This is a genomic window from Streptomyces sp. 63XJN7_1_ISO-PGPR-S23-121, from assembly GCF_056173025.1.
The window spans coordinates 2,679,556-2,794,898 of sequence record NZ_CM149653.1; the positions used below are offsets into that span (position 1 = coordinate 2,679,556).

Sequence of the window (115,343 nt, forward strand, 5' to 3'; positions counted from 1 at the left end):
GCTCGGGCAGGCCGTCCATCAGCATCGCGATGCCCCGGTTGGCGGCCAGCACGTCGTACCTCGCGTCGACCACCAGCGCGGGATACGGCTCGTAGCCCCTGATCAGGCGCTCCATGCCCTCGCGCAGGGCGTCCAGCGCCGGGTCGTCCAGCGGGGTCTCGGGATAGTGCGGGGCGTAACCCGCCGCGAGGAGCAACGCGTTGCGTTCGCGCATGGGGACGTCGAGCCGGTCGGCGAGCCGCAGCACCATCTCCTCGCTCGGCCGGGAACGCCCCGTCTCGATGAAGCTGATGTGCCGGGCGGACGAGTCGGCGCGCAGTGACAGTTCCAGCTGGCTGATCCGCCGCCGTTCCCGCCAGGCCCGCAGCAGCGGACCCACGCCCTGGGCGGTGGGGGTGGTACCGGACATGAGTACGGTCATACGCGGAACGGTAGCCGACCGCGGACCCCGGCCTCACCGAGCCGTTGACCAGGGCCGCGGCGGCCGTGCTGTGGCAGGCTGGGAGGGGAACCGAACCGTACGGCGCCGTGCCCGTACGCCAGCAGACGAGGAGCGCAGCCCATGCCCGTGGAACCGCTGTCGCAGAAGGAGATCGAGGAGCGGCTGGCCGAGCTGCCGGGCTGGTCCCTCGACGGGGACCGCCTCACCCGCGCCTACCGCCTCGGCTCGCACTTCGCGGCGACCGCGATGGTCGTGCACATCGCGCAGGTGCAGGAGGAACTCGACCACCACTCGGACCTGACCCTCGGCTACAACACGGTGACCCTGGCGGTCAACACCCACAGCGTGGGCGGCGCCGTCACCGGGAAGGACCTCGAGCTCGCCCGCAGGGTGGAGGACCTGGCAGGGGGTCACGGGGCACACTGACGGGGTGCTCGACTACGACGAGGAAGCGGAACGGTACGACGCCCTGCGGGGCGGCGAGCCCCGCGCCGAAGCCGCCGCCCGGGCGGTCCTGGGCCTCGTGCCCCCGCACGCCCGCGGCCTGCTCGACATCGCCTGCGGCACCGGCATCGTCACCGGCCGGCTCGCGGCCGGAAGGGCGGGCCTGCGCGTGACCGGCGCGGACCTGGCCCCCGCGATGGCCCGCCGGGCCGCCGCCCGGCTGCCCGGTGCCGTCGTGCTGGCCGACAGCCGCCGGCTGCCCTTCCGGGACGGCGGGTTCGACGCCGTGAGCAGTGTGTGGCTGCTGCACCTGGCCCGCGGCGCCGAGGACGTGCGCACCATCGTGGGTGAGTGCGCCCGCGTGCTGCGGCCCGGCGGGGTGTACGTGACGACGGTCGACAAGGGCGCCGCGCACAACGTGGGCAGCGACATCGACGCGGTGCTCGCCTCCCGCCCGCCCAGCACCGCCCGCGACGCCGCCGGGCGCGTCGAGGCGTACGCCCGTGCCCACGGCCTGACACCGGCCGGCGAGGCCCGCTTCACCGGCCACGGCCAGGGCCGCAGCCCCCGCAGTACGGTGGCCGACCTGCGGCGCGGCTGGTTCGTCACGCTGCCGCCGGGCGGGGACCTCGCCGACCGCTTCGCCGCCCGGCTCGCGGCCCTGCCCGACCAGGAACGGCCGCGGCCCGACCCGGTGTTCACCCTCAGGGCGTTCGCGAAGGCGTAGGCGCCGGGCGGCAACCCGGGCGCCCCCGGCGGCGACCGAGAGGCGGAAACCCATCCGCCCCCCAGGAGGTTCGTCCCGTGAGGCACCCCCGCAAGCACCGCAGACGCCCCCTCGTCCTGGCCGCGGCACTCGCCGCCGCCGGCCTCGTCGGCGCGGGTCTGACGACGCTGGCCCCGGACACCGCGGAGGCCGCCACCGCACGTCAGGCCGAGGCCCTCGACCGAGGTGTGGTCAGCGTCCACACCGGCGACGGCAACCTCGTGAGCTGGCGCTGGCTCGGCACCGACCCCGCCGACGTGGCCTTCAACGTCTACCGGGCCGGCACGAAGGTCAACTCCACCCCCGTCACCCGCTCGACCACCTTCTTCCACGCCGGCGCGCCCGCCCAGGCCGACTACACGGTCCGCGCCGTCGTGAACGGCACCGAGCAGGGCGACTCGGTCCACGCGATCCAGTTCCGGGCCGGCTACAAGGACGTCCCCCTCAGCCCGCCCGCCGGCGGCACCACGCCCGACGGCGTCGCCTTCACCTACGAGGCCAACGACGCCTCCGTCGGCGACCTCGACGGCGACGGCGCCCTCGACCTCGTCCTCAAGTGGCAGCCCACCAACGCCAAGGACAACTCCCAGTCCGGCTACACCGGCAACACGGTCGTCGACGGCATCAGGCTCGACGGCACCCGCCTGTGGCGCGTCGACCTGGGCCGCAACATCCGTTCCGGCGCCCACTACACCCAGTTCCAGGTGTACGACTACGACGGCGACGGCAGGGCCGAGGTCGCCATGAAGACCGCCGACGGCACGAAGGACGGCACCGGCGCGGTCATCGGCAGTTCCTCGGCGGACCACCGCAACTCCTCCGGCTACGTCCTGTCCGGCCCCGAGTACCTGACCATGTTCGACGGGCGGACCGGCCGGGCCATGGGCACCGTCGACTACGTCCCCGCCCGGGGCACCGTCTCCTCCTGGGGCGACTCCTACGGCAACCGCGTCGACCGCTTCCTGGCCGGCACGGCGTACCTGGACGGCTCCCGCCCCTCGCTGATCATGGCCCGCGGCTACTACACGCGGACGGTCGTCGCCGCCTGGGACTGGCGCGGCGGCTCCTTCACCCGCCGCTGGACCTTCGACACCAGCTCCTCCACCAACAGCGGCAAGGGCTACGACGGCCAGGGCAACCACCAGCTGTCCGTCGCGGACGTCGACGGCGACGGCCGGGACGAGATCGTCTACGGCGCCATGGCCGTCGACGACAACGGCAGCGCCCTGTGGACCACCAAGAACGGCCACGGCGACGCCCTGCACGTCGGGGACCTCGACCCGTCCCGCGCGGGCCTGGAGGAGTTCAAGGTCGACGAGGACGGCTCGAAGCCCTCGTCCTGGATGGCGGACGCGCGCACGGGCCGGATCATCTGGTCCACGCCCGCGAACGGCGACAACGGCCGCGGCGTCTCGGCCGACATCTGGTCCGGCAGCGCGGGCGCCGAGTCCTGGTCGTCCGCCGAGAGCGGCGTCCGCGATCCGAAGGGCACCGTGGTGAGCGGCCGCAAGCCCTCCAGCACCAACTTCCTGTCCTGGTGGGACGGCGACCCGGTGCGCGAACTCCTGGACGGCACCCGCGTCGACAAGTACGGCACCTCCGGCGACACCCGCCTGCTCACCGGCTCCGGCGTCGCGTCGAACAACGGCACCAAGGCCACGCCGGTCCTCTCCGGCGACATCCTCGGCGACTGGCGCGAGGAGGTCGTCTGGCGGACCACCGACAACAAGGCCCTGCGCATCTACTCCACGCCGTACGACACGGACACCCGCATCACGACCCTGCTGCACGACACCCAGTACCGCACGGCGCTGGCCTGGCAAAATACGGCTTACAACCAGCCGCCGCACCCGAGCTTCTTCATCGGCGCCGGGATGCCGACGGCGCCGAGGCCGGCGGTGTTCACGCCCTGACACCCGTCCGGCCTCTCGGCCGGGCTGCTCCGGCCGCCACGCCGGAACGGCCGAACGCCCCCGGTCGCGCGGCGAATTCCAGGGGGCGTTCCGCCGTTCCCACGGTCATGTGACGACCGAGCACCTCCGCCCACCGAGTTCGAAGGACGCCGGCTTCGTGTTCGTCCCCGACCACTCGGCCGTGAAGCCGAAGTTCACCGAGGAACCGGGGGCGACGGCGGCGTTCAAGCCCACGTTCCTCGCCGTCACCGTGCCGCCGGACCCGGTGTGCTCCGCGTTCCACATGGCGGTCACCCGCTGGCCGTCGGGGAACGACCAGCCGAGGGACCAGCCGTTCCACGGAGCGGAGCCGGTGTTGGTGAGCCGCACGTCCGCCTGGAAGCCGCCCGCCCACTGGTTCGTGACGGTGTACGCCACCGCGCAGCCGCCCGACGGCGTGGGGTCGGTGCCGCCCCCGCCGTCGTCCCCGCCGCCGGACGGGTCGCCGTAGACGACGCCCCGGCCGTTGGTGGCCACGTACACCCGCCCGAACACCCGCGGGTCGCCCGTGATCGCCGCTCCCGTCCAGCCCCACTGGTGGGCGTCGTCGTTGACGCGGACCCAGCTCGCCCCCTTGTCGGTCGACCGGAAGATGCCGCGCACACCGCCGATCCTCGCGCTGGTGTAGAGCGTCTGGTACGAGGCGTCCGGCGCGGCCTTGCCGAAACCGATCGTGTCGGCCTGCTCGACGTTCGGCAGCCTGGTGAAGGTCGCGCCGCGGTCCGTGGAGTGCCACAGGCCGTACGCGCCGTCGGGGGCACCGCCGGCCAGCCAGACGTCGCCCCGCGCACCCGGCAGTGCCTTGAAGCGGACGCTGTCGCCCGCGGGCAGGCCGGTCGCGGCGGACGTGCTGAACGTGGCGCCGCCGTCGGTGCTGACGTAGAACCTCCCCGACTTGAAGGCGTAGAAGGTCTTCGGGTCGACGCGGTCGGACTCGACGATCGCGCCCGCCGGGACACCGCTCGAGGCCTGCCACGACGTGCCGAAGCCGTTCGTGTACTGGACGCCGGCGCCCGCGGGGCTCCACACGAAGCGGCTGCCGTCCGCCCCGGCCGCGACCGTTCCGCCGCCGCTCACGCCCGAGGGGTCCGTGCCGCCGAACCAGGTGGCGCCGTTGTCCGTGGAGAACGCGATGTGCGGGCCGGAGTCCAGGTTGCCGGCCCGCACGACCGTGTCCGGGTTCGTCTCGGCGAAGTCCAGACTCGTCGTCGAGGTGAAGTTCGGCGAGGTGTACATCATCGGCGGGACCTCGGTCAGGCTCGTGTGCCGGAAGCCGCCGATGTCACCCAGCGCGCTGAGCAGGGGCACGCCCGACGGGGGAGAGGCGAGGTCGTTGACGGCCGTCTCCTCCAGGCCCCGCACCATGGGCTCGACGGCGAACTTCGCGCCGGAGTCCCAGTTCGTGAGGTTCTCCGTGCCGTAGATCGTCGCGCCCGTCCCGTACATCATCCGGTCCGGGTCGAACGGGTCGATCTCCAGCGACTCCGTCATCCAGCCGAGCTTCGGGGTCTGTTCGGGCGGGGACGGATGCGCGTCCCAGGTCAGCCACGGCGCGGACGAGACGTCCATCGTGTAGCGGTTCTCCCGGTCCGGGTACGACGTGTAGCGCCACGCCTGGGTCCAGTTGGCGCCGCCGTCCGTGGAGCGGAAGATCTGCGTGTCCGGCCACCAGGAGCTGTACGCCGTCGCCATCACCGTCCCGGGGTTCTGCCGGTCCACGGTCAGGCCGCTGAACCCGTAGTACGTGTCGGCCTCGGCGACCGGGCTGATGTCGGTCCAGGTGCCGGTCGCCGTCGCGTACCGGTAGAGCCGGCCCCTGGCACCGTCGTACGGGCCGCCCGTGTCGCTGTACGCCAGGTAGAGGCTGCCGCTCCCGGCGTCCAGCACCCCCTTGTGCGCCAGGTACCCCGTCGGCTGGCCGGCGATCCGCTGCCAGGTCGCGCCCGCGTCCGTGGAGCGGTAGACCGCGTTCTCCTTGTCGGCGACCCCGACGTAGATCGTCCTGGTGGGGGCGCCCGCGGTGCCCGTCGACTCGTCGAAGGTGACCCAGACGACGCCCTGGTTGTCGGAGGCGTAGCCGCTCGGGTCGTCCGGATCCTGCGCGTAGTCGCCCGGGTTCGGGAAGGCACGCACCTGCGACCAGGTGACACCCGCGTCGGTGGACCGCCACAGGCCGTTGCCGCTGGGCGCGCCCAGGTACAGCACGTCGTTGTCGTGCGGGTCGACGGCCAGGCGCTCGCCCATGCCGCGTCCGGGCATGTTGCCGCCCAGTTTGAACGGCAGGCCGGTGCGCTCCCAGGTGGCGCCCCGGTCGGCGGAGCGCAGCACCGCCCCGTTCGCCGGGTCCCAGTCGTTGGTGTACGTGCCGACCGCCGCGTACACGCGGTCGGGGTCCACGGGGTCGGAGGCCAGGCCGACCACTCCGGTGTGACCCCAGTCGGTCCAGCCGACCGAGTCCAGCAACGGCGTCCAGGACCGTGTCCGCTCCTGCCAGCGGTAGACGCCGCCGATGTCGGTGCGGGCGTAGGCCAGGTCCTTCTCGGTGCGGTTGAAGACGATGCCGGGGACGAAGCCGCCGCCGTCGATCCGGGCGTTGTTCCAGGTGTAGGTGTCTGCGGCGACGGCCGGCGCCGGCGTCCCGGCGGCCAGGGCGGCGGGCGGGCCGCCGGTGAGGAGCCCGGCCGCCAGGGCCAGCACAGCGGTGAGGATCCGGCTTCTTCGCACGGTGGGGAACCGTCCTTCCGTCAGGAGGGAAGCATGCGAGGACCGGGCGGCCCTTGCGTGGCCAGGGGCCGCCCGGTCGGTTGGTCCCGTCGTCCGGTGACGGGACCGGGCACGCGGAGCCGTCGAGCGCTGCGGGGCGGGAGGCGGGCCCCACCGCGCCCCTACGGGGGGCGCGGTGGGCCGCGGCCGGCCACGCACGGGCCGCGGCCGGAGGACCGCCCGGCCCGCGCAGCGCTCCGCGGGGACTATTCGAGCAGCTCCGCGTACGAACCCATGGCCAGGGCGATGTCCGCCTGCGCCCAGAACCGGTGGTACGTGAACGTGGGCGCCGCACCGCCCGCGAGGTAGCTCTCGATCTTCGACCAGGCCGGGTCGTCCTGGTAGAAGGAGCGGATCGAGGAGAACGTCGACGACGCGCCGATCGTGTCGCCGTTCGGCATGGTGCCGGTCCAGCCGTTCGGGACGCGGATGCCGTCGTCGAAGCGGTTGTAGTCGGCGCGGGTCTCCGGGACGGCGATGCCGAGCGCGTCCTGGTTGTTCTTCCACATGCCGTCGAGCAGGGCCTTGGCGGTCGTGGCCGCCTGCGTGTCACCGGAGCGGTCGGCGTAGTACGTCAGGGTCTTGGCGTACGCGGCCGCCACTCCGACGTCGTCGGTGTAGTCGGCGACCGTGACGTGCAGGCCGCCGTTGTCGCCCGGGGACGCGGCGTTCCAGGTGTCGGGCTTGCCCGACCACTGGAGCGTCGACGGGATCCGGAAGCTGCCGTCGGGGTTGACCGTCGTCTTCGACAGCGCCCAGTCGACCCACTTGTCCAGGACCGCCTTGGCGTCCGCGTCGCCGCTCTGCTGGTAGTACTCGGCGACCCGTTCCATGGACCACGCCTGGAAGCCGAACCACTGGTTGGACGGCGGGTCGTGGTAGACCGGCTTCTCGTCGTAGTACATGCCGTAGAAGGTCGGCGTACCGGCCGGCGGCGTCGCGTACCGGCCCGCCCAGCTGTTGGTCGCGCCGCCCGCGATGGCGCCCTCGTCGGACTGCAGCCAGCGGTAGAACTCCAGCTGCCGGTCCAGGGACTTCGCCCAGTCCGCCGCGCCCGTCGCCGACTTGGGCTTCAGGTCGGCGTAGCTGCTCAGGGCGTAGGCGGCCAGCGGGTTCTGGTAGCCGCCGTGGGCGTGGCTGGAACCGATGCGCCAGGCCCAGCCCGCGGAGGTGTCGGTGGCCCCGCCCCAGGCGTAGTACCAGGACAGCAGGTAGTGCGAGGAGTCCTTGCCGGTGCCGGCCGGGCAGCTCGCCGGACCCACGCACGAACCGACCTTCTTGAAGTACTTGTCGTACATCGCGTAGCGCAGGTAGTCGCCCATCTTGGCGGCCTTGGCGACGGTCCCGGATACCTCCGAGCCCTTGCCCTGGTCCTTCGCCCAGATGTCCGCCCAGTAAGCGGCCTGCACGGCGCGCGCGTCGGCGTCCGGTGCGTTGGTGAACTTCCACTGCCTGGCGTAGGACGCGTCACCGGTGAACAGGTCCAGGTACCCGTTCCTGCCGCCGTACTTGAAGGCGTCGCAGGTCGGCTGCGGCACCGTCTCCCACACGGACTCCTGCGCGCCGCGCTGGAAGGTGTTGATGTACGACGGGCCGGTGTCGGAGGGGCCCGCCTCGCACTTGCCGGGCGAGTTGCCGTACCCGTAGACGTTGTCGACGTCCTGCAGCCAGTGCATGCCGTACACGTCGTCGGTGCCGTACGCCGACTTCAGCTCACCGGCGATCGGGTCCGGGCCGACCGGAACGGTGCCGTCGAGCTTCGCCGGGTACTCCTCGGGTGTGTCCAGCTCCGGGGCGTACGTGGCCGGCTTGGAGGCGTTGTAGGAGGAGTTGGTCGGCTGGTCGGCGTGCGTGGGGATCATGTACTTCTCCATGATTCCCCAGGCGTTGTTGAACTTGGACCAGTCGCCGGTCACCTTGCCGTACATCGCCTGGAGCCACAGCAGGTAGCTGTACGCCTCGGACGTGGTCTCGTGGCCGTGGTCCGGCGCCTCGACGATGAGCGTCTCGACCGAGTGGTACGGGATGCCCTCCGGGGAGAAGTAGCCGTTGGCCGGGTCGGTGATCCTGCCGTACAGCTCCAGGAAGCGGGCGTCGTAGTCCTTCGCCGCCGCCAGCTCGGTCACCGTCACCGCGGCCTTGCCGTGGCCCGGTGCCGTCGACTCGAAGACCGCCGAGCCGGTACCGGAGGCGTCGGCGGCCACGGTCACCTTCTGGGCGGTCTGCCAGTTCGACGGGGTGAAGGTGAGGCTCGCCCCGCCGGTGACGGACAGGCCGCTGTTGCCGCTCGCCCGCGCCGTCGTCACGGTCACGTTCGCGGTCGGCTGCTTGGACAGCTTGACCTCGTACGATCCCGACTTCCCCTGTTGGACGCCCAGTTGGGAGGGGGTCGCGACCACCGTCGGCCCCGAGGCGATCGTGATGCCGACCGGGACCGAGTCCGCGGAGGCGCCCAAACTGTCGTAGGCCTTCGCCACCAGGGAATGACTGCCCACGGTCAAGCCGGAGGCCGAGTACGTGAACGGCGCGCTGGTGTCCGTGCCCAGCAGCGTGGTGTCGTCGTAGAACTCCACCTTGCCGACGGTGGCACCGTCCGCGGCGGCGGCCGTGGCCGCCAGGGGCACCGCCGTGCCCTGGGTGTACACGGCGCCCGCCTCGGGGCTGTTCAGCACGGCGACCGGTGGCTGGTGCGCGCCGGTGCACGGGGTGCCGTTGACCGCGAAGCTCGTCGGCGCGGTGTTGGTGCCGCTGTAGGTGAACTGTCCGCCGGTGGAGACGGCGGCGCCGGCCGCGATCCGCGCGTTGTAGGAGGCGTTCTTCACGGTGACCGTGCGGCCGGACTGGGACCACGTGCCGTTCCAGCCGTTCGTCAGCTTCTGGTCACCCGCGTAGGAGTAGGTCAGCGTCCAGCCGTCGAGGGCGTCGGTGCCGCGGTTGGTGAGGGTCAGATCCGCGGTGAAACCGGAGCCCCAGTCGTTGGTCCGGTAGTCCACGCTGCACTGAAGTGCCGCGGCCCGGGCGGGTGTCGAGCCGGTGCCGACCATGGTGAGGGGAAGCGCGAGGGCCGCCACCGCGGCCGTCCACAGGTGCCGTGTGCCTCGGCGTCTGCGTCTGCGTCGGGGATGCATGGTGCTGGTTCCTCCTTGCGGCTCGAAGAGGGGGAGGGGAGGAGCGACAAGCCTTGAACCAGTGGGAGCGCTCCCATAGTGAGGAGGGGGCTCCGGGCGGTCAAGGTGTGTGAAGAGTCGAAATGATTCGACGGGGGCGGCGGACGGAAAATCGGTGACTCCTCTGTTCTTTGCCGTCACTTGGCGCTACCTTCGCTGGCACCAGTGGGAGCGGTTCCATCAGTCGGCGCGTCCGTCACGGCGTGCCCGAACTGCAAGGAGTCGCTCGTGCGACACCCCCCGCTCCACCTCCCGCGTTCAGGACTTTTAGCCGCCGATGCGGCGGGTCCGGCGCGCGATCGGCCGCTGTACCGGTGCACAGCTCCCCCCGCGGGCCGCCTCCCCCGGCCCGCGGGCCGTTCCCGACCTCCGACCGCGTCGGCACCCCCATGCCGTCCGGCAGCGGCCCGCGCCCGCCAGTCGCGCGGCAGCGCACGACCGCACCCGCACCCGCACCCCGACGAAAGAAGGAACCCCCACTCATGACCCGGACCAGAACCGCGATGCTCGCCGCCCTGACGCTGGTCGCCGGCGCCTCCGGCACGGCCCTCGCCGCCCACACCGCGACCGCCGGCGCGGCGGCCGCCGCCTGTACCGTCGACTACAAGGTGCAGAACGACTGGGGCAGTGGCTTCACCGCCGCCGTGACCGTCACCAACAACGGCGCCGCCACGTCCAGCTGGAAGCTGGGATGGACGTACGCCGGCAGCCAGAAGGTGACCAACGCCTGGAACGCGAAGGTCAGTCAGAGCGGTGCCGCCGTCACGGCCGCCAACGAGTCCTACAACGGCACGCTCGCCACCGGCGGTTCGGCGAGCTTCGGATTCCAGGGAACCTACAGCGGCAGCAACGCGATCCCGGCGACCTTCACCCTCAACGGCGTGACCTGCAACGTCGACGGCGGGCCGACCGACCCCACCGACCCGACCGACCCCACGGACCCGACCGACCCCACCGGACCGTCCGACCGGGTGGACAACCCCTACGCCGGCGCCAAGGGATACGTGAACCCGGAGTGGTCCGCGAAGGCGGCGGCCGAGCCCGGCGGCAGCCGGATCGCCAACCAGCCCACCGGCGTCTGGCTGGACCGGATCGCGGCCATCAACGGTGCCAACGGCGGCATGGGCCTGCGCGACCACCTCGACGAGGCGCTGAAGCAGAAGGGCTCCGGCGAGCTGTACGTCCAGCTCGTCATCTACAACCTGCCCGGACGCGACTGCTCGGCGCTCGCCTCCAACGGCGAGCTCGGCCCGACGGAGATCGACAAGTACAAGACGCAGTACATCGACCCGATCGCCGCGATCCTCGCCGACCCGAAGTACGCCTCGCTGCGGATCGTCACCACGGTCGAGATCGACTCCCTGCCGAACCTCGTCACCAACGTCTCGGGCCGGCCGACCGCCGTGCCCAACTGCGACGTGATGAAGGCCAACGGCAACTACCAGAAGGGCGTCGGCTACGCCCTCAACAAGCTCGGCGACATCGGCAACGTCTACAACTACATCGACGCCGGCCACCACGGCTGGCTCGGCTGGGACGACAACTTCGGCCCCTCCGCCGACATGTTCAAGACGGCCGCCACCACCGAGGGCGCGACCCTGAGCGACGTCCACGGCTTCATCGTCAACACCGCCAACTACAGCGCACTGAAGGAGGACCACTTCAAGATCACGGACAGTGTGAACGGCACGTCCGTGCGCCAGTCCAAGTGGGTCGACTGGAACCGCTACACCGACGAGCTCTCCTACGCCCAGGCCATGCGCGACAAGCTGGTGTCGATCGGGTTCGACAGCAAGATCGGCATGCTCATCGACACCTCCCGCAACGGCTGGGGCGGCACCCAGCGGCCCACCGGCCCCGGCGCCACGACCAGCGTCGACACCTACGTCAACGGCGGCCGCTACGACCGCCGCATCCACCTCGGCAACTGGTGCAACCAGTCCGGAGCCGGCCTCGGCGAACGGCCGAAGGCCAACCCCGAGCCGGGCATCGACGCCTACGTGTGGATGAAGCCGCCGGGGGAGTCGGACGGCGCGAGCAAGGAGATCCCGAACGACGAGGGCAAGGGCTTCGACCGGATGTGCGACCCGACATACACCGGCAACGCCCGCAACGGCAACAGCATGTCCGGCGCCCTTCCGGACGCCCCGATCTCCGGGCAGTGGTTCTCCGCACAGTTCCAGGAGCTGATGAAGAACGCCTACCCGCCCCTGTCGTGAGCGGGCCCGCGCGTAGGTAGACACCGTCGGGGTCCGGTCCGCCAGGACCGGACCCCGCACGGCCGCTTTGCGATTCCGGCAACGGAACTTGCCCCGGCGCGGCGAGTCGTCGCACCCTGACGGCCCCGCGATCGGAAGGCAGACCGGCATGGCGCACGACCACCAGCACGACCACGACCCTACGGGCGGCCACCACCACGAGCACGGTCACCACCACGCCGACCTCGACTGGGCCGCGATGGCCCCGGAACTGGAGGCGCAGGCGGAGCTGTACACCCCCCTGTACCGGCAGGCCATGAATTGGCTGGCCGGGGAGGTGACGGAACCGGGGCTGGTCGTCGACGTGGGCAGCGGGCCGGGCGTCGTGTCCTGCCTGATCGCCGACGCCTTCCCGGGCGCCCGGGTCGTCGCCGTCGACGGGGCCGGGCCGCTCCTGGACCGGGCCCGTGACCGGGCCGCCCGCCTCGGCGTCGCCGACCGGTTCGGCACCCTGACCGGTGACCTGCCGGGTGTACTGGACGAGCTCGGCCGTCCCGCCGACCTGCTGTGGGCGAGCCAGAGCCTGCACCACCTGGGCGACCAGCGCGCCGCCCTCGCCGCGCTCGCCGGACGTCTCGCCCCCGGCGGCACCCTGGCGATCCTGGAGGGCGGGCTGCCCGCCCGCTTCCTGCCGCGGGACCTCGGCGTCGGACGCCCGGGACTCCAGGCGCGGCTGCACGCCGCCGAGGAGGACGCGTTCGCCTCGATGCGCGAGAGCCTGCCGGACTCCGTGGCCGAGACCGAGGACTGGCCGGCGCTGCTGACCGCGGCGGGCCTGACGCACACCGGCACCCGCAGCTTCCTGCTGGACCTGCCCGCCCCCCTCGGCGACGAGGCCCGCGCCCACGTGACCGCCTCCCTGTCCCGGCAGCGCGAACGGTTCGCCGACGGGCTCGGCCCCGACGACCGGGCCACCCTGGACCGGCTCCTCGACCCCACCGACGAGGCGGGCGTGCACCGGCGGCCGGACGTCTTCGTCCTGCTGGCGCACACGGTCTACACGGCGGTGCGGCCGACGGTCCCGAGCGCATGACAAGGGGGGCCCGGTCCGCGCGGACCGGGCCCCCCTCCTCACGCTTGGTGCCCGAGCGGTCAGGCCATGTTGAACTGCGCCGGGTCCGGACCCAGGCGGCGGTCCTCGTTCAGCGCGCTGATCGCCGCGAGGTCCTCGGCGTCCAGTTCGAAGCCGAACACGTCGATGTTCTCCTTGATCCGCGACGGCGTCACGGACTTCGGGATCACCACGTTGCCGAGCTGGAGGTGCCAGCGCAGCACGACCTGGGCCGGGGTGCGGTCGTGCTTCTGGGCGATCGCCACGATGGCCGGGATCTCCAGGATGCCCTTGCCCGACCCGAGCGGGGACCACGCCTCGGTGGCGATGCCCTGCTTCGCGTGGACCTCGCGGGAGGCGTGCTGCTGGAGGTGCGGGTGCAGCTCGATCTGGTTGACGGCCGGGACGACCGACGTCTCGGCGATCAGCCGCTCCAGGTGCTCCGGCAGGAAGTTGGACACGCCGACGGCCCGGATCCGGCCGTCGGCGTGCAGCTTCTCGAACGCCCTGTACGTGTCGACGTAACGGTCCTTCGCCGGCACCGGCCAGTGGATCAGGTAGAGGTCCACGTACTCGAGGCCGAGCTTGTCCAGCGACGCGTCGAAGGCGCGCAGCGTGGAGTCGTACCCCTGTTCGCTGTTCCAGAGCTTGGTGGTGACGAAGAGGTCCTCGCGCGCGACGCCGGAGGCGGCGATGGCCTTGCCGGTGCCCTCTTCATTGCCGTAGATCGCCGCTGTGTCGATGCTGCGGTACCCGGCCTCCAGGGCCTGGGCGACGGCCGTCTCGGCCTCGTCGTCCGGCACCTGCCAGACGCCGAAGCCCAGCTGGGGCATCTCGACGCCGTTGTTCAGGGTGATCGGGGGGACCTTGCTGCTCACGAGCTCTTGATCCTTCGGTTGTGGTCAGGTGGTACTCCCATCGTCAACGATCACGGGGCGCCGTGCATTCCTGACCGCGGAACTCATGCCCGGTACAGGGCTTCGACCTCGGTGGAGTAGGCCTTCTCGATGGCCTTGCGCTTGAGTTTCAGCGACGGGGTCAGCAGCCCGTGCTCCTCGGTGAACGGCTGGGCCAGGATGCGGAAGGTGCGGATCGACTCGGCCTGGGACACCAGCGTGTTGGCCGCGACGACCGCGCGCCGCACCTCCGTCTCCAGGTCGGCGTCGTGCACCAGCTCGGCCGGGCTCATCCCGGGCTTGTTGCGCATCGTCAGCCAGTGGTCGACCGCGTCCTGGTCGAGGGTGATGAGGGCGGCGACGTAGGGACGGTCGTTGCCGACGACGATGCACTGGTTGACCAGCGGATGGTCCCGGACGCGCTCCTCCAGCAGGCCCGGCGAGACGCTCTTGCCGCCGGAGGTCACCAGGATCTCCTTCTTGCGGCCGGTGATGGTGAGGTAGCCGTCCTCGTCCAGCGACCCCAGGTCACCGGTGGCCAGCCAGCCGTCCTGGAGGGTCTCGTCGGTGGCCTTCGGGTTGTTGAGGTATCCCTGGAAGACGTTGCGGCCGCTCAGCCAGATCTCGCCGTCGTCCGCGATGTGCACCGAGACGCCCGGGATGGGGCGGCCGACCGTGCCGTAGCGGGTGAGCTCGGGCGGGTTGGCGGTGGCCGCGGCGGTGGACTCGGTCAGGCCGTAGCCCTCGTAGATCTGCACGCCCGCGCCCGCGAAGAACAGCCCGAGCCGCCGGTCCATCGCCGAGCCGCCCGACATGGCGTTGCGGATGCGTCCGCCCATCGCCGCGCGCACCTTGGTGTAGACGAGCTTGTCGAAGAGCTGGTGCTGCATGCGCAGGCCCGCCGAGGGGCCCGGGCCGATGCCCCAGGCCTTGGCCTCCACCGCCTCCGCGTACTTCACCGCCACGTCGACGGCCTTCTGGAAGGGGCCGGACCTCCCCTCCTTGTCGGCCTTGCGCCGGGCCGCGTGGAACACCTTCTCGAAGATGTAGGGCACGGCCAGGATGAACGTCGGCCGGAAGGCGGCCAGGTCGGGCAACAGCGCGGCGGCGTTCAGCTGCGGCTGGTGGCCGAAGCGGACCCGGCCCCGGATCGCCGCGACCTCCACCATCCGCCCGAAGACGTGGGCGAGCGGCAGGAACAGCAGGGTCGACGCCTCGTCGCCCTTCTTGGAGTGGAACACCGGCTCCCAGCGCTCGATGACGGTGTCCGCCTCGTACATCAGGTTGCCGTGCGAGATGACGCAGCCCTTGGGGCGGCCCGTGGTGCCCGAGGTGTAGATGACGGTGGCGACCGAGTCGGGCGTGACCGCCTGCCGGTGCCGGTGCACCACCTCGTCGTCGAGGTGCGCACCGGCGTCGTACAGCTGCTGGACGGCGCCGGAGTCGAGCTGCCACAGGCCGCGCAGGTGCGGCAGCCGGTCGATGACGGTGGCGATCGTCATCGCGTGGTCCTCGTGCTCCACGACCGCCGCCGTCACCTCGGCGTCGTACAGCATCCACAGGCACTGCTCGGCCGAGGACGTCGGGTAGACCGGCACCACCTGGGCACCGATCGTCCACAGGGCGAAGTCGAAGAGCGTCCACTCGTAGCGGGTGCGGGACATGATGGCGACCCGGTCGCCGAAACGGATGCCCTGCGCGAGCAGGCCCTTGGCCAGGGCCAGTACCTCGTCGCGGAACGCGCCGGCGGTCACGTCCCGCCACCGTCCGTCCTCGTCCTTGCGGCCCAGCGCGATGTGCTGCGGGTCGTCCTCGGCATGCCGGAAGACCACGTCGGCCAGACCGCCCACCGGTGGTGCCGACGCCGTCGGAGGGTTGGTGAACTCGCGCAAACCCGCTCCCCGCTCCTGGTGACGCCCCGCACGGCGCGGTGAAAGCTACCCCACCCGGAGCGGGGGCGGGAGGGCCGGCGAAAGCGGACCGGGCCCGTGTCCGCGCTGGTCAGTGAAGGAAAATGCGCTCACATGGGGAAGGGTCGGACACTTTCCTGACGGTTGCGCGTGATTCGGTGCCCTAATCTCCACCGAACCTGTACGCCTCGCTTACCGCCGGTACGGAGCCGTGGACGCCGCGGTCTCCTCCTTCAGCGCGGGCGCCCCGGATTCCGTCACACCTGCGTCCGGACGGCCGCGGTCCGCCCGGACCAGGACGAGCACCAGCACCCCGGCGAGAGCCGCGACCGCGCCCGCGGTCACCGCCGCCGCGTTCAGCCCCGAGGCGAAGGCGGCCCGCAGCGCGTGCTCTCCGAACGCCCCCCGCAGGGCGCCTGCCGCACCGCCCGCCAGACCGTGCGCCGCGTCCTGCGGCAGCGTGTCCGACATCCGCGAGGTCAGCACCGTGCCGAAGACGGCGATGCCCAGGGCGTAGCCGAGCTGCCGGAAGGTGTTGACCGCACCGCCCGCCATCCCGGACCGTTCCGGCTCCACCGCCGCCAGCGCCGCCCCCGAGATGCCCGGCGACACCAGCCCGGTCCCGACGCCCACCAGCAGCAGCCCCGGCACCAGCGCGGACGCGCCGGAGCCGGCGTCCAGGAACGCCATGCAGAACTGGCCCGCCGCGATCAGCAGCAGTCCGCCCCCGACGGTGAACCGCGCCGGCACCCCGTGCAGCAGCCGCCCGCCCGCCGCGGCCACCACGAACGACGCCAGCGACAGCCACAGGAACACCGCCCCGCCCCGCACCGGGCTCATCCCGAGCAGCGTCTGCAGCCATATCGAGGTGTACGCCATGACGCCGAAGGCCGCCGCGTTGAACGCGAGCGCGCCCAGCATCACACCCGAGAACGCGGGCCGCAGGAACAGCCTCGGGTCCAGCAGCGGATCGGCGACCCGCCGCTCCACCGCCACGAAGGCACCCAGCGCCACGGCCGCGAGACCGAAGGCGGCGAGGGTGCCGCCCTCCGTCCAGCCGTGCGACCCGGCCCGCACCGCCCCGTACGTCACCGCACCGGCGAACGCGGCGAAGACGGCCGTACCCGCCCAGTCCACGCGGCGCCCGCCCGGGGCCCGCGACTCCGGCACCACGCGCAGCGTCAGCCACACCGCCGCCACGCTCACCGGCAGGTTCACGTAGAAGATCCACCGCCAGCCGGGGCCGTCGGTGAGCAGCCCGCCCAGTACCGGGCCTACGGCCGCCGCGGCGCCGCTGACCGCGCCCCACACCCCGAGCGCCACCGACCTCCGCCGCCCCTGGTATACGGAGCCCAGCAGCGGCAGCGTCGTGGCGAACATCGCCGCCGCGCCCACTCCCTGCACGCCGCGCGCGGCGACCAGCATCCCCGGCCCGGTGGCGAGCCCGCACAGCAGCGACGCCGCCGCGAACAGCACCACGCCCGCCACGTGCACCCGGCGCCGCCCCAGCACGTCGGCCGCCGCCCCCAGCCCCAGCAGCAGCGCCGCCAGCGCCAGCGCGTATCCGTCCATCACCCACTGCAGATCGCTCAGCGACGCGTGCAGCCCCCGTGCCATGTCCGGCAGCGCGACGACCGCGATCGTCACGTCCAGCAGCAGCATGAACGTCCCGAGGCACACCGCCGTGAGCGGCCCCCATGTACGCATGTCCCGTCGTCCCCTCGTGTTCTCCGTGTACGTGTACCTCCGTACGATGAGCGCTGCCCGGCCGGACACGCCGGTGTACGGCCCGTTCGCGACGGAATCCGATGGGAGTACGCACCGTGAGGATGGAATCCGACGTCTTCGACGACCTCGACCTGCGGCTGCTCGACGCGCTGGAGGTCAACGGCCGCGCCTCCTTCAGCCGGATCGGCTCCGTGCTCGGCGTCTCGGACCAGACCGTCGCCCGCCGCTACCGCAGGCTGTGCGCCGAGGGCGGCCTGCGCGTGGTCGCCGTCCGTGACGCCGACCGTCTCGGCCAGGACCACTGGACGATGCGGCTGCGCTGTGTGCCCGACAGTGCCGTGGCCGTCGCGGACGCGCTCGCCAAACGCCCCGACACCAGCTGGATCGGGATCGCGGCGGGCGGCACGGAGATCGTCCTCGGCACCCGGCCGCGCAGCACCGGCGACCGCGATGACCTGTTGCTCGGCAAGCTGCCCCGCACCCCGCGCGTCCTGGAGGTCCGCGCCCACCAGGTGCTGCACCGCTTCTACGGCGGTCCGAACGGCTGGCTGCGCAAGTTCCGGGTGCTCGGCGACGAGGAGGTCGCCGCCCTGCGGCCCGATCCGGCGCCGCACGCCACGGGGCCCGCCCGCATCGACCCCGAGGACGAACCGCTGCTGGCGGTCCTGGAGCGCGACGGCCGCGCCGGCTACCCGGAGCTGCGGCGCGCCACCGGCCGTTCCGAGTCCGCCGTCAAGCGCCGCCTCGCCGCGCTGCTCGGATCCGGGGCCGTCTACATCGACGTGGAGTACCACTCCGAGATCCTCGGCTACCCGTTGGCCGCCTTCCTGTGGATCACCACCAGCCCGGCCGCGCTCCACCGGGTCGGCGAGGCGCTCGCCGCGCACGACGAGATCGCCCACGCCGCCGCGACGGCCGGCCCGTCCAACATCATCACCACCGCCGTCGTCCGCAGCACCGCCGACCTGTACGCCTACCTGAGCGGCCCGCTCGGCCGGCTGGAGGGCGTCCACCACGTGGAGGCGGCGCCGTTCCTGCGCCGGGTCAAGCAGCTCACCTACGCGAGGCCCGCCCGCTGAGTCCGGTGCAGCCGGTCGCCGCCCGCCAGGATCGCCGCCGCGAGGGCGTCCGCGGCGCCCTGCGCGGAGGGCCGGCGCCTTCCGTGCACCAGCACGAAGTCGACGTGGCCCAGCTCCGGCAGCCCGGCCCGGTCCGGCACCCGTACCAGGCCGGGCGGGACGAGGCCCCGCGAGTGCGCCATCACGCCGAGGCCCGCGCGGGCGGCCGCGATCAGCCCGTTGAGGCTGCCGCTGGTGCAGGCGACGTGCCACTCGCGGCCCTGCCGCTGCAGCGCGTCCAGCGCGAGCGCGCGGGTGATGCCGGGCGGCGGATAGACGATGAGCGGCACCGGACGGTCGGGATCGAGGCGCAGCCGCTCCGCGCCGATCCACACCAGCCGGTCGCGCCGGACCGGCTCGCCGCGCGGGTCCTCGGGGCGCCGCTTGGCCAGCACCAGGTCGAGCTTCCCGGCGGCCAGCTGTTCGTGGAGCGTGCCGGACAGTTCCACGGTCAGCTCCAGGTCGACCTCCGGGTGCTCCTGCCGGAAGCGCTCGAGGATCTCCGGCAGCCGGGTCAGCACGAAGTCCTCGGACGCCCCGAAGCGCAGCCGGCCGCGCAGCCGGGTGCCGGTGAAGAAGGCCGACGCCTGCTCGTGCACCTCCAGGATGCGGCGCGCGAAGCCGAGCATCGCCTCGCCGTCCTCGGTCAGCTCCACGGAGTGCGTGTCACGCGTGAACAGCTGCCGCCCGGTGGCGTCCTCCAGCCGCCGCACGTGCTGGCTCACGGTCGACTGGCGCAGCCCGAGCCGCCGCGCCGCCTGCGTGAAGCTCAGCGTCTGGGCCACGGTCAGGAAGGTCCGCAGCTGGGAGGGGTCGTACACGCCCCCCACCGTACCCGGTGATCGCTTCATGTGATGACAGTGAGAGCGGTGTACCGGATTCCCGATCGCCGCGCGGGGGAGCAGGATGGAACAGGGGCCGGTGGCTCCCGGAGCACGAAGAGAACGAGCAAGTGGAGCACTGTGAAACGCCTGCGACGGCCGCGCCGGATGCCGGTCGACCCCTACATCCTGCTGCTGCTCGGGACGGTGGGCCTCGCGGCGCTGCTGCCGGCCCGCGGGACGGGTGCCGATGTCGCCTCCGGAGCTGCCACGGCCGCGATCGCGTTCCTCTTCTTCCTGTACGGGGCTCGGCTGTCCACCCGTGAGGCGATGGACGGGCTTCGCCACTGGCGGCTCCACGTCACCGTGCTGGCCTGCACCTTCGTCGTCTTCCCGCTGCTGGGCCTCGCGGCCCGCGGACTCGTCCCGGCCCTCCTGAGCGACCCCCTCTACCAGGGGCTGCTCTTCCTCACCCTGGTCCCGTCCACGATCCAGTCGTCGATCGCCTTCACCTCCATCGCCCGCGGCAACGTGCCCGCCGCGATCTGCGCGGGCTCCTTCTCCTCGCTGGCGGGCATCGTGCTCACCCCGCTGCTGGCCGCGGCCCTGCTGGGCAAGAACAGCGGGGGAGGGTTCTCCGCCGACTCGCTGATCAGGATCGTGCTGCAGTTGCTGGTGCCGTTCGTCGCCGGTCAGGTGCTGCGCCGCTGGATCGGGGGGTTCGTCGCCCGGCACAAGAAGGTGCTCGGGCTGGTGGACCGCGGCTCGATCCTCCTCGTCGTGTACACCGCGTTCAGCGAGGGCATGGTGCAGGGCGTCTGGCACCAGGTGAGCCCGGCCCGGCTGGCCGGCCTGCTGGTCGTGGAGGCGGCGCTGCTCGCCGTGATGCTGCTGCTGACCTGGTACGGGGCGAGGGGGCTGGGCTTCGGCCGGGCCGACCGGATCGCGATCCAGTTCGCCGGCTCCAAGAAGTCCCTCGCCTCCGGCCTGCCCATGGCGAGCGTCCTGTTCGGCGCGCACGCCTCGCTCGCCGTGCTGCCGCTGATGCTCTTCCACCAGATGCAGCTGATGGTGTGCGCGGTCATCGCCAAGCGGCGGGCGCACGACCCCGAGGCGTCCGCCGCGGACGAGCCGGCCGAGGCGTCGCGGACGGCCGTCGGCACGGGCGGACGTTCCCGCTGAGCCGCGTCCCGGGGCAACGCGCCGGCGGACTCCTCAGGGGACGAGGACGACCTTCCCGAGGTTGCGGCGCGACGTGACGGCCTCGTGCGCCTTCGCCGCGTCCTCCAGCCCGAACCGTCCGTGCACGGCGGGCCGGAGTGTTCCCTCGGCGAACAGACGCCACAGTTCCCGGCGCCACTGTTCGTACAGCTCCGGCTGCTCGCGGGCGACGCGCGCCATCTGGAACCCCGTCACCGTCCGGGCGGCCACCAGCAGGTCGTACGCCCGGACGGTCCCGCCGCCCGAGCTGTACGCCACCAGCCGGCCGCCCGGGGCGAGGGCGGCGACGGCCGGGGTGAGCAGGTCGCCGCCCACCCCGTCGAGGACGTGGTCGACCGGCTCGCCCCAGTCGTCGTCGCCGTAGACGACGATCTCGTCGGCGCCGCGGGAGCGCACGAAGTCCGCCTTGGCCGGGTCGGAGACGGCACCCACGACGCGGGCCGCGCCGCGGGTCCGCGCGAGCCGCACGGCGAGCTGGCCGACCCCGCCGGCGGCGGCCGTCACGAGCACCGACTCGCCCGGCCGGGGCTGCGCGGCCGACAGGGCGCCGAGCGCCACCAGGCCGCTGCGGACCAGGGCGACCGCGTCGACGGCACCGGCCCCGTCGGGGACGGGTGAGGTCATCTCCTGGCGCAGGACGGCGAAGTCGGCATAGCCGTGCCCGAAGCAGAGACCGGTCACCCGGTCGCCCGCCCGGAAGCCGGTCACACCGTCGCCGGTGGCCACCACCTCCCCGGCGACCTCGCCGCCGAGCGGTATCGGCTCGGCCGCCTCGGTGACCTTGCGCACCACCGGCAGGGTGACGCCGACCGCCGCGCAGCGCACCAGCAGCTCACCTGGGCCCGGCTCGGGGACGGGGACGTGCTCGAGGAACAGCGGGCCGGCGGGGCGCGAGTAACGGACGCGGCGCATGCGGGACCTTCCCATGTCGTTGGTGGACCCAACGGTATGGGAAGGTCATGGGGAAGTCCAACGGTTTCGGCCGTGGCGGTTCGGCCGCGACGGCCGAAGGGTGCGGGTGGCGACGGCCGAGGGGTGTGGGTGGCCGCGTACCTCCCCGGTCAGCCGGACCGGCGCCCGCCGCCGTCGTCGTCCGGGTCGACGCCGGTGAAGGCGGAATCGTCCCTCGTGCCGCTGGGCCGGCCGGACCGGCCCGTGCTGCCGGTGTCCCGCATGCCCTTCTCCGGCTCGGCCGCGCGCTCCTCGCCCCGTCGGGTGCCGCTCTTCGCGACGTCACCGGGGGTCGGGGTGCGCTCCTGCGCCGACCGCTTCCGGCCCGGTCCCGGCGAGGGGGCGTGCTCCTCGGCGTGGAAGGACCGGCGGGCGCTGGGATTGTCCTGCTGCCGCGTCTCGTCGACGTCCGGGGACCAGCCGTGGTGCCCGGACTCCTCGTGCCGGCCGGTCTCGCGGCCGCGCGGTGATTTCGGTGACTTGCGCTCCTCCGGCATGTGCCGACCTGCCTGTCCGCTCGCGTGGAAAGGCACCTTCCCGTGCCCAGGACTTCTCAATTGTCCCACTCATCGGCTTTCGCGACATTTCGATCCGGGTGGGCCCGGAGGTGCCCGGCGGCCGGTGTCCCGCCCCGCCGCCGCGGCGGCCATGTGGCGACGGGTCTCACCCCTGAGGGTGACGTGCGGGATTCGTGTCGACGCTCTCGGTGCGGGATGCCCGACCATCGCAGGCAGCCGGTCACCTCGCGCCGCCGCCGGCGGCACCGTCCGAAGGGTCGCCATGCGCATTCCGCTCATCGCCGACGCCCGTCGGCTCGACCGCCCGAGCGTGCGCTACCGCGCGCGGTTCACCGCCGGGGTCACCCGACCGGCCGAGCGCGGGGCGGTCTCCCCGGCGGCGATCCGCGCGATCCGCGAGCGGGCCGTCGGGCGCCTGGACGCGGTCCCCCTCGCGCCGGGGTGGCGCCGTATCGCGCGGCGTGCCGGGCCTTCGATCGCGAGGGGACCGCGTCCGTCCGAACGGCCGCTTCGAGTGCGGTGGCCGCCGCGGTGGCCGATTCTGGGCAGCATCACGGGCCTGTCGGTCCGGTCTGTCGTATTCCTCCCCTGGAGGCAGTGATGAACGCAGCAATCCCGGCCACGAGCGCCGAGCCGGAGGCCTCCGGCGCTCCCGGCACGGACGAGAAGCCGATCCACATCCTCTGGATCAACGCCGGGCTGAGTTGCGACGGCGACTCGGTCGCCCTGACGGCCGCGATGCAGCCCAGCATCGAGGAGATCGCCCTCGGGGTGCTGCCGGGCCTGCCGAAGATCGCCGTCCACTGGCCGCTCATCGACTTCGAGTGCGGGCCGGTCGGCGGGGCGGACACCTTCATCGAGTGGTTCTTCAAGGGCGAGCGCGGCGAGATCGACCCCTTCGTCCTGGTGGTCGAGGGATCCATCCCGAACGAGGCGATCAAGCAGGAGGGGTACTGGTGCGGCTTCGGCGACAACCCGGAGACCGGCCAGCCCATCACCACCAGTGAGTGGATCGACCGGCTCGCCCCCAAGGCGCTGGCGGTCGTGGCGATCGGCACCTGTGCCACGTACGGCGGCATCCACGCCATGGCCGGGAACCCCACCGGCGCGATGGGAGTGCCCGACTACCTGGGCTGGGACTGGAAGTCGCAGGCGGGCATCCCGATCGTCTGCGTACCGGGCTGCCCCATCCAGCCCGACAACTTCGCCGAGACCCTGACCTACCTGCTCTACCAGGCCGCCGGGTCGGCGCCGATGATCCCGCTGGACGACAAGCTCCGCCCGAGCTGGCTGTTCGGCGCGACCGTGCACGAGGGATGCGACCGGGCCGGCTACTACGAGCAGGGCCAGTTCGCCACCTCGTACGACTCGCCCAAGTGCTCGGTGAAACTGGGCTGCTGGGGACCGGTCGTGAAGTGCAACGTGACCAAGCGCGGCTGGATGAACGGCATCGGAGGCTGCCCGAACGTGGGCGGCATCTGCATCGCCTGCACCATGCCCGGATTCCCCGACAAGTTCATGCCGTTCATGGACGAGCCGCCCGGCGGCAAGTTCTCCAGCACCGCCAGCGGTGCCTACGGCGCGGTCATCCGCAGGCTGCGGACCATCACGGCCAGAACAGTGGACAAGGAGCCCAAGTGGCGGCACACCGGCCGGGAGATCACCACCGGCTACCGGCCCCCCTGGTGACCGCCGCCGCGCCCGCTCCACCGGCCCGCCGAGGCGCCGGCCGACGACCAGCTCACCGACCCGACCCGACCGAAGGGCAGCACAGACACGATGGCGACCTCGACGACGACCGGTGACGGCACCGGCCTGGTGGAGATGGCGTGGGACCCGATCACCCGGATCGTGGGCAGCCTCGGCATCCACACGAAGATCGACTTCAAGCAGAAGAAGGTCGCCGAGTGCTACAGCACCTCGTCGGTCTTCCGCGGCTACAGCGTCTTCATGCGCGGCAAGGACCCACGTGACGCGCATTTCATCACCAGCCGCATCTGCGGCATCTGCGGCGACAACCACGCCACCTGCTCGGTGTACGCGCAGAACATGGCGTACGGCGTGAAGCCGCCCCACCTGGGCGAATGGATCATCAACCTCGGCGAGGCCGCCGAGTACATGTTCGACCACAACATCTTCCAGGAGAACCTGGTCGGGGTCGACTACTGCGAGAAGATGGTCCGCGAGACCAACCCCGGCGTGCTGGAACTCGCCGAACGCACCGAGGCGCCGCACGCCGCGGAGCACGGCTACCGCACCATCGCCGACATCATGCGCTCGCTCAACCCGCTGGAGGGCGAGTTCTACCGCGAGGCGCTCCAGGTCAGCCGCTACACCCGCGAGATGTTCTGCCTGATGGAGGGCCGCCACGTGCACCCCTCCACGCTCTACCCGGGCGGCGTCGGCACCATCGGCTCGGTCCAGCTCTTCACCGACTACATGTCCCGGCTCATGCGCTACGTCGAGTTCATGAAACGGGTCGTGCCGCTCCACGACGACCTCTTCGACTTCTTCTACGAGGCCCTGCCCGGCTACGAGGAGGTCGGCCGCCGACGGGTGCTGCTCGGCTGCTGGGGCGCGCTCAACGACCCCGAGTACTGCGACTTCACCTACGCCAACATGTCGGACTGGGGACGGCGCATGTTCGTCACCCCGGGCGTGATCGTGGACGGCAAGCTCGTCACCAACGACCTCACCGAGATCAACCTCGGCATCCGCATCCTGCTCGGCAGCTCGTACTACGAGGACTGGGAGGGCCAGGAGCAGTTCGTCACGCACGACCCGCTCGGCAACCCGGTCGACCCGCGCCACCCGTGGAACCAGCACACCATCCCGGCACCGCAGAAGCGGAACTTCGACGACAAGTACAGCTGGGTCATGTCACCGCGCTGGTTCGACGGCAAGGAACACCTCCCGCTCGACACCGGCGGCGGTCCCATCGCCCGGCTGTGGTCCACTGCCCTGTCCGGGCTCGTCGACATCGGCTACGTCAAGGCCACCGGCCACAGCGTCGTCATCAACCTCCCGCGCACGCTCACCAAGCCGGAGACCACCTTCGAGTGGAAGATCCCGAAGTGGAGCAACGCGCTGGAGCGCAACCGCGCCCGGACCTACTTCCAGGCCTACTCGGCCGCCGTCGCCCTGCACTGCGCCGAGATGGGCCTCGCCGAGGTACGCGCCGGACGCACCCAGACCTGGGAGAAGTTCGAGGTGCCCGACGAGTCCATCGGCGTCGGCTTCACCGAGGCGGTGCGCGGCGTGCTCTCCCACCACATGGTCATCCGGGACGGGAAGATCGCCAACTACCACCCGTACCCGCCGACCCCGTGGAACGCGTCCACCCGCGACACCTACGGCACCCCCGGCCCGTACGAGGACGCCGTGCAGAACACCCCGATCTTCGAGGAGAACACGCCGGAGAACTTCAAGGGCATCGACATCATGCGCGCCGTACGCAGCTTCGACCCCTGCCTGCCCTGCGGCGTCCACATGTACGTCGGCGACGGCAGGACGGTGAAGTCCATGCACGTGCCCACCGGACTGAGCGGCCTGGCCGGATGAGCCGCGGGACCGACGCGGAGACGGCGGGACGCCGGGTCGAGGAGATCCTGGACCGGCTCGCCGCCTCCGGCGACCGTGCGGCGTGCGAGGCCGCCGACGAACTGGTGCGCGTCCTCATGGAGTTCTACGGCGCCGGGCTGGCCCGCGCCGTGGACCTGTTCGGCCGCGACCGCCGTGCGCCGGCGGGGGACGCCCTGGACGCCCTCCTCGGCGACGAACTCGTGGCCGGCCTGCTGGTACTGCACGGGCTGCACCCCGACGACACCCCCACCCGCATCGCCCGGGCCCTCGGGGACCTGCCGCAGCCCCTGGAGAGCACCGGCTTCGACCCGGCGACGGGCGAGCTGCGACTGCGCCGGACCGGCTCCGCGGGCTGCGGGTGCGGCGACAGCCGGGAGGCCGTCGAGGAAGCGGCACGCGACGCGCTCGCCTGCCTCGCCCCGGAGGTCACGGCCGTGGTGCTGGAGGAGGCGGTACGGGAACCGGTCCTGCTCCAGATCGGGCCGGGCCCCGCGCACCCGGCCGGCACGAGCGGCGGCCCGTCGGCCGCCACGGCCCCGTGAGCACGCGGCCGCCCGGGCCGGAACGGGCCGGACAGCGCCCCGCACCCCGGGGACTGGCCCGCTTCACCACGCCCCGGGGGCCCCGCGAGGAGCGCTGCGAACTGTGCTCGGCACCGTTGGCCGGCGACCGGCACCGGCACCTCGTCGACACCGAGAAGCGGGCGCTGGCCTGCTCCTGCGGACCCTGCGCTCAGTTGCTGGACCGCCCGGGCGCAGCGGCGGGCCGCTTCCGCACCGTTCCCGGACGCTACCTGAGCGACCCCGCGCACCGCATCGACGAGCAGGCCTGGGAACGCCTGCGCATCCCCGTCGGCGTCGCGTTCTTCTTCCACAACTCCGCGCTCGACCGGCCGGTCGCCCTCTACCCGAGCCCGGCCGGCGCGACCGAGAGCGAACTGGAGCCCGAGACGTGGCGGTCGGTCCTGGCGGCCTCCTCGCTGGCCGGGCTCCTCGAACCCGACGTCGAGGCACTGCTGCTGCGCCGCCACCAGGGCCGCGTCGAGTGCCACCTCGTACCGATCGACGTCTGCTACGAACTGGTGGGCCGCATGCGACTGCGCTGGCAGGGCTTCGACGGGGGCGCGGAGGCGCGCGCCGACCTGGACGCCTTCTTCGCCGAGGTCCGGGACCGGGCCCGCGAGCCCCGGGGGAGCCGATCGTGACCGACTTCGCCTTCACCTGCACCGGGGTGCGCGCCGACCCGTACGCGGCCGGACCCACCCTCGTCTTCCGGCTGCGTGTCACCGCCTCCCCGGGCACCCGCGTGCACGCGCTGGCGCTGCGCTGCCAGATCCGCATCGAACCCGCGCGCCGGGGCTACGCCGACGGTGAGGCCCGGGCGCTGACCGACCTGTTCGGGGAGCGGTCCCGCTGGGGCAGCAGCCTCAAGCCCGTGCAGTTCGCCCAGGTCCCGGTGATGGTCCAGGGCTTCACCGGCGAGACCGAGACCGACGTGGTGGTGCCCTGCACCTACGACATGGACATCGCCTCCGCCCGGTACTTCCACGCCCTGGAGGAGGGCGAGGTGCCGCTGCTCATGCTGTTCTCCGGCACCGCCTTCACCGGTGCCGGCGGCTTCCACGTGGAGCCGGTCCCCTGGGACCGGGAGGCCACGTGCCGGATGCCGGTGAAGACCTGGCGGGAGATGGTCGAGCAGCACTTCCCGGGCTCGGGCTGGGTGCGGCTGCCGAACGACACCCTGGACGCGCTGCTCGCCCACCGGTCCCGGAAGGCGCTGCCCTCGTGGCAGGCGACCGTCGAGGACCTGCTGCGGGCGGCCGGGGAGAGAACACCGTGACGACACCGACGACACCGACGACCCCCGCGACACCGACGACCCCCGCGACCCGGGCTAGGACGACGACGCCGGACTTCGCCCCGGCGACCGAGGCCCGCATGGCCGTCGCCCGCCACGTGGCCGACACCGTGCTGTTCGAGGGGTACGTGCTCTACCCGTACCGGGCCTCGGCCACCAAGAACCGGCTGCGCTGGCAGTTCGGAGTCCTCGTGCCCCCGTCCTGGACCGCGGTCGCCGAGGAGCACGACTTCCAGCGCACCGAGCTGCTGATGGAACCCCGGCGGGGGGCGGCCCTCGCCGTCGAGACGCGCTTCCTGCACGCCGGTCGGCGCACCGTCCAGCGGGCGCTGCCGGACGGCGGCTTCGAGACGGTGCCCGAACTGCGCCTGGACGACCGGGTGCTGGTCCCGTGGGACGAGGGCCACGAGGAGCAGGTGCGGCTCACCGTCGCCGTCGACGAGCTGGCCGGCACGGGCGTCGTCGTGCCCTTCACCCGGCCGGCCGCCGAGACCACCGAGCCGGTCACGGACGAGGCCGGACGGGTCGTGGGCCGGCTGGTGCGCCGCCGGGAGGAGATCAGCGGCGTGCTGCGGATCGCCGCGGGCGACCTGGACGGCCCGTACACCACGCGACGGCTGAGCGTGGTCGTGGAGAACACCAGCGACTGGACGCCCGCCGAGGACGCCGGCCGTGACGCCGCCCTGTCCCGCTCCCTGGTCGCCGCGCACACGCTGCTGTGCCTGGACGCCGGGCGGTTCCTGTCGCTGACGGACCCGCCGGAGTGGGCCGGCGGCGAGGTGGCCCGCTGCCGCAACCTGCACACCTGGCCCGTGCCGGCCGGCGAACCGGGCACCGAGGACCTGGTGCTCTCCTCGCCGATCATCCTGGAGGACCATCCGTCCATCGCCCCCGAGAGCCCCGGTGCCCTGTACGACGCCACGGAGATCGACGAGATCCTCGCGCTGCGCACGGCCGCCCTCACCGACGAGGAGAAGCGCGAGGCCCGGGGCACGGACGACCGGGCCGCCGCGGTGATCGACCTCGCCGACTCCCTGCCCGCGGAGGTGCTGGAACGCCTGCACGGCGCGGTACGCGGCCTGCGCGAGGTCACCACGTCCGGGACGCCCCGTACGCCGGCACCGGCGGCCGGCATGCCGGACCTCGGCCCGGCCGCCCCGTGGGCCGGCGCGGGGGGAGCGGACGGCGCCCCGCGGCCGGACACCCCGTGGTGGGACCCGGGTGCGGACGCCTCCGTGGACCCCGCCCACGACCACGTCCTGGTCGGCGGCCGGCCGGTGCGGGCGGGCAGCCGCGTGGTCCTGCGGCCCCGGCTGCGGCACACCGACGCCCAGGACCTGTTCCTCGACGGCCGCCGCGCCCTGGTCGAGGCGGTCCTGCACGATGTGGACGGGGGCGTGCACATCGCGGTCACCGTCGAGGACGACCCGGGCGCCGACATCCGCCGCGAACAGGGCCGTTACCTCTACTTCCAGCCCGACGAGGTCGACGTCGCCGACCCGGGGGAGGCCTCGTGACCGCCGCGCCGGCACCGTCCCGCCCGCACACCCTGGTCGCCGGGGTGGGCAACGTCTTCCTCGGCGACGACGGCTTCGGTGTCGAGGCCGTCCGTCTCCTGGCCGGACAGGACCTGCCCGCGGGCGTCGAGGTCACCGACACCGGTATCCGGGGCGTCCACCTGGCCTACCAGCTCCTCGACGGCTACGACACGCTGATCCTGCTGGACGCGACGGCACGGGGCGGACCGCCGGGATCGCTCTACCTGATCGAGGCGCCGGAACCCGGCACCGGGCCGGCACCCGCCGGCACCGCCCTGGACGGGCACCGGATGTCGCCGGACGCCGTACTGGCACTGCTGGGCACCCTGTGCGCGGGCACGGGCGCCCGGCCCCCGCGGCGCGTCCTGGTGGTGGGCTGCGAACCCGGCACCGTCGAGGAGGGCATCGGCCTCAGCCCGCCCGTGGCCGCCGCGGTGCCCGACGCGGTGCGCATGGTCGGCGAACTGGTCCGCGACGCGGCCGTCGTCTGACGGCGAAGCAGGAAGCCCGAAGAGCCCCCGAACCCCACCACCCCCAACGGAGACCCCCATGAACAAGCAGCTCGTCGGTGGTGCCGCCGCCACCGTCACCGCCACCGCCCTGACGGCCTTCGTCGCCGCCTTCTGGCCCGACATCCGGCGCTACCTGCGCATCCGCAGGATGTGACGCCGGCACGGTCGCGCCTGCACCGAACGGGCTATGCGCCCGGCGTGCCGGGCGGCCCGGCGCTCCGGGGCCCCCTTGAATGAGCCGCGAGACACATCCCCGGGCCGGACGGAGTGGCGATGCACGAGATGTCCGTCGCCCTGTCGGTCGTGGACCAGGTCGAGCGGGCCGCACGGTCCCGGGGCGCGCACGGCGTCCGTCACGTGCGCGTCGACATCGGCGAACTGGCCGGCGTGGTCCCCGACGCGCTCGGTTTCTGCTTCGAACTCGCCTGCGCCGGAACGGTCCTGGAGGGCTGCGAACTCCTCACCCGCCCGGTCCCCGGCCGGGCGTCCTGCGAGCCGTGCGGGCGGGACTGGGAGACGGGAATGCCCCCCGACATGGTGTGCTCCCGCTGCCGCGGGGCCGCCACCGAACTGCTGACGGGCCGCGAACTGGCCATCACCGAAGTGCGCTGGGCCGACGAGCCCTCGGCGCACCGCACCGCCACCGCACCCCGAACAGAGGAGAACTGACGATGTGCCGCACAGTCGACCTCCGGCAGGCCGTACTGGCCAAGAACACGATGGCGGCAGGCATCCTGCGCGCCGAACTGACGGCCCGCGGCACGACGGTGATCAACCTCCTGTCCAGTCCGGGCAGCGGCAAGACGGCCCTGCTGGAGCGCGAGCTGCGGCTGGCCCGGGAGAGGGACGTCGCCGTCGCGGCCCTCACCGCGGACCTCGCCACCGAGAACGACGCCACCCGGCTGGCCCGCTCGGGAGCGCCCGTCAAGCAGGTGCTGACCGACGGGCTGTGCCATCTGGAGGCGGACATGCTCGCCGGGCACCTGCACGACTGGTTGCCCGACGACACCCGCCTGCTGTTCGTGGAGAACGTCGGCAACCTCGTCTGCCCGGCCTCCTACGACCTGGGCGAGTCGCTCCGGGTCGTCCTCGCCTCCGTCACCGAGGGGGAGGACAAGCCGCTCAAGTACCCCACCGCGTTCGGCCTGGCCCAGCTCGTGATCGTCACCAAGTCCGACCTGGCCGCACCGGCCGAGTTCGACGAGGCGGCCTTCCGCGCCCACGTGCAGCGGGTCAACCCGGGCGTGGAGGTCGTCCTCACCTCCGTCCGCACCGGCGAGGGCGCCGGTGTCCTCGTCGACCGGGCGCTCGCGGCGGCCGGGGGACACGCCGTGCACGCGCCGGTGATGGCCAGGGCGCACGCGTGAGCACCGCCCCGGACGCCGGCGCGCCACCACGCCCCGCCGGGTCCGCACGTCGCGCCCGTGTCGTCGTCCGGGGCGTGGTGCAGGGCGTCGGTTTCCGCCCGTTCGTGTACGGGCTCGCCACCGAACTCGGCCTCGCCGGACACGTGACCAACACCGGCGACGGCGTCGTGGCGGAGGTCGAGGGCCCGGCGACGGCCGTCGACCTGTTCCGCGCCCGCCTCGGGCCCGGCGCACCGCCCCTCGCGGTCGTGGAGTCGGTGGAGACGTCCGAGCTTCCCGGTCACCGGCGACAGCGGCTTCCGCATCGTCCCCTCCCGGGCCGGCGACCGGGTCCGCACGCTCGTGGCACCCGACACCGCGACCTGCCACGACTGCCTGGCCGAACTCGCGGACCCCACCGACCGGCGCCACCGGCACCCCTTCATCACCTGCACTCACTGCGGCCCCCGCTTCACCATCGTCACCGGCCTGCCGTACGACCGCGCCCACACCACGATGGCGGGCTTCCCTCTGTGCCCGGACTGCGCCCGCGAGTACGACGACCCCGCCGACCGGCGCTTTCACGCCCAGCCCGTCGCCTGCCCCGCGTGCGGACCGCGCCTGCGTCTCGTCACGGCGGCCGGCACCGACGCCACCGGCCCGGCCGGCACCGACCCCGTGGCCGCCGCCCGCGCGCTGCTCGCCGCGGGTGCCGTCCTCGCCGTCAAGGGCATCGGCGGCTACCACCTGGCCTGCGACGCCACGCGTGCCGGGACGGTCGCCGAGCTGCGCCGTCGCAAGGCCCGCGGCGACAAGCCGTTCGCGGTGATGGCCCGGGACGTCCCCGACGTCGAGCACCTCGTCCACCTCGGCCCGCTCGAGCGCGAGCTGCTCACCGGGCGGGTGCGGCCCGTCGTCCTGATGCGCCGGCGCGCCGGCGTCCGGCCCGCCCCCGGCCTCCCCGTGCCCGCCCGCGCCGTCGCGCCGGGCAGCCCCGACCTCGGCGTCATGCTGCCGTACACGCCCGTCCACCATCTGCTGCTCGGCACGGACGGTCCGGACGGCCGCACGGACGCACCCCGGCTGCTGGTCATGACGAGCGGGAACCGCTCCGGCGAACCCATCGTCACGGACGACGAAGAAGCCGTGGAGCGCCTGGCCGGGCTGGCCGACGCCTGGCTCACGCACGACCGCCCGATCCACGTGCCGTGCGACGACTCCGTGGTCCGCGTCTGCGACGGCGAGCCGCTGATGCTGCGCCGCTCCCGCGGCCACGCCCCGCTGCCCGTCGCACTGCCCGCCCCGGTGTCCCCGGCGCTGGCGGTCGGCGGCGACCTGAAGAACGTCTTCGCCCTCGCGCAGGGCGACCGGGCCTGGCTCTCCGCCCACATCGGCGACATGGACGACCTCGCCACCCAACAGGCCTTCGGCCGGGCCGAACGCCAACTGGAGACCGTCACCGGCGTACGCCCGTCGCTGCTGGTGACCGACACCCACCCGGCCTACCGGTCGGCCGACTGGGCGCGGCGGCACGCCGGGGGCCGCGCCGTGCTCCGCGTGCAGCACCACCACGCGCACATCGCCTCGGTCATGGCCGAACGGGGCCTGCCGGACGGCACCCGGGTGATCGGGGTCGCCTTCGACGGCACCGGGCACGGGGACGACGGCGCGGTCTGGGGCGGTGAGTTCCTGCTCGCGGACTACGACGGATACCACCGCTTCGCGCACCTGGCCGAGGTGCCGCTGCCCGGGGGCGACGCGGCGGTGCGGCGGCCGTACCGCATGGCGCTGGCGCACCTGCACGCGGCCGGTCTCGGCCACGACCCCGCCCTGCCGTGCACCGCCGCCTGCCCGCCCGCCGAACTCGCGGTGCTGACACGCCAGCTGGAGAGCGGCCTGAACTGCGTCCCCACCACCAGCATGGGCCGGCTCTTCGACGCCGTCTCGTCGCTGGCGGGGGTCTGCCACCACGCGGGGTACGAGGCGCAGGCCGCGATCGAGCTGGAGGCGGCGGCGGTGTCCGCGGGGGACGGCGCGGACGACGACCCGCGCTACGCCTTCGGCCTCGGCGGAGAGCGGTCCGGCGGCGCCCCGCTGACCGCCGATCCCGCGCCCCTGCTGGCCGCCGTCGCCTCGGACGTGCGCGACGGGACCGCCACGGCCCTGATCGCGCTCCGGTTCCACCACGCCGTCACCCGCATGGTGCGGACGGTGTGCGGCGCGGCCCGCGAGGCGACCGGCCTGCGGACGGTGGCACTGAGCGGCGGCGTGTTCGCCAACACGCTGCTCTCCGAGTCCTGCGCCCGCGGACTGCGCGCGGACGGCTTCACCGTGCTGCGCCATCGCGACGTCCCGCCCAACGACGGCGGACTGGCCCTCGGTCAGCTCGTCGTGGCCGCCCGTACGGGAGTCCGGAGCGGATGACCGGAGCGGGCCCGCCGCTCGACGAGCGACGCGACAAGTGAGGAGACACGCATGTGCCTGGCGGTACCCGGCAGAGTGCTGGGCGTGGAGGAACGGGACGGCACCCGAATGGCCACCGTCGACTTCGGCGGCGTGGTCAAGGAGGTGTGCCTGGAGTACCTGCCCGACCTGCAGGTCGGTGAGTACACCATCGTCCACGTCGGTTTCGCCCTGCAGCGGCTCGACGAGGAGTCGGCCCGCAGGACGCTGGAGCTGTTCGAGAACCTCGGCATGCTCCAGGAGGAGTTCGGTGACCCGTGGGAGCAGGCGGCACGGGCCGAGGGCGGCGAGGACATCGCCGGGGAGGTGCGACGGTGAAGTACATCGACGAGTTCCAGGACCCCGAGCTGGCGGCGCGCCTGCTCGACGACATCAGGGCCACGGTGACCCGGCCGTGGGCGCTCATGGAGGTGTGCGGCGGCCAGACCCACACCATCATCAGGCACGGCATCGACCAGCTCCTGCCCGACGAGGTGGAGTTGATCCACGGTCCGGGCTGCCCGGTGTGCGTGACCCCGCTGGAGGTCATCGACAAGGCACTGGAGATCGCCTCCCGGCCCGGCGTGATCTTCTGCTCGTTCGGTGACATGCTCCGGGTACCGGGCACGGGCCGCGACCTGTTCCAGGTCCGCGGGGCGGGCGGCGACGTCCGCGTGGTCTACTCCCCGCTCGACGCGCTGCGCATCGCCGAGGACAACCCCGACCGCGAGGTCGTCTTCTTCGGCATCGGCTTCGAGACCACCGCCCCGCCCAACGCCATGACCGTCCACCAGGCCCGCAGACGCGGCATCCGCAACTTCAGCCTGCTGGTCTCGCACGTGCGGGTACCACCCGCGATCGAGGCCGTCATGCAGTCGCCGGACTGCCGGGTCCAGGGCTTCCTGGCCGCCGGGCACGTGTGCAGCGTCATGGGAACCGACGAGTACCCGGCGCTCGCCGAGCGGTTCGGGGTGCCCATCGTGGTGACGGGCTTCGAGCCGCTGGACATCCTGGAAGGCGTACGGCGGACCGTGCGGCAGCTGGAGCGCGGCGAGCACACGGTCGACAACGCCTATCCGCGGGCCGTCCGGCCCGAGGGGAACCCGGCCGCGCGGGCGATGCTGGACGACGTCTTCGAGGTCACCGACCGCGCCTGGCGCGGCATCGGGGTCATCCCGGCCAGCGGCTGGCGCCTGTCCGACCGCTACCGGGACCACGACGCGGAGTACCGGTTCGACGTCGGCGACATCGCCACGCGCGAGCCCGCCGAGTGCCGCAGCGGTGAGGTCCTGCAGGGGCTGCTCAAGCCGCACGAGTGCGAGGCCTTCGGGACCACGTGCACCCCGCGCACACCGCTGGGAGCCACCATGGTCTCCAGCGAGGGCGCGTGCGCCGCGTACTACCTGTACCGCCGGCTGGATCTGCCGGCCCGCCCGGCGACTGCACCGGCCGTCGCCGCGCCCGCCGTGACCCTGGAGGACAGCTCCGTTGTCTGACACCACCGCAGCACCGGACATGCTCTCCTGGACCTGCCCGGCGCCCCTGCGCGACGGTCCGCGCGTGGTGATGGGCCACGGCGGTGGCGGCACCCTGTCCGCCGAGCTCATCGAACAGATCGTGCTGCCCGCGGTCGACGGCCCGGCGCGGGCGCCGCTGAACGACTCCGCCGTGGTCGAGCTCGGCGGGGCGCGGCTCGCCTTCTCGACCGACTCCTTCGTGGTCCGGCCGCTGTTCTTCCCCGGCGGCAGCATCGGCGACCTCGCCGTCAACGGCACGGTCAACGACCTCGCGATGAGCGGAGCCCGCGCCGCCTACCTCTCCTGCGGCCTGATCCTGGAGGAGGGCGTCGAGATCGACACCGTCGCCCGGGTGTCCGAGGCGCTCGGGGCCGCCGCCCGGGCCGCCGGGGTGCGGGTGGTCACCGGCGACACCAAGGTGGTGGAGGCCGGGCACGGCGACGGCGTCTACATCAACACCTCGGGCATCGGCCTGGTGCCGGCCGGTGTCGACCTGCGCCCGGGACGGGTCGTCCCCGGCGACGTGATCCTGGTCAACGGCGCCATCGGCGTGCACGGCGTGGCCATCATGAGCGAGCGCGAGAACCTGCGGTTCGAGGCCGACGTGACGAGCGACTGCGCGGCGCTGGGCGGGCTCGTCGAGGCGATGCTGTCCGCCTGCCCGGACCTGCACGCGCTGCGCGACCCCACCCGCGGCGGTCTGGCCGCCTCGCTCAACGAGATCGCCGCGGCCTCGGGGACCGGCATCGTCGTGCGGGAGCGCGCCGTACCCGTGCCGCCCCCCGTGGCCGGCGCCTGCGCCATGCTGGGGCTGGACCCGATGTACGTGGCCAACGAGGGCAAGCTCGTCGCCTTCGCCCCCCGGGAGCACGCGGACGCGGTCCTCGCCGCCATGCGGGCCCACCCTCTGGGGGCCGAGGCGGTGATCATCGGCGAGGTCGTCGCGGACCACCCGGGCATGGTCGTCGCCCGCACCGGGCTGGGCGGCACGCGGGTGGTGGACATGCCGCTCGGGGAGCAGCTGCCGCGGATCTGCTGACCGGCCCGCGGACTCGCGGCGGGCGGGGCCGGGTGCGGCGCGTCAGCCCGCCCGGCCGCGTCTGCCGGGCCGCGTGTCGAGGGTCCAGGTGTGGGTGCAGCCGGGGCACTGGAGGTGCACCCGCGGACCCTCGTTGGCTATGAGGTAGCGCCAGTGGACGGCGCAGTTCCGCTGTGCGGCGCACGTGGCGCAGCCGCGCGCGTCGTCGCAGCGGGGACAGGGGACCCAGGCCCGGCGGGCCCGGTCGGCCTGGGGGTCAATGGGCAGCCGCATCGCCCGTCTCCCCTTCCCCTCCCGGCAGCACACCGGCCGCCACGAGCATCGCGTGCGTCCGCCGCTGCTCCGCGTCCAGTCCGGAGTAGAGCAGGGCGTGGGCCTCCTGCTCGGACCGCAGCGCGGCCACCGGGTCCCAGCCGGGGCCGAGCGCGGCCACCACCTCCGCCCGGCGCCTAGTCTCCTCCAGGGAGAGGTCGAGTTCGAAGGGGTGGAGTCGCGGGGCGGGGTCGGCAGGCATGACGGGCGGCTTTCGCGGGGGGACGTGCTGGCCCAGCCACTCCTACCAGAGCGTGAAGGCGGGGGGAAAGGCGATGTGAGCGACCCCATCACCGGCGTCCGGCGCCCCACGGCACGCTGCATAGGCTGGCCCCATGGCCGACGCTCCGCTTCCCGAGATCCGCTCCCTCCCCAGCTGGCAGCTCGGGCGGGCCGCCGCTCGCGGCCGGGCCCTGGTGGCCGGGGCGCTGGCCGCGGAGGGGCTGAGGATGTGGCACCACGTGGTGCTCTCCGCCGTCCGTGACCTCGCCCCCGTCGCCCAGGCCGACCTCGGCCGCGCCATCGGGCTCGACCCGAAGGACCTGGTCGGCGTCCTCAACGACCTCCAGGCGGCGAAGCTGGTCGTCCGCGCGCCGGACCCGGACGACCGCCGCAAGAACGCGGTGTCCCTCACGGAGGAGGGCGGGCGGGTGCTCACACGGTGCGAGAAGGCGGCACGCGAGGCCAACGACGAACTGCTCGCGCCGCTCACCCCGGAGGAGCGCACGCAGTTGACCGACCTGGTCCGCCGGGTCGCCGCTCTCGACGCCGACGGATGACGACGGGGAGACGGGTCAGCCCCGGGCGGCCGCGGCCTCCAGGGCGACGCGGTCCTCGCCCGCGTACACGTTCATGGAGGAGCCCCGCAGGAAGCCCACCAGCGTCAGCCCGGTCTCGGTCGCCAGGTCCACCGCCAGCGAGGACGGCGCCGACACCGCCGCGAGCACCGGGATGCCCGCCATCACGGCCTTCTGCGCCAGCTCGAAGGAGGCCCGGCCCGACACCAGCAGCACGGACCGGGACAGCGGCAGGCCGCCGTTCTGCAGGGCCCGGCCGACCAGTTTGTCGACCGCGTTGTGCCGGCCCACGTCCTCCCGTACGTCCACCAGTTCGCCGTCCGCGGTGAACAGGGCCGCCGCGTGCAGGCCGCCGGTGCGGTCGAAGACCCGCTGGGCGGCGCGCAGCCGGTCGGGCAGGTCCGCCAGCAGCTCCGGGGTGACCCGGACCGGGGGAGTGTCGGCGATCGGCCAGCGGGCCGTGGTGCGCACCGCGTCCAGGCTCGCCTTGCCGCACAGGCCGCAGGACGAGGTCGTGTAGACGTTGCGCTCCAGCGTGATGTCCGGGACCGGCACGTCCGGGGCCGTCGTCACGTCGACCACGTTGTACGTGTTCGAGCCGTCGGCCGTGGCACCGGCGCAGTACACGATGTTCCTGAGGTCGCCGCTCTCGGCCAGCACCCCCTCGCTGACCAGGAAGCCGGCCGCCAGCGCGAAGTCGTCGCCCGGAGTGCGCATGGTGATCGCGAGCGGTTTGCCGTTCAGCCGGATCTCCAGCGGTTCCTCGGCCACGAGCGTGTCCGGGCGGGTGGAGACCGCTCCGTCCCGAATGCGGATCACCTTGCGTCGTTCCGTGACTCGTCCCATGTCCGTGCCCCTCGTACCGGTCGCTCCCGGTTGCGTACGTGCTGGTAGCCGAAACTGCTCTTGATGCACAGGTTGCCGTGGGTCACCAGGCCGTCGTGCGGCGGGGTGACCCCGACCGTCTCATTGTCCCGCACGTGCGGTGCCGGGTCGCGGCCCGCACCGCGGGACGCCTCCACCGTGCCCGTCCTCCTCCCGCCGCGCCTCGGGCAGAATTGGTTGTCCCCTCAACTGTCTTCTCAACCGCGCTTCGACTGCCTACGGTTGGGGACTCATGAGTCCCCCCATGGCACCCCCGGGCTGGAGCCGCTGGCTCGTTCCCCCCGCCGCACTCTCGGTCCACCTCTCCATCGGTCAGGCCTACGCCTGGTCCGTGTTCAAACCGCCCCTCGAGTCCGCGCTCGGACTCAGCGGCACGCAGAGCGCGCTGCCCTTCCAGCTCGGCATCGTCATGCTCGGCCTGTCCGCCGCCTTCGGCGGCACGCTCGTGGAACGGCACGGGCCGCGCTGGGCGATGACCGTCGCGCTGGTCTGCTTCTCGTCCGGCTTCCTGATCTCCGCGCTCGGCGCCGCGGTGGAGCAGTACTGGCTGATCGTCCTCGGCTACGGCTTCGTCGGCGGGATCGGCCTCGGCATCGGCTACATCTCCCCGGTCTCGACGCTGATCAAGTGGTTCCCGGACCGGCCGGGCATGGCCACCGGCATCGCCATCATGGGCTTCGGCGGCGGCGCGCTGATCGCCTCGCCCTGGTCGGCCCAGATGCTGGAGTCCTTCGGCGCCGACAGCTCGGGCATCGCGCTGGCGTTCCTCGTGCACGGGCTGACGTACGCCGTCTTCATGCTGCTGGGCGTGCTGCTGGTCCGGGTGCCGCGCCCCGGGAAGGCCGCGGACGGCGGCCCGGACGGGGCCGGGGGCGTGCGGGTCTCGGCGCGCCAGGCGGTCCGCACCCCGCAGTTCTGGCTGCTGTGGGTCGCGCTCTGCATGAACGTCACCGCCGGCATCGGCATCCTGGAGAAGGCCGCCCCGATGATCACGGACTTCTTCGCCGACACCTCCACTCCCGTGTCGGCCACGGCCGCCGCCGGGTTCGTGGCCCTGCTCTCGGCGGCCAACATGGCGGGACGGCTCGGCTGGTCCACGGCCTCCGACCTGATCGGACGCAAGAACATCTACCGCGTCTACCTGGGCGTCGGCGCGCTGATGTACACGCTCGTCGCCCTGTTCGGCGACACCTCCAAGCCCCTGTTCGTCCTGTGCGCCCTCGTCGTCCTCTCCTTCTACGGCGGCGGTTTCGCCACGGCACCCGCCTACCTCAAGGACCTCTTCGGCACCCATCAGGTCGGCGCGATCCACGGGCGGCTGCTCACCGCCTGGTCCACGGCCGGGGTCCTCGGGCCGCTGATCGTGAACTGGATCGCCGACCGGCAGGAGGAGGCCGGGCGGCACGGCCCGTCCCTGTACGGACTGTCGTTCGTCATCATGATCGGGCTGCTGGCCGTCGGCTTCGCGGCCAACGAGCTGATCCGCCCGGTCCACGCCCGCCACCACATGACCGCCCCCGCGCGGAAGGAGGCCGCCGATGTCCCCCGACAGCAGCCAGAGTCCGCCTGACCTGCCCGACCGGCGTCCGCTGATCGCGTTCACCTGGCTCTGGGTGGGCGCGCCGCTCGCCTACGGGCTGTACGAACTCGTCCGCAAGGCGACCCAGCTGTTCACCGGATGAGGGGAACGGGCGCCCCGGACGCTGACCGAAGCCGACAAGGAGGGCGCCCGTTTCCTGTCGCTTCACCTGCCGCTGTACTCACCGGTCACTGATCACACTGGTGGATCCCGTCCCCGAGGCAACGAGGATCCATCCATGCAGGGCTCGCGCATCACCGCCGTCGGCCACTACCAGCCCGCCGGGGTCCTGACCAACGAGGACCTGGCGGGCATGGTCGACACCAGCGACGAGTGGATCAGGAGCCGGGTGGGCATCCGCACCCGCCGCATCGCCGGACCCGACGAACCCGTCGACGAGCTGGCCGGCCACGCCGCCGCGAAGGCGCTCGCCGCGGCCGGACTGACGCCCGCGGACGTGGACCTGGTGCTGGTCGCCACGTCCACCGCGATCGACCGCTCGCCCAACACGGCGGCCCGGGTGGCGGCCCGTCTCGGCATGCCCGGACCCGCCGTGCTGGACCTCAACGTCGTCTGTGCCGGCTTCCCCCACGCCCTGGCCGCCGCCGACCACGCCGTGCGGGCCGGTTCGGCCCAGCGCGCCCTGGTCATCGGCGCGGACAAGATGTCCGAGGTGGCCGACTGGACCGACCGCACCACCTGCGTGCTCGTCGGCGACGGGGCGGGGGCCGCCGTCGTGGAGGCCTGCGCCCCGGGCACGGACCCGGGGATCGGTCCCGTCCTGTGGGGTTCGGTGCCCGAGATGGGCAACGCGGTCCGCATCGAGGGCACGCCCCCACGGTTCGCGCAGGAGGGGCAGAGCGTCTACCGCTGGGCCACCACGAAACTGCCCGCCATCGCGCGCCGGGCCTGCGAACGCTCCGGACTCGAGCCCGCGGACCTCGCCGCCGTCGTCCTGCACCAGGCCAACCTGCGCATCATCGAACCCCTCGCCGCCCGGATCGGCGCCGTGAACGCGGTCGTCGCCCGCGACGTCGTGGAGTCCGGGAACACCTCGGCGGCGAGCATCCCCCTCGCCCTCTCCAAGCTCGTCGAACGGGGCGACATCACGACCGGGGACCCGGTGCTGCTCTTCGGCTTCGGCGGAAACCTCTCCTACGCCGGGCAGGTCGTCCGCTGCCCCTGAGCGGCACCATGGGCCCGGGACCGACGACCACCGGAGCCTGGCGTACCGCCCGTGCCGCGCCCAGGCCCGAACGGCCACGAGCACCGCATCCCCCGAGGTCACAGGCGTTCTCCAGGCCGCCCGGCGCACCGGCCGGGCGGCCTCACCGTGTCCCGGGCGGGCGGTCCCGGCCCCCGGCTTTGTCCACTCAGTGGAGAAAGTTTGCAGCAATTCATGCGCGACTTCTTCCCACACCGGGCGCCCACTGCTACGTTCCCTCCGAAAGCAAGCCACGGATGTGACCGGAAAAGCCGGTACACTCAAGCCGATTGAGGCGGGGAGGGGTTCGTGAGACGCATGACGGCACGACCTGCGAACGCCCATCAGGCCCGGCTGCTGCAGCTGTTGCGTGACGGCGGCCCCAACTCCCGCGCCCAGCTCGGCGACCAGGTCGACCTGTCCCGGTCCAAGCTGGCGGTCGAGGTGGACCGGCTGCTGGAGACCGGGCTGGTGGTGGCCGACGGACTCGCCGCCTCGCGCGGCGGCCGTCGTTCCCACAACGTCCGCCTCCATCCCGGACTCCGTTTCCTCGGCGTCGACATCGGGGCGACCTCGATCGACCTCGCGGTCACCAACGCCGAGCTGGAGATCCTGGGACACATCAACCAGCCCATGGACGTACGCGAGGGACCGGTCGCGGTCTTCGAGCAGGTGCTGTCCATGGCCGCCAAGCTGCGGGCCTCGGGTCTCGCGGAGGGCTTCGACGGCGCCGGCATCGGCGTCCCGGGGCCGGTCCGCTTCCCCGAGGGCGTACCGGTGGCGCCGCCGATCATGCCGGGCTGGGACGGCTTCCCCGTACGGGAGGCACTCAGCCAGGAGCTCGGCTGCCCGGTCATGGTCGACAACGACGTGAACCTCATGGCGCTCGGGGAGCAGCACGCGGGCGTGGCCCGCACCGTCGCCGACTTCCTCGTCGTCAAGATCGGCACCGGCATCGGCTGCGGCATCGTCGTCGGCGGTGACGTCTACCGCGGGACGACGGGCAGCGCGGGCGACATCGGCCACATCCAGGCCGTGCCCGACGGACGCCCCTGCGCCTGCGGCAACCGGGGTTGTCTGGAGGCGCACTTCAGCGGTGCCGCACTGGCCCGCGACGCCACGGAGGCCGCCCAACAGGGCCGGTCCGCCGAGCTCGCGGGCCGGCTGGAGGCGAACGGGGGCCTCAGCGCCGCCGACGTCGCCGCCGCGGCCGCCGCGGGCGACGCCACCGCACTCGACCTGATCCGGGAGGGCGGCCGCAGCACCGGCCAGGTCATCGCCGGCCTGGTCAGCTTCTTCAACCCGGGCCTGGTCGTGATCGGCGGCGGGGTGACCGGCCTCGGGCACAACCTGCTCGCCGCGATCCGCACGCAGGTCTACCGCCAGTCGCTGCCACTGGCGACCGGCAACCTGCCCATCGTCCTCGGGGAGCTGGGTCCCACCGCCGGAGTCATCGGCGCGGCCCGGCTGATCAGCGACCACCTGTTCTCACCCGCGTAGGCACCACTCGTCCCACCCGCGCAGGCACCACCCGCCTCCCGGGCTCCACCAGCACCAGCGCTCTGCCCTGTCCTGCCCTGCTCTGCCCTGACACCGGCCCGCATGCCCGCCGAGGGGACCTCACATGGCACCAGAACCACCGCTGCTCAGCATGTCCGGCATCACCAAGTCGTTCCCCGGAGTCCGGGCCCTGGACGGCGTCGACCTCGACGTCCAGGCCGGCGAGGTGCACTGCCTGCTCGGCCAGAACGGGGCCGGCAAATCCACCCTCATCAAGGTGCTGGCCGGCGCCCACCAGCCCGACACCGGCACCATCCGCTGGCGCGGCGAGGACGTCGTCCTGCGTTCGCCGATCGCGGCCATGCGCCTGGGGATCGCCACCATCTACCAGGAACTCGACCTGGTGGAACACCTGTCGGTCGCCGAGAACGTCCATCTCGGCCACGAGCCGACCACGGCCGGATTCGTCGTCCGGGGCCGGGCGGCCAAGGAGTCGACCGCCCAGCTCCTGAAGCGGCTCGGGCACCCCGAGGTCGACCCCGGGCGGCTCGTCGGTGACCTGTCGGCGGCCCAACAGCAGATCGTGTCCATGGCACGGGCGCTCTCCCACGACGTACGGCTGATCGTGATGGACGAGCCGTCCGCCGCCCTCGACCCGGACGAGGTCGACAACCTCTTCCGCATCGTCTCCGACCTCACCGCCGACGGAGTCGCCGTCGTCTACATCTCGCACCGCCTGGAGGAGATCCGCCGCATCGGCGACCGGGTCACCGTCCTGAAGGACGGCCGGGCCGTCGCCGGCGGGCTGCCCGCCGAGTCGACGCCCACCCGCGAGGTGGTGGCGCTGATGACGGGACGCAACGTCGAGTACGTCTTCCCCGAGCGGCCGGCCGCGCCGCCCACGGCGGATCCGGTACTGAGCGTGCGGGGCCTCGCCCGGGAGGGCGAGTTCGCCCCGCTCGACCTCGACGTCCGCCCCGGCGAGATCGTCGGCCTGGCCGGGCTGGTCGGCTCCGGCCGCTCCGAGATCCTGGAGACGATCTACGGGGCCCGCCGGGCGAGCGCCGGACAGGTCGTCGTGGAGGGCCGCCCGCTGCGGCCCGGCAGCGTGCGCGCCGCCGTCCGCGCCGGCCTCGGACTCGCCCCCGAGGAACGCAAGGCGCAGGCCCTGCTGATGCTGGAGTCCGTCACCCGCAACGTGTCGGTCTCCGCCATGTCCCGCTTCTCGCGCGCCGGCTGGATCGACCGCGGCGCCGAACTGGGCGCCGCCCGCGCGGCGACCCGCGAGCTGTCGCTGCGGCCCGACAACCCCGCGGTGCCCGTGCGCACCCTGTCCGGCGGCAACCAGCAGAAGGCGGTCCTCGCCCGCTGGCTGCTGCGCGGCTGCCGGGTCCTGCTCCTGGACGAACCCACCCGCGGCGTCGACGTCGGCGCCCGCGCCGAGCTCTACGCGGTCATCCGCCGCCTCGCCGACGAGGGCCTCGCCGTCCTGCTGGTCTCCAGCGAGGTGCCCGAGGTGCTCGGCCTCGCCGACCGCGTGCTGGTGCTGCGCGAGGGCCGCGTCGTGCACGAGGCCCCCGCCCGCGAACTCGACGAACACCGCGTACTCGACCTCGTGATGGAAGGAAGCCCGGCGTCATGACGCAGCACGTGTCCCCGCCACGGGGCGGCACCGACAAGGCGGCACCGGTGGACGGCGCGCCCGCCTGGCGAAGCCTGACGGCCCGCGCCGACCTGCGCACCCTCACCCTGCTCGGCGTGCTCGCCGCACTGGTCCTCATCGGCGGCATCACCCAGCCCGACGCGTTCCTCGACACCCGCAACCTGCAACTGGTCCTCACCCAGGCGTCCGTGATCGGCGTCGTGACCGTCGGCATGACCTTCGTGATCGTCTCCGGCGGCATCGACCTGTCCGTCGGCGCCATCGTCGCCCTGTCGTCGGTGTGGGCGACCACGGTCGCCACCCAGGAGTTCGGCTTCGCCGGCATCCTGTTCACCGCGATCGTCGTCGGAGTGGGCTGCGGGCTGGTCAACGGGGTGCTCATCGCGTACGGCACGATGGTCCCCTTCATCGCCACCCTCGCCATGCTGGCCTCGGCACGCGGCCTCGCCCTGCAGATCACCGACGGCCGCACCCAGGTCGTCACGGTTCCCAGCGTGCTCGACCTCGGCGAACGCGACTCCTACGTGCTGGGCGTCCCGCCGCTCGTCCTGGTGTTCGCGGCCGTCACCGTCGTCGGCTGGCTGCTGCTCAACCGGACCACCTTCGGACGTCGCACGGTCGCCGTCGGCGGCAACGCGGAGGCCGCCCGGCTCGCCGGCATCGACGTCCGCCGCCAGCGGCTCTACCTCTACCTGCTGTCCGGGCTGTGCTGCGGCATCGCCGCCTTCCTGCTGATCGTCCTGGCCGGCTCCGGCCAGAACACCAACGGCAACCTCTACGAACTCGACGCCATCGCCGCCGCGATCATCGGCGGCACGCTCCTCACGGGAGGCCGAGGCACCATCGTCGGCTCCGTGCTCGGCGTCCTCATCTTCACCACGATCACCAACATCTTCGCCCTGAACAACCTGCAGAGCGACGTCCAGCAGATCGCCAAGGGAGCGATCATCGTCGCCGCCGTGCTGGTCCAGCGCCGTACCGCGAGCACGACCTGAGGAAAGGGTTCACCACCATGCAGCAACTCAACGCGAGTCGCAGAGGACTGCTCTTCGGAGCCGCCGCCGTGTCCGCCGGTGCCTTCCTCACCGGCTGCACGAGTAACGAGAGCGACGACGAGAAGCCCGCCGCCAACGACCAGCCGGTCGCCGACGACAAGCCCGGCAAGCAGGTCACCATCGGCTACGCCGGCCCCCAGGCCGACCACGGCTGGCTCAACGCCATCAACGACAACGCCAAGAAGCGCGCCGGGAAGTACTCGGACGTCACCCTCGAGGTCACCGAGGGCTCCAACGACACCGCCCAGCAGATCGGCCAGATCGAGACCCTCATCAACAAGAAGGTCGACGTCCTCGTGGTGCTGCCGGCCGACGGCAAGGCACTCACCCAGGTCGGACTGAAGGCGATGCGCGCCGGCATCCCGGTCGTCAACCTCGACCGCATCTTCAACAGCCCCCAGGCCTACCGCTGCTGGATCGGCGGCGACAACTACGGCATGGGCCTGAACGCCGGCCACTACATCGGCGAGAAGCTCAAGGACAAGCCCGACGCCAAGGTCATCGAACTGGCGGGCCTGGACAACCTCGAGCTGACCCAGCAGCGAACCAAGGGCTTCGACGACGCCCTGAAGAACTACCCGAACATCAAGAAGGTGGCCCGCCAGGCCGCCGAGTTCACCGTCGAGTCCGGCCAGGCCAAGATGGCCCAGCTCCTGCAGGCGCAGTCGAAGTTCGACGCCCTGTGGAACCACGACGACGACCAGGGCGTGGGCGCGCTGCGCGCCATCGAGCAGGCGGGCCGCGACGACTTCCTGATGGTCGGCGGAGCCGGGGCGCTCTCCGCCTTCCAGGCCATCAAGGCGGACCGCGGCGTCCTGAAGGCCAGCGTGCTGTACCCGCCGTCCATGGCCGCCTCCGCGATCGACCTGGCCCGCGCCCTCGGCCAGGGCAAGGGGGTCGGCGGACTCGCCGAGTTCGAGATCCCCTCGACGGTCACCTGCTACTCGGCCGTCGTCGACAAGGAGAACGTGGACCAGTACATGTCCACCGGCTTCAAGTGAGGCCGGCCGCCCCGCGGACCTGACCAGTCCGCCGGGGCGGGGCCCACCCCCACCGCGCCACCACGACGAGGAGGACATCCGCATGGGACAGCCGCAGCAGCCCGAGGGGGCCGGGCCGGAGCCGGCAGCCACCGGTACCGGTACCGGAACCGGAACCGGAACCGGAACCGGGAACACTGCCACGGGGGCATCAGCCGGCAGACCACCGCTGCGCGTCGGCATGGTCGGCTACGCCTTCATGGGCGCCGCCCACTCCCAGGGCTGGCGCACCGCCGGCCGGGTCTTCGACCTGCCGCTGAACCCGGTCATGACCGCCATCTGCGGCCGGGACGCCGACGCCGTCCGCACGGCGGCCGACCGGCACGGCTGGGCGAGCACCGAGACCGACTGGCGGACCCTGGTGGAGCGGGAGGACATCGACCTCGTCGACATCTGCACGCCCGGTGACAGCCACGCCGAGATCGCGCTGGCCGCCCTCGCCGCCGGCAAGCACGTGCTGTGCGAGAAGCCCCTCGCCAACACCGTCGCCGAGGCGGAGGCGATGACCCGCGCCTCCGAGGAGGCCGCCGCGCGGGGCCAACTCGCCATGGTCGGCTTCAACTACCGCAGGGTGCCCGCCACCGCGCTGGCCCGGCGCATGGTCGCCGAGGGGCGCGTCGGCCGGCTGCGGCACGTGCGGGTGACGTACCTCCAGGACTGGCTGGTGGACCCGCAGGCCCCGCTGACCTGGCGGCTGCAGAAGGAGCTGGCCGGCTCCGGCTCGCTCGGCGACCTGGGCGCGCACATCGTCGACCTCGCCCAGTACCTGACCGGGGAACGGCTGGCCGGCGTCTCCGCCCTCACCGAGACCTTCGTGCGGGAGCGTCCGCTGCCCGGCGGCGAGGCCCGGGGCCTGTCCGCCGGGTCGGCGGCCGGCACGGGGGAGGTCACCGTGGACGACGCCGCCGTGTTCACCGGCCGCTTCACCTCCGGCGCCCTCGCCTCCTTCGAGGCCACCCGGTACGCCACCGGCCGCAAGAACGCCCTGCGCATCGAGCTCAACGGAGAGCGCGGTTCGCTCGCCTTCGACCTGGAGCGGCTCAACGAGCTGTCCTTCCACGACGGCACCGAGCCGGGGGAGCACGCCGGTTTCCGGCGCATCCTCGTCACCGAGCCCGAGCACCCCTACCTGAACGCCTGGTGGCCGCCGGGCCACGGCCTGGGCTACGAGCACACCTTCGTCCACCAGGCGCGCGACCTCGTCCACGCGGTCGCCGAGGGCCGCAGGCCCGATCCCTCCTTCGCCGACGGGCTCCAGGTGCAGCGTGTGCTCGCGGCCGTGGAGGAGAGCGCCGAGAAGAACTCCGTCTACACCCCTGTCGCCATCACGTCGTCCGTCGTCTGAGGAGGCCAGAAGCGCATGCCGCGCAACTTCACGCTGTTCACCGGGCAGTGGGCCGACCTGCCCCTGGAGGAGGTCTGCCGGCTCGCCCGCGACTTCGGCTACGACGGCCTCGAACTCGCCTGCTGGGGCGACCACTTCGAGGTCGACAAGGCCCTCGCGGACCCGTCCTACGTCGACTCCCGCCACCAGCTGCTCGACAAGTACGGCCTGAAGTGCTGGGCGGTCTCCAACCACCTCGTCGGGCAGGCGGTGTGCGACGCCATCATCGACGAACGCCACCAGGCCATCCTGCCCGCCCGGATCTGGGGCGACGGCGACGCCGAGGGCGTGCGCCGGCGTGCCGCCGCCGAGATGAAGGACACCGCCCGCGCCGCGGCCCTCCTCGGCGTCGACACCGTCATCGGCTTCACCGGCTCCGCCATCTGGCACCTGGTCGCCATGTTCCCGCCCGTGCCCGAGTCGATGATCGAACGCGGCTACCGGGACTTCGCGGAACGCTGGAACCCGATCCTGGACGTCTTCGACGCCGAGGGAGTGCGCTTCGCGCACGAGGTCCACCCCAGCGAGATCGCCTACGACTACTGGACCACGCAGCGGGCCCTGGAGGCGGTCGGCCACCGGCCCGCGTTCGGCCTCAACTTCGACCCCTCGCACTTTGTCTGGCAGGACCTCGACCCGGTCGGCTTCCTGTGGGACTTCCGCGACCGGATCTACCACGTCGACTGCAAGGAGGCCCGCAGGCGCCTCGACGGCCGCAACGGCCGCCTCGGCTCCCACCTGCCGTGGGGCGACCCGCGGCGCGGCTGGGACTTCGTCTCGGCCGGACACGGCGACGTCCCGTGGGAGGACGTCTTCCGCATGCTGCGCTCCATCGACTACCGCGGCCCGGTCTCCGTCGAGTGGGAGGACGCCGGCATGGACCGGCTCCAGGGCGCACCCGAGGCCCTCGCCCGGCTGAAGGCGTTCGACTTCGAGCCGCCCAGCGCGTCCTTCGACGCGGCCTTCAACAGCTGATCCACACGTCTCGACAGCAGGTCGGTACGGGGGCCGGAACGTCCGCCGGTCCCCGGTCCGACCTGCCCGGAACCCGCTTTGTCCTGGGCGGGGTAAAAGTTCAACTACTCGCGTTCCCAGGGGTATTCGCGCAGGACAAACGCGGCTACCGTCCCTGATGTGTTCAGGACACACACGCCTCCGGGGTGACGGCGCACCCCGGCGCCCGCACCGCACGTCTCCGCACCCGTTCCGTACGGCCCATCCCGTTCCCGGAGGGACTTCGTGCACAGAAGCAGACTCAAAGGCACCGACCCCACGAGGCGGCCCGGACTTCGCACCACCCTCGCCCTGATCACCGGCCTCGCGCTGGCGGTGGCCACCCCGGCGACCGTCGCCGGCGCCCGGCCCGGCGGCGCCGCACCCGGCCAGGCGACGGCCCCGGCCGCAGCCGAGGGACAGTTCCAGCAGGTACCGCTCGCCAAGGGCGAGCCCGAGATGGGCGAGCCGATGTCGCTCGCCGTCCTCCCGGACCGCAGCGTCCTGCACACCGCCCGCGACGGCACACTGCGCCTCACCGACCAGGGCGGCGTCACCAAGGTCGCCGGCCGCATCCCCGTCTACAACCACGACGAGGAGGGTCTGCAGGGCGTCGGCATCGACCCCGACTTCAAGAACAACCGGGCGGTCTACCTCTACTACGCCCCGCCGCTCGACACCCCCGCGGGCGACGCCCCCGAGACCGGCACCGCCGAGGACTTCAAGAAGTTCGACGGCGTCAACCGTCTCTCCCGCTTCGTCCTCAACGCCAACGGCACGCTGGACATGGCCAGCGAGAAGAAGGTCCTGGACGTCGCGGCCTCCCGCGGCACCTGCTGCCACGTCGGCGGCGACATCGCCTTCGACGCCGAGGGCAACCTCTACCTGTCGACCGGCGACGACACCAATCCGTTCGCCTCCGACGGCTACACGCCGATCGACGAGCGTCCGGACCGCAACCCGGCCTTCGACGCCCGCCGCAGCGCGGGCAACACCAACGACCTGCGCGGCAAGATCCTGCGCATCAAGGTCGCCGAGGACGGCTCGTACACGATTCCCGAGGGCAACCTCTTCGCCCCCGGCACCGAGAAGACCCGCCCCGAGATCTACGCGATGGGCTTCCGCAACCCGTTCCGCATCAGCGTCGACAAGAAGACCGGCACGGTCTACGTCGGCGACTACGGCCCCGACGCCGGCGCCGCCGACCCGAAGCGGGGCCCGGCCGGACAGGTCGAGTTCGCCAAGGTCACCAAGGCGGCCAACTTCGGCTGGCCGTTCTGCACCGGCGACAACGACCCGTACGTCGACTACGACTTCGCCACCAAGGCCTCCGGCGAGACGTTCGACTGCGCCGCCCCCAGGAACACCTCGCCGCACAACACGGGCCTCACCGACCTGCCGCCCGCGCAGGCGGCCTGGATCCCCTACGACGGCGGCTCCGTACCCGAGTTCGGCAGCGGCTCCGAGTCCCCGATGGGCGGCCCGGTCTACCGCTACGACCCCGGCCTCGACTCCAAGGTGAAGTTCCCCGAGGAGTACGACGGCGACTTCTTCGCCGGCGAGTTCGGCCGCCGCTGGATCAAGCGGATCGAGCAGACCGAGGACGGCTCGGTCGCGAAGATCAACGACTTCCCGTGGACCGGCACCCAGATCATGGACATGGAGTTCGGCCCCGACGGCGCGCTCTACGTCCTCGACTACGGCCTCTCCTGGTTCCAGGGCGACAAGGACTCCGCGCTCTACCGGATTGAGAACGCCTCGGACGGCTTCTCCCCGATCGCCGAGGTGAGCGCGAACAAGACGTCCGGCGCCGCCGGCCTGAAGGTCACCTTCACCGGCTCCGCCGAGGACGCCGACTCCCCGGCCCTCACCTACGGCTGGGACTTCGGCGACGGCACCAAGGGCGAGGGCCTCACCCCCACGCACCAGTACAAGAAGGTCGGTACCTACTCCGCGACCTTCACCGCGAAGGACCCCGAGGGCAACACCGGCCACGCCAGCGTCCGGATCGTGGTCGGCAACACCGAGCCCAAGGTGAAGATCGAGGTGCCGGGCAACGGCAGCATGGCCGCTTTCGGCGAGCCCGTCCCGTTCAAGGTGACCGTCACCGACCCCGAGGAGACCGTCGACTGCTCCAGGGTCAAGGTCGCCTACAGCCTCGGACACGACTCCCACGCCCACGAGCTGACCAGCGCGACGGGCTGTGAGGGCACCCTGAAGCCGCCCGCCGGGGACGGCGGTCACGACCCCAACGCCAACATCTACGGCGTCGTCGGCGCCAGCTACACCGACGGCGGGGCGAACGGCCAGGAGGCCCTGACCGGCACCGCCCGCGCCGTGGTCCAGCCGCTGCACCGCCAGGCCGAGCACTTCACCGCCCAGCAGGGCGTGTCACCGATCGACAAGACCGGCGCCAACGGCGGCAAGACCGTCGGCGACATCCACGACGGCGACTGGATCTCCTTCGGCCCCTACCGGTTCGACGGGCAGAAGAAGATGACCGTACGGGCCTCCTCCGGCGGCTCCGGCGGCTTCATCGAGCTGCGCACCGGCTCGCCCGACGGCCCGCTGCACGGCTCGGCGTACATCCCGCCGACCGGCGGCTGGGAGACCTTCCAGAACGTCGACGTGCCGCTGCGGGCCCTGCCCGGGAAGACCACGGACATCTACCTGGTCTTCCGGGGTGGCGACGGCGCGCTCTACGACGTGGACGACTTCGAGTTCTCCAAGGAGCCCTTCAAGCAGGGCAAGAAGGTCCTGGTCTTCTCGAAGACCGCGGGCTTCCGGCACGACTCCATCCCGGCCGGCATCGCCGCCCTGAAGGAGCTCGGCGCCCCGGCCGGCATCACGGTCGACGCGACCGAGGAGGCCCGGCAGTTCACCACCGCCAACCTCGCCAAGTACGACGCGGTGGCCTTCCTGTCCACCACCGGCGACGTCCTCGACGCCGACCAGCAGAAGGCGTTCGAGAACTACGTCGCGAACGGCGGCGGCTACCTGGGCATCCACGCCGCCGCCGACACCGAGTACGACTGGAAGTTCTACGGGGGCCTCGTCGGCGCCTACTTCCAATCGCACCCGGCCATCCAGAAGGCCACCGTCCGCGTCGAGGACCACGACCACCCGGCCACCGCCCACCTGGGCGACACCTGGGAGCGCACCGACGAGCTGTACAACTACCGCACCAACCCGCGCGGGCAGGCCAAGGTCCTCGCCACCCTCGACGAGACCACCTACCAGGGCGGCACCATGAAGGGCGACCACCCGATCGCCTGGTGCCAGCCCTACGAGGGCGGCCGCTCCTTCTACACCGGCCTCGGCCACACCAAGGAGTCCTACGCCGACGAGACGTTCCGCGCCCACCTGCTCGGCGGCCTCCAGTACGCCACCGGCCAGGTCAAGGCCGACTGCAAGCCGGCCAAGGGCTACCGGAAGATCTTCAACGGCCAGACCCTGGACGGCTGGAAGCAGGCCGGCCCCGGCAGGTTCACCGTCAAGGACGGCACCCTGGAGACCGAGGGCGGCATGGGCCTGCTCTGGTACCAGGCCAAGGAGCTGAAGTCGTACTCCCTCAAGCTCGACTGGAAGATGCAGGGCGACGACAACTCCGGTGTCTTCGTGGGCTTCCCCGCCTCCGACGACCCCTGGTCCGCCGTCAACAAGGGCTACGAGATCCAGATCGACGCCACGGACGCGCCCGACCGCACGACCGGTTCGGTCTACACGTTCAAGGCGGCGAACATCAAGGCCCGTGACCAGGTACTGCGCCCGCCGGGCCAGTGGAACTCCTACGAGATCAAGGTCCAGGGCGAACGCCTCCAGGTGTTCCTCAACGGAGTCAAGATCAACGACTTCACCAACAAGGACCCCGAGCGGAGCCTGACCGACGGCTACATCGGTCTGCAGAACCACGGCGCCGACGACCAGGTCTCCTTCCGCAACATCCAGCTGAAGGAACTGCCCGAGTAGGGCAACCGGAACGGCGGCGGGCGGAGAACGCCGGATCTCCGCCCGCCGTCCCCCCGGGCCCCACGCCCGGGAGCACCCCGCTCGTCCCCTCCGGCACTCCCACCCGGTTCGCGTACGACAAGGAGGCTGCCCATGTCCGCCGAACCGTCCCTGCCCACCCCCACCCCCCGCTACGGCGTCTGGTTCATCGGGGCGCGCGGCTCCGTCGCCACGACCGCGATCACCGGCTGCGCCGCCGTCGCCGCCGGACTGCACCCGCCCGCCGGCATGGTCACCGAAACCCCCGACTTCACCTCGTGCGCGCTGCCGCCGCTGTCCTCCCTCGTCTTCGGGGGCCACGACACCCTCGACTGCCCCCTGCCCAAACGTGCCGAGCACCTCGCCGCCGGCGGCGTCCTGCCGCACGGCCTGCCGTCCGCCGTGCACGCCGAACTCGTCGCCGCGGACCGGGAGATCAGGCCCGGCGGACCACAGCCCCGGGACACCGACGACGGCCCGGGACGCACCCAGGACGAGTGGATCGACGTCTTCGCGGCCGACATCCGCGACTTCGTGCACCGCCTCGGACTCTCGGGCGCCGTCGTGGTGAACGTCGCCTCCACCGAGCCCGCGCCCACCGACGGCACGCTGCCGCCCAGCTCCCTCTACGCCGCGGCCGCCCTGCGCGCCGGCTGCCCCTACGTCAACTTCACGCCCTCCACGGGCCTGCACCACCCGGCGCTGGCCCCGCTCGCCGCATCCGCGGGAGTGCCGTACGCGGGCCGCGACGGCAAGACCGGGCAGACCCTGCTGCGCTCCGTCCTCGGCCCGATGTTCGCGCAGCGCGCCCTCGCCGTGCGCGCCTGGTCCGGCACCAACCTGCTGGGCGGCGGTGACGGTGCCGCCCTCGCCGACCCCGCGGCCGCCGCCGCCAAGAACGCCGGCAAGGAACGCGTCCTCGCCGACACCCTCGGTGCCGCACCCGAGGGCGAGGTCCACATCGACGACGTCCCCGCGCTCGGCGACTGGAAGACCGCCTGGGACCACATCGCCTTCGACGGCTTCCTCGGCTCCCGCATGATCCTGCAGACCATCTGGCAGGGCTGCGACTCGGCGCTCGCCGCCCCGCTCGTCCTGGACCTGGCCCGGCTGGTCGTCCGCGCCCGGGACAAGGGCCTGAGCGGCCCGCTCGGCGAACTGGGCTTCTACTTCAAGGACCCGGTCGGGGACGGACCGGCGTCGCTCGCCGAGCAGTACGCGGAACTGCGGCGCTTCGCCGAACGGCTGCGGGACGGCGCCGGCGACCGGGGAGCGCGGCGATGAGCCGCACGGCCGCCACGGCACGGGGCGCGTCCGTGCCCGCCGGACCGAGGGCGGCGTCCGCCGGAGCCGCCTCCGGGGCCGCCACCCCGGCCGCCCCCGGCGACGCGGCGTCCCGCACTCCCGGCCGCCGTTCCGGCCGTGCGGGCGCCTGGGCCGAACTGCTGCGCCTGCCCGCGCTGTTCACCGTCCCCGGCGACGCCCTGGCCGGCGCCGCCGCGGCCGGTGCGCGCCCCGGGCCCCGCACCCTGCTCGCCGTCGGCTCCTCCCTGTGCCTGTACGAGGCCGGCATGGCCCTGAACGACTGGGCGGACCGCGCGGAGGACGCCGTGGAGCGCCCCCACCGCCCGATCCCGTCCGGCCGCGTCCGCCCGGCCGCCGCCCTCGCCGCCGCCGGCGTCCTCACCGGCGCAGGGCTGGCCCTCGCCGCCGGCGCGGGACGCCCCGCCCTCGCGGTGGCCGCACCGCTGGCGGCGACCGTCTGGGCCTACGACCTCGCCCTGAAGCACACGCCCGCCGGCCCCGCGGCCATGGCCGCCGCCCGCGGACTGGACCTGCTCCTGGGCGCCGCGGCCACCACGGGCGGCGCCCGCGCCGCGCTGCCGTCCGCCGCGCTGCTCGGCACCCACACCCTCGCGGTCACGGCCGTCTCCCGCCGGGAGACCACCGGCGGTTCGGCCCTGGCCCCCCTGGCGGCCCTCGCCACGACGGGGGCGCTGACGAGGCTGGTCACCCACCGCCGCACCCGACTCCCGGCAGGCCGGCGGGCAGCAGCCGCCCCCGGCCTGCCGGGCCTTCGCCCGGCCTCGGGCCCGCCGCCCCGGGCGCGCGACGCCCTCACCACGGCCCTGGGCGCGGCCTACGCCGCCGCGGCCGCCCGCCCCTACTTCCACGCCGCGCTCAACCCCTCGCCCCCGCTCACCCAGCGCGCCGTCGGCGGCGGCATCCGGGCCACGGTCCCGCTCCAGGCGGCCCTCGCCGCCCGCTCCGGCGCGGTCACGGCGTCCCTGCTGATCGCGGCCCTGGCCCCGGCCGGCCGGCTCTTCGCGAGGAGGTCCGGCATGAGGAAGGTGAGCATCACATGAGCCCGAACCCGGACCTCCGCTTCGGCTACGGCACGAACGGCCTCACCGACCTCCGCCTCGACGACGCCCTCGCCCTCCTCGCCGACCTCGGCTACGACGGCGTCGGCCTGACCCTCGACCACATGCACCTCGACCCGCTCGCCCCCGGCCTGGCCGCCCGCACCCGCCGGGTCGCACAGCGTCTGGACGAGCTCGGCCTGGGCGTCACGGTGGAGACCGGCGCCCGCTACGTACTCGACCCGCGCCGCAAGCACGGCCCGTCCCTCCTCGACCCGGACCCGGAGGACCGCGCCCGCCGCACCGACCTCCTCGTACGGGCCGTCCGGGTCGCCGCCGACCTCGGCGCGCACGCCGTGCACTGCTTCAGCGGCATCACCCCGCCCGGCACGGACGAGGACACCGCCTGGAAGCGGCTGGCCGAGGCCCTCGCGCCGGTCCTGGACGCCGCCGCCGACACCGGCGTGCCCCTGGCCGTCGAGCCCGAACCGGGCCACCTCCTGGCCACGCTCGCCGACTTCCACGTACTGCGCCGCACCCTCGGCGACCCCCGCGACCTCGGCCTCACCCTGGACCTCGGCCACTGCCAGTGCCTCGAACCGCTCCCCGTCGCCGACTGCGTGCGCGAGGCCGCCCCCTGGCTGCGGCACGTGCAGATCGAGGACATGCGCCGCGGCGTCCACGAACACCTGCCCTTCGGAGACGGCGAGATCGACTTCCCGCCCGTCCTCGAAGCCCTCGCCGCCACCGGCTACCAGGGCCTCACCGTCGTCGAGCTGCCCCGCCACTCCCACGCCGGCCCGCACTTCGCCGAACACTCCCTCCCGTTCCTCCGCCGGGCGGCGGCAGCGGCGTCCACCTCCACGAACCACCGGGGCGAGCCGTCCGCCACCCTCTGAAGGGAGCCACCCCATGGCCAGATCCCACGCCGACCACGCCACCCGGAACCCGGATGGCGCCCCCGCCGAGCAGGCCGCCCCGGGCCCCACCCCCGCCCGCGTCCGGCCGGCCGACCTGCACGCCGCACTCACCGCACGGCTCGACGGAGCCGCCCGCGCCTGGCTCGACCAGGCCCTGGACGAGGCCGCCGCCCACCCCGGCGCCCACGGCCCCATCTCCGTGTGGGAGCTGCGACTCGCCGAGGCCGGCCGCCGCTGCGGCCCCGCCCACGCCGACGCCGCCCGCGTCCTCATCCTGCACGCGGCCCACGCCGACGCGGAGGTCCTGACCCGGGTGTACGCACAGGGCACCGCCGACGAACGCCGCGCCGTCCTTCACGCCCTGCCCCACCTCGTGCCCGGCCCCGACGCCCTCCCGCTCGTCGAGGACGCCCTGCGCACCAACGACACCCGGCTGGTCGCCGCGGCCCTCGGCCCGTACGCCGCCCGGCACCTGGACGACCACCAGTGGCGGCACGCCGTGCTGAAGTGCCTGTTCACCGGCGTCCCCGTCGACCAGGTGGCGGACCTCGGCCGGCGGGCCGGCGCGGACGCCGAACTCGCCCGCATGCTCACCGACTACGCCGCCGAACGCACCGCGGCGGGCCGTCCCGTCCCCGACGACCTGCACCGCGTCCTGGCCCTGACCGAGGCCCCGCGCTCCCCGCGCGGCACGGTCGACCCCCACGGCAAGGAGTCCTGATGCGCATCTTCGACCCCCACATCCACATGACCTCCCGCACCACCGACGACTACGAGGCCATGCACGCCGCGGGCGTCCGCGCCGTCGTCGAGCCCTCCTTCTGGCTCGGCCAGCCCCGCACCTCGCCCGACTCCTTCCGCGACTACTTCGACGCACTCCTCGGCTGGGAGCCCTTCCGCGCCGCCCAGTACGGCATCGCCCACCACTGCACGATCGCCCTCAACCCCAAGGAGGCCAACGACCCGCGCTGCCTCCCCGTCCTCGACGAACTGCCCCGCTACCTCGTCAAGGACCGCGTCGTGGCCGTCGGCGAGATCGGCTACGACTCCATGACCCCCGCCGAGGACAAGGCCCTGGCCACCCAGCTCCAGCTCGCCGCCGACCACGGCCTGCCCGCCCTCGTGCACACCCCGCACCGCGACAAGCTCGCCGGACTGCGCCGCACCCTCGACGTGGTCCGCGAGTCCGCCCTGCCCACGGACCGGGTCCTGGTCGACCACCTGAACGAGACCACCGTCGCGGAGGCCAAGGACAGCGGCGCCTGGCTCGGCTTCTCCGTCTATCCGGACACCAAGATGGACGAGACCCGCATGGTCGCCCTCCTGCGCGAGTACGGCCCGGAGCGGGTCCTGGTGAACTCGGCCGCCGACTGGGGCAAAAGCGATCCGCTGAAGACCCGCAAGGTCGGCGACCTGATGCTGTCCGAGGGTTTCACCGAGGACGACGTGGACCGGGTGCTGTGGCGCAACCCCGTCGCCTTCTACGGACTCAGCGGACGCCTGAGCCTCGACGTGACCGCGTCCGACGCCACCCACGAGGGCAACTCCATCCTGCGCGGCGGGGAGTGAACGATGCGCTTCCGGCACCCCGACGGCTCCACCGTCCACCTCGCCTACTGCACCAACGTCCACCCCGCCGAGACCCTCGACGGCGTCCTCGCCCAGCTCCGCGACCACTGCGAGCCCGTCCGCAGACGCCTCGGCCGTGACCGCCTCGGCATCGGCCTCTGGCTCGCCCGCGACGCCGCCCACGCCCTGGTCACCGACCCGTCGGCACTGCGCGGCCTGCGCACCGAACTGGACCGGCGCGGCCTGGAGGTCGTCACCCTCAACGGCTTCCCCTACGAGGGCTTCGGCGCCGAAGAGGTCAAGTACCGCGTCTACACGCCCGACTGGGCCGACCCCGAGCGCCTCGACCACACCACCTCCCTCGCCCGCGTCCTCGCCGGCCTGCTGCCCGACGACGTCACCGAGGGCACCATCTCCACCCTGCCGCTGGCCTGGCGCACCGCCTACGACGAGACCCGCGCCGACAAGGCCCGCGGCGCCCTGGTCTCCCTCGCCGAACGCCTCGACGCCCTCGAGGAACTGACCGGCCGCTCCATCCGCATCGGCCTCGAACCCGAGCCCGGCTGCGTGGTGGAGACGACCCACGACGCCATCGCCCCGCTGACCGCGATCGCCCACGACCGCATCGGCATCTGCGTCGACACCTGCCACCTCGCCACCTCCTTCGAGGACCCGCACACCGCCCTGGACGCCCTGGCCGAGGCCCGCGTCCCCGTCGTCAAGTCCCAGCTCTCCGCCGCCCTGCACGCCGAACACCCCCGTCTGCCCGCGGTCCGCGAAGCACTCGCGGCCTTCGCCGAACCCCGCTTCCTGCACCAGACCCGCAGCGCCGGCACCGCCGACGGCTCCGGGGCCGCGGTACTGCACGGCACCGACGACCTCGACGAGGCCCTCGCCGCCGACGGCCCGCTGCCCGACACGGCACCCTGGCGCGCCCATTTCCACGTCCCGCTGCACGCGGCCCCCGCCGCGCCCCTCACCTCCACCCTCCCCGTGCTCGAGGCCGCGCTCACCCGGCTCGTCGGCGGCCCGCACCCGCTCACCCGGCACCTGGAGGTCGAGACCTACACCTGGCAGGCCCTCCCGCCCGAGCTGCGGCCCCGCGCCCGGGCCCAGCTCACCGACGGCATCGCCGCCGAGCTGACCCTCGCCCGCGACCTGTTGACCGACCTCGGCCTGAAGGAACTGCCGTGACCCCACCGACCCCCTCCGGCGGACCCACCCCGCTCCTCGTCCTGGACGTCGTCGGCCTCACCCCCCGGCTCCTCGACCACATGCCGCACCTCAAGGCGCTCGGCCAGTCCGGCTCCCGGGCACCGCTCGGCACCGTCCTGCCCGCCGTCACCTGCGCCGCCCAGTCCACCTTCCTCACCGGCACCCACCCCTCCGAGCACGGCATCGTCGGCAACGGCTGGTACTTCCGCGAACTCGGCGACGTCCTGCTGTGGCGCCAGCACAACGGCCTGGTCGCCGGCGACAAGCTCTGGGACGCCGCCCGCCGCGCCCACCCCGGCTACACCGTCGCCAACATCTGCTGGTGGTACGCCATGGGCGCCGACACCGACATCACCGTCACCCCCCGTCCCGTCTACTACGCCGACGGCCGCAAGGAACCCGACTGCTACACCCGGCCCCCGGCCCTGCACGACGAACTCACCGAGAAACTCGGCACCTTCCCGCTCTTCCACTTCTGGGGCCCCGGCGCCGACCTGGTCTCCAGCCAGTGGATCATCGACGCCACCCGGCACATCATGGCCACCCGCCACCCCGACCTCACGCTCTGCTACCTCCCTCACCTCGACTACGACCTGCAGCGCTTCGGACCCGACGACCCGCGCTCCCTCCAGGCCGCCACCGGCCTGGACGCGGCGCTCGCCCCGCTCCTCGACGACGCCCGCGCCGAGGGACGCACCGTCGTCGCGCTGTCCGAGTACGGCATCACCCGCGTGAACCGGCCCGTGGACATCAACCGGGCCCTGCGCCGCGCCGGACTGCTCGAGGTCCACACACAGGACGGCATGGAGTACCTCGACCCGATGGCCTCCCGCGCCTTCGCGGTCGCCGACCACCAGATAGCCCACGTGTACGTCCGCCGCCCCGAGGACCTCGACGCCACCCGCGCCGCCCTCGACGGCCTGCCCGGCATCGGGCAGCTCCTCGACGACGAGGGCAAGAAGGCCCACCACCTCGACCACCCCCGCGCCGGCGAACTCGTCGCCGTCGCGGAGCCGGACGCCTGGTTCACGTACTACTACTGGCTCGACGACGACCGCGCGCCCGACTTCGCGCAGCTCGTCGAGATCCACCGCAAACCCGGCTACGACCCGGTCGAACTCTTCATGGACCCGCACGACCCCTACGTCAAGGTCAAGGCGGCGACCGCCGTGGCCCGCAAGAAGCTCGGCATGCGCTACCGCATGGCGGTCGTGCCCCTGGACGCCTCACCTATTCGCGGCAGCCACGGCCGCCTCCCGGCGAGCGACGACGAAGGTCCGCTCCTCATCTGCTCCACCCCCCACGCAGTCGGCGACCGCGTCGCGGCCACCGACGTCAAGCAACTCCTGCTCCGGCTCGCCGGACTCGGGTGACGCACGACCGCACAAGACGGCGTACGACCCCCGGATCCAGCTACGTCCAGCTACCGAGAGTGAAACACACGGCACCGACAACGGCCCGCCCTGACCGCATCAGCGCAGGCCACGACCCAGAAGGCAGGCACCCGTGAGCCCGTTCCCCGACCCCTCCCGCACCGGCACGACCCCCGCCGCCGACGGCCCCGACGAGGCGCTGCGCCGCACCCTCGGCGTCGGCCGCCGCCGCTTCCTCACCACCTGCACCGCCGTCGCGGCCGGCGCCGTCGCCGCCCCCGTGTTCGGCGCCGGCCCGGCCCTGGCAGGCGAGCAGGGCAAGGGCCACGGCCACGACCGCGGCGGGGACGTCCTCGTCCCGGCCGACAAGCGCGGCATCATCCTCTACACCGTCCGCGACGCCACCGCCCGCGACCCGCTCGCCTCCGACCTGCCCTCCGGCTTCCGCGAGGTGTTCAAGCAGCTCGCCCGGCACGGCTACCGCCAGGTGGAGTTCGCCGGGTACAACCAGCACGCCAACGCGCCCGGCGGCGCCAGCCTCGAATCCGTCGCCGGCGCCAGGCTGCTGCGTTCCTGGCTCGACGACTACGGTCTGCGCGCCCAGGGCAACCACGGCTTCATCCCCTCCTCCTGGCCGCTGAACAAGGCGGACCTGGACACCTTCAAGAAGCACCTGGAGATCGCCAACATCCTCGGCATGGACCACATGGGCACCGGCGGCGACCCCACCGGCAGCTCCTACCGCGCCGACTGGGACGTGGCCGCCGACAAGTGGAACGCCCTCGGCGCCATCGCCCGCCGCGAGGGCATCAAGCTCTACACCCACAACCACGACAGCGCCTACGGCTTCCTGCTCGACGGCGGCCCGCTGGACGACCAGGGCCGGCCGACCCGCAGCTCGGGCATCCGGAAGCTGGAGTACTTCCTCAAGATCACCGACCCGAAGGTGGTCTGGCTGGAGATGGACATCTTCTGGGCGCACGTCGCCCAGTACAAGTTCCACACCTACACCGCCCACGACGGCTCCACCCGCAGGAACGTCTTCGACCCGGCCGGACTCGTCGTCCGCAACAACAAGCGCTACCCGCTGTTCCACGCCAAGGACGGCGTCGTCAGCACGACCAACGGCATGGGGTACGACATGGTGCCCTTCGGCACCGGCGTCATCGACTACACGACGTTCTTCTCGCGGGTCGGGCAGCGCAACTACCACAACCCGATGGTCGAGGACGACAACTCGCCGAGCGCCACCGACCCCGCGCAGTCGCTGCGCGAGGCCAAGATCAGTTACGACAACCTGGCGGCACTGCGCAAGCGGCGCGGCTGACCCTTCGGACGCGAGCCCTCCGCAACCGTCCGGTCACTCGAGGTGCGACCCGGGGCGCGCTGCGCCCGCACCCTCCGCAGCGTCGCCCCGGGGCAGGAAAACGCAGGTGAAAGGCACTCCGAAACCTTGGTATGGTTGTCCATGTCGCAGCGGGGGCAACACCCCGCACCGCGGCAGACACCTTGTCCGGGTGGCGGAATGGCAGACGCGCTAGCTTGAGGTGCTAGTGCCCTTTATCGGGCGTGGGGGTTCAAGTCCCCCCTCGGACACTCGCGTCACATGAGCAGACGAGGACTGCGACCTTACGGTCGCGGTCCTCGTGGCATGTCGAGCGGAGGTACCGACCGGGCGGGGCCACTGCTCGGCGCCGCCTTGGGGGGCGCTCTCCCGCGCGGTGATTCCCGGCCCACGGGGGGCGTGATATCAGCAAACCCGCAGGCACAGCCCCGAGACTCGCCACCGGCTCCGGCCGCGCATCGAAGCGTCAGGCCGGTGAGAAGATGTGGTCACTGATCAACCGGGCGGCGCCGACGACGCCGGCTACCTGCCCGAGTTCGCCGAGCACGATCGGCAGGTTGCCGGTCGCCAACGGCAGCGACTGACGGTAGACCTGCGTGCGGATGCTCGCCAGGAGGTTGTGGCCCAGCCCGGTGAGCCCACCTGCGACGACCACCAGACCGGGGTTGAAGAAGCTGACCAGGCCGGCGATGACCTGACCGGTACGTCTTCCTCCGGAGCGGATCAGCTCCAGGGCCGCGGCGTCCCCGGCGCTCGCGGCGGCCGACACGTCCTCGGCGGTCAGCCTCCCTGCCGACGCGAGCCGTCCGGCCAGCTCCGCCGAGCGGCCGGACCGGGCGAACGCGGTCGCCTCGCGTACGAGGGCGTTCCCGCCGAAGTACGCCTCCAGGCAACCGGTGTTGCCGCAGGCGCACCGCAGCCCGTCCGGTTCCACCCGATTGTGGCCGATGTCGCCGGCGCTGCCGGTGACACCGCGGTGGACTTCGCCGCCGACGACGATGCCACAGCCGATGCCTGTCCCGAGCTTCACGCACAAGAAGTCGCGCACGAACCGGGCGGCGCCGGCCTGTTGCTCGCCCAGGGCCATCAGGTTCACGTCGTTGTCGACGAGGACGGGGCAGCCGAGCTCCTGGCTCATCGCCTCGCGGACGGGGAAGCCGTTCCACCCCGGCATGATCGGCGGTGCGACGGGGACACCCTCGGGGAACCGGACTGGTCCCGGCACGCCGAACCCTGCGCCGTCGAAGTGTTCCACCGAGGCCGTCTCACGCAGCTTGCCGACCAAGGCCAGCACCTGCTCGAAGACCGCCACCGGGCCTTCCCGCACGTCCAGAGGTTCGGCCAGATGGCCGAGGATGTCCAACTCGGCGTTGGTGACCGCGACATCCACGGAGGTCGCGCCGATGTCCACGCCGAGGAACCGCAGTGCCGGGGCGATCCGGACGTTGTGCGAGCGCCGGCCGCCACGGGAGGCGGCGAGGCCGTCCGGGACGACCAGACTGGTCTCCAGCAGCCGGTCGATCTCCGCAGCGAGCGCGGAGCGTGACAGTTCTACCTGGTCTCCGAGGGCTACCCGGGACTGCGGACCGAGGTCGCGCAGGAGGCGGAGCAGTCGGGCCTGATGGCTGTTGGCCGGTCGAGCCGTCGTACTCCTCACGTCGCCCCCGTAGTGGTCGGAGTCGTTCGCATGCCCGGTGTCCCGGGGTGCACGGCCTTCCGCCCGGACAGTAGCAAAAACTCGTGCAACGATTCACAAAGTTCTCGTCAGCTGATGGACGAAGCCGGGAGCGAGGCAGTGCGGCCTTGTCGCCGCCCCGGCTGCCGCGGAGGCGGCCAGGCCCGAGGCGCGGAGCCGTCCAGCTCTCCGCCCCATCGGGCCTGGCGTGCCGTCCGCGTTGCCTCGGCGGACTGCTGAGGCCGAGGTACACGGCTCCGGCGTCACCGCGAAGCCGTGGCTCAGCGGCGGGCGGGACCGTGGTCCGGCGTGCCGACGTCGGACTTGCCGGCCGCCTTCCTGATCGCGGCGGCCTCCCGCTGGTCGATGACTCCCTCCTTCCGCAGCGTCGTGACGATCTCCCCGACGTGGGAGACGAACGTGCCGTGGTTCTTCCAGGCCCGGTGATCTTCGATCAGCTCGTTGATCGTGCATCCGTTGGTCGTGACGCGGTTCGGCACACCGGTGTTGAGTGAACCGGTGAACACGGTGGAACGGTCGTCCGTTTCAGGACAGTCGGTCGGCGGCTTGCTGTCGACGACGGTGAGGGACAGCGACTGCGGCGTGGACGTGTTGCCGGCCCTGTCACTGGCCCGGTAGAGCACGGTGTGGCTCCCGGCCCTGTCGATCGCCACCGGGTCGGAGTACTGCAGGTAGGGACCACCGTCGAGGGAGTACTCGATCCTCGCCACACCCGACTCCGTGTCCGAGGCCGTCACCGTCACCGTCGCACTGCCGACGTAGTCACCGGCGTCGTTCTTCGTACCGGAGACGGAGGCCGACACCTGCGGTGGCGTCCTGTCCGCAGGCGGAGCCGCCACGACGGTGAACTGCACCGATTGTGTTGGTGAGGTGTTGCCGGCTTTGTCGGTGGCTCGGTAGGTGAGGGTGTGCTGGCCGGGGGTGTTGATGTCGATGGGTGCTGTGTAGTGCTGGTATGTGGTGTTGTCGAGGGAGTATTCGATGGTGTCGACGCCGGATTCGGTGTCGGAGGCGGTCAGTGTGACCGTGGCGGTGGATACGTAGTTCCCGGCGTCGTTCTTGGTTCCGGTGACGGTTGCTGATGTGTCCGGGGCGGTGGTGTCCTTGGGTGGTTCGGGTGCTGCGATGGTGAATGTGACCGATTGTGTTGGTGAGGTGTTGCCGGCTTTGTCGGTGGCTCGGTAGGTGAGGGTGTGCTGGCCGGGGGTGTTGATGTCGATGGGTGCTGTGTAGTGCTGGTATGTGGTGTTGTCGAGGGAGTATTCGATGGTGTCGACGCCGGATTCGGTGTCGGAGGCGGTCAGTGTGACCGTGGCGGTGGATACGTAGTTCCCGGCGTCGTCCTTCGTCCCCGACACCGTCGCTGACGTGTCCGGGGCGGTGGTGTCGTCGCCGGGCGCGGCCGTGACGATCAGCTCACCCACCATCATCTGATGGCCCGGCATCGCGCAGAAGTAGCGGTAGACGCCCGGTGTGAGGGTGACTTCGGCCGTGTGCCTGCCTCCCTGGGAGTCGAAGGGGCTCGCCAGGATGTTGAGGCTGACGTCGTCGTTGTAGTCGGGGTTCGAGGTGTCGAACGTCAGGGTGTGCGTCAACCCCGTCGTGTTGCCGACCGCCGTGCTGTTGTCGAACACGATGGTCGCCTTGCCCGCTACCGCGGTGGTGGGAGCTGACGTGTACTTCATGTAATCGTCGCCGGCCGTCCAGGTGAGCACCTGGTCCGCTGCGGTCTCCTCCACGTCGGTCGCCGCCGCGTACGCCGCCGGAACGGCCAGTGCGAAAGCCGTGAAGACAACAGCCATCAGCGCCATCAGCACCGGATGCGCGCGCCACCGTTCACGTGGCGCGGATCTCGGAGAGGGCGGATCCGTCTGGGTATGGAGCAGTCTTCCGAACACCGCTGCACCTTTCGGGAATTCGCTTGTGCGGCACCGCGCAGGACCCGCGGCCCGCCGGGTGGACGATCAGCCGCCGGGATGAGACGCGAGTCCTCCACTCACCCGACCGGCGCCCTGGACGCAACGGGGCGGTTGCCGTGCTTCGGCTGGTCGCCCAGGCGTGAGTGACGGCGGGGGCCGCCGTCACTCACGCGCAGGCGGCATCCGCCCCTGTCACTGCGAGGCCGCTGAAACCGCGAACCCGAGGGCGGGGTTCACGCAACTTCTTTCATGCGGCAACGATGGGAAGCTAGCGGGCCTTTTGGCGACGCGCCAAGACCTATGACCGGGATCCAACCAACTTTGTTCTGAGTCTGGAAAAAGCGGAGGCGCTCCCGCTACGGTGTCCACGTTCTGAGGCGAACCGTGTTCACCCAGTCGATCCGATCCCGGCGGCCGTAGCCGGCGCACCGAGCGAGCCGGACCCGCCTCCACCGAAGTCCGGTCAGACGACCGCTCCGCCTGTCTCGCGGGGCCGAACCCCGGCGCACCACCGCCTACCGCCGTGACGGCACAGCTGCCTTCGGCGGCGGCTCACACCACGACCACGAAACGCCTTCGGGCACGCACGCGTTTCGAGGATTGGAGAACGATGACCGACCCAGGCGCAGGCAAGAGACGCCTCTTCTCCCGACGAGCGTTCGCCACCGGCGCGGCCGCCGCGGCGGTCGTGCCCACAGTGCTGGGCACCGCCGCAGCCGCGTCGAAGGACGAGCCCGGCGAAGGAAACGGTCAGGGAAGAGGCAAGGGCACCGTCCGCGAGCTGACGCTGTACATGGAGAACCTGCCGAACGGGGAGATGGGCTACGGTCTGGAACCCGGCAAGGCGACGATTCCCGGCCCGCTCATCGAGCTGACCGAGGGCGACACGATGCACATCGAGGTCGTCAACAACCTGGACGTCGCCGCGAGTCTTCACGTGCACGGACTGGACTACGACGTCGCCAGTGACGGCACGAAGATGAACGACAGCGTCGTCGAGCCGGGCGGCCGGCGGACCTACGTCTGGCGCACCCACGCCCCGGGACGGAGCCACGACGGGACGTGGGATGCCGGCAGTGCCGGCTACTGGCACTACCACGATCACAACGTGGGAACGCCACACGGTACGGGCGGCCTCAAGAAGGGCCTGTACGGACCCGTGATCGTGCGCCGCAAGGGCGACGTACTGCCCGACAAGCAGTTCACGGTCGTGTTCAACGACATGACGATCAACAACAAGGCCCACCACGACGCTCCCACGTTCACGGCGGTCCGTGGCGAGCGCGTCGAGTTCGTCGTCATCACCCACGGGGAGTTCTTCCACACCTTCCATGTGCACGGCCACCGCTGGGTGGACAACCGCACCGGGATCCTGCAGGGTCCGCAGGACGTGAGCCGGGTCATCGACACCAAGACCGTCGGTCCCGCGGATTCCTTCGGGTTCCAGGTGATCGCGGGCGACCATGTCGGTGCGGGTGCCTGGATGTACCACTGCCACGTCCAGAGTCACTCGGACATGGGCATGGCCGGGATCTTCCTCGTGACCGAGGCCGACGGTACGGTCCCCGGCGGTATGCCCCACCACTAGGAGGCAGCGGCGGAGTCCCGATGCGGGCTCCACCCCCGAAGCCACGCCTTTCAGGGCTGCCTGACGGCCTGACGGGCGTGTACCGAACTGCCGCCGGCCGGTCCTCGCCCGCCCGAACTGAGGCGGACTCGACCTCCCTGCTCCGGCATCCCGTTTCTTCGGGCATCGTGACCGCCCGTCACGGCGCCTACCGGGCGGGGCCCTGCGGCAGCCCTCCGCTCCATTCCCTGATCACTCTTCCGTTGCCGGATCGAGTCAAGGAGCAGACATGGGTAAGACAGACCGGTTCGCCCTGTCAGGACGAAGAGAATCGCCGCCGTCTGGTCCTGGGCGGACCGTTCGTCACGCGTGGTCCTGGCGCCGTGCGGTCGTTCTGCTGTCCAGCGCCGCACTGACCGTGGGGCTTACCGCGTTGCCGGCCGTGCAGGCACAGGCCCAGCCGACCGCTGAACGCGGCGGCCAGGACCAGGTCGTAGCCGCCGACCCCCAGGTGAACGTCCTGGTGTTCCACGGACCGGCCGCCAAGCAGGACGACCCCGTCAAGAAGGCCACGTCGGCGATCGAGAACCTCGGCGAGAAGAACGGGTTCACCGTCGTCGAGTCCGATGACGCGAGCGTGTTCAACACCGGCGACCTCGCCAAGTACCGAGGGGTGGTGTTCCTGTCGGCCGACGGCGTGACGCTCAACGCCGAGCAGGAAGCCGCGTTCCAGTCGTACATCAACAACGGTGGCGGCTTCGTCGGCGTCCACGACGCCGCCCGGGCCCAGGCCGACTCCTCCTGGTTCACCGGGCTGATCGGCACCCGCCCGGCCCTGGGTCTCCCCGACGCCGAGAAGGTCGTCGAGAGCGCGGCCAACGGGGAGAACCCGCCGAACGAGAGCAAGGACAAACTGTTCGACGGCAAGGACGACACCAAGTGGCTGGCCTTTACGCCGACCGGCTGGGTCACCATGAAGCTGGACAAGCCCGTCGCGGTGGTCAACTACGCGTTGACCTCCGCCAACGACTCCTCGGGACGGGACCCCAAGGACTGGAAGCTGCAGGGATCGCAGGACGGCGAGACCTGGAAGACCCTGGACACCCGGAACGGCGAGACCTTCTCGTCGCGGTTCCAGACCAGGCAGTTCCAGTTCACCAACACCACGGCCTACCAGCACTACCGGCTGGAGATCACCGCCAACAGCGGTGAGCCGCTGACTCAGCTGGCCGAGCTGCGGCTCTTCAGTGCCAACCCGACGCCTCCGCAGGATTCCAAGGTCCAGAAGGCCGTCGTGGACGTGACGGACCGCCAGCACCCGGCCAACAAGGGACTCCCGCTCAACTGGACCCGCTCCGACCAGTGGATCAACTGGGAACCCAATCCGATCGGCAAGGTCCACACCATCGCCCAGGTCGAGGAGTGGAAGTACCAGCCGGGACCCGGCGCCAACGGCGCCTTCCACCCGATCTCGTGGTGCCGCGACTACGACGGCGGCAGGTCCTTCTACACCGGCATGGGCCGCACCGAGGACAGTTACACCACGGACACGAAGTTCCAGAGCCACCTCCTCGGCGCCATCCAGTGGACCACCGGCATGGTCCGCGGTGACTGCCAGGCGACCATCGCGTCCAACTACAAGACCGAGCGGCTGACGGCCCAGAACCAGGCCGGGCAGCTCGACCAGATCGGTGAGCCGCACGGCCTCACCATGGCCCCCGACGGCAAGGCCTTCTACATCGGCAAGGCCGCCTGCCCGTCCGGCCCGATCAGCTCCTGGAACGACCCCAAGGTCGGCCTCGGCTGCGGCACCATCCACCAGTGGGACCCCGAGACCAAGAAGGTCAAGCTGCTCACCACACTCGACGTGATGGGCAACCGGGGCAGCGGTGACGAACTGGTCAAGAACGAAGAAGGCCTCGTCGGCATCACCCTCGACCCGAAGTTCGAGAAGAACGGGTGGATCTACATCTACTGGATGCCGCACGAGTCGATCGACCGCGACAAGCGGATCGGCCAGCGGACGGTCTCCCGGCTCACCTACGACTTCGCGACCGAGTTCATCGACAAGGGCACCCGCAAGGACCTGCTGCACTGGGACACCCAGATCCACAGCTGCTGCCACGCCGGCGGCGGCATGTCGTTCGACAAGGACGGCAACCTCTACATCGGCTCCGGTGACAGCAACTCCTCCGGCGGCTCCGGCGGCTACTCCGGGAACAACTGGACCCAGGACTACAAGGGCACGTCCTTCCAGGACGCCCGCCGCACCGCCGGCAACACCAACGACCTCAACGGCAAGATCATCCGCATCCACCCCGAGCCCGACGGCACCTACACGATCCCCAAGGGCAACCTCTTCGCGCCGGGTACGGCCAAGACCCGCCCCGAGATCTACGTGATGGGTGTCCGCAACATCGCGCGGCTCTCCGTCGACCCGGTGCACAACTGGCTGAACGCCGGCTGGGTCGGGCCGGACGCGGGCGCTCCGGACCCCGAGCTGGGCCCGGCCAAGTACGAGACGGCCACGATCATCACCTCCGCGGGCAACCAGGGCTGGCCGTACTGCATGGGCAACCGGCAGCCGTACCGCGACCGCAGCAACACCGACGCCAGTGAGCTCACCGGCTGGTACGACTGCGACAACCTCAAGAACGAGTCGCCGCGCAACACCGGCCTGGTGGATATCCCGCCGGCCCGCGACAACATGATCTGGTACTCGCCCCAGGGCGGCGGCCCGGTCTTCCCCGAGCGCACCGACGGCAGCGGTCTGCCGTCCTACAAGACGAGCGAGGCCACCTACACCCAGCCGTACCTCAGGGGCGGCGGCCAGGCCGTCATGTCCGGCCCGACCTACCACCGCTCCCAGGTGGACACCAAGAGCGGTGTCGCCTGGCCGGAGTACTGGAACGACAAGTGGTTCATCGGTGACCAGTCCAACGCCGGCAACCGCGTCGCGGTGACCGTCGACCCGGACAAGGTCAAGGACGCGGGCGCGCCCGCCTTCGGCGAGGACCTGCGCAGCATCATCCCGTCCGGCGGTGGCTCCACCCAGCTGCAGAGCTGGATGGACGCCAAGTTCGGTCCCGACGGTGCCCTGTACATGCTCGACTACGCGGGCGGCTTCTTCAGCCTGCACCCCAACCAGAAGCTCATCCGCATCACCTACCAGGGTGGCCCGGCCACCCCGAAGCCGCAGGACGCCGGGGCGCGCGTGATCAAGCAGAGCGAGCCCAGGACGGTGGCGTTCTCCAGCGCCAAGACCGGTGGTGTGGCCTGGGAGTGGGACTTCGGTGACGGCAGCAAGCCGTCGCACGAGGCCAACCCCACGCACACCTACGCCGACTACGGCACGTACAAGGCGAAGCTGACGGTCACCTACGCCGACGGCGAGAAGGCCACCGCGACGATCGACGCCGAGGCCGGCTGCCCCGCGCCCGACGCCCGGAAGACCGTCGAGCTGCTCGACACCGACACCGGCGTGGTCAACCACCGAGCGGGCGGCGGCTGCACCGTCAACGACCTGATCGACGACGAGGCGTCCTGGCCGAACCACGGCGCGTTCGTCAGTCACGTCAACGCCGTCGTCAACGACCTCCGCAAGGAGGGCGTCCTCGACAACCGCGAGTCGTCCGCGATCGGCAAGGCGGCGGCCAAGAGCGAGATCGGCAAGGTCGCCGGGTACAAGCCCCTCTTCGACGGGACCGCGGCGAGCCTGGCCGACTGGCGCCAGGCCGGCCCCGGGAAGTTCTCACTCCTGCCCGACGGCACCATGCGCAGCTCCGGCGGCATGGGCATGCTGTGGTACGCCAAGCAGGAGCTCGGGGACTTCTCGCTCAGGCTCCAGTTCCGGGACGTGGCTCCGGCCGGCAGCAACACCAACACCGGTGTCTTCGTCCGGTTCCCGGACCCGCGGACGCCGCTGGCCGACCGTCCGGCCGGCAGCTGCGGGACGGTCGGCTCGGCCCGCACCGCACCCGAGTGGGTCGCGATCTTCTGCGGTCATGAGATCCAGATCTACGACGGGGCCACGGGCGAGGTCCAGAAGACCGGCTCGGTGTACAACTTCAAGCCGGTGGTCCTGGACAAGGCGGGGGTGACCCCGAAGGGCCAGTGGAACGACTACGAGATCCGCGCGGTCGGGCAGCACTACACGATCATCCGCAACGGCGTGGTGATCAACGAGTTCGACAACACGCCCGGCAAGTCGTCGTCCCGGGCGGGTGACCCGCCCACGGATCTGCGGCAGTTCCTCAGCGGGTACATCGGGTTGCAGAACCACAGCAACAACGACCTGACCGAGTACCGCAACATCCGGGTGCGGAACCTGTAGTCGCACAGCGGCGGACGCCGGGCTCGGGGCAACAGCCCCGAGCCCGGCACTGCCGCGAGCACGGGCCGCGCGGTCCGCCATCGACCCCCGGCCGGGACTGGCACCCCCGGAAAACCGGTGGCCCCTCCCACGCACCCCTCCCTACACTCACCGAACGCAAAGCAGACGGACGGGCGCCCACCGCGGGTGCCCGTGACCAGTGAGGGGAGACCGCCGTGCGTGACCGCACCGCCGCCGTCGCTCCCCGTTCCCGGTACACGGTGATCCTGGTGTCCCGGTCCGTCCGGTGCCCGCTGCGCGGCCGGTACCGGATGCCCGTGACGCCCGCCTGACCACGCTCCGCCGCACCCCGTCGACCCCCAGTGAGGGCGGTCGGCGGGAACGGCGCGCGCCCGGCGCGCCTCCGGGGAATCGCGCTGCCCGATTCCGGACCGTCCGAAAGGCCACGGGGCCATGCGCAACACCTCCCTCACCACCGTCCGCAACCTCGGCATCCTCGCCCACGTCGACGCGGGCAAGACCACCGTCACCGAGCGGATCCTCTACACCACCGGCACCACCCACAAGCGGGGCGAGGTCCACGACGGCACGACCGTCACCGACTTCGACCCGCAGGAGCGCGACCGCGGCATCACCATCTTCGCCGCGGCCGTCAGCTGCGCGTGGGACGGCCACCGGATCAACCTGATCGACACACCGGGCCACGTGGACTTCGCCGACGAGGTCGAGCGGTCGCTGCGCGTCCTGGACGGCGCGGTCGCCGTGTTCGACGCCGTCGCGGGCGTCGAACCGCAGAGCGAGTCCGTGTGGCGGCAGGCCGACCGGCACGGCGTGCCCCGGATCGCGTTCGTCAACAAGATGGACCGGGCCGGCGCCGACCTCGACGCGGCCGTCGCCTCCATCCGCGAACGGCTGCACCCGGCGCCGCTCGCCGTGCAGCTGCCCGTCGGAGCGGAGGACGGCTTCACCGGCGTCGTCGACCTGCTGCGCATGCGCGCCCTGGTGTGGGCCGACGGCGCGGACGCGGCCGAGGAGAGGCCGGTGCCGGACGACCTGCGCGAGGAAGCGGCACGCCGGCGACGCGCGCTGGAGGAGGCGGTCGCCGAACGCCACCCCGCCGCGCTGGAGGAGTTCTGCGACCGCGAGACGCTGACCGCCGGCACCCTCGCCGCGGCGCTGCGCGACCTGACCCGCGCCGGCGACGCCGTGGTGGTGCTGTGCGGCTCGGCCTACCGCAACCGCGGGATCGAGCCGCTGCTGGACGCCGTGGTCGCCTACCTGCCGTCCCCCGAGGACGTACCCCCGGTGCGCGGCACGCACGACGGCACGGAACAGGAACGGGCCGCCGACCCGTCCGCACCGCTGGCCGCCCTGGCGTTCAAGGTCAACGCGACCCCGACGGGACGGCTGACGTATCTGCGGGTGTACTCGGGCACCATCGAGAAGGGAGACACCGTGTGGGACGCGGGCACGCGCCGCACCGAGCGGATCGGCCGCATCCTGCGGGTGCGGGCCGACCGGCACGACCCGCTGGAACGCGCGGTCGCCGGGGACATCGTCGCCGTGGTCGGACTGAAGTCCGCCCGCGCCGGCTCCACCCTGTGCGCGCCGGGCTCCCCGCTCGTCCTGGAACCCCCGGGCGTGGCCGAACCGGTCGTGCACGTCGCCGTCGAGGCCCGTCGGTCCGCCGACACCGACCGGCTGGCCACCGCGCTCGCCCGGCTCACCGAGGAGGACCCCTCGCTGGCCGTACGGACCGACCCGGAGACCGGCCAGACCGTGCTGTCCGGCATGGGCGAACTGCACCTGGAGGTCGCGGTGGAACGCGTCCGGCGCGAACACGGTGTCGAGGTCGCCGTGGGCCGCCCGGGTGTGGCGTACCGCGAGACGGTCGGCCGGGGCGTGTCCGGGTTCGTCTTCCGGCACGTCAAACAGGACGGCGGCGCGGGCCAGTTCGCGCATGTCGTGCTGGACGTCGAGCCGTGGGACGAGGGCGGCTTCGTGTTCCGGTCGGCGGTCGTCGGCGGCCGCGTGCCGCAGGAGTTCGTGCGGGCCGTGGAGGCCGGCTGCCGGGACGCCCTGGCCGCGGGACCGCTCGGCGGGCACCCCGTGACCGGGCTGCGGGTGACCCTCACCGACGGCCGGACCCACGTGAAGGACTCCTCGGACACGGCCTTCCGCACCGCCGGCCGGCTGGGCCTGCGCGACGCCCTGCGGGCCTCGGCGATGGTCCTGCTGGAACCGGTCGTGGAGGTGACGGTCACCCTGCCCGAGGACGCGGTCGGCGGGGTGCTCGGTGACCTGGCCGCCCGCCGCGGCCGGGTCACCGGTTCCGACACGCGGGCCGGTGCGGCGGTCGTCACGGCCACCGTGCCGCTGGCCGAGCTGTTCGGTTACGCGACCCGGCTGCGCAGCCGCACCCAGGGCCGCGGCACCTTCACCGCCCGGCCCACCGGCTACGCGCCGGCGCCGGCCGTGACCCGGGTGCCGTAGGGGCCGGCCCCGGTCCCCTTGCCAGGCGGGGCAAGGGGACCGGGGCGGTCACCGCCTGCCGGTGCGGCACCGCGCGCCGGGCCACTTCGGCGATGCGCGTCGGAACCCTTGACGGGCCTGGCTGCGCAGGTTTAACTCACGTCCTAAATTAAGCCGTGAGTGCTCGTGCCCCGGGTGCGAGCCGTGCGCACTCGTCGTGCGCACCCCCGAAGGGACTCCAGGGACCATGCGCAGTATCCGAGCCGCGGCCACAGGCGCCGTCATCATGTCTCTCGCCCTCGCCGCGACGGCCTGCGGCGGTGGTTCGTCCACGGGCGGCGGGTCCAACGACTCGCCGAAGACCCTGACGTACTGGGCCTCCAACCAGGGCGCCAGCGTCGAGGTCGACAAGAAGGTCCTCCAGCCCGAGCTCGACAAGTTCGAGAAGGAGACCGGCATCAAGGTGAAACTGGAGGTCGTGCCCTGGTCGGACCTGCTGAACCGGATCCTGACCGCCACGACGTCCGGCCAGGGCCCGGACGTGCTGAACATCGGCAACACCTGGAGCGCCTCGCTCCAGGCCACCGGGGCGCTGCTGCCCTGGGACGAGAAGAACCTCGACAAGATCGGCGGCAGGGACCGCTTCGTCGACTCCGCCCTCGGCTCGACGGGCGTTCAGGGCCAGGACCCGGCCGCGGTGCCGCTGTACTCGATGGCGTACGCGCTCTACTACAACAAGCAGATGTTCGCCGACGCGGGCATCACCGAGCCTCCGGCCACCTGGGACGAGCTGGTCGCGACCGGCCGGAAACTCTCCAAGGACGGCAAGTGGGGCCTGGGCGCGGAGGGTTCCAACCCGTCGGAGAACATCCACCACGCCTTCGCCTTCGCCAAGCAGCACGGCGCCGACTTCTTCACCGCCGACGGCAGGCCGGACTTCACCGACGACGGGGTCGTCGCCGCGGTCCGGCAGTACGTCGGCCTCATGGCCAAGGACAAGATCATCGCTCCCGGTAACGCCGAGTACGCACAGAACCAGTCCGTGAGCGACTTCGCCAAGGGCAGGACCGCGATGCTGCTGTGGCAGTCGGCGTCCGCCAACCTCGCCTCGCAGGGCATGAGCGAGGACTCCTACGGCATCGCCCCGGTGCCGGTGCGGTCCGGCACCCCGGGCAGCGGCACCAACGTCAACTCCATGGTCGCCGGCATCAACATGGCCGTCTTCAGGAACACCGACAACCTCGACGGCGCCACCCGGTTCGTGAAGTTCATGACGAGCGACACGGAGCAGAAGATCCTCAACAAGGCCTACAGCTCGATCCCGCCGGTCAAGGCCGCCCAGTCGGACCCCGCCTTCAGCACCCCGGCCAACGCGGTCCTCAAGGACACCCTCGCGCGGAGCGCGGTCGCGCTGCCGCAGGTCGCCGCCGAGTCCCAGTTCGAGACGGCCGTCGGTACGGCGATCAAGGAGCTGTTCGCCGATGCCGCAGCCGGACGCGCGGTGACGACGGCGGACGTGAAGGCCAAGCTGGAGAAGGCCCAGCAGCAGATGCCGGCCAAGTGACCACGATGACGACCACGGTCCCCGAGAAGACGGGCGGGCGGACGCCCCGCGACGGCTCCCCGCCCGCCGCGGGCCGGAGCGGTCCCGGCCGCCGCTCCGGCCGCATCCGCCGCATCGGCCTGCCCTACCTGCTCCTCCTGCCCGCCCTGCTCCTCGAACTCCTAGTCCACCTGGTGCCGATGGTCATCGGGGTGGTGATGAGCTTCAAGGAACTGACGCAGTTCTTCATCCGCGACTGGGGCACCGCTCCCTGGTCCGGCCTCGACAACTACCGGGTGTCGGTGGACTTCGACGCCCCCGTCGGCGAGGAACTCCTGCACTCCTTCCTCGTCACCGTCGCCTTCACCCTCCTGTCCGTCGGCCTGTGCTGGCTGATCGGCACCGCCGCCGCGATCTGCATGCAGGACGCCTTCCGCGGCCGGGGCCTGCTGCGCGCCCTGTTCCTCGTCCCGTACGCCCTGCCGGTCTACGCGGCCGTCATCACCTGGGTCTTCATGTTCCAGCACGACAACGGCCTGGTGAACCACGTCCTGCACGACCAGCTCGGCCTGACCGACAAGCCGTCCTTCTGGCTCATCGGCGACAACAGCTTCGTCGCCCTGCTGACCGTGTCGGTGTGGAAGGGCTGGCCGTTCGCCTTCCTCATCGTCATGGCCGGCCTGCAGAACATCCCGAAGGAGCTGTACGAGGCCGCCGCCCTGGACGGCGCCGGCACCTGGCAGCAGATCCGCCGCATCACCCTGCCGTCCCTCGGCGCGGTCAACCAGGTCCTGGTCCTGGTGCTGTTCCTGTGGACCTTCAACGACTTCAACACACCGTTCGTACTGTTCGGCAAGACCGCTCCCGAGGCCGCCGACCTGGTCTCCGTCCACATCTACCAGGAGTCCTTCGCGACCTGGAACTTCGGCAGGGGCTCCGCCATGTCGGTCCTGCTGCTGCTCTTCCTGCTCCTCGTGACGGGCGTGTACCTGGCCGTCACCTCACGCGGACGGAGGTCTGCCCGTGCCTGACACCCGTACGGTGGCCCGCCCGGCCCGTTCCCCCATGGCACCGCCCCGCTCCTTCCTCTGGACCCGGCGGATCCTGCTCACCCTGCTCACCGCCTTCGTCCTGCTCCCGGTCTACGTCATGGTCTCCAGCTCGCTGAAACCGCTGGCGGACGTGACGGGCACGTTCCGCTGGCTGCCGAGCGGACTGACCCTTCGCCCGTACATCGACATCTGGTCGACGGTGCCGCTGGCGAAGTACTTCGTGAACTCCGTGATCGTGGCGGGCGCCGCCACCGTCTGCTCGGTGGTGATCGCGGTCTTCGCCGCCTACGCCGTCAGCCGCCACGAATTCCGCGGCAAACGCGTCTTCACGGTCACCGTGCTGTCGACGCAGATGTTCCCCGGCATCCTGTTCCTGCTGCCCCTGTTCCTGATCTACGTGAACATCGGCAACACCACCGGCATCGCCCTGTTCGGCTCACGCGGCGGCCTCATCCTCACCTACCTCACCTTCTCCCTCCCGTTCTCGATCTGGATGCTGATCGGCTACTTCGACTCGGTGCCGCGCGACCTGGACGAGGCGGCCCTCGTCGACGGCTGCGGCCCACTCAAGGCCCTGTTCAAGGTCGTCGTGCCGGCGGCGGTCCCCGGCATCGTCGCGGTGGCCGTCTACGCCTTCATGACCGCCTGGGGCGAGGTCCTCTTCGCCTCCGTCATGACCAACGACACCACCCGCACCCTCGCGGTCGGCCTCCAGGGCTACTCCACGCTCAACGACGTCTACTGGAACCAGATCATGGCCGCCTCGCTGGTCGTGAGCGTCCCGGTGGTGGCGGGCTTCCTGCTCCTCCAGCGCTACCTGGTGACCGGCCTGACGGCGGGAGCGGTCAAGTGACCCACGTCGAACCGCACATCACCACACGCGAAAGGACGCACGTGAGCATCGACCTCGCCGCACTCCCGCACGACTTCCTGTGGGGCACGGCCACATCGGCGTACCAGATCGAGGGAGCCGTGGCCGAGGACGGCCGCTCACCGTCGATCTGGGACACCTTCTCCCACACCCCCGGCAAGATCGACAACAACGACCACGGCGACGTCGCCTGCGACCACTACCACCGCTGGCGCGAGGACATCGGCCTGATGCGCCGGCTCGGCACCAACGCCTACCGCCTGTCGATCGCCTGGCCACGCGTCGTCCCCGGCGGCGACGGCCCCGTCAACGCCAAGGGCCTCGCCTTCTACGACCAACTGGTCGACGCCCTGCTGGAGGCCGGCATCACGCCGTCCGTGACCCTCTACCACTGGGACCTGCCGCAGGTCCTCCAGGACCGCGACGCCGGCTGGCAGGCGCGGGCCACGGCGGAGCACTTCGCGTCCTACGCGTCGGTCGTCGCCGAGCGCCTCGGCGACCGCGTCACGCACTGGGCCACCCTCAACGAACCCCTGTGCTCCGCCTGGATCGGCCACCTCGAAGGCGTCATGGCGCCGGGCCTGACCGACCTCACCGCGGCGGTCCGCGCCTCCTACCACCTGCTCCTCGGGCACGGCCTCGCGATGCAGGCCATCCGGTCGGCCTCCCCGGGCGCGCGGGTGGGCATCGTCAACAACCTCTCCACCATCCACGCCGCCACCGACCGCGAGGAGGACCTCGCAGCCGCCCGACGCATGGACGGCCACACCAACCGCTGGTGGCTGGACCCGGTCCACGGCCGCGGCTTCCCGGCGGACATGCGCGAGGTCTACCGCGTCGAACTGCCCGAGCGCGAAGGCGACATGGACCTCATCGGCGCGGACCTCGACTGGCTGGGCCTGAACTACTACTTCCCCCAGACGGTCGCCGCCGACCCCACCGCCCCGGCCCCCTACGTACGCACCGTGCGCCGCGTCGGCGTCCCGCGCACCGGCATGGACTGGGAGGTCGACGCGAGCGGCATCGAGGACCTGCTGCTGCGCCTGACCAACGACTACGGGGCACGCAAGCTGTACGTCACGGAGAACGGCTCGTCCTTCCCGGACGTGGTCCGCCCCGACGGCACGATCGACGACCCGGAACGGCAGGACTACCTCACCGCCCACCTGGCCGCCTGCGCCTCCGCCGCCCACAAGGGCGCCCCCCTGGCGGGCTACTTCGCCTGGTCGCTCCTGGACAACTTCGAGTGGGCGTACGGCTACGACAAGCGCTTCGGCCTGGTCCACGTCGACTACGCGACCCAGACCCGCACGATCAAGGGCAGCGGCCGGCGGTACGCGGACGTCATCGCCGCGCACGGCCGGGAACGGGGCCGCGAGGCCGCCTGAACCGGACGCCGGTCCGCCACGGCCGAGAGCGCTACGGCCGAGGGCGCGGGCGGCCGGGCCCCGGGACTCCCGGGACCCGGCCGCCCGCGCGTACCCACCGCCCCACCGGTACGGGCGGGAGCTGAGGAGCCCAGGTTGCCCCGGTTTCCGATATTGACGGTGGGGCGCAAGAGGTCGCTACTTGTGCAAGGGACGTTGGGTAACCGTCCATGTCCAGGTCGACCAGAGGCAGGAGCAGCGACGCATGGTCGTATCCGGTCCACGGACCACCAGGAGCGCGCCCATCGGGCAACGCGCCGACGATTCGCGGTCACTGACCGATACCCATGCTTCCAGGCGGTGCAGATGAAGAAGAGACTGTGTGCCGCGGGCGCCGTCCTCGGCGTCCTCGTCACGTCCGGCGCGCTACCCGCGCAGGCGTCCCCGGCCCAGGCACCCTCGGCCCAGCGCCCGAACGGGCACGCCCTCCCGCTGGGCCCCTCCGACCTCGCGGAGACCCGCACCACGACGACCCTGCAGCCGGGTGTCACCCTCACCCGTATCGTGCGCGGTGACGACGACCCGTCCCTGCACTGGACGGTCGAGGTCTCCATCCCCGGCGGAGACACCTCACCGGACCCCGACGCACCCCCGACGGCCCTGAAGGACGAGGCGAGCGCCGACGAACTGGCCGCCGCACTCGTCCGCGACGGCTTCCCCGCCCGCGTAGAGAAGGTGACGACGCGGCGGACGGCCGACTACGCCGGCGGCACCCTCGGCTGGCGGGTCCGCATCGGAACGTTCGCCTCCCAGGCCGCCGCGACGACCGAACGCACACGCCTGAGGACGGCCGGATACACCGGATCCGCCGTCTTCACCGGCTGGGACGGCGAGGCAGCGGACCGCGGCCCCTGGCACGTGGACGTGCTCACGATCGACCCGCGCACCTTCCGCGGCGGCCTCGACGCGTCGTACGGCCCGGACCTGGAGAACCGCGAGACCACCGGCGAGCTGGCGAACGCGGCCGGAGCGACGGCGGCGGTCAACGCCGGCTTCTTCGTCCTCGACCCGAAGGCGGGCGCCCCCGGCGACCCGGCCGGCCTGGGCGTCTACGACGGACGCCTGCTCAGCGAACCGGTGAGCGGCCGCCCCGGCCTGGTCCTCCACGACGACGGCCGACGGACCGAGATCGCCCGCTACACCTGGCAGGGACGGATCGCGTCCCGCGGCACCTCACTCACCCTGAACGGCATCAACCGCGTCCCGGGCCTGATCAGGAACTGCGGCGGCAGCGAGGGCGACCGGCCGACGTCCCTCCCGCTGCACGACGTGACCTGCACCAACGCGAACGAACTCGTCGCCTTCACCCCCGAGTACGGCCGGCAGACCCCCTCCGGCGAGGGCCTGGAGGCGGTCCTGGACGCCCACGACCGGGTCGTCGAGCTGCGCTCACCGCGCGGGGGACCGCTCCCGGCGGGCGGCAGCTCGGTCCAGGCCATGGGCGACCGGGTCGCGGACCTGACGGCCCTGGCCCGCCCCGGCGCCCACGTCACCACGAGGACGACCCTGCTGGACGACCGGGGCAGGCGCGTCTCCCCGTCCCCCGGCACCGACATCGTCAACGGCGGCCCCGAACTGGTCCGCGACGGACGGCTCCACGTCACACCGGCCACCGACGGCATGGTGCACCCCGGCGACCCGAGCTGGTACTACGGCTGGGTGCACAAGCGGAACCCGCGCACCCTGGCCGGAGTGGACGCGGCCGGCCGCACCGTCCTCGTCACGGCCGACGGACGCAGCACCGAGGCACTCGGCCTGAGCATCGTGGAGAGCGCCGAGGTCGCCAAGTCCCTCGGACTGCGCGACGCGGTCAACCTGGACGGCGGCGGCTCGACGACGATGGTGACCGACGGCGAGGTCATCAACGACCCGTCCGACGCCACCGGCGAACGCCCCGTCGGCGACGCCCTGTTGATCCTGCCCCGCAGACACTGACCCAGCCCGTTCCCACCGTCCACGCAGCGACGAACCGCACCGCAGGGAGCCGCCATGCCCGCGCCCACCGTCCCGACCCTCAGATCCCGCGTCCTGCTCGTCCTCACCGTCCTGCTCGCCATGCTGCTGCCGACGGCACCGGCACTGGCGGCGTCCGATGGCGGGGCGCCGTCACCGCACGGTGCGGAGGTCGTCGCCGTCACCCAGGTCGCGGACCGCCAGGTCGACCTGTCGGTCCGCTCCACCGCCCTGGGCGGCCGCACGGTCAAGGTCCGCCTCCTCACCCCCGACGGCTGGAACCCCGACGCCCGACGCCCGCAGCACTGGCCGACGCTGTGGCTCCTCCACGGCTGCTGCGGCGACTACACGTCGTGGACCCGGATGACCGACGTCGCGGAGACCGACGCGCTTCGCGACGTCCTCGTCGTGATGCCGGAGGCCGGCTGGAACGGCTGGTACAGCGACTGGTGGAACCACGGCCAGGGCGGCGACCCCGCGTGGGAGACCTTCCACACCGTCGAGCTGCGCCACCTCCTGGAGAGCGACTGGGGCGCGGGCGGCAAGCGCGTCGTGGCCGGCCTGTCGATGGGCGGCCAGGGAGCCCTCCTCTACGCCGCCCGCCATCCGGGCATGTTCAGGGCGACGGCGGCCTACTCGGGCTCGGCCCACCCGCTCCTCGACGCCGAGTCGGTCGACCGCATCATGGGCTTCTTCGCCGGCCAGGGCAACGACCCGCTCCGCGTCTGGGGCGACCCGGTCGCGCAGCGCGACATCTGGGAGGCCCACGACCCGTACTACTTGGCGAAGCGACTCCGCTCCATCCCGGTCTACCTGTCCTGCGGCGACGGCACGACGGGCCCCCTGGACACCCCGGGCGCGACGAGCGCCCTGGAGGCCGACTTCAACCGCCAGAACCAGGCCCTGGCGGCGGAGCTGCGGAGGGTGGGCGCACGGCACCTGACGACCAACTTCTACGGCCCGGGAACCCACGGGTGGGCGTACTGGGAGCGTGAGCTGCATGCTTCGCTGCCGATGCTGCTGGGGGCGCTGGGGCTGGGTGACTGAGCCCAGCAAGGTGCGGCGAGGTCGAGCACGGGGAGCAGGAACGACTTGGTCTTGCCAGACCCGGTGCCGGTCGTCACGAGCGTGGGCAGGCCGCCCTCCTGTACGTACTCAGCCGTTCCCGCACCTCTGCTTGGTGCCGCCACGGCGTGAACGACGGCTGCCACTCCAGTGCAGAATGCCACCCGCCGTCGGCGGGGTGGAACGTCGTCTTCATCCGCAGGTTCGGCCCCCGGAAGATCCCCGTCTCCGGATCGCGCCGAGGAACAGCTCCAGCGCGAGCCGCGTGTCCTCGTCGGTGAGTGCGTACGTCGTCGTGAGGTACTGCGTCAGACTGCCGCGCAGTTGCGCGGCGCCCAGGGTGGGCCTCACGACGACCTTTCGGGCAGGACGGCAACCTCGACCGCCGAGCACCTGACGCCGTGACAACCCAGCCGCCCTGCCCTTCGTGGCGTGAGCATGAGCAGCCCGCGTCCGTGCCGTAGACGTGAGCCGTGACGGTCCAGTGCGGTTCAGAAATAGTGGGTCGCAATACCCTTGTCGCCGCGGCAACCCTTGCGGATCGTGTACTCGGGAACCAGCTTGGTGTACACGCCGTAGGGGTCTTGTGGGCCCTTTTGGTGTGAAACTGGGCGAATGCTGAAGCTCAGGTCCAAAATGCGTTCGGGTGTGGTGTTGTTCAACTCGGCGAGGTGAGCGCGGATGTGGGGTTCGGCCTCGGTGTGTGCCTCGGCGAGGGTTCCGTGCAGGGCATAGGCGCCCTTGTCCGCGTAGAAGGGGATGGATGAGTGGTCATGTCCATCCATGCGGTATCTCGCGGCCCAGGTGCAGTCGAGGAGGTGGGGGCCGAGAGGGTGGTGATCGGAGCCGTCGCAGGATCCGAGGGAGGCGAGCTCGTGGTGCACGACCGTGCCGTCTTCAGTGAGTACGCGCTCCTGATGACAGCCTCGGCATACGCCCGTCTGCTTCCCGGTGGTCAAGGCGCCTCCTGACATCCACTGGCTTCCGCTTCGGGCGCCGTCACTCGCCAAAAATTACCCTCACGGTGCGTTCCGGTCGATCGGTGTCGACGAAGAAACTGTTCAGCGGCGTGTGCCGGCCGAGCCTGTGCCGAGTCCGCATTATGCACCGCGGTCGAGGACGGTGCATGTGCGTGCCTTCGGCGTGGAGACCCGGACCGGTGCCCCACCAGAAAAGGCTTCTACGACGAAGGAGACTCTGCCGTTTCCGTCCTCCTTGAGCGGTTCGACGATCCGGCCCACGGCGTCGAACTGCTCCTGGTTGTCGGAGACCTGTGACGCGCGCCCCGGCTGCGGCGGCCGGAACGGCAGCGGAACGCTCCGTGCTCCGGTACTGATCTGCCCCGCCAGATGCCCGCCGGGCGCGGTGAGCGTTTCTACGTGGGCGGCGCGCAAGAGACGCAGCAGGGGCTGCCAGGTGGCGAAGTCATGGAGCGAGGGCACGAGAAGACCTCCTGAAGGTGTGCCCGCTGATGCTGGATCACGGGCGGGCGCCGACAATACGGGGCGCCGTCCGGGCGGAAGAGGCCCGGGGGTCGGAGGGGCCGCGGTGGGGGACATGCCCGACGTCGGACGAGGCCGACGGAGGCGGGCTCGTCCGTGTGCGGGCAGGAACACCGTGCTCCCGCGTCCGGTGTGGGGAGCACGGTGCCTGAAGGGTCAGAGGACCGCGGTGGCGGCGGGGTCTCGCACCGCCCGGACGCCGTAGGTACTTCGCCTTCGCCAAGCGGGACGTTCTTCGTCTCCTCACCGACTGTCGGCGCGACGAGGACCGCGCCGACGGTGCAGGAGATTCCGGAACCCGTGCGGCACGCCTCGTCCACTCGGTCCGCGTTGTCGTTACTTAGATTCCTCGACCCGCAGGGTGCCGTCGCGCAAGGCCTTGTCCGTGGCACGTCCGATGACCGCGGTCGCTCCCGCGTCCACGGCTCCTCCGACGATGCCTCCCAGGATCGGGATCCCCTTGGCGAGAGTGATCGCGGCGCGTTGGGTTCCATGCTTCGAGACGAGGAAGAATCCGACCTTCTTGTTGATCGCCCGGAGCATCGCGATCGGGATCTTCTTGATCATCTGCTCGCCGAGCTTCTGACCGACCTTCACTCCGAAGGCCGCCAGGACGTTCTGCGCGCTCATCCCGATCGCGAGCATCGTCGCGACGGTCCGCACGTGCGGGTCGCCGATGTCCCATCCCCGGAGGTGCGCGATGGAACCGGCCATCCGTATGTTGATGGCGAGGGACGCGGCCACGTTCGCGGGGATCGTCACGCCTGCGGTGATCAGGCCTCCGAGACCGGTGACGAACCCCTGGGTACCGGCCGCGGCCACGGACTCCTTGATGAGGCGGGCGATGACCGCGTCGATGTCGTCCTTCATGTCCTCGGGTGAGCGGCGCTCGTCGTCATCAGGCGCCCGGTAATCGTCACCCTGCCGACGCGATAGACGGTCCTCGGCCCAGGTCACCGACCCCGAGACCGGCCCCACGCCGTTCACCATGACCTTCTCCGCGAGATCGGCGATCCACCGCCCGGCCTTCTCGACCGCTCCCTCGTCAGGAGTCTTCTCGTCTCCCTCATCAGGAGTCTTCCCGTCGGCCATCACACACCCCTTCCGCGAGCGCCCCCACCGGGGGCGTCCCGCACTGCTGCTGGCAGGAGGAGGAGTCCGGTCACCGGCACCCCGGCACGGCTGCGGGCGGCTGAAGCCGCATCTCCCCACCATCGCCCACCCCTCGGCGCCACGGCGTCCTTCGCCGCGCCGCCCTTCACGAGTTGAAGTGGCCATACCCTCCCATGGAAGTGAAAGCGTCGTCAAACCTCGCCGGCTTGCTTGCACGCGCTTGATCCGGTGGGTGGACGAACCATGCCGGCTACCTCGACCCGCAGCCGGCCTCCACCAGGAACGGGCTCGGCTGCCCAGTCCACGAGACGTACAGGCCGTCCCGGGCCCGGGTGCAGGCGACGAACAGCAGACAGCGTTCTGCGGCGAGGTCGGCCTCGTGCTGGAGCCGGTCGACCTCCTCCGGGGTGATGGCCGAAGGGTTCGGCAGGGCGCGGTCGTGGACGCCGACGACGGCGGTGTAGCGGTACTCGAGCCCTTTGAAGGTGTGCATGGTGCCCACGTTGACCGCGTCGTCGGTGCGGGCGGCTCCCGCGCGGACCCGGCTGGCGGGGATCCCGGCCGCGATCAGACGGTCCTTGGCCTTCTCGCAGGTCTTGTTGAACCGCGCGCAGATCCCGATCTCCCCGTATGCGGCGCCGTTGTCCACCCATGCGCGCACCTGTTCGATCAGGGCATCGAATTCGGCCTCCTCCGTCTCCGCCGCGTGGACGCGCGGCCCGGAGCCGTGCAGGGCGGAGCTGTACCCGATCAGGGTGTCGTGCCGCCCGCTGTCGGTCAGTTCGGCGAAGGGGCGGCCGAGCAGGAGTCCCGTCGCCCAGCTGAGGATCTCCTGGGTGGAGCGGTAGTTCTTGCGTAGCTTGGTCGAACGGCCGGCGACGTTGATGCCGAGGGACTTCAGTGATACCCGGTTGTCGTAGATCCGCTGGTGCGGGTCGCCCGCGACGAACAGGTCGTCGGGGCGTCGCGGGGCGGCCGCGCGCAGCATCCGCCACTGGGCCGGGTGGAGGTCCTGGGCCTCGTCGACGACGACGTGCCGGTAGCACGGCCCCTGTTCGGTCAGCAGGTCGGTGGCCTCCACGCAGGTGCCGAGGTAGGTGCGCAGTCCGTCCTCGGCCAGCCGCCGGGTGAACTCCTCCACGGTCCGCCACACCAGCGGCCGGGCGGAGGACGGCAGCGCGCTGCCACGTCCCCGGCGCTCACAGCGCTCGTACGCCTCTTGAGTGCGGATGTCCTGGGCGAGGACGACGTGCTTGTACTCCTGGGCCAGGAACTGCGGGGTGCCGGTGAAGCCGGTGGCTTCCGCAGCCTGCTCCCACCGGGCGGTCTCCTCGTACCCGGTGAGCGGCCGGCGCGAGGTGTTGACCACGCGTCCGGCGAAGGCGTCGACGGTCATGACGTCGACCCGGTCGCGCAGGTCCCGGTCGTCGACGAGCAGGCAGAGCCCTTCGGTGAGGGAGTCCACGAGGGCGTTGGTGAAGGTGGTGAGGAGGATGCGGTCGCCATCGCGCAGGTGCCGCAGCAGGTGCCGTACCCGGTGGAGGGCGACGACGGACTTCCCGGTGCCGGGTCCGCCGGTCACCTGCGCGGGGCCGGAGTACGACGGACGGTAGGCGACCTTGTGCTGGGCGGGGTGCAGGAAGATCCGCCAGGCGGTGAACGGCTTGTCGAGGATGTCGCGCAGTTCGTCGGCGTCCGTGACAACGGCGATCCGGGTGCGGGTGTGCGCGATGGCGGTCGCGTAGTCGGTGGTGTCGACGGGCTCCGTCGAGGCCGCGTCGGCCAGCGCCGGCACCACGACCTCCTGCCACGTCTCTTCCACGCTCGCGCCGAGCGCCAGGTGCTCCAGCACCTTGTACTGGTCCGGCGGGAAGAACCGCCCGAAGACGTCGAGCTGTTCCAGGCTGGTCAGCACGCGGGCCTGCGCGAGCGTGGCCGCGTCGATGCCGAGCGCGGCCATCTGCCCGTCGGACACCTTCGCGAAGAGCCGTTGCTCCTCGGCGGGCGCGATGCGCTCGTACGCCGGGGCCAGTTCCTCCAGGGTCGTGATCTCACGGAGCTCCACGGCGCCGGTGACCGCGTTGATGGTCGCCTTCTGCCGCACGGCCCACTCGGTGGCCTCGTCGTGCGGGCCGACCCGCAGCAGCACGAAGGTGTCGCCGGTCTCGGGCGCCAGGACCACACCCCGGTACCCTTGCGTGATCCGGATGGTCCGGATCTGCCGGTCCCTGGCGCCCTTGAGCGCTTCCAGCTTCAGGCCGGGGTCCCTGAAGAGCTGGTCGAGGGTGAGCCGCTCGAACTTCTCCCAGGCGTCGAACACGCCGTTCCTGACATGCTTTTCCAACTTCTCCAGCTGCTGGCAGAAGGCCTTGTCGAGGGCGAGGTGCGGCATGACGAGATTTTAGGCCTACACGGCGCTGCCGCGTGCCGTTCGGCCGTACGTTCACCGGCGGCCGGCCTGAGCGGTTCCGGTCACCCGCCGTCCAGCTCCCGGCGGAGCATGGTCAGAACCTCGGCGACCTCGACGGCCACCTCGTGGTGCGGGCCGTGTACGAGCACGACATCCTCGTACAGCGCCTCCAGGCAGGCCCGGGCCTCAAGCGGATCGCCCTGGCTCAGCAGCAGCATGCCGATGTCACGACGCAGCTCCACTGCCGCGTCGCTGACGTCGCTCTCCACGGCCCGCTCCACCTCCAGGACCGCCCGCAGCTCCGCCAGCGCCTCCGTCGCCTGGCCGAGTTCGCCGCGGCAGCGGGCGGCCTGGGCGCGGCAGTCGCGGGCGGCCTCGTCGGTCGGCCCGTTGATGCGGCCGTAGGCCTCGGCGAGCGTCTCGAACTCGGGCAGGGCCGCCCGGTGGTCACCGGCCAGCTGCCTGCTGTACGCACGGCGTCGCCGCAGCCGCAGGACGGCCTTGTTCTCGGCGCCCAGGGCGCGCGCCAGCGGCTCGATCATCTCGCCCGCGACCTCGGCGGCCTGCGTGTAGCGCTCCTCCTCCATGAGGGCGATGTAGTGCTCGTCGACCTCCCGCAACCGCCCCCGCAGCAACTCCCGTTCCGGAGGTGACACCACATGCTCGGCGACCTGGCCGGGAGCCGCCGAGCCCGGGGCGACCCTGGGCCGGCTCTCGGCCCGGGCCCGAGGCGCGTAGGGGCGGCGGTAGAGCCCGGTCGGGTCCGGCGCACCGGGCGGCCCTGCCTCCCCGAGGGCGGAGGACTCACCGGGCGCGGGCAGGAACGGCATCAGCCGCTCGTACACCTCCTGCACGTCCACCGGCCGGCTCTCCGGCGTCTTGCGCAGCAGATGCAGCAGCAGCGCCTCCAGTTCCTCCGGCACGTCCGCCCGCAGCCGCCGCAGCGGGGTGGGCGCGGCCCGGACGTGCCGGTCCATCAGCTCGAAGTCACTGGGGGCACTGAACAGCGCCCTGCCGCAGAGGAGTTCGTGAAGCACGCAGCCGAGGGCGTAGAGGTCGGTGCGCGGGGTGACCCGGGTGCCGCGCACCTGCTCGGGCGCCATGTACTGGTGCGTGCCGATCGGCCGGCCGGAGGCCGTCAGCCGGGTGACGTCGGTCTGAAGCATCGCCGCGACACCGAAGTCGAGGACCTTCACCGTGCCGTCGCGTGCGACCAGGATGTTCGATGGCTTGAGGTCGCGGTGCACCACGGGCACGTCGTGCGCGTACGACAGCACGGTGGCGACCTGCGCCGCCACCGCCACCGCCCAGCTGACCGGCAGGGGCCGCTCCTCGTGTACGTACCGGGTGAGGGGGATGCCCTCCACCAGCTCCATCACGAGGAACAGGTGCTCATAGCCGCTGTCGAGCACCGCGTCGTACACCTGCGGTACACCCGGGTGCTGGATGCGGGCTGTGATCCGCGCCTCGCGGCGGAAGCGCCGCTCCAGTTCCTCGGCCAGCTGCGGCGTGGCGGCGACGGCCTGCGGCCGGATGCGCTTCACGGCGACGGGCCGGTCCAGCACCGCGTCGTAACCCCGCCACACGTCACCCATACCGCCGTTGCCGAGCCGCTCCAGCAGCTCGTAGCGGCCCGCGATCGGTCTGTCCGGCACCTGTCCCCGCCCCGCGTCCTGCACTCGCGCTCGCCCGTCCCCGAGCCCATCGGTACGCGGTCAGTTTCTCTGTAAAACGATCTGTGCGTCCAGCCGCGTCCTACGAGGGCGCGGCGGAGGGGCCGGATCGGGCCACGGTGGCCGGGGTGGTCACGGTGGTCGCCGTGTACTCGGCCCAGACCGTCTTGCCGGGACCATCCGGACGCGGTACGCAGCCCCAGCGGTCGGCGAGGGCCTCGACGAGGAAGAGGCCGCGTCCGCCGGTACGGGCGGAGTCGGCGGCCGGTTCGCCGGCGCGGGCCGCGGGGGTGGCAGAGGGCCCCGGGAGCCTGTCACCCCGGGTGTCGGTGACCTCCACGCGGATGGTGAGCGTCGCGGCATCGGACGCGGAGAGGGCGAGGAGGTGGACGCGGAAGTCCCGGCCGGTCACGTGGCCGTGGGTGACGGCGTTGGTGGCGAGCTCGGAGATGAGGAGGCTCAGCACGTCGTGAGCGTTGCTGCCGTAGGGGATGCCCCAGGCGTCCAGCCGTTCCCCGCATAGCCGGCGGGCCAGGCGCGCGCCTCGAGGCGTGGAGCTGAAGCGGAGCGTGAAGCAGGAGTGGACGGGGGTCGCCGGTGCGGGTTGTTCCGTTCGGTTCATGCACGCAGCGTTGCCGGGTGTGGCATACGGTGACCAGGGGTGACGCGCTGACGCGACGGGAAGTACCCGCGGGCGCGCACCGTGTACGGGACGGTACGGCCGGCCGCGTGACGGCGGAAGTGGGGTGTGCGGTGACGGGTGAGGGTGAGGTGCCGGAGCAGCGGCAGGCGGAGGACGAACCTGCGCGGGGGGTCATCGGGGCGTTCGGACGACAGTTGAAGCTGCTGCGGACGCGAGCGGGGATGGAGCGGGCCGAACTCGGCAAGCGGGTCGGGTATTCGGCGGACACGATCGCCTCGTACGAGCAGGGACGGCGGGTGCCACAGCCTCGGTTCATCGATCAGGCGGACGAGGTGCTGGACGCGGGCGGGTTGCTGGTGGCCATGAAGGGGGAGGTGGGGCGGGCGCGGTATCCCGTCTTCTTTCAGGATGCTGCCCGGCTTGAGGCAAAGGCCTCCGCGCTGAGTGTGTATGCCGTCTACGCCGTGCCTGGCTTGCTGCAAACCGAGTCCTACGCCCGGGCTGTCTTCCATATGGAGCGTCCCCTCCTCAGTGACGAGGTGATTGAGGAGGGACTTGGAGCACGCCTGCTGCGACAGGAGATCTTCAGCCGTCGGCCGGCCCCCCTGATGAGCTTCGTCATCGAGGAAGCGGTACTCAGGAGGCCGCTCGGTGGGGCGGAAGTCCTTCGGGAGGCTTTGGAGCACATCCTGCTACTGGGTCAGTCCCGGAACGTAGAGATCCAGGTCATGCCGACCGGACGTGCCGACCATGGTGCACTCGGTGGTCCCTTCACCTTGATCGACACCGACGACGATCAACGGATCGCGTACGCCGAAGTGCAGGACCACAGCCGTCTGCATACGGACACCAAGTACGTGCGTACGCTGGAAGCGCGTTATGGCATCCTCCGGTCACAAGCGCTGACCCCGAGCGAATCGGCAGCGTTCATTGTGCAACTGATGGGAGAGACATGAGCGCCCAGCGGACCGAGCCGTCTGTAGGCGATGTCGGATGGATCAAGAGCAGCTACAGCACGGGGAACGGCGGTGAGTGCGTGGAGGTCGCTGCCGTTCCCGACGCTGTGTTGGTCCGGGACTCGAAGCACTCCGCCGGGCCGGTCCTGTCGCTCGGGCCGAAGGCATGGGCCGAGTTCGTGCAGAGGGCCGCGCGCGGCTGAAGTAGACGCGCCCTGGGGCACCGGCACCGAGTAGGTGCCGGTGCCCCAGGTGCGCTACCCCGTGCCTACTCTTGTTCGGCCTGCTCAGCGTGGAGGGCTCGTGCCAGATCAGAGAGGGTGGCGTTACCGTCCAACGTCCACCGTGCCGGTCCCTGCACGGCCACGGGTGCCTCCTGCCAGCCCGCGAGTTCGTACAGGTTCAGGACCAGCCGAGTCGGCGAGTAGGCCTTTCCGTCGACCGCCCACACGAGGCACCGCGTCCGATCGTTCACCCAGGTGGCTTCACCGCGTCGGGGGTCCTCCGCGAGCCAAGGGGTGAGCGCTTCGATCTCGGGCTTGTTCCACAGGCGTAGCCGGACTGGGGTGCCGTTCTTGATCCTTCCGCTGTCCACAAGAGTGGGCACAGCGTTGGGGCGGCGTGGCTTGCGTTTGTTCCCCTTGGTGGCCGTGTAGACCGCCGGCAGGTCGGGGATGACGCCCTCGCGTTGGGCGTCACGCAACACCAACTCCGCGAGTCGCTTGCAACGCCCGGCATCAGTGAGTGTTCCACTGAGGAAGGAGGTGGGCCCGTACTCCGTGTCGATGTGGTGGATCAACCAGGACAGGACCCGATTGGTGAGCGCAGGCACTTCCTGCAGTACCGCGTCCCAGTCGTACTCCGGATCATCGATCCGATCCTGGTCGAGAAGCTGAAAGACCAGGTGGGTGATGAGTAGATCACCGCGTTGGCTGACGTCGGCAGCGCGCTTCTGGAACCGCTTGCGTTCTTCATTGAGCGCGGTGCCCACAGCGCGGTGCACAAGCACCGAACGCCAGATCTGGAAGGCACTGGGCCGCTCTCCGAAGAGGCGAGGATAGGCGCCTCTGCTGCCGCGCTCCCAGAGAAGGTCTGTGTCCCGCTTTGCCCGTACCGCGAGTTCGGTGTTGCGGTGCGCACAAGCCAGGGCGATGGCGGCGTGCACAACAGAGCAACCTTCGTCCGGTGCCGGGTCGGGCTCCCCACGCTTGAATACATACGACTTCTGCAGGGACAGCATGAAGTCTTCACGGATCATCGCCTGCACTTCGTCCAAGGCGATGAAGTCTCGCTGCTCCACGTGATTTTGTGTGTTGGTTGTCTCGGTGATGCGCTGCGGGAGATCCGGCATGCGCTTGTCGATGACGATCACCTTGACCGTTACCTCGGCGTCTTCCACGGTTTCGGGGGACGCCTCCATGGCGCGATGTGCTGCCGCGACGGTCTGTGCGCCATTCACGACGCTGACTCCCGAGATGCGCAGATGCACTGGCTCGTCCGGGCGGCGGCGTCCTGGCCACTCCTCGTCGAGTCGGTCGCACAGCACTGTCACGCCGTTGTTGAAGAGCCAGAAGTTCTCCGGCTCATCCGCCAGTGTGCTCAGCATGCCTGAATTGACTCGGGTGGTACCGAGCGCCTGGCGCAAGTTCTGCTCGTACAGACGGTTTCCGTGCGACAGGTACCACTCGGCAAGGTTGCTGGCCGGAACCGTGCCCTGATAAGCGGTGAGCGGCGTGTTCCGTCGAAGCCAGTTCGTCATCCGCACGGTTACCTGAACCGGTTCGGGCGCGAGATCCTCACGGATCTGTCGAAGGATGTCTGCAGCGTGGACCACGCGGTAGTCGAGGACCGGTCCAAGTCCGTTGAACTCGTTCCGAGCGTCTTCCAGGATGTGGGTGGTTTCCTTGCTGAGTGTTCCCACACCCATGACAGCGATGACCAGGGTCACCTTCAGCCGCGCATCGTGCATCGCTGCGTTGACACGAGCGGCGATTGGCTCCAGGCGGTCGTTGAAGCGGTCGAAACTTCGCTGCTCGATGAGACGGAGACCAGCGACGAGTTTGTGTGCCGCGTTGGTGTCGAGCTTCCCCTTGCCCTCGTCACTCCACTTGGCCTGAACGAGCCAGACCTCCTGCGTGCCCTCGGTGACTGCCACGCCGTCGATGCCTTGGTCATCTTCGCCGTCGATGACAGCAGCGCCGGCGGCCTTGTAATCACAGCCAGTCACTTCGCGTACAGCGGCCGCAGTTAATGCGCGGGACAGGAACCGCTGTTCATAGCCATTTTGGTCGTACCCCTTGAGGTCCTCGTCATAGATGAGTCCCTTGTACTGCTGCAGAAGCGCAGTGCGGATCTGGTGGATACGGATAGGCGCTGTCGCGGCCTTGCGTTCTGTCTCGTCCAACTTAACTTTGCCCCCAATACTATGCGCTGCGTCTCCCCGACGCAGTGTAGCGTTGATCTTTCACGACTATCGGCCGACGGAGTCGGCGGGATGCATCATGTGCTGTCGGTGACGCGGGAAGTCCTGCGGCGTGAGTGGTGCCTTGGCGCAGCTGTAAGCCGGTTCATGTACAACAAGCGCCCGGGGCACCGGCACCTCGACCCGGAGCCGGTGCCCCAGGTGCTGTCAGAAGTCGTCCAGCCCTTCCTCCCGGCGGATCATCCGCCAGGCCGCGCGGCGGGCGCTGCGGTCGAGGTTGGACTTGAAGTCCCGGTCCGTCCCGAAGTACCGCTTGCCGAGCGTATCGATCGTGGAGACATGATCCATCATGTTCTCCTCGAACTTCTTGTCGAAGACGACGCCGAAGTTCTCCTCGTCGTTGACGAGGGCGGCGGCTCGCACCTTCGGGTCCTTCTTCGTGGCAATGAAGGCCGGGAGGACGTCCTCCTCGGTGAACTCCGTGCCGAACTTCGCGTTGAACTTCTCGATCAGTTCGGACAGCAGTGACTTCTCCGCGTCCTTACCGCCGCCGACCCCGTCGCCGAAACCCCTGAGTTCGGCGGGGCCGTCAGACACGAGGGACTTGTCGTGCTCGCCGGTCTTCTCGACGCGCAGGTGGCTGAGATCGACCTCGCCTATGTCGACGCCACCGTCCGCGAGGCGGGGGAGTCGGTTGAGCAAATAACGCCCGTACAGGTACAGCCGCTCCAGGTCGGCGTCCTGGTAGGGGACGATCTGAGCCAGGAAGCCGTACTTGCGGACGTAGTCGTTGAGGTTCGTCCGGAACTCCTCGGCCGTCTCCACATCGTCCTCCTCCTCACTCTCCAGGAGGGCGCTGAAGCGGGTGACTGCGGGGGAGAGGAGCCGGTAGAGCTCCGCGTGCAGCTTCTCCCACTTGGCCTGGGAGCCGCCGGCCTTCTCCTGAGCCTCGAAGTACGCGGCGACGAACTCGTTCATGTCTTGCTCCGAGATGATCGGCGCGGACATGACGCGGCTCTGGGCTGTGTACAGGAGGTTCGGGTCGGAGGGCAGGGTGTGCGCCTCCTCGAAGTAGGGGCGGAACGCGTCCTGGATGTCCTCGGCCTCGTTGACAAAGTCGAGGACTGCGAGGTCGGCCTGCGACTTGCGGTCGGCGGTGCGGTTGAGGCGCGAGAGCGTCTGCACGGCGGCGATGCCCGTCAGCGTCTTGTTCACGTACATCGTCGTCAGCAGCGGCTGGTCGAAGCCGGTCTGGTACTTCTCGGCGACGACCAGGATCCGATACTCCTGCTGCCCCTTGCCGCCGGCCTTCGCGGCCTTGTCGTCGGCGCGAGTGTAGGCGAACGCCTTCGGCAGCGCGCTCTCCGGCAGACCGCCGTTCTCCTTGCTCTCGGTCGTCTCCTCGTTGTCGATGGTGAGAGATCCGGAGAAGGCGACCAGGACGCCGAGGTCCGGGTACTTGGTGTCGTACTCGCGGTCGGCGATGTAGCTCTTGATGGCGCGTGCCATCTGTACGGCTGAGTGACGGGATGCCGTGACCACCATGGCCTTGGCACGTCCGCCGAGCCGGCCGCGGGTGTGGGCGACGAAGTGTTCCACGATCACCTGGGCGTGCTGGGACACCGTGTGCTCGTGCATGAGCGCGAACCGGGCGAGCAGGCTGTTCGCCTTGGAGGGGTCGACCTCCTTCTCGTCGTGGTTGAGGTTCGCGAGCTTCCAGTAGGTGTTGTACGTGACGTAGTTGCGCAGGGGGTCGAGGATGAAGCCTTCCTCGATGGCCTGACGCATGGAGTAGGTGTGGAAGGGGCGGTAGACGGTCTTGCCGTTCTCCACCGCTTCCGTGCCGAAGAGTTCGAGGGTCTTGGCCTTCGGGGTGGCGGTGAAGGCGAAGTAGGAGAGGTTGGCGGCGTGCGAGCGCTCGACCGCCTTCGCCTTGAGCTCGTCCTCCACGGCGACCGTGGTCGCGCCCTCGTCGTCCGAGTCGGCGTCCAGACCGAGGTCCCGCAGGGCCGACTTCACGGCGGTGGCCGCGTCGCCGGACTGGGAGGAGTGCGCCTCGTCGACGATGATCGCGAAGCGGGTGCCCTTGATCTCGGTGGGGTTTCGCTTGATGTAGTCCAGCAGCGCCGGGAACGAGTGCAGGGTGACGGTGACGATCTTGCCGGTGTCTCGGGAGAGGGCACGGGCCAGCTGCTCGCTCTTCGCCCCGTGCTTCTCGTCGATCTTCACGACCAGGCCGTCGGTCTGCGAGAAGCTGCCGACGGTCGCCGAGAGCTGGGCGTCCAGCGCGCGGCGGTCGGTGATGACGATGACCTTGTCGAAGACGGGCTCGCCGGGCTTGATACGGCCGTCGGCGAGCGCGTCGGGTCGCAGGACGGCGGGGTCCGGGCGGGCGTGCAGATCACTGAGGCGGTGGGCCAGCCAGCCGATGGTGTTCGACTTGCCGGAGCCGGCGGAGGCCATGATCAAGTAGTTCTGGCCGGCGCCGTGGACGGACGCGTGCGCGGTGAGCTTGCGGACGACGTCCCACTGGTGGAAGCGGGGGAAGATCGTCGACTTGGTGGTGCCGCCGCCGGGCGTCTTCTCCTTCTGCTGGTGCACGAACCGCTGGAGGAGGTCGAGCCAGTTGTCCCGCTGCCAGACCTCTTCCCAGAGGTACGAGGTGGCGTACTTGCCGTGGGCGGTCGGGGCCGGGTTGCCGGCGCCACCGGGCTGACCGGGGCCGTTCGAACCGGTGTTGAACGGCAGGAAACGGGTGCTCTTCCCGCGGAGCTGCGTGGTGACGAAGACCAGGTCCGGGTCGACGGCGAAGTTGGCGATGACGCGGCGCGTGAAGATCAGCTCGGTTGGGTCGCGGTCGGTCCGGTACTGCTCCTTGGCCTGCTCGACGCCCTGACCGGTGAGCGGGTTCTTCAACTCGGCCGTGGTGACGGGGATGCCGTTGAGGAACAGGGTCAGGTCGAGGCGGTGGCCCCAGTCTGCCTGCTTGGTGGCGTAGGGGAGTTCACGGACGACGGTGAGGCGGTTGGCCCGGTAGCCGTCGAGGACCGAGTCCGCGGAGATGAGATGGGGCTTGAAGTAGGCGACGCGGAGCCGGACTCCGCGGTCCTTCACGCCGTTACGGAGGACGTGGAGCAGCCCGTCGTCGGCGATGGCCCGGTCAAGGCGTTGCGCGAACCCGCGCTGCGCCTCGTTGGGGTTGCCGCCGTAGACGGTGAGGAGTTCGTCCCACTCGTCGGGCTGGGTTGCGCCGATGAAGGTGAACAGCTCGTTGGTGTCCAGGCCGAGGTCGGCCTGGTAGTCCTCGGGGTTCGCCTCGCGCCAGCCGCGTTCGGCGAGGGCGGCGACGATGGCGGAACCGAAGGAGGACTCGTCGTGCGCGGGGCTCATGCGGTAGCTCCTTCGGTTACGTTGCGACCGCTGGCGGTGGAGACGTCGAACTGGCCGGTTACGGCGGCGGTGATGAGAGCTAGGCGGCGCTCGGCGAGAAGTTGCTCTTGCATGACAAGCTTGCCCTGGAGACGGTCGATTCTGCCGACGGCCTGGTCAAGCCGCGTCACCGTCTCTTCCTGTTCGCTTCTAGGAACAGAAGGAAGAGGGATCTGCTTCATCGCGCCCACATTGAAGTGCGCTTGGATGCTGCCGACAGCATGCTCGGATACCTGGGCGCGAGCATGCTCGGAGTTCAAGACGTATTCCAGGTACTTCGGGGCGACCTTGGGGCCAGGACGAACGATGATCAAATCGATACAGTTGGCTCCATCGAACTCCGGTGACACGACGGCTGCTGCGCCTGCCTGGCCTGTACGGACCACCACCACGTCACCCGCCTGGAGACGAGACTTGGCGTGTTCGGCATGACCTTGAGCGCTGATTTGCACCAGATCGCCGGAGTTGATGGCACCAGGTTTAACGTTGATGCCGCGCAATGCTGGAGTCCCTCCGGAGTCCACATACCATCTCGCCGGTGTGATGACGATGCCGACGGAGACGGCTTCGACCATGTACTTAAGAGGGATCAATGCGTGGGGACTTTTGTCACGTTCGAGGCCCAGCGTGGACTCGATGACACGCTCTCGCTTCAGGGCAAGGAGCTCGCGCATTTTCCGTCGCATGGCGGAGAGGGTGTCGATGCGGGCGGTCTCGGTGTCGAGGAAGTCGGCGGTGCGGCGTTGCTCCTCGGGGGAGGGGAGGTCGATCCGCAGGTTGCCGATCTCACCCGGGTTGATCGCTGGGTAACTTACTCCGGTCGACCTCGCTACCACGTGATCGATGAAGGACTGCGACTGACAGTGATAGGCAAGGAAGCGGGAGTCGACCTGAGGCCCTGCCTCCAGTACGGCGAACCCAGTGGAGAACACCAGGGGGTCAAGCGTCACCGGTACCCTCGCGATGGCGCGCAGATAGGTGCGTACTGTCGACACCACGACGGAACCCGCCGGAGCCAGCCGTCTTGCCCGGGAGGGTGCCTCCGAAAAGACGATCTCGTCGTCCGGGATCGTTACGTTCCCGAGAGAGTCCACGGCGGAGATATCGATGTACCGGAACCGGAAATCTGGGTCCGTGTCTTCAGGGAGAGTCTGCCGGTTGATGCGCGCGACGTCCTTGATACGGTACGAACTCACTCTGTAACCTCACTCAGCAGCGCCTGAATCTCCGCCTCTAGCGCCTTCAACTCCGTGTCGATCTCCGCCAACGGCCGCGGCGGCTCGTACACGTAGAAGTGCCGAGTGAACGGGATCTCGTACCCGACCTTCGTCTTACTGTGGTCGATCCACGCATCCGGCACATGCGGGTGGACCTCCCGCGCCAGGTATTCCTCGACGTTCTCGCCCAGCGGCACGTTCTCGTAGTCCCGCAGCTCAGCGTCCGGCTCAGGCTGCCCCTTGACGAGCTGCACCTCGCCCTCAGGGTCGCGTACCCCGACGACCTCCCGCAGCGCCTTGTTGAACGGCGCCCCCGTCGGCCACGTCCCGCCGGCCTGCACCACCGCGTCCTTCAGCGCGAGCCAAGCCTCCTGCTTCGTACCCCAACTCGTCCCCATCAGGGACTTGAAGGCGTCCGCCAAAACCTCAGCCTGCGGTAGCTTCTGGATGGCCTTGGACGCCTCCAGCGCTGCCAGCGTCTCCTCCGTCACCTCGAACCGCAGCTTCAGCGGGCGCTCGACCGTGATCCGCTGATACCCGAAGTCCTCGTTCCGGCAGACCTTCACCTTCCCGTGCAGCGGGTGCTCCGCGTCGCCCGCCACCGCCAGCGCCTCGCCATACAGCTTGACCACCGTGGCGATCTGCTCCTTGCCCAGCTCCTTGCGCTTGTCGCCCAGCGACTTGCGCATCTTCTGCCACTGGTCGCGGGCGTCCAACAGCACGACCTTGCCCTTGTGGTCCGGGCTCTTCCGGTTCGTCAGGATCCAGAAGTACGTGGAGATGCCGGTGTTGTAGAAGAGCTGGTCCGGCAGGGCGACGATGCCTTCCAGCCAGTCGTTCTCCAGGATCCAGCGGCGGATCTCCGACTCACCCGAGCCGGCCGCACCCGTGAACAGCGGCGAGCCGTTGAAGACGATCGCCAGGCGCGAACCGCCCCCGCCGTCCACGTCGACCGGCTTCATCTTCGAGATCATGTGCTGGAGGAACAGCAGCGAGCCGTCGTTGATACGCGGCAGGCCCGCGCCGAAGCGGCCCGCCTCGCCCAGCTTCTCGTGCTCGGCGGTGACCTCGTCCTTCACCTTCTTCCACTCCACGCCGAACGGCGGGTTGGCCAGCATGTAGTCGAAGGTCTTACGGGCGTGGCCGTCGTCCGAGAACGAGTTCCCGAAGCGGATGTTCTCCGGGTCCTGGCCCTTGATCATGAGGTCGGACCGGCAGATCGCCCACGACTCGGGGTTGAGCTCCTGGCCGAAGACCTCCACCGTGGCGTCCGGGTTCAGCTCCGTGATCAGGTCGTCCATCGCGGAGAGCATGCCGCCCGTGCCACAGGCCGGGTCGAGGACCGTACGCACCGCGCCCGGAAGCTGGAGCGCGTCGCCGTCCGGGGCGACGAGCAGCCGCACCATGAGCTGGATGACCTCGCGCGGGGTGAAGTGCTCACCGGCCGTCTCGTTGGACTGCTCCGCAAAGCGGCGGATCAGCTCCTCGAAGATGTAGCCCATGTTGTGGTTGGGCACGACCTCGGGACGCAGGTCTAGGTCGGTGAACTTGCCGATGACCTGGTAGAGCAGCCCCGCGCTGTCCAGCCGCTTGATCTGCTGGGCGAACTCGAAGCGGTCGAGGACACCGCGGGCGTTGTCGGAGAACGCGCCGACGTACACCGCGAGGTTCTTCGCCGCGTTCTGCGGGTCCGCGGCGATCTTCTTCAGGGTCAGGTTCGACCGGTTGTAGAAGGAGTGGCCCGAGGCCCGGCGCAGGAAGCGGTCCGGGTCGATGTCGCCGTCCTTGTACTGCTCCGCGATCTCGGCGACCTTCTCGCGGGTCGGTTCCAGCACACACTCCAGTCGCCGCAGCACCGTGAACGGCAGGATGACCTTGCCGTAGTCGGACTGCTTGTAGTCCCCCCGCAGGAGGTCGGCGACGGACCACGCGTGGTTCGCCAACTCCGTGTGCTTGCTGCTGTTCAAGACTTCTTCCGTTTCCCTTCCGGGGCTCATACGGATGACTGTGCGTGCGGGGGAGGGGATGGTGTGTCCTCGTCCGTCCGCATCCGGTGTGGGGGTGGTGCCGGAGCCTAGGCCGGCCGCGGCACCAGTTGCCCGCCCGTGAGCCCCCCGCTCACGAGCCGTGCCGTCTCCTCGGCCAAGTCCCTCGTGCGCCGCGCCTGTTCACGCAAAGCCTCCACGTGCCGGAAGGCCTCGCCGTACCGGCGCTGCTCCTCCAGGGGCAGCAACGGTACGCGCAGTCGGCCCGGCGTGAGGTGGAGTGTGGAACTGCCGGTCGAGGCGCCGGCCAGGTTGGCCTCGGCGCTGAGGAAGCCGAGGAGGAACCAGGGATCGAGTCGTGCCGGGTCCGGCCGGAACAGGTGGACGCCCGCCCCCAGCAGGGCGCCTGCCTCCGCCTCGCCCGCGACCCGGGCCACAGGACCCGTGCCGCCGACGAGGTTGCGGACCAGGACGTCGCCCTTGGCGATCTCCGGCATCTGCTCGGCCTGCACGTCCAACGCCTGCCCGGTCGGTCCAGATCCGCCGGCGATGTCACGGCCTGTCAGGACCGGGCGACGGTCCATGTCGTCGGCTCCCGCCTCCGTGTGCCCCGCCTCGGCGCCCGCTGCCCGCGGCGAGACCGGAACCGCGCGCAGCACCTTCAGCGCCCCGCCTCGGTCCAGGTCCGACACCGTGGCCGTGCGCCAGTCACGGGCCGAAGCCCCCGCCGCGTCCCACGCCGCCGTGCCGGCCAGCTCGGCCACCGTCCGCACCGCCGCCGCCAGACCTTCGCGGGCCGACGTGGCCTCGCGGGCCAGTTCCTGCGGGTCGATGTCGGCCTGGGAGGCCCGGACCTGACGCGCGGGCGTCACGTCGACCACTTCGTCGAGCAGGTCGACCACGCTCACCGCCCGCGCCACACCGGCCTGCGCCTCGAACCCGTCAGGGTCCTCGGCGTACGCCGTCCACGCGGTGAGAATCTGCTCCGTCACTCGCGCCCAGTCCACCGAACTCGAACGGGTACCGCTGCGTCCTGGCGCCGATGGTTCGTCGACGGTGTCGACGAAGAGGACCGTCTGGTACGCCGGCCGCGTGGGCTCCGGGCGTTGCAGTATCCACACCTGTAGGCCGATGTGGAGCGGGATCGCCGCTCCCGGCGGCAGGGCCGCCACCGCGCGCAGGGCGCCGCTGCGGATCAGCTCGGCGCGGATGCGGCGGCCGGAGGAACGGGACGCCGTCGCCGGAGGGAGGAGCAGCACGGCGTGGCCGCCCGGTTCGAGGTGCGCCAACGCATGCTGCACCCAGGCCAGTTCGGACTCGGCGCGGGGCGGGAAACCGTACGCCCAGCGGGAGTCGTAGGCCAGGTCGTCGTGGCCCCAGTCCCGGTCGCCGTAGGGCGGGTTGCACAGCACGGCGTCGACGGTGAGGTCGGGGAAGGCGTCGGCGCGCAGGCTGTCACCCGTGCGCACGGTCACGCCCGCGCCCTCCCCGGCCGTCAGGAGCAGGTCGACCGCCGCACGCCGTGCCTGGACGGGCAGGCTGTCCTGCCCGTACAGCTTGCGTGCGCCACGCGCGGCGGCAGCCGTCAGCAGGGTGCCGCTGCCGCAGGCGGGGTCGAGGACGCGGGCCGGGGAGCCAGGGACCAGGCGGGCCAGCAGGTCGGCGAGCGGGGCCGGGGTGCGGTACGCGCCGCTCGCGGCGCTGTCCTCCAGTTCCCGCTCCGCCAGGACACCCAGCGTCGTCTGCGCGCCCTCGTCACGGACGCAGAGAAGCAGGGCGCGCAGGACGGTGGTGTCGGCGGCGGTGAACCGGACGGGCTCGGTGTCCGGCACTACGTCCGCCACCCCGGCTGCCGCGTCGTTCGCCTGCTTCACCAGGTCGTCGTCGGGCAGTGCGAGCAGACCGGCGAGGTCGTCGGCGGGACGGCGGGCCGCTGCGAGGACCAGTACGAGCAGGTCGGACACACCCGCACCCCCCTGTTCTCGCAGACGCAGGGTCGTGCGCAGCTCCCCGCTGGGTGTGGCCGCCGTGTGCTGTCCGCGCGAGGCGAGCCAGGCGCGGACCTCCTCCAAGTCGTAGAGCGGACTGCTGTCCGTGCCGCCCGCAGGGGCGGGGAAGTCGTCGTGCCGACGGCGCCAGTTGCTGACGGTGGCGCGCGTGACGCCCGCGATGCGGGAGATCTCGGCGGCTGTCACCTGGGCTGATGGTGCAGAGGGCTGCGGCATGAGTGAGGTCCTGGCTCTGATGGTCGGCGTGGTCACACCATACAGCACGCGTCAACTCGCGCAAGTCGTTGGACAGTGCTTTCGCGTCTGTGCTTACATGGTTCTGCTTCCGTCGGTAGGCAGCACTCTACGGCGTGGGGCGACAGTTCCATGGCCACAGCCATGCCTCAACGCGCTCCGAACACTCGGAGCACTCACAGCCCTCAGCTGCCCGTCCCGCGCCGTCCGGCGGGTGGTCGGGGCCACGAGGGGTTCGAGGCGGGGCGACGGCCCATCGACCAACCCAGGGGGGACCCATGCGTCTGACCATGCCGACCGGTACGCCGGAAGGAATCCCGCTCACCGTCATGACGTTCCGCGAGGACGCGGTCATCGGCACCATGTCCCTCGCGGCGCTGGTGCGGCTCGTGCCGTCGCCGCGTCAGGAGGAAGACCCGCGCGCCCTGAAGACCGCGTCCGGGCACGACCGGCGCCGCGCCGAACTGCGCGCCACCGTGCAGCGGACGCTGAAGTCCCAGAAGGGCAAGAACATCCCGGACTACGCCGAGTACATCGCCGCCGGCGTTCTCGGCAAGCACGGCTCCGCGTGGTCCACGCCCCCGATCACGCTCTGGCACGCGGGCGAGGTCGCCGCGATGAGCGACGAACTGGTCGCGGGATCCGGTCTGCGGACGCTGACCGTCGCCCCGGACGCCATGGTGATCGCCATCGACGGTGAGACCCAGACCACTGCCTGGCACGACATCTACCGGGACCCGGAGTCCTTCGGCCTCACCTACACCGAGCTCGGCCGACGGGTGCGCATCCCCTTCGAGCTCTACCTCGGCATCTCCCCGGCCGACGCCCGCCAGATCTTCTACGACCGCAACGTCAAGGGCGTCGACGTCGCCAAGAACCTGGCCATGTCCATGGACCAGCGCGACCTGGCCACCCGCCTCGCCTACACGGTCGGCGAGAAGCTCGAGGTCGAGTCCGACGGGCAGCGGATGCCGTTCGCCAAGCTGGTCAACGCGGGCAAGCGGCAGCTCACCAAGACCGACAAGGAGGTGGTGACGCTGTCCGCGCTGCGGGCGCTGATCGTCACCACCGTCTTCGGTGCCAAGGGTGTGCAGTATTCGGCGGCCAACGTCAACGAGGGTGACCTGCCTTCCCACACCGACGCCGATGAGGTGACGACGGTGGTCGTCCGTCTCGTGTCCCGGCTCATTGAGGACCGTTTTCCGGACTTCGCCCGACGCAGCGCGATCACGGCCCCGGCCGTGATGGCGGGCCTGGGCTTCCTGCTGCACCGCGCGACCCCGTGGTGCGCCCCTCACGACGCGATGAGCTACGACACGGTGGAGCGCCTGCTGGCCGACGTCCGCTGGGAGCGCGAGCCCGTCTACTGGGACGGCGTCTGCGCCAGCGTGGGCGCCACCGGGCGTCTCAACTTCAGCGGCGGTGTGAAGGACTCCGCCGGCCGTGTCGCGGGCGCGCTCCTCGACCCGCACAGCGAGCTGGGCCGAAGGATCCGAGGGATGCGGAGCTGAACAGGCCCGCGGCGCGGATCCCCTGACGCCGAGACCTTCCCGGCCGAACCCTCCTCCCCGGACGGGGCTCCGCCCGCGGGCACGGCCCCCGACTCCCGCACCCGGCACGCGAGGCGACCGGAGTGCGATGCCGCACCCGGAGTCGGCTCGGTCCGGCCGGCCGGCCCCGGGCGCGGCGCTGCAGCTCCGCTTCCGTCGGCATGCGCACCCCTCCTCCCACCACCCGTCAGTCCCCTTCCCTCCCCACCCGTACAAGGAACGGACACATGAGCTACCCGAACACCTCCGGCACGCCCTCCTCTCCCTCCTCTCCCTCCGCTTCGTCCTCGCGTGAGGTCTCCGCCGCGTCCACGGGCACGCCGGAGACGACGTCGCAGATGCCCCCCGCTTCCGCGCGGCCGTCGGTCGGGAGGAAGCCGTCGTGGCGCGGACCGCGAGTCACCCACGGTGCCTCGACGCTCCCCGCGGCGCCCCCGGCCCGCCCGCGCGGGATCGTCCTCGCCGCGGCCGCGGCCGTCGTGGGCTGCTCCCTGAGCGCCTGCTCCGCCACCGGCGGCACCCAGACGGACACCGCTCCGTCGGCGGCCACCGTCAGCGCCTCGCAGGACACCCCGAGCGCCGAGGGCGCGCAGGACACCCAGGGCGACTCCGACAGTGACACCTTCACCGTCGCGCTGGACAAGACCGCCACGTGGAACAACGGCGTCGAGGCGCACCTGAGCGGCTTCGGCCGAGGCACCTCCGGCGAGTACGCCAGCCCGTCCGGCAAGGCCTACCTGGCCTTCTCCGTCACCCTGCAGAACGGCTCCAAGTCCACGATCGACCTGACCATGGTCAGCCTGTCCTGCCCGGACGGCGCTGAGGAGGTCTTCGACACGGACGCGGGTTTCAGCGGCACGCCGGACACGCACCTGCTGCCGGGCAAGTCGCAGACCTGGAAGGCGGCCTGCGTGTTCCCCAAGACGGCCACGAGCGCCCAGATCGAGATCACGCCGGCCGACAGCTCCGGCTCCGGCTGGTACCGCACGGCCATCTTCACCGGCCAGGTGCAGTAGCCCGGACCGCGGACGGGACCCCGCCGGGTGCCGTCGTCGTCCCCGCACGGCGGCGGGACCACGCCTCCCCCGGCATCGGGTGCATCCCGATGCCGGGCCCACGGGCCCGTCCTTTCCTCACCCGCATGCGCAAACCCCGGCCGGCAACTGCCTTATCGAATCAACGGATTCAGAGAGGAGGCGCAGGCGCGGAAGCAGCCGGGGGCCGTCCGCCCAAGACCTCCGTCAACCCTTATGCCGTCATCGTCAAGTACTGCTCCTACTGTGAAGCCTTCGACCGAAACCTCTACACCCGGGCATGGATAAAGAAGAGCCTCAACGAGAGCGGGACGGTCTGAAAGGGCCGCGCGCTCCTCCGCAGGGAGGCTTTGGTTGTAGGGTAAATCAATTGGTGCTTCCGGTGATCGCGGTGGGGGTGTGATCGCTTTGAATGCATCACCCTTGGTGAAGTCATGGCCATGTCTTCCTGGTGGTCGTACGCACTGCAAGGGACGCTCGTGGAATCGGTGGGGGATAAGTGGGACGTCTCTGTGTGTTACACGCCGTCTGGTTGCGCCGGACAATGTGGGTAAGGGGCCGCGCCCAAGCGGACGTTCGATGACGATCCGTCGTCAAGGGCGGTTCCGGGGTGACGCGGAAGACTGTTCCGTGCCGGGGATTTCACGAACAGGGCATCGGAACCTCTCTTTTGGGGACAGAGTGGATCATTCTTACCAGGTGTGGCAGGAAGTGCTGGCCGAGGAGTTCTTCGGACGGCAGCACGCCGGCCACCCGACGCTGTTCTACGTCGACGACGACGTGGAGCAGGAACTCAGGCACGGATACGGCATCGAGGAATCCCTCGCCCAGTGTGTGAGCGGGTTCCTGCGGCTGGGGACCGCGGAACCGTACAGCGCGCTGGAGGACTACCGCTGGCGCAGGCGGCAGCAGGACAAGGACGGCGTGCCCGCCTTCCTGCCGCTGCTGGCTTGCTCGGTGATGGCCGCGTCCCGGATGGTGAACGACCGGAACCACCGGGCCACCGCCTACCACGCCCGCTTCTCCGAGCTGCTGACCGGCGACGAGAAGCGACTTGGCAGCCACCACTACGAGCCCGTCTCCCGCATGTGGCAGGTGCTGGCCTCCTGGCAGCACAGCCAGAAGGGTGCACGCGGCCTGTGCACCCTTCCCGCCCCCGCCGACCTGCCCTCCAACCGCAGCATGATCGGGTTCGCCCAGTCCCAGGCGCTCCTCAGCGGCGCTGACCGGTCCTTCCTGCCCAAGTTCTTCCGGTCGCTGCGGGAACACGGCACTACCTGGCCGCTGCCGGGGGAGACGCTGCTCGCCCAGATCGAGATCCGGGGCATGGAACGGTATTTCTCCAAGAACTTCCACAACGCCCTGCAGGAGGAGGAGTTCCGACCTTTCCTCGCCAAGCTGATCGGCAACTACGCCGCCTCCTGGGACGGTTCGGACGAGCTGGTGCCCACCGGTGTCACCCGGGCCGAGCTCTTGGTGCGGCTGGACGCGGGGCGTCTCGGCTGGGTGGCGCGCCTGCGGTCCGCGGAGCGGAAGGAGCGCGTCGAGCTCAGGGGCGGCGTCGTCCTCGAGCAGCTCGGCGACACCGCCTACTACGAGGTGACGGGCCTGCCCGCCCCGAGCGCGGACACCCTCACCCGGGGCATCCGCCGCGACGGGGACGGCCTGGTGCTCAGCCGCCCCGCCTCCTCCGTCCTGATGCTCGCACGGGACGACGTGCTCGGCGTCTGGGCCGCCACCGACGGCTTCCGCCCGGGAGAGGCACACGTGGTGCTCGCCGCCCCGACCGCGCAGCGGGACGTGCAGCGGCTGCTGGATAAGGCCGCGACCACCGGCCGGAGCGCCGACACCGGCAAGCTGGCCTGGGTGCCGCAGGGCTGGTCCCTGCACAAGCCCGTCACCTTCGACGACGCGGTCACCCTGCGCCGGGCCCTGAAGGAGGTCCAGGGCGCGGTCGGTCTCCTGCAGCCCCCGGCCCAGTTCAAGCTCCGCCTCGAAGGCGGACTGAAGCTCGCGCCCTCGCTCGACCCTCACCTGTACCTGCGGGGAGGCGAGCCCCAGGTGGTCCTCCCGGACGCCATGGAGGGCACGGTCACCCTCATGGTCGACGGGAGGGAGCGGCCCGAGCTCAGGAAGGCGATCGCCGCGGGCCGCCCCGTCCCCCTGGCCGTGCTCCGGCTGGAGCCCGGCCGCCACACGGTGAGCTGCGCGGGCGCGGAGATCGGCTTCGCCACCGCGGACCAGGCCGTCGTCGAGCCGAAGGTGACCAGGGTCTGCGGCTTCACCGTCGTGGACGGCAAGGCCTCCCCGTCGCCCTCCCTCCTCGACGAGCAGACCCTGCCGACCGGCATCACCGGCGCCGACTGCACGAGCGCCACCACGCAGGACGCGGCGGCCGTCATGGAGCTGTGCCGCCGGGACGCGGACGAGGTGCTGTTCGCGGCGGCCGACGGACGGCTGTGGACGCTTCAGGCACCGGAGCAACCGGACTGGTGGACGGAACGCCTCCCCGACACCCCCGCCCCGCTCCGCTTCGAGGCCGGCTTCCACGGCATCGGCGGCTGGCTCCTGGAACGCCGGAGCGGACGCTGGAAGGGCCGCCCGGTGAACCCCGGAACGCCGGAACCGAAGAGCACCGGCAACCCGCGGGCCTGGGCCCGCGCCGTCCTCAACGCCCAGCAGGCGTCCGTCGAGCCCTCATGGGCCGCGTACGTGCAGGCGGCGAAGGAGCTGGATCGATGACAGGAACGACGAGCAGCACCGAGTTCGGCGGGATCCTCCTGCGCTGGCTGAGCGAGAGCCGCAGCGGCAGGGCGTCCGCACTGCGCGACGGTGTCCGCGGCCAGGCCCGGGCATGGGGACTGGAGCTGAAGGAGTACGCCGACTGGGACTGGACGCGCAAGGCCGCCGCCCTCGGCTTCATCGACGTGGACCTGCGCGCCGACCGCTGGTCGGTGGCCCCGCCGGTGCTGACCCGGCTGCCCCACGCCGACGGCCTCGCGCTGCTGACCGGCGCGCGCACCGCGCGGATCGGCGCGCGCGTCGAGGAGGCGGCGCAGGAGTGGATGGAGCTGATCACCGTCCCCCACCGGCCGGAGGCCGGAGAGGCGCCGCTGCCCGACACCCTCCTGCTCCAGTACGAGGACCCGCGGACCCTACAGGAAGCCGCGGAGTTCCTCGGGGTCCGCCACGTGCCCTGCGCCGCCCTGCAGTTGGCGGAGCTGCTTGCGCAGGCGGCGCCGGGCCCCGAGTCCGCACCGCCCGGCGGGAGCACCGCCGCCACGCTGGAGAAGTACGACCCGCGCCTCCAGCGGTTCGTCCCCGTGGCGAGGGACGAGGAGGACGGCCTGTACCGGTGGCGCGGAGCCGACTACGCACGGCTGACCCGCGTCCGTCGTGACGGTGTCTTCCGCGCGGTGGACCGTGAGACGGGCGTCTACCTGGAGCTCGCCCGCCACCGCACCGGCGCGATGCGCTGGCGGCCGGAGTCCGGCGAGGGCCGGGCCGGCATCGGCCGGCTCTTCGTCGACCGGTACGCGCCCCTGCCCGCCCTGCACGAACGCGCGGCCGTCCTGTGCAGCGGCTTCCCGCCCTCGGTGGGCAAGCAGGCGCGGACCCGCGCCTACGACAACGTGCCGAGGGCGCTCGCCGAGGCGATCGCGGCCTCGCTGCGGCAGAACCTGGAGACCATGCCGCGACCGGTGGCGGCCACCGGCGGGAGGACCGAGTGAGCGTGGAACAGCAGACGGCGGCGACGGACACCGACGTCCAGGACGTCATGGGCACGTTCGACGACCTGCGCAGCGCGCTCTTCCGTTACTACGACACCCCGTTCAGCGTCGACGACCGTTCCGTCATGGAGGAACGGCGCAACCTCCTGGACCGGGACAACGGCGCCTGGCGCGATCCGCTGATCGAACTGCGCCCGCAGTACGCCTCCCGGGGCGTCGGCATCGCGGAGTCCTTCGCCGAGGCGGGGGCGCACCCCGACGCGGCCGAGTTCGCCCGCTTCACCCTCCCCGACGGCGTGACCAGCCTCTACCAGCACCAGCACGACGCCCTGGTCGCCGCCTGCGAGGGCAAGGACTTCGTGGTCACCGCGGGCACCGGTTCCGGCAAGACGGAGTCCTTCCTGCTGCCGGTCCTCGCCGACCTGGTCGCCGAGTCCGCCCACTGGCAGGGAACCCGTGCCGTGCAGCGGGAATGGTGGCAGCAGGACGGCGAGCACGTGCCCAGCCGGCAGGGCGAGCACGGGCACCCCGCCGCCGTGCGCGTACTGATCCTCTACCCCACCAACGCCCTCGCCGACGACCAGCTGGTCCGGCTCCGGAAGTCGCTGGACAGCCGCGAGGCCCACGCCTGGCTGGACCGCAAGCGCAACGGACACCGCTTCTACTTCGGCCGCTACACCGGAGCCACCCCCGTCTCCGGCGGCCGCGACTCCGAGCCGGCGAACTTCCGTTTGAGGCAGTACCTGCGGGAGCTCCAGGAGCGGCAGCGCAAGGCCGACGAGAAGCTCGACGAGGAGCTGCGGCCCTTCGTCCCGCGCCTCGGCGGAGCGGAGATCCACGCCCGCTGGGACATGCAGGCCGCGCCGCCGGACATCATGATCACCAACTACTCGATGCTGAACATCATGCTGCTCCGCAAGCAGGAGGAGCACATCTTCAGCGCCACGAGGAAGTGGCTGGAGGAGACCCCCGGCGCCCGCCTCACCCTGATCCTCGACGAGCTCCACATGTACCGCGGCACGGCCGGCACCGAGGTGGCCTACCTGCTGCGCAACCTCCGTCACCGCCTCGGCCTCGACGAGAGCCCCGAGAAGCTGCGGGTGCTCGCCGCCTCCGCCTCCCTGGAGGCCGGCCGGGACGACGACTTCCTCGACGGGTTCTTCGCCCTGCCCGGCTCCCGGCGTGTGATCATCCCCGGAAGGACGAAGGAGATCCACGGCGGGGGCGGCCTGGCCGCCCACACCGAACGCCTCGCGCGGGCCGCGAAGGTCCCCGTCACCCAGGACGAGGCCGTCGCCCTGGCCCGGGAGACCGGCATCGGCCCGGCGCTCCAGCACGCCCTCACCCCCGGCGGCAGGTCCCGCGCCCTGCCCGCCCCCGAACTGGCGAAGAACCTCTTCCCGGACACCCCCGAGGACCAGCGCCGGAACGCCCTCCACGGTGTCCTGCGCGTGCTCGGCTCCGCCCAGGACCCCGAACTTCCCCAGCTCCGCGCCCACTTCTTCTTTCGGAACATCGAGGGCGTCTGGGCCTGCTCCGATCCGAACTGTCCCCACATCCCCGTGGAGCACGACACCGAACGCCGGGTCGGCCGACTCTTCGCCGAGCCCACCTCCCGCTGCACCTGCGGCGCCCGCGTGCTGGAACTCCTCTCCTGCCAGGCCTGCGGGGATCTCATGCTCGGCGGCTACGCCAGCCCCAAGGACACCCGGCGGCGAAAGTTCACCGGTGCCCTCCACACCGACTTCCCGGACATGGACCTGCTCCCCGACGAGGCGAGCGGCGCACCCACCGCGGCGAACTACGTCGTGTACTGGCCGCGCACCAAAGGCCTCGGCCTCGACGACCCCGACTGGCACGCGGGCCTGTCCGACGGCGGACCGCAGGTCGAGTTCGCGTTCCGCCGCAGCGCCTACCAGCCCGCCACCGGCCGGCTGGAGAACCGGGACGTCCAGCACACCGGATGGTCGTTCCACATCTCCGTGCCCCTGGACAAGGAGGGCAAGAAGCCCGCCTATGACCCGGCCCGGCTCCAGGCCTTCCCCACCCGCTGCCCCGCCTGCGGCGACGACTGGGAGATCAAGTACGACAAGGACGGCCGTTTCGTCCCGCTGGAATCCCCCGACCGGCTGCGCAACGCGCCGGTCCGGCGGATGCGCACCGGTTTCTACAAGATCAACCAGGTGCTGGTGACCGAGGCTCTCGGCCACCTTCCCGACGGACGGCGCAAGGCGATCGCCTTCTCCGACAGCCGTGACGACGCCTCCGAGCTCGCCAGCGGTCTCGCCCTCCGCCACTACCAGGACCTTCTCCGCCTGCTCAGCGCCCAAGCCGTCGAGAGCCAGGGGGATCCGTTCGGAGACCTCCAGCTGGTAAAGGCCCACTACGCCGGGGAAGCCGTCGACCGTGCCGGTGCCCGTTCCGCCATGGAACGGCTGCGCGACCGCAACCCGGCGGACTGGGGGCGCCTGAAGGCGATCCTTGCCGACGACCTCGACGCGGAACCGGAACTCCTGCCCGACCTGGAGCGGAAGTTCTCCGAACTGCCCTCCCTGGACGACCTCGCCTCCGACCTCGAAGGCATGCTGCTGGCGTACGGCACCAACCCCGCCGGTCCCGCCGCCTCGCTCCAGCAGACCTCGGCCGGACAGCCCTGGACCGCGCTCTACAACTGGGAGCGGGACCGGGAAGCGGTGGTGGAGACCCAGGCACAGGAGGAACTGCTCGACCGCCTCCGCTTCCGCCTCCGTCTCGAGACCGTCGGAAGCCTCTTCTCGGGCGGCGGCCGTGACTTCGAATCGCTCGGACTCGGCTGGCTCTGCCTGCGCGACGACCGCTCGACCCTGGACATCGGCCCGGACAGCGATCAGGCCGTGGCGCGTGCCAGTCTGCGGATCCTCGGCCTGATGCGGCGCTTCACCCGGATACGCGCCTCCCTGCAGAGGCCGCCCGCGCCTCTGAAGCGTTTCTGGAAGCAGGTCGCCGAACGGCAGGGCACCGATCTGGAGACGGTCACGGACCGGGTGCTCGGCGTCTGGAAGGACGCCGTGGTCGACTACGTCATCAAGCCGGAGAAGGTGGCGCTCCGCCCCGGCGAGAACAGGACCTGGACCTGTCGGTCCTGCCACCGGCCGCACCTCCACCCGGGTGCGGGACTGTGCACCAAGTGCCTGACCCCGCTGCCCGCCGTGCCCCAGCAGTACAGCGGAGTCCTCGAGGACGACTACTACGCCTGGAAGGCCGCCCACCGCACCGGTGACTTCCCCCTGCGCACCGCGGAGCTGACCGGCCAGACGGACCGGCTGGAGGCCCAGCGCCGGCAGGGACTCTTCCAGGACGTCTTCCTCGGCGACGACGACGTCCCGCAGGCGGACGGCCTGGAACTGCTCTCCGTGACCACGACCATGGAGGCCGGGGTCGACATCGGTCCCCTCAACACCGTGATCATGGCCAACATGCCGCCCACCCGCTTCAACTACCAGCAGCGGGTGGGACGCGCGGGACGGCGCAACAGCCCGGTCGCCGTGGCCCTCACCGTCTGCCGCGGCCGCAGTCACGACGAGCACTACTTCGCCCGCCCGGAGGCCATCACCAACGACCCGACCCCACCGCCCTACCTGGTCCTCGGCATGGTCTCCGTCTTCCGGCGGGTCCTGCTGGGAGAGGTCCTGCGCCAGGCCTTCTAGCCCCTGCAGCCGCAGGACCGCCGGAAGGGGCCGGACATGACGAGCAACGTCCACGGACAGTTCGGCCTCGCCGCCGACTGGCCGACGCACCGCGGCGCCGTCCGCCGCTGGATCGCCGAGCACCCGGACCGCGTCAGGGCCGCTGCCGCCGCCCTCCGGGCCGGAACACCGGAGGGCACCACCGCCATCGACCCGGTGGCCGCCGTCGCCGAACTCCTCGGCCAGGTCGACGAGGTGGCAGCCAGGCCGGTCGGCCACTCCGACCTCAGCCAGCGCCTGGCGGAAGCGGGTCTTCTGCCCATGTTCGGCTTCCCGACCCGCTCCCGCCTCCTCTACCGGAGCATCCCGAAGAAGACCTTCCCCTGGCCGCCGGCCGACTCCGTCAACCGCGACCTGGCCGTCGCCCTCAGCAAGTTCGCACCGGGCAGCGAAACCCCGCAGGACGGCCGTCTGCTCCGCTCCAGCGGAGTGGTCTCCCTCGTCCCGAGCGGTCGAGGAGTGCAGGCCGCGGAGGAGCCGTTCGGACCGGAACAGCTGGTCGCCATGTGCCGGATCTGCTCCCACGTGGACCCGCAGGCCGTCGTCGACCCGGAAAGCGGGGACGCCGGCACCTGCCCCGCCTGTGGAGCGGAGAGCAAGTACTACAGGGCCGTCCCCTTCCGGGAGCCCGCGGGCTTCCGGGCCGCCCGCGAAGCACGGGACTACGACGGCTACCGGGAGCTCGGCTCCAACGCCACCAGCGCACGGACCGCCACCGACCTGGAGAAGACCGCCCCGCGCATCCACCGCGCCGCCGACGACTGGATGGTCGTCCACACCGGCAGCGGCGACCGCTACATCGTCAACACCAACGCCGGAAAGCTCTTCCGGTTCGTCAAGAACACCGGCCCGTGGCGCGGATACCTCGCCCTGGACAATCCCAGGGCGGAAGCCGACCTGGAGATCGCCCTCGGCGCCACCCAGCACACCGACATGCTCTTCATCGGAGCCAAGGACGCCCTCGACACGGGCCGGGGCCTGCGCTTCGACATCTCGAAGTCCCAGCAGACCGACGGCTTCCCCGAGGCCTATCACGGCCGGCGCGCCGCCTGGTACTCGCTGGCGGCCCTGCTGCGCCGTGCCGCCGCCCCGCACCTGGACGTGCAGCCGGAGGAACTCCTCAGCGGCATCCACGGCTCGGACGCCCCGGTGGCGGCCCCCGTCATGGCCTACCTGGCGGACAGCCTCGACAACGGCGCGGGCTTCAGCACCCACCTCGGTTCGGAGGAAAACATCGAGGAGTTCCTCCAGGCGGTCGACCGCTACGTGCACGACCTGGAGGCCGACCAGCACGCGCGGAACTGCCGCAGCTCCTGCTACGCCTGTCTGCGCGACTACTCCAACATGCGCCTCCACCCGCTGTACGACTGGAGGCTCGCCCGCGACCTGACCGACGCCCTGCGCGGCCGGACCCTGCGGATCGACCCGGACGAGCACGCCGTACTACTGAGGGGCTGGGCGGACGAGGAGCCCGACGTCAGCCTGAAGGAGACCGCCGCCGGCCCGGTGGCGCTCTTCACCTCGGACTTCACCGGCGAGCCCGTCGCGGTCGCCGTCAAGCATCCGCTGGAGTCCGCCACCGAGGAGTGCGGGAACGAACGGCTCCGGGCCCTGCGCCACGAGGTCCGTGCCGGAGGCCTCGCCGACAGGATCGCCTTCGCCGACTCCTACAGCCTGGACCGGACCCCTGCCGCGGTGATCGAGCAGGTGCACACCTTCGCGGAGGAACTCTGATGACGACAGGAACCTCGCCGGGAGGGGGCCAGGACGAGCAGGCCCGCCTGGAGGAGCTGCGGCAGCGCGAGATCGCCCGCCGCCTCGCCCTCCGCCAGGCCCGCGCCCAGGGCCGGACCGTCGGGGAAGCCCCGAGGGTCGCGGAAGCCGCCGGCAGCCCCGCTCCGGTCGTTCCGCAGCAGAAGCGGCCGGAACCGGTCATGCTCCAGCCGGTTCCCGAAGGGTTCGCAGACCGGGAGACCTGGGAGAAGGCCCGCTCCTTCGCCGAACTCATGCTGCCCGACACGCTGAAGACGGAAGCCGGAACGCTCTCCGCACAGAAGCTGACGCAGGCCGTGGCCGACGCGGCGTCCCGGCAGAACGACCCGGTCGAGGGCGTCTCCCTGCTCGTCATGGCACAGGACCACGGGCTGAACGTCCTCAACGGCCGGCTCGACGACCGCGCCCGCGCCCTGCTGCAGGACAAGCCGCTGCCGCTCCTGGGGGAGCCGGGCAGCATGTGGCAGGTCTACCAGGACGACCGTCGCCTGATGGAGACCAACCTGCCGGCCCCTCGGCAGAGGGCGCTCCTGGCCAGACTTCCCCGGCCGCTCCTCGACGACTACATCGACGAGGAGTGGATCGGCGCGGTCCCCGAGCGCGACGGCACCTCCCGTGCCGCCTACTTCCGCGCCCGTCTGGACCCGGTGTCCCTCACCGACGAGGAGATGGACCTGCTGGCCTGGCCCCTGGAACGGGAGCGCCGGGAGGCCGGCCCGGGAACCGAACCCGGCCGTGACTGGCCGCAGGACTGGCGTCTGCTGGTGAGGCTGCAGGCCGGCGACGCCAAGGCCGTCGCCGAGGAGTGGACCGACCTCCTGCCACCGACGCGGAAGTTCCTCGACGCCCTGTGCGAGGTGCGGCGGACCGGAGAGGTCCCGGACGACCTCGTCGCCGACGAGCGGCTGTGGGTCCTCCTGGAGCGGGTCCACCCCGGTGTGCGCAGCGCGGGCAACAAGAGGTTCAACGGCTGGATCGGCGTACGGACCCTGATCAGGGCCGTGCGGCAGATGCACCGTGCCCTTCTCCGCGGTGACGACGAGACGGCGGAGCAGCGGAAGAGGACTGCGCTCACCGTGGCCGAGAGGCTCCGGCACCACGCGCAGCCGGTGCGTTGGGAGGCCCAGAACGTCCAGGCCTACCTGCGCGCCGGCCAGGAAGCGGCGGAGTCCCTCAGACTCCTGGAGCAGGACGCCGAAGGCCGCCCCCCGGTGCGGGACCAGCTCGGCGGAGGCGCCGTGGCCGCGTTGCGGAAGAACCGGAGCTTCCTGGAGGACCGGCCCCACGGAGAACGCGACCAGCCGCTCAACCCCTACCTGGTCCTCGGTGTGCCCGACGGGGCGGGCGACTGGAAGAAGGCCTGGCGAGCCCTGAGGAAGGAGCTCGACGACAGCGGCTGCGTCCGGATCAACCGCGCCAAGGACATGATCGAGAAGGCCGAACGGGAGCAGCGGGAAGTACCCCGGTTCGCCGTCCCGCTCGCCCCGAACCGCTGGGAGGACCCCGCCGGTACGAGCCACCGGCTGGAACTCCCGCCCGAGCCCCTGCAGCGGCTCACCGAGCCGCCCACGGACAGCGACCGCGCGTGGTCCCGCACCGAGGCGGCCCGAGAAATAATCACCAGGGCGACAGAACGCCTTTCCCCGGCTGCCGAAGACACCGCAGCCCTTGAAGACCCAGAGAGCAGCACATCGTGAGCAGCAAAGCCGGCAAAGGCGACAGTGGTTCCGGTCCCCGTGACGGATCCCGGCAGAGTCAGGGACGCGGGCCGAACAACGGAAGCGTGCGCAATCGTGGAGAGCGCAGGGCGGCCGAGGCTGCTCCCTGGCGATTCACCGAGAGCCACTTGCCCGAGTTCGTCCCGGGGACCCTGGACGCCGCCGCGATCCTGAAGTCGGTCAACGACACGCTCCTGCCGGTGGTGGAGAGGGAGTTGGAGGAGGTGACGGAGAAACTGGGCGCAGTTCTGGCCGGCAAGGAGACCGAGGCCGACCTGGTCTCCGCCCTCCGGGTCGAGCTGATGCGCCGAGTGCTTCCCCAGTTCGCAGAAGCGGTACGCAAGGGTGTGCTGGAGAGTATCCGCACACGCCAGATGCACCTGGCCCAGCTGGCTGTCCTGCACCGGCAGGCGCTGGAAGCGAAGAAGTTGACGACAGTGGTGACCCGCCTCGACCACGAGGTGGCGAAGGCCGGCCTGCAGATCGTCGGCTACGCCAGCGATCAGTCGCTGTTCAACGTCGTGGAGGACCAGCCCGGCGTGATGCAGGAAGGCCCGGTCACCTTTGAACTCGTCGCGCCGGCCTACGTCGACAAGGAGTCCGGGAAGCTCGTCGAACGCGGCTGGCTGCGTGCCGTCGCCGGGCAGGAAGCTCCGGTGCCGGGAGCCGTTGATCCCCGTGCCGCAACAGGCGTGGAGGACCCGGCTCCGGCGCCGACCTACAGGCAGACGCTGCGTGCTGCGGTGAGCAAGCGACTTGGCATGACGCAAAGGGGAACGCGATGACCTTCGGTATCGACTTCGGCACCAGCAACTCCGTGGTGGCGCACTGGAACGGGCACACCACCGAGGTGCTGCCGATCGACGGCGACAACGTGCCCGCCCAGTGGCGGATGTCGGAGTTCGAGCAGCTCTTCCCCTCCGTGCTGTCCGTCCGCGACCTCCAGCGCACCCTCTGCTTCGGCTGGGAGGCGAAGACCGGCACCAGCGAGCCGCTCGACGCCGTGAAGCGCATGCTTGGCACCCGCTCCGGTGCCGAGCAGGACGGCGACGTCGACGGCCTCGAGGTCGCCGCCCAGCTCGAGGAGCACCACGCCTGGGTCGGCTCGGAGAAGTTCCACAGCACGGTCGCGGCCGCCTCCCTCTTCAGCCGGATGAAGGAAGGCGTATCCGCCCAGCTGCTCGACCTCTCCAACGCGGTCGTCACCGTCCCCGCCAAGGCCACGGGCGGCGCCCGCTACCGCACCCGCGCCGCGGCGGCGCTCGGCGGGGTGAAGGTCCGGGCCCTGCTCAACGAGC

General features: G+C 71.3%; 85 protein-coding genes, 1 tRNA gene and 2 pseudogenes (2 of these 88 only partly in view). 61 read left to right on the forward strand and 27 right to left on the reverse strand.

What is annotated here, in order from left to right; all coding sequences use genetic code 11:
* On the reverse strand, positions 1-421 hold the 5' portion of the coding sequence (locus AC0VYN_RS11660) for a helix-turn-helix domain-containing protein (protein ID WP_385462888.1). The gene continues 395 nt to the left of window position 1, outside the view; 421 of the gene's 816 nt are visible here — the first part of the coding sequence; it begins with the start codon at positions 419-421; the stop codon falls past the left edge of the window.
* 141 nt (positions 422-562) lie between these two features.
* Between AC0VYN_RS11660 and AC0VYN_RS11665 the strand changes: the two genes are divergently transcribed.
* The 3 genes from AC0VYN_RS11665 (at position 563) to AC0VYN_RS11675 (ending at position 3,565) form a co-directional block, all read left to right on the forward strand.
* Positions 563-868, forward strand: coding sequence for a 4a-hydroxytetrahydrobiopterin dehydratase (locus tag AC0VYN_RS11665; protein ID WP_475535906.1), 306 nt, complete (start codon positions 563-565; stop codon positions 866-868).
* Between the two features lie 4 nt (positions 869-872).
* Entirely contained in the window at positions 873-1,613 is a 741-nt protein-coding gene (locus tag AC0VYN_RS11670; protein ID WP_475535907.1) for a class I SAM-dependent methyltransferase, read from the forward strand.
* Positions 1,614-1,690: 77 nt separating this feature from the next.
* The gene (locus tag AC0VYN_RS11675) at positions 1,691-3,565 is read left to right on the forward strand and encodes a rhamnogalacturonan lyase (protein ID WP_475535908.1); all 1,875 of its coding nucleotides are present in this window, start codon (positions 1,691-1,693) and stop codon (positions 3,563-3,565) included.
* Positions 3,566-3,670: 105 nt separating this feature from the next.
* On the opposite strand, the gene AC0VYN_RS11680 is transcribed toward AC0VYN_RS11675, so the two are convergent.
* Both AC0VYN_RS11680 and AC0VYN_RS11685 read right to left on the reverse strand, forming a co-directional pair.
* Positions 3,671-6,328 (reverse strand): cellulose binding domain-containing protein, encoded by a 2,658-nt coding sequence (locus tag AC0VYN_RS11680; RefSeq protein ID WP_475535909.1) that lies wholly within the window; start codon positions 6,326-6,328, stop codon positions 3,671-3,673.
* Between the two features lie 245 nt (positions 6,329-6,573).
* Entirely contained in the window at positions 6,574-9,495 is a 2,922-nt protein-coding gene (locus AC0VYN_RS11685; RefSeq protein WP_475535910.1) for a glycoside hydrolase family 48 protein, read from the reverse strand.
* A 521-nt stretch (positions 9,496-10,016) separates the two neighbouring features.
* On the opposite strand from AC0VYN_RS11685, the gene AC0VYN_RS11690 reads away from it, so the two are divergent.
* Positions 10,017-11,753 carry a glycoside hydrolase family 6 protein gene (locus AC0VYN_RS11690; protein ID WP_475535911.1) on the forward strand — a complete coding sequence of 579 codons (1,737 nt, stop codon included), beginning with the start codon at positions 10,017-10,019 and terminating at the stop codon, positions 11,751-11,753.
* A gap of 148 nt (positions 11,754-11,901) precedes the next feature.
* On the forward strand, positions 11,902-12,825 hold the full coding sequence (locus AC0VYN_RS11695) for a class I SAM-dependent methyltransferase (protein ID WP_475535912.1): 924 nt from the start codon (positions 11,902-11,904) through the stop codon (positions 12,823-12,825).
* Between the two features lie 59 nt (positions 12,826-12,884).
* Here the strand turns inward: AC0VYN_RS11695 and AC0VYN_RS11700 are convergent, their stop codons facing one another.
* The 3 genes from AC0VYN_RS11700 to AC0VYN_RS11710 form a co-directional block, all read right to left on the reverse strand.
* Positions 12,885-13,721 carry an aldo/keto reductase gene (locus AC0VYN_RS11700; RefSeq protein WP_475535913.1) on the reverse strand — a complete coding sequence of 279 codons (837 nt, stop codon included), beginning with the start codon at positions 13,719-13,721 and terminating at the stop codon, positions 12,885-12,887.
* Positions 13,722-13,804: 83 nt separating this feature from the next.
* Positions 13,805-15,631, reverse strand: coding sequence for an AMP-dependent synthetase/ligase (locus AC0VYN_RS11705; RefSeq protein WP_475535914.1), 1,827 nt, complete (start codon positions 15,629-15,631; stop codon positions 13,805-13,807).
* A 210-nt stretch (positions 15,632-15,841) separates the two neighbouring features.
* Positions 15,842-17,356: an MFS transporter gene (locus tag AC0VYN_RS11710; protein ID WP_475535915.1), complete on the reverse strand. Its 1,515-nt coding sequence runs from the start codon at positions 17,354-17,356 to the stop codon at positions 15,842-15,844.
* A 122-nt stretch (positions 17,357-17,478) separates the two neighbouring features.
* Between AC0VYN_RS11710 and AC0VYN_RS11715 the strand changes: the two genes are divergently transcribed.
* Positions 17,479-18,456 carry an Lrp/AsnC family transcriptional regulator gene (locus tag AC0VYN_RS11715; protein ID WP_475536859.1) on the forward strand — a complete coding sequence of 326 codons (978 nt, stop codon included), beginning with the start codon at positions 17,479-17,481 and terminating at the stop codon, positions 18,454-18,456.
* Here AC0VYN_RS11715 and AC0VYN_RS11720 read toward each other — a convergent pair.
* A complete protein-coding gene (locus AC0VYN_RS11720; RefSeq protein ID WP_475535916.1) occupies positions 18,435-19,316 on the reverse strand; it encodes a LysR substrate-binding domain-containing protein in 882 nt (293 codons plus the stop codon). The genes AC0VYN_RS11715 and AC0VYN_RS11720 overlap by 22 nt on opposite strands.
* 168 nt (positions 19,317-19,484) lie before the next feature.
* On the opposite strand from AC0VYN_RS11720, the gene AC0VYN_RS11725 reads away from it, so the two are divergent.
* Entirely contained in the window at positions 19,485-20,498 is a 1,014-nt protein-coding gene (locus tag AC0VYN_RS11725; protein ID WP_475536860.1) for a bile acid:sodium symporter family protein, read from the forward strand.
* A 33-nt stretch (positions 20,499-20,531) separates the two neighbouring features.
* On the opposite strand, the gene AC0VYN_RS11730 is transcribed toward AC0VYN_RS11725, so the two are convergent.
* Both AC0VYN_RS11730 and AC0VYN_RS11735 read right to left on the reverse strand, forming a co-directional pair.
* Positions 20,532-21,449 (reverse strand): quinone oxidoreductase family protein, encoded by a 918-nt coding sequence (locus tag AC0VYN_RS11730; protein WP_475535917.1) that lies wholly within the window; start codon positions 21,447-21,449, stop codon positions 20,532-20,534.
* 149 nt (positions 21,450-21,598) lie between these two features.
* Positions 21,599-21,985, reverse strand: a complete 387-nt coding sequence (locus AC0VYN_RS11735; protein ID WP_475535918.1) for a hypothetical protein — start codon at positions 21,983-21,985, stop codon at positions 21,599-21,601.
* A 621-nt stretch (positions 21,986-22,606) separates the two neighbouring features.
* Here AC0VYN_RS11735 and AC0VYN_RS11740 point away from each other — a divergent pair.
* The 14 genes and pseudogenes from AC0VYN_RS11740 (at position 22,607) to hypE (ending at position 35,839) form a co-directional block, all read left to right on the forward strand.
* On the forward strand, positions 22,607-23,695 hold the full coding sequence (locus AC0VYN_RS11740; protein ID WP_385463564.1) for an NADH-quinone oxidoreductase subunit B family protein: 1,089 nt from the start codon (positions 22,607-22,609) through the stop codon (positions 23,693-23,695).
* Positions 23,696-23,785: 90 nt separating this feature from the next.
* Positions 23,786-25,567 (forward strand): nickel-dependent hydrogenase large subunit, encoded by a 1,782-nt coding sequence (locus AC0VYN_RS11745; protein ID WP_475535919.1) that lies wholly within the window; start codon positions 23,786-23,788, stop codon positions 25,565-25,567.
* Positions 25,564-26,130: a hypothetical protein gene (locus tag AC0VYN_RS11750; protein ID WP_386921452.1), complete on the forward strand. Its 567-nt coding sequence runs from the start codon at positions 25,564-25,566 to the stop codon at positions 26,128-26,130. Before AC0VYN_RS11745 ends, AC0VYN_RS11750 begins: the two co-directional genes overlap by 4 nt.
* A complete protein-coding gene (locus AC0VYN_RS11755; RefSeq protein WP_475535920.1) occupies positions 26,127-26,792 on the forward strand; it encodes a DUF5947 family protein in 666 nt (221 codons plus the stop codon). The genes AC0VYN_RS11750 and AC0VYN_RS11755 overlap by 4 nt, the downstream gene beginning before the upstream one ends.
* Complete coding sequence (locus AC0VYN_RS11760) at positions 26,789-27,427, forward strand: DUF6084 family protein (RefSeq protein ID WP_475535921.1); 639 nt, start codon at positions 26,789-26,791, stop codon at positions 27,425-27,427. The genes AC0VYN_RS11755 and AC0VYN_RS11760 overlap by 4 nt, the downstream gene beginning before the upstream one ends.
* Before the next feature lie 98 nt (positions 27,428-27,525).
* The gene (locus tag AC0VYN_RS11765) at positions 27,526-28,962 is read left to right on the forward strand and encodes a hypothetical protein (RefSeq protein ID WP_475536861.1); all 1,437 of its coding nucleotides are present in this window, start codon (positions 27,526-27,528) and stop codon (positions 28,960-28,962) included.
* Positions 28,959-29,474: a hydrogenase maturation protease gene (locus AC0VYN_RS11770; protein WP_475535922.1), complete on the forward strand. Its 516-nt coding sequence runs from the start codon at positions 28,959-28,961 to the stop codon at positions 29,472-29,474. Before AC0VYN_RS11765 ends, AC0VYN_RS11770 begins: the two co-directional genes overlap by 4 nt.
* 58 nt (positions 29,475-29,532) lie before the next feature.
* Positions 29,533-29,649 (forward strand): DUF6893 family small protein, encoded by a 117-nt coding sequence (locus AC0VYN_RS11775; RefSeq protein ID WP_385463546.1) that lies wholly within the window; start codon positions 29,533-29,535, stop codon positions 29,647-29,649.
* A gap of 119 nt (positions 29,650-29,768) precedes the next feature.
* Positions 29,769-30,164, forward strand: a complete 396-nt coding sequence (locus AC0VYN_RS11780) for a hydrogenase maturation nickel metallochaperone HypA/HybF (RefSeq protein ID WP_475535923.1) — start codon at positions 29,769-29,771, stop codon at positions 30,162-30,164.
* Between the two features lie 2 nt (positions 30,165-30,166).
* Positions 30,167-30,862, forward strand: coding sequence for a hydrogenase nickel incorporation protein HypB (gene hypB / locus AC0VYN_RS11785; protein WP_475535924.1), 696 nt, complete (start codon positions 30,167-30,169; stop codon positions 30,860-30,862).
* A pseudogene (gene hypF, locus AC0VYN_RS11790) lies at positions 30,859-33,265 on the forward strand (carbamoyltransferase HypF). Before hypB ends, hypF begins: the two are co-directional and overlap by 4 nt.
* A gap of 51 nt (positions 33,266-33,316) precedes the next feature.
* Positions 33,317-33,622 carry a HypC/HybG/HupF family hydrogenase formation chaperone gene (locus AC0VYN_RS11795; RefSeq protein ID WP_475535925.1) on the forward strand — a complete coding sequence of 102 codons (306 nt, stop codon included), beginning with the start codon at positions 33,317-33,319 and terminating at the stop codon, positions 33,620-33,622.
* Positions 33,619-34,779 (forward strand): hydrogenase formation protein HypD, encoded by a 1,161-nt coding sequence (hypD, locus tag AC0VYN_RS11800; protein ID WP_475535926.1) that lies wholly within the window; start codon positions 33,619-33,621, stop codon positions 34,777-34,779. The genes AC0VYN_RS11795 and hypD overlap by 4 nt, the downstream gene beginning before the upstream one ends.
* Positions 34,772-35,839, forward strand: a complete 1,068-nt coding sequence (gene hypE, locus AC0VYN_RS11805; RefSeq protein WP_475535927.1) for a hydrogenase expression/formation protein HypE — start codon at positions 34,772-34,774, stop codon at positions 35,837-35,839. The genes hypD and hypE overlap by 8 nt, the downstream gene beginning before the upstream one ends.
* A gap of 42 nt (positions 35,840-35,881) precedes the next feature.
* On the opposite strand, the gene AC0VYN_RS11810 is transcribed toward hypE, so the two are convergent.
* Together AC0VYN_RS11810 and AC0VYN_RS11815 are read right to left on the reverse strand one after the other, a co-directional pair.
* On the reverse strand, positions 35,882-36,112 hold the full coding sequence (locus AC0VYN_RS11810) for a hypothetical protein (RefSeq protein WP_385463525.1): 231 nt from the start codon (positions 36,110-36,112) through the stop codon (positions 35,882-35,884).
* Complete coding sequence (locus AC0VYN_RS11815) at positions 36,096-36,353, reverse strand: DUF6400 family protein (protein ID WP_475535928.1); 258 nt, start codon at positions 36,351-36,353, stop codon at positions 36,096-36,098. Before AC0VYN_RS11815 ends, AC0VYN_RS11810 begins: the two co-directional genes overlap by 17 nt.
* Before the next feature lie 133 nt (positions 36,354-36,486).
* Between AC0VYN_RS11815 and AC0VYN_RS11820 the strand changes: the two genes are divergently transcribed.
* A complete protein-coding gene (locus AC0VYN_RS11820) occupies positions 36,487-36,930 on the forward strand; it encodes a MarR family winged helix-turn-helix transcriptional regulator (protein ID WP_475535929.1) in 444 nt (147 codons plus the stop codon).
* 15 nt (positions 36,931-36,945) lie between these two features.
* On the opposite strand, the gene fdhD is transcribed toward AC0VYN_RS11820, so the two are convergent.
* Both fdhD and AC0VYN_RS11830 read right to left on the reverse strand, forming a co-directional pair.
* A complete protein-coding gene (gene fdhD, locus AC0VYN_RS11825) occupies positions 36,946-37,794 on the reverse strand; it encodes a formate dehydrogenase accessory sulfurtransferase FdhD (RefSeq protein ID WP_475535930.1) in 849 nt (282 codons plus the stop codon).
* A pseudogene (locus tag AC0VYN_RS11830) lies at positions 37,764-37,931 on the reverse strand (hypothetical protein); the annotation flags it as partial. The pseudogene AC0VYN_RS11830 and the gene fdhD, both read right to left, overlap by 31 nt.
* Positions 37,932-38,065: 134 nt before the next feature.
* Between AC0VYN_RS11830 and AC0VYN_RS11835 the strand changes: the two are divergent.
* From AC0VYN_RS11835 to AC0VYN_RS11925, 19 genes are all read left to right on the forward strand, one after another.
* Positions 38,066-39,403, forward strand: coding sequence for an OFA family MFS transporter (locus AC0VYN_RS11835; protein ID WP_475535931.1), 1,338 nt, complete (start codon positions 38,066-38,068; stop codon positions 39,401-39,403).
* Positions 39,372-39,515, forward strand: a complete 144-nt coding sequence (locus AC0VYN_RS11840; RefSeq protein WP_189232443.1) for an MFS transporter small subunit — start codon at positions 39,372-39,374, stop codon at positions 39,513-39,515. Before AC0VYN_RS11835 ends, AC0VYN_RS11840 begins: the two co-directional genes overlap by 32 nt.
* 135 nt (positions 39,516-39,650) lie before the next feature.
* Positions 39,651-40,598: a beta-ketoacyl-ACP synthase III gene (locus AC0VYN_RS11845; protein WP_475535932.1), complete on the forward strand. Its 948-nt coding sequence runs from the start codon at positions 39,651-39,653 to the stop codon at positions 40,596-40,598.
* Positions 40,599-40,934: 336 nt separating this feature from the next.
* Positions 40,935-42,116: an ROK family transcriptional regulator gene (locus AC0VYN_RS11850; RefSeq protein WP_385463507.1), complete on the forward strand. Its 1,182-nt coding sequence runs from the start codon at positions 40,935-40,937 to the stop codon at positions 42,114-42,116.
* Between the two features lie 124 nt (positions 42,117-42,240).
* On the forward strand, positions 42,241-43,758 hold the full coding sequence (locus AC0VYN_RS11855; protein WP_385463504.1) for a sugar ABC transporter ATP-binding protein: 1,518 nt from the start codon (positions 42,241-42,243) through the stop codon (positions 43,756-43,758).
* Positions 43,755-44,774, forward strand: a complete 1,020-nt coding sequence (locus AC0VYN_RS11860; protein WP_385463501.1) for an ABC transporter permease — start codon at positions 43,755-43,757, stop codon at positions 44,772-44,774. The genes AC0VYN_RS11855 and AC0VYN_RS11860 overlap by 4 nt, the downstream gene beginning before the upstream one ends.
* 17 nt (positions 44,775-44,791) lie before the next feature.
* Positions 44,792-45,835, forward strand: a complete 1,044-nt coding sequence (locus AC0VYN_RS11865) for a substrate-binding domain-containing protein (protein ID WP_475535933.1) — start codon at positions 44,792-44,794, stop codon at positions 45,833-45,835.
* 82 nt (positions 45,836-45,917) lie between these two features.
* Complete coding sequence (locus AC0VYN_RS11870; protein WP_475535934.1) at positions 45,918-47,219, forward strand: Gfo/Idh/MocA family protein; 1,302 nt, start codon at positions 45,918-45,920, stop codon at positions 47,217-47,219.
* 15 nt (positions 47,220-47,234) lie between these two features.
* Positions 47,235-48,233, forward strand: coding sequence for a sugar phosphate isomerase/epimerase family protein (locus AC0VYN_RS11875; protein WP_475535935.1), 999 nt, complete (start codon positions 47,235-47,237; stop codon positions 48,231-48,233).
* A 264-nt stretch (positions 48,234-48,497) separates the two neighbouring features.
* Positions 48,498-52,220 (forward strand): ThuA domain-containing protein, encoded by a 3,723-nt coding sequence (locus AC0VYN_RS11880; RefSeq protein WP_475535936.1) that lies wholly within the window; start codon positions 48,498-48,500, stop codon positions 52,218-52,220.
* A 132-nt stretch (positions 52,221-52,352) separates the two neighbouring features.
* Complete coding sequence (locus AC0VYN_RS11885) at positions 52,353-53,522, forward strand: inositol-3-phosphate synthase (protein WP_475535937.1); 1,170 nt, start codon at positions 52,353-52,355, stop codon at positions 53,520-53,522.
* Positions 53,519-54,604 (forward strand): SCO3242 family prenyltransferase, encoded by a 1,086-nt coding sequence (locus AC0VYN_RS11890; protein WP_475535938.1) that lies wholly within the window; start codon positions 53,519-53,521, stop codon positions 54,602-54,604. Before AC0VYN_RS11885 ends, AC0VYN_RS11890 begins: the two co-directional genes overlap by 4 nt.
* On the forward strand, positions 54,601-55,500 hold the full coding sequence (locus AC0VYN_RS11895; protein ID WP_475535939.1) for a sugar phosphate isomerase/epimerase family protein: 900 nt from the start codon (positions 54,601-54,603) through the stop codon (positions 55,498-55,500). Before AC0VYN_RS11890 ends, AC0VYN_RS11895 begins: the two co-directional genes overlap by 4 nt.
* A gap of 13 nt (positions 55,501-55,513) precedes the next feature.
* Positions 55,514-56,242: an EboA domain-containing protein gene (locus AC0VYN_RS11900; protein WP_475535940.1), complete on the forward strand. Its 729-nt coding sequence runs from the start codon at positions 55,514-55,516 to the stop codon at positions 56,240-56,242.
* Positions 56,242-57,090, forward strand: coding sequence for a TatD family hydrolase (locus tag AC0VYN_RS11905; RefSeq protein WP_475535941.1), 849 nt, complete (start codon positions 56,242-56,244; stop codon positions 57,088-57,090). Before AC0VYN_RS11900 ends, AC0VYN_RS11905 begins: the two co-directional genes overlap by 1 nt.
* A 3-nt stretch (positions 57,091-57,093) precedes the next feature.
* Positions 57,094-58,284, forward strand: a complete 1,191-nt coding sequence (gene eboE / locus AC0VYN_RS11910) for a metabolite traffic protein EboE (protein ID WP_475535942.1) — start codon at positions 57,094-57,096, stop codon at positions 58,282-58,284.
* On the forward strand, positions 58,281-59,678 hold the full coding sequence (locus AC0VYN_RS11915; RefSeq protein WP_475535943.1) for an alkaline phosphatase family protein: 1,398 nt from the start codon (positions 58,281-58,283) through the stop codon (positions 59,676-59,678). Before eboE ends, AC0VYN_RS11915 begins: the two co-directional genes overlap by 4 nt.
* A 133-nt stretch (positions 59,679-59,811) precedes the next feature.
* Complete coding sequence (locus AC0VYN_RS11920; protein ID WP_451689866.1) at positions 59,812-61,005, forward strand: sugar phosphate isomerase/epimerase family protein; 1,194 nt, start codon at positions 59,812-59,814, stop codon at positions 61,003-61,005.
* 184 nt (positions 61,006-61,189) lie between these two features.
* Positions 61,190-61,274: transfer RNA gene (locus AC0VYN_RS11925), tRNA-Leu, on the forward strand.
* 215 nt (positions 61,275-61,489) lie between these two features.
* On the opposite strand, the gene AC0VYN_RS11930 is transcribed toward AC0VYN_RS11925, so the two are convergent.
* Positions 61,490-62,680 (reverse strand): ROK family protein, encoded by a 1,191-nt coding sequence (locus AC0VYN_RS11930; RefSeq protein WP_475535944.1) that lies wholly within the window; start codon positions 62,678-62,680, stop codon positions 61,490-61,492.
* Between the two features lie 299 nt (positions 62,681-62,979).
* On the reverse strand, positions 62,980-64,521 hold the full coding sequence (locus tag AC0VYN_RS11935) for a cupredoxin domain-containing protein (protein ID WP_475535945.1): 1,542 nt from the start codon (positions 64,519-64,521) through the stop codon (positions 62,980-62,982).
* 727 nt (positions 64,522-65,248) lie between these two features.
* Here AC0VYN_RS11935 and AC0VYN_RS11940 point away from each other — a divergent pair.
* The 9 genes from AC0VYN_RS11940 to AC0VYN_RS11980 all read left to right on the forward strand — a co-directional run bounded on the left by AC0VYN_RS11940 (position 65,249) and on the right by AC0VYN_RS11980 (position 80,903).
* Positions 65,249-66,226: a multicopper oxidase domain-containing protein gene (locus AC0VYN_RS11940; RefSeq protein ID WP_475535946.1), complete on the forward strand. Its 978-nt coding sequence runs from the start codon at positions 65,249-65,251 to the stop codon at positions 66,224-66,226.
* A 421-nt stretch (positions 66,227-66,647) separates the two neighbouring features.
* A complete protein-coding gene (locus AC0VYN_RS11945) occupies positions 66,648-70,538 on the forward strand; it encodes a ThuA domain-containing protein (RefSeq protein ID WP_475535947.1) in 3,891 nt (1,296 codons plus the stop codon).
* Positions 70,539-70,991: 453 nt separating this feature from the next.
* Positions 70,992-73,031 carry an elongation factor G gene (fusA, locus tag AC0VYN_RS11950; RefSeq protein ID WP_475535948.1) on the forward strand — a complete coding sequence of 680 codons (2,040 nt, stop codon included), beginning with the start codon at positions 70,992-70,994 and terminating at the stop codon, positions 73,029-73,031.
* Between the two features lie 226 nt (positions 73,032-73,257).
* Positions 73,258-74,574 (forward strand): ABC transporter substrate-binding protein, encoded by a 1,317-nt coding sequence (locus AC0VYN_RS11955; RefSeq protein ID WP_475535949.1) that lies wholly within the window; start codon positions 73,258-73,260, stop codon positions 74,572-74,574.
* A gap of 5 nt (positions 74,575-74,579) precedes the next feature.
* Positions 74,580-75,584, forward strand: a complete 1,005-nt coding sequence (locus AC0VYN_RS11960) for a carbohydrate ABC transporter permease (RefSeq protein ID WP_475536862.1) — start codon at positions 74,580-74,582, stop codon at positions 75,582-75,584.
* 34 nt (positions 75,585-75,618) lie between these two features.
* On the forward strand, positions 75,619-76,458 hold the full coding sequence (locus tag AC0VYN_RS11965) for a carbohydrate ABC transporter permease (protein WP_475536863.1): 840 nt from the start codon (positions 75,619-75,621) through the stop codon (positions 76,456-76,458).
* A gap of 41 nt (positions 76,459-76,499) precedes the next feature.
* Positions 76,500-77,864, forward strand: a complete 1,365-nt coding sequence (locus AC0VYN_RS11970) for a GH1 family beta-glucosidase (RefSeq protein ID WP_475535950.1) — start codon at positions 76,500-76,502, stop codon at positions 77,862-77,864.
* Between the two features lie 345 nt (positions 77,865-78,209).
* On the forward strand, positions 78,210-79,838 hold the full coding sequence (locus AC0VYN_RS11975) for a phosphodiester glycosidase family protein (RefSeq protein WP_475535951.1): 1,629 nt from the start codon (positions 78,210-78,212) through the stop codon (positions 79,836-79,838).
* Positions 79,839-79,892: 54 nt separating this feature from the next.
* Entirely contained in the window at positions 79,893-80,903 is a 1,011-nt protein-coding gene (locus AC0VYN_RS11980; RefSeq protein ID WP_475535952.1) for an alpha/beta hydrolase, read from the forward strand.
* A gap of 210 nt (positions 80,904-81,113) precedes the next feature.
* Here the strand turns inward: AC0VYN_RS11980 and AC0VYN_RS11985 are convergent, their stop codons facing one another.
* From AC0VYN_RS11985 to AC0VYN_RS12015, 7 genes are all read right to left on the reverse strand, one after another.
* Entirely contained in the window at positions 81,114-81,272 is a 159-nt protein-coding gene (locus AC0VYN_RS11985; protein WP_475535953.1) for a hypothetical protein, read from the reverse strand.
* 140 nt (positions 81,273-81,412) lie between these two features.
* Complete coding sequence (locus tag AC0VYN_RS11990) at positions 81,413-81,880, reverse strand: hypothetical protein (protein WP_475535954.1); 468 nt, start codon at positions 81,878-81,880, stop codon at positions 81,413-81,415.
* Positions 81,881-82,021: 141 nt separating this feature from the next.
* The gene (locus tag AC0VYN_RS11995; RefSeq protein ID WP_475535955.1) at positions 82,022-82,363 is read right to left on the reverse strand and encodes a hypothetical protein; all 342 of its coding nucleotides are present in this window, start codon (positions 82,361-82,363) and stop codon (positions 82,022-82,024) included.
* A gap of 396 nt (positions 82,364-82,759) precedes the next feature.
* Positions 82,760-83,515 carry an EcsC family protein gene (locus tag AC0VYN_RS12000; protein WP_475535956.1) on the reverse strand — a complete coding sequence of 252 codons (756 nt, stop codon included), beginning with the start codon at positions 83,513-83,515 and terminating at the stop codon, positions 82,760-82,762.
* Positions 83,516-83,786: 271 nt separating this feature from the next.
* Positions 83,787-85,928, reverse strand: coding sequence for a UvrD-helicase domain-containing protein (locus AC0VYN_RS12005; RefSeq protein ID WP_475535957.1), 2,142 nt, complete (start codon positions 85,926-85,928; stop codon positions 83,787-83,789).
* An 80-nt stretch (positions 85,929-86,008) separates the two neighbouring features.
* Complete coding sequence (locus AC0VYN_RS12010) at positions 86,009-87,601, reverse strand: serine/threonine-protein kinase (RefSeq protein ID WP_475535958.1); 1,593 nt, start codon at positions 87,599-87,601, stop codon at positions 86,009-86,011.
* 100 nt (positions 87,602-87,701) lie between these two features.
* The gene (locus tag AC0VYN_RS12015; protein ID WP_475535959.1) at positions 87,702-88,241 is read right to left on the reverse strand and encodes an ATP-binding protein; all 540 of its coding nucleotides are present in this window, start codon (positions 88,239-88,241) and stop codon (positions 87,702-87,704) included.
* Positions 88,242-88,348: 107 nt separating this feature from the next.
* Between AC0VYN_RS12015 and AC0VYN_RS12020 the strand changes: the two genes are divergently transcribed.
* Both AC0VYN_RS12020 and AC0VYN_RS12025 read left to right on the forward strand, forming a co-directional pair.
* A complete protein-coding gene (locus AC0VYN_RS12020) occupies positions 88,349-89,218 on the forward strand; it encodes a helix-turn-helix domain-containing protein (protein ID WP_475535960.1) in 870 nt (289 codons plus the stop codon).
* Positions 89,215-89,421, forward strand: coding sequence for a DUF397 domain-containing protein (locus tag AC0VYN_RS12025; RefSeq protein ID WP_093552748.1), 207 nt, complete (start codon positions 89,215-89,217; stop codon positions 89,419-89,421). Before AC0VYN_RS12020 ends, AC0VYN_RS12025 begins: the two co-directional genes overlap by 4 nt.
* A 65-nt stretch (positions 89,422-89,486) precedes the next feature.
* Here the strand turns inward: AC0VYN_RS12025 and AC0VYN_RS12030 are convergent, their stop codons facing one another.
* The 5 genes from AC0VYN_RS12030 to AC0VYN_RS12050 form a co-directional block, all read right to left on the reverse strand.
* The gene (locus AC0VYN_RS12030) at positions 89,487-91,622 is read right to left on the reverse strand and encodes an AIPR family protein (RefSeq protein WP_475535961.1); all 2,136 of its coding nucleotides are present in this window, start codon (positions 91,620-91,622) and stop codon (positions 89,487-89,489) included.
* A 225-nt stretch (positions 91,623-91,847) separates the two neighbouring features.
* Entirely contained in the window at positions 91,848-95,030 is a 3,183-nt protein-coding gene (locus AC0VYN_RS12035) for a type I restriction endonuclease subunit R (RefSeq protein ID WP_475535962.1), read from the reverse strand.
* Positions 95,027-96,265 (reverse strand): restriction endonuclease subunit S, encoded by a 1,239-nt coding sequence (locus tag AC0VYN_RS12040; RefSeq protein WP_475535963.1) that lies wholly within the window; start codon positions 96,263-96,265, stop codon positions 95,027-95,029. The genes AC0VYN_RS12035 and AC0VYN_RS12040 overlap by 4 nt, the downstream gene beginning before the upstream one ends.
* Entirely contained in the window at positions 96,262-98,253 is a 1,992-nt protein-coding gene (locus tag AC0VYN_RS12045; protein WP_475535964.1) for a type I restriction-modification system subunit M, read from the reverse strand. Before AC0VYN_RS12045 ends, AC0VYN_RS12040 begins: the two co-directional genes overlap by 4 nt.
* Positions 98,254-98,360: 107 nt before the next feature.
* Positions 98,361-100,466: an N-6 DNA methylase gene (locus AC0VYN_RS12050; protein WP_475535965.1), complete on the reverse strand. Its 2,106-nt coding sequence runs from the start codon at positions 100,464-100,466 to the stop codon at positions 98,361-98,363.
* 326 nt (positions 100,467-100,792) lie between these two features.
* Here AC0VYN_RS12050 and AC0VYN_RS12055 point away from each other — a divergent pair, with 326 nt between their 5' ends.
* From AC0VYN_RS12055 to AC0VYN_RS12095, 9 genes are all read left to right on the forward strand, one after another.
* Positions 100,793-102,025, forward strand: coding sequence for a DNA sulfur modification protein DndB (locus AC0VYN_RS12055; RefSeq protein WP_475535966.1), 1,233 nt, complete (start codon positions 100,793-100,795; stop codon positions 102,023-102,025).
* A 266-nt stretch (positions 102,026-102,291) separates the two neighbouring features.
* A complete protein-coding gene (locus tag AC0VYN_RS12060; RefSeq protein WP_475535967.1) occupies positions 102,292-103,080 on the forward strand; it encodes a DUF4352 domain-containing protein in 789 nt (262 codons plus the stop codon).
* Positions 103,081-103,797: 717 nt separating this feature from the next.
* Complete coding sequence (locus AC0VYN_RS12065) at positions 103,798-105,840, forward strand: hypothetical protein (protein ID WP_475535968.1); 2,043 nt, start codon at positions 103,798-103,800, stop codon at positions 105,838-105,840.
* Entirely contained in the window at positions 105,837-106,829 is a 993-nt protein-coding gene (locus tag AC0VYN_RS12070) for a hypothetical protein (protein ID WP_475535969.1), read from the forward strand. The genes AC0VYN_RS12065 and AC0VYN_RS12070 overlap by 4 nt, the downstream gene beginning before the upstream one ends.
* 2 nt (positions 106,830-106,831) lie before the next feature.
* On the forward strand, positions 106,832-110,515 hold the full coding sequence (locus AC0VYN_RS12075) for a DEAD/DEAH box helicase (protein WP_475535970.1): 3,684 nt from the start codon (positions 106,832-106,834) through the stop codon (positions 110,513-110,515).
* 36 nt (positions 110,516-110,551) lie between these two features.
* Positions 110,552-112,288: a hypothetical protein gene (locus AC0VYN_RS12080; RefSeq protein ID WP_475535971.1), complete on the forward strand. Its 1,737-nt coding sequence runs from the start codon at positions 110,552-110,554 to the stop codon at positions 112,286-112,288.
* Positions 112,288-114,024, forward strand: a complete 1,737-nt coding sequence (locus tag AC0VYN_RS12085) for a hypothetical protein (RefSeq protein WP_475535972.1) — start codon at positions 112,288-112,290, stop codon at positions 114,022-114,024. The genes AC0VYN_RS12080 and AC0VYN_RS12085 overlap by 1 nt, the downstream gene beginning before the upstream one ends.
* A complete protein-coding gene (locus AC0VYN_RS12090; RefSeq protein WP_475535973.1) occupies positions 114,021-114,830 on the forward strand; it encodes a hypothetical protein in 810 nt (269 codons plus the stop codon). The genes AC0VYN_RS12085 and AC0VYN_RS12090 overlap by 4 nt, the downstream gene beginning before the upstream one ends.
* Positions 114,827-115,343, forward strand: partial view of an Hsp70 family protein gene (locus AC0VYN_RS12095; protein WP_475535974.1) — the start only. It continues 1,244 nt past the right edge of the window; 517 of the gene's 1,761 nt are visible here — the first part of the coding sequence; it begins with the start codon at positions 114,827-114,829; its stop codon lies off the right edge, out of view. The genes AC0VYN_RS12090 and AC0VYN_RS12095 overlap by 4 nt, the downstream gene beginning before the upstream one ends.

Coding starts and splice junctions, on each gene's coding strand:
- AC0VYN_RS11935 (WP_475535945.1), bottom strand. CDS start 64,521: ATGGCTGTTGTCTTCACGGCTTTCGCACTGGCCGTTCCGGCGGCGTAC.
- AC0VYN_RS11960 (WP_475536862.1), top strand. CDS start 74,580: ATGACGACCACGGTCCCCGAGAAGACGGGCGGGCGGACGCCCCGCGAC.
- AC0VYN_RS11820 (WP_475535929.1), top strand. CDS start 36,487: ATGGCCGACGCTCCGCTTCCCGAGATCCGCTCCCTCCCCAGCTGGCAG.
- AC0VYN_RS11955 (WP_475535949.1), top strand. CDS start 73,258: ATGCGCAGTATCCGAGCCGCGGCCACAGGCGCCGTCATCATGTCTCTC.
- AC0VYN_RS11850 (WP_385463507.1), top strand. CDS start 40,935: ATGACGGCACGACCTGCGAACGCCCATCAGGCCCGGCTGCTGCAGCTG.
- AC0VYN_RS12070 (WP_475535969.1), top strand. CDS start 105,837: ATGACAGGAACGACGAGCAGCACCGAGTTCGGCGGGATCCTCCTGCGC.
- eboE (WP_475535942.1), top strand. CDS start 57,094: ATGCGCTTCCGGCACCCCGACGGCTCCACCGTCCACCTCGCCTACTGC.
- AC0VYN_RS12085 (WP_475535972.1), top strand. CDS start 112,288: ATGACGACAGGAACCTCGCCGGGAGGGGGCCAGGACGAGCAGGCCCGC.
- hypB (WP_475535924.1), top strand. CDS start 30,167: ATGTGCCGCACAGTCGACCTCCGGCAGGCCGTACTGGCCAAGAACACG.
- AC0VYN_RS12080 (WP_475535971.1), top strand. CDS start 110,552: ATGACGAGCAACGTCCACGGACAGTTCGGCCTCGCCGCCGACTGGCCG.
- AC0VYN_RS11885 (WP_475535937.1), top strand. CDS start 52,353: ATGTCCGCCGAACCGTCCCTGCCCACCCCCACCCCCCGCTACGGCGTC.
- AC0VYN_RS11965 (WP_475536863.1), top strand. CDS start 75,619: ATGGCACCGCCCCGCTCCTTCCTCTGGACCCGGCGGATCCTGCTCACC.
- AC0VYN_RS11725 (WP_475536860.1), top strand. CDS start 19,485: ATGCCGGTCGACCCCTACATCCTGCTGCTGCTCGGGACGGTGGGCCTC.
- AC0VYN_RS11765 (WP_475536861.1), top strand. CDS start 27,526: ATGGCCGTCGCCCGCCACGTGGCCGACACCGTGCTGTTCGAGGGGTAC.
- AC0VYN_RS12025 (WP_093552748.1), top strand. CDS start 89,215: ATGAGCGCCCAGCGGACCGAGCCGTCTGTAGGCGATGTCGGATGGATC.
- AC0VYN_RS12005 (WP_475535957.1), bottom strand. CDS start 85,928: ATGCCGCACCTCGCCCTCGACAAGGCCTTCTGCCAGCAGCTGGAGAAG.
- AC0VYN_RS11870 (WP_475535934.1), top strand. CDS start 45,918: ATGGGACAGCCGCAGCAGCCCGAGGGGGCCGGGCCGGAGCCGGCAGCC.
- AC0VYN_RS11740 (WP_385463564.1), top strand. CDS start 22,607: ATGAACGCAGCAATCCCGGCCACGAGCGCCGAGCCGGAGGCCTCCGGC.
- AC0VYN_RS11875 (WP_475535935.1), top strand. CDS start 47,235: ATGCCGCGCAACTTCACGCTGTTCACCGGGCAGTGGGCCGACCTGCCC.
- AC0VYN_RS11940 (WP_475535946.1), top strand. CDS start 65,249: ATGACCGACCCAGGCGCAGGCAAGAGACGCCTCTTCTCCCGACGAGCG.
- AC0VYN_RS11745 (WP_475535919.1), top strand. CDS start 23,786: ATGGCGACCTCGACGACGACCGGTGACGGCACCGGCCTGGTGGAGATG.
- AC0VYN_RS12035 (WP_475535962.1), bottom strand. CDS start 95,030: ATGAGCCCCGCGCACGACGAGTCCTCCTTCGGTTCCGCCATCGTCGCC.
- AC0VYN_RS11810 (WP_385463525.1), bottom strand. CDS start 36,112: ATGCGGCTGCCCATTGACCCCCAGGCCGACCGGGCCCGCCGGGCCTGG.
- AC0VYN_RS12000 (WP_475535956.1), bottom strand. CDS start 83,515: ATGGCCGACGGGAAGACTCCTGATGAGGGAGACGAGAAGACTCCTGAC.
- AC0VYN_RS11980 (WP_475535952.1), top strand. CDS start 79,893: ATGCCCGCGCCCACCGTCCCGACCCTCAGATCCCGCGTCCTGCTCGTC.
- AC0VYN_RS11890 (WP_475535938.1), top strand. CDS start 53,519: ATGAGCCGCACGGCCGCCACGGCACGGGGCGCGTCCGTGCCCGCCGGA.
- AC0VYN_RS11860 (WP_385463501.1), top strand. CDS start 43,755: ATGACGCAGCACGTGTCCCCGCCACGGGGCGGCACCGACAAGGCGGCA.
- AC0VYN_RS12055 (WP_475535966.1), top strand. CDS start 100,793: ATGCGTCTGACCATGCCGACCGGTACGCCGGAAGGAATCCCGCTCACC.
- AC0VYN_RS11665 (WP_475535906.1), top strand. CDS start 563: ATGCCCGTGGAACCGCTGTCGCAGAAGGAGATCGAGGAGCGGCTGGCC.
- AC0VYN_RS11975 (WP_475535951.1), top strand. CDS start 78,210: ATGAAGAAGAGACTGTGTGCCGCGGGCGCCGTCCTCGGCGTCCTCGTC.
- AC0VYN_RS11840 (WP_189232443.1), top strand. CDS start 39,372: ATGTCCCCCGACAGCAGCCAGAGTCCGCCTGACCTGCCCGACCGGCGT.
- fusA (WP_475535948.1), top strand. CDS start 70,992: ATGCGCAACACCTCCCTCACCACCGTCCGCAACCTCGGCATCCTCGCC.
- AC0VYN_RS11905 (WP_475535941.1), top strand. CDS start 56,242: ATGCGCATCTTCGACCCCCACATCCACATGACCTCCCGCACCACCGAC.
- AC0VYN_RS11895 (WP_475535939.1), top strand. CDS start 54,601: ATGAGCCCGAACCCGGACCTCCGCTTCGGCTACGGCACGAACGGCCTC.
- AC0VYN_RS11855 (WP_385463504.1), top strand. CDS start 42,241: ATGGCACCAGAACCACCGCTGCTCAGCATGTCCGGCATCACCAAGTCG.
- AC0VYN_RS11795 (WP_475535925.1), top strand. CDS start 33,317: ATGTGCCTGGCGGTACCCGGCAGAGTGCTGGGCGTGGAGGAACGGGAC.
- AC0VYN_RS11715 (WP_475536859.1), top strand. CDS start 17,479: ATGGAATCCGACGTCTTCGACGACCTCGACCTGCGGCTGCTCGACGCG.
- AC0VYN_RS11690 (WP_475535911.1), top strand. CDS start 10,017: ATGACCCGGACCAGAACCGCGATGCTCGCCGCCCTGACGCTGGTCGCC.
- AC0VYN_RS11865 (WP_475535933.1), top strand. CDS start 44,792: ATGCAGCAACTCAACGCGAGTCGCAGAGGACTGCTCTTCGGAGCCGCC.
- AC0VYN_RS11750 (WP_386921452.1), top strand. CDS start 25,564: ATGAGCCGCGGGACCGACGCGGAGACGGCGGGACGCCGGGTCGAGGAG.
- AC0VYN_RS11815 (WP_475535928.1), bottom strand. CDS start 36,353: ATGCCTGCCGACCCCGCCCCGCGACTCCACCCCTTCGAACTCGACCTC.
- AC0VYN_RS11695 (WP_475535912.1), top strand. CDS start 11,902: ATGGCGCACGACCACCAGCACGACCACGACCCTACGGGCGGCCACCAC.
- AC0VYN_RS12060 (WP_475535967.1), top strand. CDS start 102,292: ATGAGCTACCCGAACACCTCCGGCACGCCCTCCTCTCCCTCCTCTCCC.
- AC0VYN_RS11900 (WP_475535940.1), top strand. CDS start 55,514: ATGGCCAGATCCCACGCCGACCACGCCACCCGGAACCCGGATGGCGCC.
- AC0VYN_RS11780 (WP_475535923.1), top strand. CDS start 29,769: ATGCACGAGATGTCCGTCGCCCTGTCGGTCGTGGACCAGGTCGAGCGG.
- AC0VYN_RS12015 (WP_475535959.1), bottom strand. CDS start 88,241: ATGAACCGAACGGAACAACCCGCACCGGCGACCCCCGTCCACTCCTGC.
- AC0VYN_RS11710 (WP_475535915.1), bottom strand. CDS start 17,356: ATGCGTACATGGGGGCCGCTCACGGCGGTGTGCCTCGGGACGTTCATG.
- fdhD (WP_475535930.1), bottom strand. CDS start 37,794: ATGGGACGAGTCACGGAACGACGCAAGGTGATCCGCATTCGGGACGGA.
- AC0VYN_RS11835 (WP_475535931.1), top strand. CDS start 38,066: ATGAGTCCCCCCATGGCACCCCCGGGCTGGAGCCGCTGGCTCGTTCCC.
- AC0VYN_RS11730 (WP_475535917.1), bottom strand. CDS start 21,449: ATGCGCCGCGTCCGTTACTCGCGCCCCGCCGGCCCGCTGTTCCTCGAG.
- AC0VYN_RS11735 (WP_475535918.1), bottom strand. CDS start 21,985: ATGCCGGAGGAGCGCAAGTCACCGAAATCACCGCGCGGCCGCGAGACC.
- AC0VYN_RS11775 (WP_385463546.1), top strand. CDS start 29,533: ATGAACAAGCAGCTCGTCGGTGGTGCCGCCGCCACCGTCACCGCCACC.
- AC0VYN_RS11845 (WP_475535932.1), top strand. CDS start 39,651: ATGCAGGGCTCGCGCATCACCGCCGTCGGCCACTACCAGCCCGCCGGG.
- AC0VYN_RS11685 (WP_475535910.1), bottom strand. CDS start 9,495: ATGCATCCCCGACGCAGACGCAGACGCCGAGGCACACGGCACCTGTGG.